This is a genomic window from Streptomyces sp. CB03234 (assembly GCF_001905885.1).
In the GTDB taxonomy this organism is placed as follows: Bacteria; Actinomycetota; Actinomycetes; order Streptomycetales; family Streptomycetaceae; genus Streptomyces.
On sequence record NZ_LIYH01000010.1, the window covers coordinates 1 to 115343 of the forward strand.

The window sequence follows — 115343 nt, forward strand, 5'->3', positions numbered from 1 at the left end:
CTAGAGCGTGTCTCTTTGACCCGGTAGTCAGTTGATCGGATGTGTCTGTCCGCTTAGTGATCACTGACGCGATGTGGGACCGGATCGAGCCGCTGATGCCGGCCGATCCGGTCCGCGGCCGGCGATGGGCCGACCACCGCCGCACCCTTGAGGCCATCGCGTGGAAGTACCGCACCTGCTCGCCCTGGCGGGACCTGCCGGACGAGCTGGGACCGTTTCAGACCGCCCACAAGCGACTGATCAGGTGGGCCGTCGACGGCACCTGGGAACGGATCCTGGCCGCGCTGCTGGCAGCGGCCGACGACGCTGACGACATCGGCTGGACCGTATCGGTGGACTCCACCGTCTGCCGTGCCCACCAGCACGCCGCTGGCGCCAGGAAAAGGGGGCGTCGAGCCGGGCCGAACCTGCCGACCATGCGCTCGGACGGTCCCGCGGCGGCCTGAGCACGAAGGTCCACCTCGCCAGTGACAGCAGTGCACGGCCTCTGGCTCTCCGCGTCACCGGAGGCCAGGCGGGTGATGCCCCGGCTTTCGAGACCGTCATGGCGGGTATCCGCGTTCCGCGCACCGGTCCCGGGAGACCGAGGACTCGGCCGGAGGCCGTGCTAGCTGACCGCGCGTACTCATCCCGCGCGATCCGAAAGCACCTCCGCCGCCGCGGGATCCGGGCTGTCATTCCTCAGCCATCCGACCAGGTCGGCCACCGTCTGAGGCGAGGCCGCACCGGCGGGCGCCCGCCCGCCTTCGATGCCGAGGCATACAAGCAACGCAACGCGGTCGAGCGATGCATCAACCGGTTCAAGCAATGGCGCGGCCTGGCCATGCGAACGGACAAGCTCGCCATCGCCTACCAGGCCGCACTCCACCTCGCCGCCATCCTTGTCTGGGCCCGGCGATAGCCCGTCCCCATGGCATTCAGCTGCGGGGATGCTTCACTTGCTGGACAACTGAGACTGTCGGGGAGGGTGTGTGGAAGAGCCAGGATTCCGAGTGCTGCTAACGGGACCAGGAGACAGGAAGACGGAGGCGCTCCGCGCGATCCGAACGATCACCGGCCTCAGCCTCTGGGACAGCAAGCTCCTGCTGGACAGTGCGCCCGTAGCGATCACAGAACCCGACTGGCTCGAAGCCGCCCAGAACGCGGCCGGTGTCCTTGAGGCCGCAGGTGCCCACGCAACAGTGCTCTGCGACTGGTGCGACCGCACCATCACGCGAGTGGCCAGCCCGGTTGACCCGGCCCCGTGTAGTGGGCCGTGGCCTCCCGAGACCTGTCGGGCGAGTTGCCCACCGGCAACGGACTGGGTGCGGCCACTGCTGACGGACTCAGAGCCAGATCTGAGAGACACGCTCTAGGCGTCCGGCTCGGGCCGGGCGTGCAAGGAAGGAACCCATGCAGCTCCACCTCGCTGTACCTGTTGTTCTCCTGGCGTTGCTCCTTGCAGCTTCCGGCGTGGCGGCGGTTTCCCGTGGCTGGGTGCTCCCCACGAACCGACGGCAGGTCCGCCGCCCTCGTCTCTACGGGACGGGCCAGCTGATACTTGCCCTCGCCTTGTGCTTGCAGGTGGTCCCGTTGCTGGTGCTCAGGCACTCCGGCATTCGTCAGTTGGGGACTCTCTTTGGCAACGTGCTCCTGCTGACCGGCATCATGGTGATGATGGCGAGCCATCGCACGGGCCGTGATCGGCAGGGCGGCACGCTCTGAGGAGGACGGGCGCGGACCGGGGGACGTACGCGGCCTCCCGTGCCGTGGCATGCGGTCTGCCCCCGCTGTCCCCCACTGTCAAAGATTCTGGTTCGGCCAGTCCAGCAGCCGGGCACCGATGACGGCGGTCTGGAGCGTGTAGCGGTGGACGGGGTCGCCGGGGTCGGCGCCGGTCAGCTTGTGAATGCGCTCCAGCCGGTACGTCGTCGCCCGCACACTCAGGGAGAGCCGCCGGGCCGCCTCGGCAGCCACGCAGCCGGTGTCGAAATACGCGGTGAGCGTGTCGATCAGCGGCTGCGCGCCGCCGCGGGCCTGCTGGAGCGGACCCAGGACGCTGCGCACGAGATCGGCCATGGCCTGCCGATCACGTGTGAGGACGGGGTACACCAGAAGGTCAGCCGCGTGCAGCACGGGCTCCTCCAGGTGCATGCGGGTAGCGAGGTCCAGGGCGTTGAGCGCCTCCTCGTAGGACTGGACGACGCCGCCGACGCTCGGATGGGGGCGGCCGATGGCGACCCGGCCGCCGTCGGTGGCGGCGTACGCCTGCTTGGCGAAGAAGGTCAGCACGTCGGACTGGTCACCCGGCGCGATGCAGATCAGCCGGCCGTTCTTCGTGGTCAGAAGGATCCGGCGGTCGCCGAAGCGGGTCATGAGGGACACCTCGACGCTCCGGGTGACCGCGTAGCCGTCGTCGTACGGCTCTGGGCCCTGAGCCACGGCCACCGCGTAAGCGTGGGACAGCAACAAACCGAAGCGCTCGGCCTGTTCGGCAAGGCGGCCGAGGTCGCTGCGCCCGTGGAGCAGGTCGTCGATGAACTCCCGCCGGGCCGCCTCCTGCCGCCGTACCGCGAGCCGCTGCGCCCGCTCGTGGCCTTCCGCGAAGGCGTCCACGGCCTGCTCCACGGCCGGCAGCAGGTGGTCGGCGGCCGCTCCGCGCAGCTGCGCGCGCACGTCCTGGGCGGCGGCGAGGTGCGCACGCACCAGAAGGCGCAATCCGATGCCGGCCTCTGCGGCGCGCTCCCCTTGAGCCCGCAGCGCCTCCAGCTCGTCGCGGGCAAGCCGCCTGCCCGTGGCGCAGGAAGCGGCAAGTATCTGGGCATACCCCGCCAGATACTCCTCGACTGTGTCCTGTTCCGCCATGACCCCTCCCCGTTCTTGACGCGCCGATGACGCCTTTCTGACGCGTGGACGTCAAGGGTGGCATGCCGGGTCGGAAGGGCTGCCACCGGCATCCAGGAGCTCCAGAGATTGCCGGTGGGCGGCAATGCGAACGCGCGTGCCGCACTGCCACCATGCACCCGCCGAGGCCAAGGACCCACAAAGCTCACCACCAGCATGGAGACCACCTGCTCACGCCCGCCCGCGCGCGGCACCGGACCGACGAACAGACACCGCCCCGCCGGTCGGAGACCGCAGCTGCGTACGTCCGCGCGAGGTCTTCGGCGACGCGGTGACGACAACATCGGCCGGGCGACCGCCGCGCGCGGCGTGGAAGCGAAGCCGGAGCGGCGGTTTGGCTACTGCTCCTGGAAGTCGACGCCGACACCCCGTCCAGGTGGTCTGCCGGCAACCGCCGCCCCGTGCAACAGCCGCGGCCAGTTCTCTCGACCACCGACCGAAGGTAGTGCTGTGTCCGTACCTCACTCGCCGTACCCGCACCAGCATCCCGTACCTGCTCCAGCGACCCTGAACGCCTTCGCGGTCGCTGCGTTGGTGACGTCCTTGCTGTGCCTTGCTCCGCTGGGCGTGGTCTTCGGGATCGTCGCGCTTGTACAGATATCCCGGAGGGCGCAGCGGGGCAAAGGGCTCGCGGTGGCCGGTGTCGCCGTCTCCGGGGCGGTGCTGCTGCTTCTGGGCATCGCCGCCGCGGTGGTCGACGTCAGGGTGTGGGCGCCTCCCGCCCGAGGCGCGGACGGCGAGGTCGTGAAGCCCGGCTGGACCACGTTCCACTCCATCGGGTCGGGCGACTGCTTCACCCCGCGGTCCGGCCTCCCAGGACGGGACGGACCACCGACACCCGGCACGGACGTGCGGCTCCTGCCGTGCGACGCACCGCACCGAGCAGAGGCTTACGCCACCTTCCGGCTGCCTGAGCAGGACCGGGCCCCTGGCCGGGACGAGGTCGTGGCGATCGCCCGGCCGCAGTGCGCGAAGTTCTTCCTCGATTACACGGCCGACCCCATCGCATTCGGTCCTTTGCAGACGTACTTCTTCCACCCGGACGAGCGGGGTTGGGCCGCCGGGCAGCGCCGCGTCCTGTGCTGGGTGGCCCGCCCGGGGAACGCCCTGCTCGACTCCTCGGTACGGCTGGACGCTGCCGGCCTGGACGCTGCCCAGGCGGACTACCTCATGGCGTTGAAGCCGCTGAACAGCGAAGGTGTGCTCCGCCCGGCCAAGAGTCCCCGGGACGACCTCGCCGACGCCAGAGCATGGGCCGCGCGCATGGCCGAGGCGCAGGCCGAGACGGTACGGCACCTGGAGGGCGTCGAGCTGCCCGGCGGAGCGGAGCAGGCGAAGGCGCGGCTGGTGGCGGAATTGAAAGCGGGGGTTCCGTTCTGGCTGCAGGCGGCCAAGGCCCCGGACGCGACGTCCTTCCTCGGACATCTCCGCTCGGTGGACAACCACTCCGGAAACGCGCACACCCGGCGGATCCGCGCTCTGCTGGATCTCCCCACGCCGACCGCACTGCCGCCGCAGCCCAGTACCTGATGGCGCTGGCCCGGCGAGCCGTCGTCAGGACGGCAGGCGCGCGGCGTCGTACTGCTTGCGCCACTTGTCGATGAGCGCGGTCATTTCGCGCTGCATGAAGGCGTAGAAGTTCTGCATCTCGTCGAGTCGGCGACCGGCCGTGCTGTCCCTCCCCGCCGCCTTGATGCCCTCGGCCGCGGCGTCACCCATGGTGGCGAGCAGGGCGTTCTGATTGCTCATCAAGGTGGCCCACGCGTGCTCCCGGAACCGGTAGTGATCGCGGCGGCTGCCGGGGGCGGGGACGCGCTCGATCATGCCGGTCGGGACGAGCTGCTTGACCGCGCCGGAGACCGCGCCGGAGCTGATCTGGAGCACCTCGCAGAGATCGGCCGCAGTCATGGTGTCGTCCTGGCTGAAGAGGAGGGCGGTCATCACGCGGGCGGTGGTCTTCCGCATCCCACCCTGGGCCAGGGTGAGCGCCAGTTTCTCGGCGGCCTCGCGCAGCTGTCCGTCCGTATGGTCCATGACTCCTACGGCTCCCGCCGCGGTCTGACCGGCCTGACCCTGGACGTCCGGGCCGGCGAGGTCTTCGGCTTCCTCGGCCCCAACGGCGCGGGCAAGTCCACCACCATCCGCCTGCTTCTCGACCTGATCCGCCCCACCAGCGGAACCGCCACCGTCCTCGGTTTGGAGCCCCGCGCCGATGGCCTCGCGCTGCGCGGCAGGATCGGCTACCTGGCCGGAGACTTCGTCTGCGACGGCCGCCAGAAGGTACGCAGCTACCTGCGGTTCCTCGCCGCGCTGCGTGGCGGCGTCCCGCAACAACGCGTCGATGACCTCGCCGACCGGCTCGGACTGGATCAGAACGCATGGATCAAGAAGCTGTCCAAGGGCAATCGTCAGAAAGTCGGCCTGGTGCAGGCGTTCATGCACCGGCCCGAGCTGCTGGTGCTGGACGAACCCACGTCGGGGCTTGATCCGCTGGTCCAGCAGACGTTCCTCGACCTGGTCGCCGAGGCGGCCGCCGACGGCCGGACGGTCTTCATGTCCAGCCACATCATGAGCGAGGTCGAGGCGGTGGCCGACCGGGTCGGCATCATCCGCGACGGCCGTCTCGTCGCTCTCGACACCGTGGCCGACCTGCGCGCCGGAGCCGTACGGAACATCGAGGTCACCTTCTCCGCACCGGTGCCCCGGACCGCTTTCGCGGGCCTGCCCGGCGCCGACCGGCTATGCCTCGACACCGCGGGAACAACCCTGAGCGGCCAGGTCACCGGCAGCCCGGACGCTCTGATCAAAGCCCTGGCCGGCTACACCGTCACCGGCTTGCGCGCCACCGAGCCCGCCCTCGAAGAGCTCTTCCACTCCTACTACTAGGGCGCCGAAGCCGCCCCGCGTACCGCGCCCGTCCGAGCCGCGTGAGAAAGGCCGCCACCATGAACACCGCCGTCTTCACCAAGTCCCTGGCCGACAGCCGTCGCAGCCTCGCCGGATGGGCGCTGGGGACAGCAGCCGTCGGCATGACGTACGCCAGCACCTACCCCTCGCAGCGGGAACACGGCAAGCCTCCCCGAGGCGATGCGCGAAGCCCTGCACATCGACGCCACCGCCGCCGGCTATCTGCACGCCGGCGTCTTCGGCGTGATCCTTCCGCTGCTCGCCACGGTCTACGGGGTCGTGGTCGGCTCCCGCGCCATCGCGACCGAGGAGGAGTCCGGACAGCTGGACCTGCTCCTGGCCCATCCCCTCACCCGCGCCCGGCTCGCGTGGCAGCGCTTCGCGGCCCTGGCCGCCGGAGCAGCGGTGGTCTTTCTCCTCGTCTGGCCGGCCCTGCTCGCCATCCGCGACAGTGCCCAGCTCACCAGCATCACGCCCACCGAATTCCTCGCCCAATGCCTGAACCTGGCCCTGCTCGCCATCACCTTCGGGGCACTCGCCCTCGGCATCGGCGCCGCCGGAGGCCGCCGTGCCGTCGTCCTGGCGACCGGCGCGGCCATCGGTGTCCTGGCGTACACCGCCAACACGTTCGCCGCGCAGCTCGGCGCCGACTGGATCGCGTACCTGTCCCCCTTCCACTACTACATCGGCGGCGAACCGCTGAAGAACGGCTTCCAGTGGGCCGACGCGACGGTTCTCGCCGCCGGTGCCGCCGTCATCGTCAGCGCGAGCATCCTTCGCTTCAACCGTCGGGACCTCGGCTGACCACGCACGTTCCTTACGAGGACCGTGGGACGGCCCCGACAAGGATCACGTCGAAATGCACTTCTCCCAGGTAGGGTGACGACCTCTGGGCGGTTGACGCGGCCAACGGCGGCGGATGACACAGCACGTAAGACAGGGACAGGGAAGGCCGACCGCGGTGGCAGGACGCGCGACACGGGTGTGGAAGTCGGTGTTCACCGCTCACCCGGCCCGTACGGTCGTGATGGCCTTCGCCACCGTGATCCTCATCGGAACCGGCCTGCTGTCCTTGCCCGTGTCCTCCGAGGAGAGTGGCGCGACGGACGTCGTGACCTCGTTGTTCACCTCGACCTCGGCCGTCTGCGTCACCGGCCTCGCGGTGGTCGACACCGGTACGTACTGGAGCGGCTTCGGCGAGGGCGTCATCCTCGCGCTGATCCAGGTCGGCGGCTTCGGCATCATGACGATGGCCTCGCTCCTCGGCCTGCTGGTCTCGGGGAAACTCCGGCTGCGGATGCAGCTGACCGCCGCGGCCGAGACCAAGAGCCTGGGCATCGGAGACGTACGCCGGGTACTGCTGGGAGTCGCCGGCACCACCCTCGCCGTTGAACTCGCCGTCGGTGCCCTCCTCGCGCTGCGCTTCCGCTACGGGTACGGAGAATCCATCGGCCAAGCGGTGTATCTGGGCTTCTTCCACGCGGTGTCGGCGTTCAACAACGCCGGCTTCGGACTGCACGCCGACAGCCTCACCCGATACGCCCAGGACCCGTGGGTGACGCTCCCCATCGCGGCGGCCGTCATCCTCGGAGGCATCGGCTTCCCGGTGCTGCTGGAGCTGCTGCGTCATCGCCGGCGGCGGCGTACCACCGGCCGTCGGAGCTGGTCACTGCACACCAAGCTGACGCTGATCACCACGGCGGTCCTGCTCGTGACCGGCATGGTGCTGACATGTCTGCTGGAGTGGGGCAACCCGGGCACGCTGGGCCCCTTCGGCTGGGGCCACAAGCTGATGAACGGCTTCTTCCACTCCGCGATGAGCCGTACCGCCGGCTTCAATTCCCTCGACATCGGTGCGATGGAAGCCTCGACGCTGCTGACGACCTGCGTGCTGATGTTCATCGGCGGTGGCAGCGCCGGCACCGCCGGCGGCATCAAGGTCACGACCTTCGCCGTCCTCGCCGCCGCGATCGTTGCCGAGGTACGGGGCGAACCCAACTCCGCCATACTGGGCCGACGCCTGGAACCGCACGTCCTGCGCCAGGCCCTGACCGTGGCGCTGCTCGGCGTGGGACTGGTGATGGCGGCCACGTTGGTGCTGCTGACAATCGTCAAAGCGCCGTTCGAGGCCGTGCTGTTCGAGGCGGTGTCCGCCTTCGCGACCGTCGGGCTGTCGACCGGGATCACGGCGGACGTGCCGGTGTCCGGGCAGCTGGTTCTCATCCTGCTGATGTTCGTCGGCCGACTTGGGCCGGTCACCTTGGTCTCGGCGCTCGCCCTGCGTGAACGTACCCGCCGCTACCAGCTACCCGAGGAGCGACCTGTCATTGGGTGACTATCTGAACGCACTGCGCCGTCGCCGCCGCACGCGGCTTGCCGAGCAGCCCCCCGAGGCGAGCGACCAGCGGGTCGCCGTGATCGGCCTGGGCCGGTTCGGCAGCTCGCTGGCCCACGAGCTGACCCGGCGCGGCTGGGACGTCCTGGGCATCGACACCGACACAAGGCTCGTCCAGAGGCACAGCGACGCCCTCACCCATTCCGCCGTCGCCGACTGCACCGATCCGGAGGTGCTGCAGCAGCTCGGCGTGCACGAGTTCACGAGTGCGGTCGTCGGTATCGGCACCGATATCGAGGCGAGCATCCTCGTCACCTCCAACCTGCTCGAAGCGGGCGTGCCCAACATCTGGGCCAAGGCGATCAGCCGCCAGCACGGCCAGATCCTCGAACGTCTCGGCGCCCACCATGTCGTCCTGCCCGAGCACGAAATGGGTGAGCGAGTGGCCCACCTGGTGACCGGGCGGATGCTCGACTTCATTGAGTTCGACGATGACTACGCCCTGGTCAAGACGGTGGCACCGGCCATCGCCACCGGCGTGCCGCTCGGGGAGAGCAAGGTGCGCAGCAGGTACGGCGTGACCGTCGTCGGCATCAAGCGGTCGGGCCAGGACTTCACCTACGCCACCGCCGAAACGGTGGTCGAGAGGGACGACGTCCTCATCGTCACCGGCAAGACCCGTGCCGTGGAGGCTTTCGCCGAACTCAGCTGACAGCTGGGTCGTTCCGCCGGGCGTCAGTCCACGTGGACCCGTCAGACCAGCGCACCGACAACCGGCGCGGGCTACTGACCCGCCCGAGCGCCGTCGGCGGCTGAACGACAGGGACCGTCGGGGCAGGGCGGGCGGGCGCACCGGTGGCGTCCGCCCGCCGCCGGCCGTCACTGACTTGCGGGCACCGTGTCCTCGAAGGTCGTGCCTGCCGCCCGGTAGGCGGCGATCTTCGTGGCGACCTGGGCCGGAGTCAGTACCTGGTCCTTGACGTGCAGCACGTAGTCGACTTTCTGGTCGTAGGCGCGGGGAGTGGTGCTGGTCTGGCCCGCCAGGCCGATGAGCCATTGGTTGAAGTTGATGGACATCGGCCGTTCGGGCAGGTAGCGGGCGTCATGACGGCCGAACTCCTGCCCGTCGACGTAGTAGGTGATGTTGCTGTTGTCGATGGTGACGACGAGGTCGTGCCAGCCGGCGTAGCTGGTGCGTGACTCCGAGTGCTGGTTGACGGCCTCCCAGGGGTCGGGCCGGTAGGTCTCCCACGACGTGGCGTAGAGGATGTTGGCGGGCTCGCCCCAGCCGCCGTTGGGCAGGTACTCGAAGTCGTACTCGGCGTAGTCGTCCGCCATCGGGGCCTTGAGGTCGTTGATGGTGAAGAACGTCTGCACGACGCGGTCGCCGTCAGGGCCCGACTTCGGCGCGTCGGAGAAGCGCACCCGGGACGCGTAGGTCCCGTTCTTGAACTTCGTCGCCTTGGTGAGGACTTCGGTGTGCTTCGTTGACTCGGGCGTGCCGGCTGTCGAGGTCTCCAGGTTCATGATCGAGTTGGTCCCCTCCTTGGCGAAGGTGACGTTCTGCGCCGCCCAGGTCGCGCCCAGCACCCCTGGCCCGCCCGCGTTGGACCGCACGCTCCAGCCGTGCGCGCCGATCGCCGGATCGGTGTGCGAGGTGTAGTTGAAGTCGTCGAAGAGCGTGGCGCCCCCGGTCGGCGGATCGGTCGGGTCCGGACCGGGCCCCGGGTCGTTGCCCTCGGGCGCCGTGCCCCACACCGGCGTACCGCCGACACTGGCGGTGACCTTGGACCAGTTGCCGTACGCCGTCTGGGCGGGCCCGAAGGAGTAGTCGTCGTTCTGGTTCAGCGGCTGCCAGTTGGAGCGGTGGAAGCGCAGCTGCATGTCACCGGTGTCCGCGCCGGGCGCGAGAGTGCCGGCGCCGGCCGTGAAACCGATCTCCAGGTAGCGGTCGGCGGTGGCGGTCGGCCGGGCCAGGGTGCCGAAGGTGCCGGTGATGTTGGCGCAGCCCTTGACCGCCCAGGAACAGGCGAAGGTGTACGAGGCGCCGGCGTCGGCCTTGAAGTAGTACCGGATCTTGACCTGGCTCAGGGAGACCGGGGCGCTGCCGGTGTTGACGGCCTTGAACCAGGGCTCGGCCTGGTCGCTGCCGGCGGAGCTCTGCCGGTACTGGACTGTCAGTGACTCGCCGGCGGCGGCAGCGGGCGCCGCCGACAGGGTGGCGCAGCCGAGGCCGGCCACGAGGGCGGCGGCCAGGGCCGCGCGTATCCGTGTGGTGCGCGCTCTCTTGCTCGTGCTTGTGCTGGTCACCTGGTGGTCCTCTCAGGACGAAGGATCGCGGAGGGGCGGCTCGGCACTCCGAGAGCGTCGAGCCGGGTTCGGTGGTGGTGCAGCCGGGCCTGGAATCCGGGCCAGTCGCGGCCGCCGGACCAGGCGGTGTCGGCCAGTGCGCACAGCCGGGGGAAGGCGAGGTACTCGGCGTGCGCCGCGGTGGTGACGTACTCGGTCCACAGCTGCGCCTGGGTGCCCAGCACCCGAGCGGCGGCTGCCGCCTCCCAGTGGGCGGGGGCGGGTTCGGTGGCGTACACGGCCGGCAGGTCGACTGCGTCGCCCGCCTGGCCGGGCGGTTCGTCGGGGTGGGCGGACTGCGGGTAGTCGAGGTATGTGGAGCGGTGCGGCGCCATGATCACGGGCTGGCCGCGGCAGGCCGCCGCCAGCCCGTGTTCCTCGTCGCGCCACGCCAGGACGGCGAAGGACTCGGGCAGGTCGCGACCGGTCTCGGTCCATCCAAGCGGCCGCCTCCCGCGCCCGGTCAGGAAGTTCCCGATACGCTCCATGAACCACCCGTGGAGTGCGTCGGGGCCGTCCAGCCCTTCCTGGGCCACGCGCCGCAGGGCGGTGGGGGAGCGGTGCCATTCGGTGGTCGGGCACTCGTCGCCACCGACGTGGATGTAGGGCGAGGGGAAGAGGTCCATGACCTCGTCCAGTACGTCGCGGCAGAAGACGAGGACCTCGTCGGTGACGCCGAGGACGGTGTCGCACACCCCCCAGCTCTTCCACACGTCCAGTCGCCGCTCGGGGAAGTTGCCGAGGTGCGGGTAGGCCGCCAGGGCGGCACGCGCGTGGCCCGGCATCTCGATCTCCGGTACGACGGTGACGCCCCGCTCGGCGGCGTACGCCACCAGATCGCGCAACTCCTCTCGGCTGTACGCGCCGCCGTGCGGCACCCCTGCGACCTCCGTGAGCCTGGGGTACGCCGCGACGGGCATCCGCCAGCCCTGGTCGTCCGTCAGGTGCAGGTGCAGCACGTTGAGTTTGTGCAGGGCGAGCAGGTCGGTGAAGCGCCGCAGGAAGGAGACGGGCTGGAAGTGGCGGGCCACGTCGAGCATCGCGCCGCGCCAGGCGTACCGGGGCACGTCCGTGATCCGGACACCGGGGATGGACCACCGCACCCCGCGTACCGGTTCCGGCCCGAGGGCGGCGACGGGCAGGAGCTGCCGGATGGTCTGGACACCGTGACGCAGCCCGGCGGCGCCCGCGGCGCGCAGCAGCACGGCTTCGTCGCTGACGGTCAGGCCGTAGCCTTCCGCGCCGAGGCCGGTGAGGCCGGGGTCGAGGACGATGACGATCCGGCCGTCCGGGGCGAGGGGCAGTGGCAGACCGGTCGCGGGGGCCAGCAGCGTACGCAGCAGAGCGGCGGCGGGCCCGGCCCCTGGGGTGACGCGGATCGCCGTGGTGTCGTCGAGGGTGAAAACCCCGGCGGACCTGCTGAGTTCGGAGGGGGCGGGGACGAGCCCGGGGTCTGTGGTCGGTGGGAACACGGTGCCTCCTATCCCTTGACCGCGCCGCCGGCCAAGCCGGTGGTGACCCGGCGCTGGAGCACCAGGAAGACGATGAGGACGGGCAGCGCGAAGAGTGTGGAGGCGGCCATGGTGGCGCCCCAGTCGGTGCCGAAGACGTTCGAGAACGAGGAGAGCCAGACCGGGAGGGTGCGGTCGTCCTGGTTCTTGATGATCAGCATGTTGGCGAAGGCGAACTCGTTCCAGGCGGTGATGAACCCGAAGAGCGAGGTGGCGAGCAGACCGGGCGCGAGGAGGGGGAATGTGACCCTGCGGAACGCGGCCGCGCGGGTGCAGCCGTCCACCTGGGCGGCTTCCTCCAGTTCCTTGGGTATGGCAGTGAGGAAGCTTCGCAGGGTGACGATGGTGAACGGCAGGGTGATCATGAAGTAGACGAGGGTGAGGGTGGCGAGCCGGTCGAGCATGTCGGTGTCGCGTGCGATGACGTACATGGGGATGAGAAGCGCCTCCCAGGGCGCGACCTGCGCGATGAACACCATCAGGACGAAGCCGCGGCGGCCCTTCCAGCGCAACCGCGCCACCGCGAAGGCCGAGCCGAGGGCGACCACGAGGGCCAGCAGCACACAGCCGGCCGTGACGATGAGGCTGTTGCGCCAGAACGACCAGAACCCGTCGGCGTTCACCGCTGCGGAGAAGTGCTCCAGCGTCAGCGAGGTGGGCAGGAAGACGGGCGTCTCGGCCTGGATGTCCGGTGTGGGCTTGAAAGCGGTGAGGACCATCCAGTACACGGGGAAGACGCAGAGCACGAAGACGACCAGCGCGCCCGCGTTCAGGGGCAGCCGCCGCAGCATGCCGGAGGTGGATGCGGGGACGGGGCTCACAGCTCGGCCTCCTGCCGGAACATCTGACGGAAGTAGAGGATCAGCACGGCGATCAGGACGAGTACGGTGAGGGTCGCCGCGGCGGCCCCGAGGTCGTAGCGGTGCAGTGACCGGGCCACCTGGTAGGAGTAGACCGGCAGGGTGGTGGTCGCTCCGCCGGGCCCGCCCCCGGTGACGGCCCAGATCTGGGCGAAGCACCGGAAGACCCAGATGACTTCGAGGCTCAGGAGGAGTCCGAAGATCGGCCGGAGGAGAGGCAGGGTGATCGAGCGGAAGACGCGCCAGCCCCCGGCGCCGTCGATCCGGGCCGATTCGAAGAGCTCCGTGGGAACCGTGGTCAGTGCGGAGTGCAGGGTGATGGCGACGAACGGCACGGACTGCCATACGACGAGCAGCACCAGGACGGTGAAGGCCGCCGGCCCGTGCGCCAGCCAGGAGTAGTCCTGGAAGGAGTCGAACCCCAGCCGGACCAGCAGCCAGTTGACCACTCCCAGGCGGGAGGAGAAGAGCCACTGGAAGACGGTGGTCGTGGCGATGACGGGGCTGGCCCAGGCGAGCACCAGTCCGCTCAGGACCAGGGTCCGCATCCGCTTGCCCAGCCGCTGGAGCATCAGTGCGACGACCGTGCCGATCACCATGATGAGTACGACGTTGATCCCGGTCCACCACAGCGTGCGCCGGGCGACCTGCCAGAATTCACCGTCGCTCAGGATCTCCCGGTAGTTCTCCAGACCGGCGAAGCCCGCGCCTCCCCGGATCAGTTCGGCCATCCCGTAGTGCTGGAGCGAGATCAGCAGATTGCGGGCGAGGGGGTAGGCGAGCAGGAAGGCGATGCCGACGACCGTGGGTGCGATGAGCAGGTAGGGCCACAGGACGCCTGGAACGGCGCGTCGGCGTCCATCTGACGCGGAAACCGGTGCCGGGGCGGGCGCGGAGGGGGGAGCCGCCGCTGTTGCGGCCGGGCCGGATGCCGTGCCGGTGCGGGTGGCGGGGCGCGTCATGCTCTCTTCCCCGACCGGGCCCCGCTCATGAGTTGAGCGTCTTGCTGATGGCGTCGGAGGCGTCCTTCGCGGCCTTGCGCGGGTCGCTTCCGGTCAACACCGCGGTCATGTACTCCTTGATCGGGTTGGTGGCCTCGACGGCGGCCCACTGCGGGGAGTTGGGTGTCGCGCGCCCTTGCGCGGCCGCCGCGGCCATGGCGGCGGTGCCCTCGTCGTCCTCCAGGGCGTCGGCCAGCGACGTCCGGTTCGGTACGTAGCTCATGGTCTTGGCCAGATCCCTCTGCCACTTCTCGTCGGCGAGCGACTTGACCACTTGGTATGCCGCGTCGGGGTGCGCGGAGGCGGCGGGAATGATCAGATCCGAACCGCCGGTGAAGGTGGCTCCCGGTCTGCCCGCCGTGCGGCCGGGGATCGGGAAGAAGCCGAGCTTGCCCGCGAGGGCCGGGTTGGCCTGTTCCACGATCTTGGCACCGCCGGGAACGGCGATGATCTGGGCGACGTCCCCCTTGGCGAATACGTCCGTCTGCGGCGGCTTGGCCTCGTCGGAATCCTTGGGTCCCTTGCCCAGCGCCTGGAGCCGCTGGTAGAAATCCATGCCCCGGAGGGCTTCCGGGCTGTCGAGCGAGCCCTTCCACTGGTCACCGTTCTTCTCGGCGAGTTCTCCCCCCTCCTCCCAGATGAAGCCGGCGAGGGTGTACCAGTTCTGACCGGGCAGATAGATGCCCTGCGTCTTGCCCCGGTTCAGCTTTCCGGTGATCCGCAGCCACTCGTCACGGGTCCTGGGCGGGGAGGTGATCCCGGCCTTCGTGAAGAGGTCCTTGTTGTAGATCACGACGCGGTTGGCCGCGTACCAGGGGACGCCGTACTGCTTGCCGTCGATCTTCCCCGGCTCGGCGAGGCCGGGGAGCCAGTCACCGCCCCGCAGTTCCCCGACCTTGTCACTCAGGTCGAGGACGCCGCCGCTCTGCGCGTACTGCGCGACCTGGGTGTTGCCCACCTCGATCACGTCGGGGGCGTCCTTGCTCGCGAGCGCGGCGGTGATCTTCTCGCCGATTCCGTCCCATTCCTGTATCTGGATGTCCAGGACGGTGTCCTTGTGCTGCCGCTCGAAGTCCTGCTCGAATCGCTGGAGGTACGCGTCGGTGACGCTGTCCTTCATGATCCAGACGGTCAGTGTGTCGGGGCCGGCCGCCCGGTCGGAGCCGGACGAGGTGGTACTGCAGGCGGTGAGCGCACAAGCGGCCGCGAGTGCCGCGGCAGTGGGGATGAAGCGGATCTTCACTGGATTCACCTCGAGGGAGAGTTGACCAGTTGGTCAACTGGGCAACGATGTGGCTTGAAGGTGGCATAGACCAATGTGGGCGTCAACCCCCTGGGAAATACGGCTTTTTCGGTAGGCGGGGAAGGGGTGAGCACCTAAACTGCTGTTTACCACCAGACCAGTTGTGGGCGGCGAGGCAGAGAGGTCGGAGTCATGGAGAGCAACTCCTCAGGTGCCGTACTCAAGCGGGAGCGGGTCCGGGAGTTCCTCCTCGGCCTGATCGAGGTACGCAGTCCCGGCGACGCCATCCCCTCGGAACGCACGCTCAGCGCCGAACTGGGCGTCTCCCGGCCCACCCTGCGAGCCGCGGTCGACGAACTCGTCGCCACCGGGCAGCTCGTACGCGAACACGGCCGCGGCATGTTCGTCGCTCCCGCCAAGATCACCCAGGAACTGGTCTCCGACGACGCCGCCTTCGCCGTGCCCCGGGCCGGGGGCACCTGGTCCAGCAGGCTGCTGAGACTGGACACCATCCGTGCGGGCGCCCGCATCGGCCGCAAGCTGCGTATCTCCCCGGCTGCCGGGGTGGTCTACATCGCCCGGCTCCGGCTGGTCGATGGAACGCCGATCGCCATAGAACACCTTCACATCCCCGCCGACCTGGTCCCCTCCCTCAGCCCGCAGGAGCTGGAGGCCGGAGACCTGTACGACCACCTGCGCGAGCACCACCAGGTCCACGTCGACCAGGCGGTGCAGTCCATCGAGCCGACCGTCGTCAACGAGGCCGAAGCCGGCGTGCTCGACGTTCCGGTTCTCTCACCCGCCCTGCTGATCGAGCGCCTGACCACCGACACCGCCGGCCACCCGGTCGAGTACGTCCACTCGGTCTACCGGGGGGACCGCTACCGCATCGTCTCCCGGCTCGCCCTGGGCGTCACCGCCCCGCACGCACGTCCCGAGAGCCACCACCCGGGCATTCCGCCGGGCGACTTCGCGCACGGGGACATCATCACGTCGTCGACGACCGGAGACGCGCGCTGACCGGGCCGGGACGCTTCCTCCAGGTGGGCGCCTCAGCGCCCGCCAGCCCTCCCCCGGCAGAGTGGTCCAGGTCGACGTAACTGGTCGGTGCCGTCCGGCCTGGACGGGCGAACAGCACAGTGGGTGTCCGAGCGGAGAGGAGCATCTCCGGCAGGGGGGTCGTCGGCCAGGATCGACACCACCAGCACGCCGTCCGCGCTGCCCTGACGCACATAGCCGACCACCTGCCTTCCTGGCCGCCCCCGATGCGGCGAACAGCAGCACCGGGGGCATCGCGCGGGCTCGGAGGTACCCCACGACGCGGCTCACCACGCGCCCGAAGAACGGGTCGGCGAAAACCCGGGCGGCGAAGGCGTCCCCTGTGCTGGAGACGGGCCGGCCGACGGCGCCGAACCGCCCGCGGTCGGCGCGGCGGCGCTGGTGGTCATCATTGGCGGCTCATCGGCACCGGGACGTGGATCGACGTCGGCGGACAACCCCGAACCGAGCCGCGGCCCATCGACCATGGCGGCCGAGTGGTCGGTACACCATGACATCTGAGGGTGGTACGACTTGGCCGGCCGCCAGCATCCCGAGGTGTACCAGCACAACGACCCACGTCTGGCGGCGGGAGTCACCCCTCCAGATAGGCGAGCACGGCCAGGACACGACGGTGCCCCTCTAGGTCGGGTTCCAAGCCCAGCTTGGTGAAGACGTTGCGTACGTGCGTCTCGACGGTCTTGCCGCCCACCCCCAGGCGCCGGGTGATCGATTCGTTGGAGCGTCCTTCCGCCATGAGCGCAAGTACGTGGTGCTCTCGCCGGGTGAGCGTCTCCAGGGCGTTGATCGGGCGACGTCGTTCGAGGAGGCGGCGGACGACTTCCGGGTCGACGCAGGACTCGCCGTTGGCGATGCGTGTGAGCGCGTCGGCCAGCTCGTCGGGGTCGGCTATGCGGTCTTTGAGGAGGTAGCCGAAGCCGGCGGTGTCGCGGGACAGGAGCCGCATGGCGTTGCCGGTCTCGACGTACTGGGAGAGGAGCAGCACACCGGTCTCGGGGTGGCGGGAGCGTATGGCGGCGGCTGCTCGGATGCCCTCGTCGGTGTGGGTCGGGGGCATCCGGATGTCGATGACGGCGGCGTTCGGACGTAGTGCGGACACCAGGTCGAGGAGGTTGTCGGCGTTGCCGACCTGGGCGACGACCTCCAGGCCGGCCTCCTGCAGCAGCCGTACGATCCCTTCACGCAGGAGAACGGAATCCTCTGCCACGATCACGCGCACGGCAGCTCCGCTCGTAGCCGCGTACCGCTACCGGGCGGACTGGTTACCCGCAAGGTGCCGCCGGTAGCCGCGACGCGGTCGGCCAGGCCGCGCAGGCCGGTTCCGCCGGCCGCGTCGGCGCCGCCGACACCGTCGTCGACGACCTCGATCACCAGGCGGTCCGCCGTCTCGTCCGTTTCGCGTCGTACGGACACGCTGACTGCGTCGGCCTGGGAGTACTTCACCGCGTTGGCCAGCGCCTCGCAGATGACAAAGTAGGCCGTGGACTCCGTCAGCGGCGAATACCGTCCTGGGTCCACCATGACGAGCACCGGAATGTGTGCCTGCTGGGCGAGCGCTCTGACCGCCGCCGCGAGACCGTCGCGGGTGAGGACGGCGGGGTGGATGCCGCGGGCGAGGTCGCGCAGCTCTTGCAGTGCTTGCCGCACCGCCTGGTCGGCCTCCGCCACCGTGCGGCGCAGGGCCGGGTCGGGGGTTCGTTCGCCACCGCGGGACAGGCCGGCATCAAGCCTGCGCAGTGTCATCAGGGCGAAGACCAGCCGTGTCTGGGCACCGTCGTGGAGGTCGCGCTCCAGTCGCCTGCGCTCCTCGTCCGCGGCCTGCAGGAGCCGACGGCCGATGCCCGTGGGTTCCCGTGCCGTGGACCTCAGACACAGACGTACGGAGCTGCTGACGGCGAGCAGCAGTTTCTCGTCCTCCTCCAAGGAGGCGTCATGCACCAGCACCACCTTGGGTGTTCCGGCGGACTCGTCGACGACAGTAGTGCTCGTCCCGCTTCCCGGACGTGGCAGCGTGAGTGCCTGCCCGGACGGATCGACGTATGCCGGCCCCCGGCCAGTGCTCTGCTCGACGTCCGGAGACAGCAGGCCGAGACGCAGGGAGGGGTCTCCGAGCAGTCGTGCCAGAGTGTCCTGCAGCCGCTGGGGTGTCGGGTCCGCGCCGACCTCGATCACGAGATTGCCGATGTAGGCCCGGCGCAGTCGCATGCGCAGCAAGCTGGTCAGGAAGGCGATCGGCACCAGGATCTGGCTCGCGTCCGACGGCCAGGCCAGCACCGCGTCGGCGGTGTCCAAGGCCTCGGGGGCGAGGAGGTGGACGACCTCCCAGCCGACGAAGGCCGCGGCGATGGCGACCGCGACCCAGGCGGGCATCAGTACATGGCGCCGCGCCGGAGAGCTGATCCGCCAGCGACGGACCAGCGCACCGAGGCACAGGATGGTCAGCAGCGCCCCTGCCCACCGGTAGCCGAGATCCACCGCGTCGAACCAGCCCGGCTCCGCCTGGGTGAGCAGGAGATTGAGGTCCGGTCGGCAGTCCCGGCAGGAGAGGTAGGTGGCGTCCTTGTGGAGTGACGGGTCGTAGAGCGCGACCCGGGCCAGCCCACCGAAGGCCACCAGTGCGTAGCCGCTCGCCACCACGGCGCGGTCCAGAGCCGTGGCGAGCCGTCCTTCGGGGAAGGCGAGCAGAAGGTGCGCGAGGACGGCCAGGTTCAGCGCCTCGCCCCACACGCCGAGGGTGAACAGCAAGGGGATGCCGGTGCCTTGCAGGTTGCCGAGGAACCAGGTGAGCCCTTCGGCCAGCATGATGCGCCCGGTGCGGTTGGCGGGTCGCCGCCACCATGCGACCAGCCCGGCGCCCGCGTAGGACCATCCCACCGACAGATCGCGCGCGATGTCCGCCCCTGTCGCACCGGCGCGGCGGTACGCCCAGGCTCCGGAAATGCCTGCGACGAGTGCGGCCGTTGCCCAACACCACGGTGCCCAGCGGAAGTCCGTTTCCCCGCGACTCCTCTTCACGGTGGTGACCATAGGAGTGCGGTCACTGCGGACTGCGCCTTTCCGGCCAGGCGGCGGAAAGGCGGCTGCAGGGCCCTTCTGTACGGCGCGACGAATTCAGGGTCTGCCCTGATGCTGCGCTCCCGTGCTGGTCCATACCTTGTGTTTGCGACGCCGAGGGACGCAGCGGATCCGATGGGCTCAGGGCTGGGGACTCCTCGGCCTCTCGCGTCAGCTGACGGATGATTCCACTGATTTGTCATGTTGTCGGCCGCTTAAAAACAAGCCGAATCAAGTCGAATCAAATCGTCACGTCATTGGGGCGTTCATATCCATTGGACACCTACTGGTCAATGAGGGGATATACCCCGTGAAGGGGGCGGCCGCTGTCATCTCAGTCGGTTGACGAGAACCGGTGAATACCGGATCGATGGACGCGGTTGCACGTGTCCGTGATGACGAGGGGGATTGATGCAAGAAACGTTCTGGAGTCGGCGTCGAGTGATGGGGATGCTGGCCGCCGCGGCGGCCGCGGCTTCCTTACCTCTCGGGTGGACGCCGGTCGCACGTGCCGTCGACGACGGTGGCAGCGACGAGTTCGACCTGCCGGACACCCCGCGCGGCCGAGTGGTGCAAGCGTGGATGCTGGGCGGGAAGGCGACCAAGGCGGCGGCCGGATACGCCCTGACCGGCAGCGACACCGACATCTCGCTTTTCCTCTCCGAGACGCTGCCGAGCGTGGAAGCCGAGGACAATCGGGTCGCGATCATGGCCGTCTTGGCCGGCGGCGGCAAGGGAATGCAGCGCGACGCCGTAGCCGCCCTCAACGCCGGTGACGCGGCCATCGCCGCCTTCATCGACGCCGGATACGCCTCCGGGGTCAACGAGGACCTGCGGGTGGCGACCGCCGAGGTCCTCCACGAGGGCGGCACCGCCTTGACACGGGCCGCGAACGCGGCGCTCCAGGACGGCACCACCGACGCGCTGGAGCTGTTCCTGGCGCGGGACCAGCACACGGCCCGTGCCGAGGACCTGCGGGTCGAGGTCGCCACCAGCATGACCACTGCCGGTCCCGAGGTCCGCACATACGCTGAGCGGGCCCTGAACGGCGGCGACGGCGACGTGGAGTGGTTCCTCGACATCGGCCAGCACATCGCCCGGGCCCGGGACCAGGAGGCGTCCCGGATCGAGGAACTGGTCGCGGTGGTGGAGCGCGCGGGCCGACGGGCCCAGGCCCAGACCGATCTGGCGGCTGACGCGTCCGAGCGGGCCGTCGAGGCGGCGGGCAAGGCCAAGGACGCGGCCGAGAAAGCCGCCGTTGAGGCCAAGGAAGCACAGCAGGACGTGCGGAAGTCCGCCGCGGCGGCCCGGCGGGCACTGTCGGCGGCCAGGGGCGCCGCCGGGGCGGCGAACACCGCGATCCGGGCATCGAGGGTGGCGACGGAGGCCGCTCGGCACGCCTCGCAGGCGGCGACCGCGGCGCAGCACGCGGCGTCGGTGGCTGCCTCGGCGGCGTCCAGGGCCTATAACGCGGCGATCGAGGCGTCGAAGAACGCCACAGTGGCGGGGGCGGCCAAGAACGCCGCCGTGGCGGCCAGAAACGCGGCGGCCAAGGCCCGGGCCGCGGCCCTGGGCGCGGACCGGGTGGCCAAGGAGGCCGACCGGGCCAACGCCGCCGGCGGCAGGGCGGCGGCGGCCGCCCGGGGTGCCGCCGGCGCCGCCTCCGCGGCTGCGTCCGCCGCCGAGACGGCCGGTGCCGCCTCCGGCGAGGCCCGACAGCAGGCGATCGAGGCGCGCCGGCAGGCGGACATCGCAGCCGGGGCAGCCACTCAGGCCACGAATGCCGCAGCGAGAGCGAACACGCTCGCCGCGGTGTCCGCGACCGCCGCACGGGCGTCGAGGGACGCGGCGAACTCGGCTGCCGAACACGCCGAGCGCTCGGCGGCCGCGGCGGAGGAAGCCGTGAAGTACGCCGGCCAGGCCCGGGACTTCGCGAACAAGTCCACCGCGCACGCCGCCGAGGCGGTCAAGGCCGCCAACACCGCCACCAAAGCCGTCCAGGAAGCCACGGCCGTGGAGGCCAAGGCGCGGGAGGCGGAGGCGGCACGACTGGAGATCGAGCGGCAGGAAGGCATCGCCGAGGCTCGTGAACTGGCACGGATCGAGGACGAGGGATGGACCGCCCACGCCGGCCGCATCGCCCAGGTCCAGCAGATCAACAAGGAGATTCTCGATCTCGTCGCGCAGGCGGAGAAGGCCCTCGAGGACGGCGCGATGGACCTCGCCGCGTCAGCCGGCCGCAAGGCGGCCCTGGGGTTGCTGGAAGCCGCGGGGACCTTCACCCGGGAGGCCGCCCAGTTCGCCTTGGCGGGTACCGATGACGACGTCTTCGCGTGGATAGACCTGGATCGTTCGATCGCCCAGCACCAGGACGACCGGGAGACCGCTCTCTACATCGCACAGATCGCAGGCCCGGCGGTCGCCGAGGCGGCGGTGGCGGCCCTGGCCAGTGACACCGCCACGGCGGTGGGCGACTTCAACACCTCCGGCCGGATCCGCGCCTCGCAGGAGGACAACAGGCGGGCCATCCTGAAGATCATTCATGGAAATCCCGGGGCGGCGGTCTTGCGGGAGGCCCAGAAGGCGTTGAACGACGGAACCCCGGAAGCGCTGCAGAAGTTCCTCGACGAGATCTATCCGCAGGCCCTCAAGGAGGACGACCGGGTCGCCATCATGGCGACCATCCAGACAGGGGGCGCCTACACGAAGGCTCTCGGTGAGATCGCGATGGAGGGCCCCGCGTGGATGCGGCGGCAGTTCGTCGAGCGGGTCCGTCATTTCGCCGCCCAGCTCGACCTCGACACGGCCGCGCATGTGGCCGGCATGCGCGGGGCCATCGCGGGCGCCGCCCGGATCGCCCAGGAGGCCCAGCGGGACGCGGCCTACGCATCGCGGACCGCCGCCGTGGCCCGTAACGCGGCCGCTGAGGCCGAACGCTGGGCATCGGCCGCGAAGGCGTCCGCGGCGAATGCCGCGAATCTGGCGACCGAGGCCCGCAACCATGCCGATGTCGCGGACAAGGCGGCCGCCGAAGCCCGGGCATCGGCAGAGAAGGCCAGATCAGCCGCGACCGTGGCGCGGGCGGCCTCCCGAGCGGCGAATTACGCCGCCAACCGGGCCTTGGACGCGGCCGAGAACGCCCAGGCCTCCGCCGATCAGGCACGAGTGTCGGCCAGTCGGGCCCGCAAGTCGGCGCTGGACGCGGGCCGGAGCGCCAAGGAGGCGGCGGCCGCCGCGGCCGACGCGCGACGGATCGCCGTCGAGACACGCAAGGACGAACTGCGGGAGCAGGCCCGGCAAGCCGCACTGGAAGCCGCCCGCAATCGGGCGAACAACCACAACCCGGCCGACAGCCCGGACCATGATCAGGTCAAGAAGAAGGAGCACTGGTGGCAGAAGCCTGCCACCTGGGCGAAGGTCGCCGGCTGGGTGTCCACGGCCACCGGCGTCATCGCCACCGGGGCGGCGGTCGTCGCCGTGGCCTTCCCACCCGCTGCCCCCGTCGCGGGCGTGGTCGCCGGTGTCGCCGGCGGCATCTCCATCGTCACCGGCGGAGCCGAGGCAGCCCTGACGGGCCTCAAGCACGGCTTCACCAGCCGGAAGTTCGGCCGGGCCGTGGGGTCCTACGTCCTGTCCACCGTCACTCGCGGCGCCGGGAAACGAGTCAAGGACCTCTACGACCTCGCTGCCTGACGCCGCTTCTCCTCGAGGGAGGTGGTGGGGGCGGGACGATCGGTACCTCCTCCCGCCCCCACCTGCCCGCACCTCCTTGGAGGCGCCCCTCCGCGGCCCCGTACCCATTCCGACTCAAGGGATCTGTGTTCATGACGCTCCTGCGGCGTATCGCCGCCACCCTCGCGCTCGTGGCAGTCTGCTGCGCGACCCTGCTCGCCCTGACCGCCCGGACGCCCACCACCGACGCCCCACCGGCCACGGCTCCGGTGGCCGACGGACAGCCCGGCCACGTGGTGGAAACCTTCGACTATCCCGGCGCGGACAGGATCCGACAGGAACTGGGAATCGTCCTCAAGCGCGGCGACGGGCACATCGTGCTCGCCGACTGCGCCTCCGGCACCGGGCTGCTGGAGATCTGGGCCCGAGGCAAGAGCAAGATCTGCTTCCGTGCCACCGGCACCACCGGCCGGCTCACCCTCGAGATTCCCGCCGTCTACGCCATCAAGGGCGCCGCCGGTCACACCGCCGACGTGACCCTCACCGCAGCCGACAGCACACGGCAGGACATCGACGTGCCCAAGGACTCCTGGACCCCGGTTGGGGAATCCGCCGACCCCGCCGGCCGTGACTTCGCCCTTCTCGACATCCGTACCAGCCGATGACCGGAGAGACCCATCCCATGCGCACTCCCTTCCGCCGTGCCGGCGGAGCGGCACTGCTGACCGCCGCCCTGGCCCTCATACCCGCTCTGCCGGCACATGCCGTGACGGGCCCGGCCCAGTCCGACAGCACCTGGTCCTTCACGGCCCGCCTCGACATCGCGGACGGAGCACGGGCCTGCACGGGAGCCCTCATCGACCCCGAGTGGCTGCTGACCGCCGCCTCGTGCTTCCTCGACGACCCGGCCGGCACCGACAAGGTCACCGCCGGCGCCCCCCGGCAGGCGACCAAAGCCGTCATCGGCCGCACCGACCTGACCACCACCGCGGGCGTCGAGCGCACGGTGGTCCACCTCGTCCCCCGTGAGGACCGTGACCTGGTCCTGGCCCGCCTGTCCTTCCCGGTCTCCGACATCCCGCCGGCGCAGGTCGCGACGGCCCCCGCCGACGCCGGACAGCAGCTGACACTGACCGGTTACGGGCGGACCACCGACGAATGGGCTCCGGTGAAGGCCCATCACGGCACCTTCACCGCCACCGCACCCACCGGCGTGAACGTGCCGGTGACCGGGAACGCCGGAGCATCGATCTGCGCCGGTGACGCGGGCGCGCCGCTCTTCCAGTCCTCCGGCGACACCGCGAAGATCCTCGCCGTGGCGTCCCGCTCCGACCAGGGCGGCTGCTTCGGCATCGCCCCGGAGCAGACCTCCACCGCCGGCGTCGGAGCCCGCACCGACGACATCGCCGACTGGATCGGCGCCACCGTCACCGCCGGCCGCGGTCGCGTCGGTGTCGTCGACTTCAACGGTGACGGCATCGAGGACATCTCCATCGGCGACCCCAAGGCCACCGTCGCCGCAGTCGCCGAAGCCGGCGCGGTCAGAGTCGTGTACGGCGGAGGCAAAGGCACCGCCCAACTCGACCAGAGCGCCTCGTTCGTCCCCGGCGCTGCCGAGACGGGCGACCGTTTCGGACACGCGCTCACCACCGTCGACAACAACCAGGACGGCTACACCGACCTCGTGGTGGGCACCCCCTACGAGGACACCACCACCACAGTGACCGACGTCGGCACGGTCACCGTCATCTACGGGGCACCAGCCGGCCTCGGCAAGGGCCGGACCGCCGACAGCTACGTCCAGGGCGACGGCACCGGCGCCATCAAGGCGGCGAAGAAGGAGAAGGGAGACCTTCTCGGCGCCTCCCTCGCCGCCGGGCGAACCCGCGACGGCTCCCCGTACATCGTCATCGGATCCCCGGGCGACACCGTCGGCGGGAAGGCGAACGCAGGCACCGTCTTCTACCTGCGCGGTACCAACAGCGTGTCCATCGCCCAGGGCGCCGGCATGAGCGGCGGCCCCGAGGCAGGAGACAGAGTCGGGGCCTCGGTGGCCGCCGACGCCAACAACATCGCCATCGGCGCCCCCGGAGAGGACATCGACGCGATCGCCGACGCCGGGGCCGTCTGGGCCTTCGCCCACCCCGCCCAGGTCACCGGCCAACCCCTCGAGCGCGCCAACATCAACCAGAACCTCGACAACGTCTCCGGCGGTTCCGAAGCCGGCGATGTCCTGGGAGCCTCGGTGGCACTCGTCGAGGACGGCACCTCCGGCAACTCCATCCTCGCCGCAGGCGTCCCGGGCGAGTCCCTCACCGCCGGGAACGGCACGGTGGCCAAGAACGCCGGCGGCATCGTCACCTTCAACATCCCCAGGAGCGGTGCCTGGACGGAACGCCGGGTCATCACACAGGACTCCGAAGACGTAGTCGGCGGCATCGAGGCCGGTGACCGCTTCGGCGAAACCCTCCAGGCCATCAACCTCTCACCCAAAAACACCCCCACCTGGCAGACCCTCCAACTCGTCGTGGGAGCACCCGGCGAGGCCCAAGGCAGCGTCGCGGCCGCGGGCGCCGTCCACACCATCACCCTCGTAGGCGCCCCCGGCCCCCACAACGACGTCGTCTTCGCCGGATACAACGGACTGCCCGGCACCCCGACCGCCAATCACCGCATCGGTCAGTCCATCGCGGTCAGCGCCACCAGTGTCTACGTCGGCCTGCCCACAGCCGCCGGCGGCGGCGCGGCCTACGCCGTGCCGTGGCAGAACCTCACCTCCCACTCCGCCACCGGCACCGACCTCCCCGTCACCACCCACCAGCCGGGCAAGGGCGGCATCCCCGCGGGCGGCAAAGCCTTCGGATCCGCCATCCGCTGACCCTCGTCACCCCACCATGTCCGCCCGGGCGGCGCGGGGCGACGGCACTCACAGCCACGCCCCGCGCCGACCGGGCGCGTCCTCACGACCCGGAGAAAACCCGTCCGGTTGTTCTGGGGCGGGGATGGGGGTGGCCGCATGTGTTTGAGCAAGCCGTACGATGCCTGCCGTGGACGCCTCACACGACAACTTGCGCTGCGGGCTCTGTGGGCAGGTTATGGATGCCCAGCACGAGCAGAACCACGAGGAACCGGTGGTCAGCGCCGGCAGGAGCGTGGAGTACGTAGTTGTCGAACTGCGCGGAGCAACTGCTCATTGTCAAGCCGTCGATGCCCCCTCTCGGATATCCAGGACCGGGGCCGCCGGGCTGGCGGAGCAATTGGGGATTGACCTGCCCAATCTTCTTGGCTGCCACTACACGTGCTGGGAGACGCCTGGCGAATACGGTGTCTTCCGGAGTGGCTTCGAGCTGCTCTGGTGACAGTGCGCCGGACCGTTTCCGTTGGATCATCTGATCGTTGACTGATGTGTGTCGTTGAGTGACACGCAGTGGGCGCGGATCGAGCCGTTGCTGCCAGACCGGACGCCGAGACGCGGCGGTCGGTGGCGGGATCACCGGCAGGTGATCGACGCAATCGCGTTCAAGTACCGCACCGGAACACCGTGGATGGACCTGCCTGATCACTTCGGGTCGTGGAAAGGCGTTCACAACCGGCTTCGGAAGTGGGCGGCCGACGGGACCTGGGAACGCGTTCTGACAGCTCTGCTCGCCCAGGCCGACGCCGAAGGCGACATCGACTGGGTTGTCTCCGTCGACTCCACCATCGTCCGGGCCCACCAGCACGCTGCCGGGGCCCGTCAAAAGGGGCCCCGGTCGACGAGCCGACCGACCATGCTCTTGGGCGCTCACGCGGCGGACTAACCACCAAGATCCACATCGCAGCGGGCAGCCGCTGTCGGCCTCTGGCTTTCGTCATCACGCCAGGCCAGTTTGGCGACGCTGGTCAGCCTTTGAATGGGGCTCGATGCTCTGCTACGCAATGACGGAGCGGCTACGTAGGGGGAGCCCGTGAATGCGACATGTCGTCGCTCTTGCCACAGTCCTTCAGGTGGGGGCGGCCCGGTGGTCCCCCAGAGCGCATGGGGACATCGGGCCTAACATGCGCACCCGCTACCGGCGCGAGCCACTGAGGACGCCAGGCCGTGTATCGAGAGTGGCTGGTAGGGGGCTGTGGGGCATGTTCGGGAACCCGGTCGCCGGCTGTATCGCGAACCTGCCATGGTATCCGTCATGGATTCTGAGCCGCGTACCGATCTCGCTCGTCACCATGACCCGGGGGTCCCGTTGGCTCGGTTCGCGGGTCAGATACTTGTGGTCTGTCCGCGATGCGAAGGCCGTGCCCTCGTGGTTCCCCGGCCAGGAATTTCTGATCTCAAGTACTTCAGCGAGCTCTTGTTCCAGCCGCGTCGTCTGGCTTGTGGAGGGTGTGGTGCCATCGCCGACTGGACCCCTGAGGTGTGGGGAGCTGGGCTGGTTGGCGCGGTGCTGGGTGGTAGTGAGGATCCGTTTTTCCAGCGGCCTCTGTGGCTGCAGACCCGTTGTGTCGGTCAGATCTTGTGGGCCTACAACGAGGAGCACGTCGCCGAGCTGTCCGCCTACGTCGCTGCGCAATTGCGAGAGCGTGACGGCGTACGGCCGACGAGGGCGATGTTCGCTCGGTTGTCGGCGTGGATGAAGAGGTCGGACAATCGCTCGGAAGTGCTGGCCGGCCTGGAAACACTTCGGGAACTGGCCAAACGGACGGCACCTGCCGACCGCTCTGATGTCGCGCACGGGCGCGGTGACCGCCCACGAGCGCACAGGAGTATGTACTTCCGGGGCGGCCCCTATGACTCCTGAAAGCCCGGTCACCACCATTTTTACCCAAGAAGCTGTTCCCGGCGCTGTACGTGGACCCGCTGAACCTCATTCCAGCGTGTGCCGACTGTAATCACACCGAAGGAGAAAGGGCGCCGTCGAGTCCGGAGACGACGTTCCTGCACCCCCACCTGGACCGAATAGACCAGGACCGCTCGTTAGACGCGCGAGTTGGACAGCAGGAAAGCGGACGATGCCAGCGGAACGGCGGAGCCCCCGCGGAGCGGGCGGGGCAGCCCGGCGAGGCCGGCGGCACGGCGGCAACGGGGCGGGCCGCCCCGCGGTGGCGCAAAGGCCGTGACCTCTCGTTCCATCACGGCTGTCGGCGGCTCCAGGGAGGCACCCTCCACCACCGGCTCCGAGGCTCGTATGCGACACAGCTTTGAGCCACCCCGCAAGGGACCTCGCCGTTCGCAAACTGCCAACGCCTTGCCGGTCCCGTTATTTGGACCAGCAGGGCGGTTCGTTGTTGTCAGTCCCGGCGGGCACCCTGGACGATCTGGTCGATGACGGCTGCGGCCCGCTCCGGGTCTTCCTTCAGCCACCTGTCGAGGTGGTCCTGGACGGCCTGTCCGACACAGTCGTGCACTTCGGAGTTGCCCAGCACGCCGCGCGTGGAGCCCTCGAACTCGGGACGGTCCAGCTTCACCGACACGACCGCCGTCAGGCCCTCGCCGATCCGATCGGCGCCAATGTCGGGGTCCATAGGTGTCAGCACCCCCTGCTCCCGCGCGTACGCGGTGACCGCGGCCGCCATCCCGTTGCGGAAGCCCACCGCGTGCGTACCGCCGACGGTGGGCCGACTGTTGGCGAAACTCCGCACCCGCTCCCCATGGCAGCTGCACCAGCGGAAGGCCACCTCCATCACCCCCGCCATCCGAGGGTCCTCGCGCTCGAAGACGATAGTGTCCATGGGGGCGGAGGTCGCTGTGTGGTCGTCGAGGAAGTCGACGAAGTCCCGCGTCCCGCCCGGGAAGCGGAGCCGCACAGAACGGGAATCATCTGGTCGGCGCAGGTCGGTCAGCGAGATTTCCAGGCCCTGGTTCAGGAAGGCCAGTTCTCTGAATCGCTCCTCCAGTCCGTCGAACGAGAACTCCACGCTTCCGAAGATTTCGGCGTCGGGCCAGAAGGCAATGGTGGTCCCGCTTCCGGTGGCCATCCCCGCCTCGGTGAGCGGGGTGGCGGCCACGCCGCGCGCGTACTCCTGGGCCCATCGGACTCCCTCGCGCCGCACCTCGGCCGTCATCCGGCGCGACAGGGCATTGACGATGGCGGGCCCCGCGCCACAGAAGCCGAGCGTCACGTCGTGGCGGCCTTCGGTACCCAGCCCGGCCTGCATTTGGGTGAGCAGGGTTTCGAGCCCGGGACCGCCGGCGCCCTCCGTCTCGTCGATGGGAACGCCCGGCCCGTCGTCGGCTACACACACGCCGCCGTCGGGCGTCAGAGTGATGTCCACGGAGGCGCCACGGCCGGCCAGAACATCGTTCACCGCCCGGTCCGCGATCTCGAACACCATCTGACGCAGGCCGCGTTCACTTGTCGAGCCGACGTACATCCCGGGCCGCTTGCGAACAGCTTCCCATCCCTCCAACACCTGGATGTGGCTGGCGTCGTACCGTATGGCTTCCTCGCTCACGATGTCCCCTCCGATGGTGTCCAGCAGAACTGCTCAGGCTAGGCGAAACTCAGGAAAACACCAGGTCAGAGCGGTTTCTCCGATGTCGCAGGCGGACGTGTGAGCGACTGTCCTGAGGCGGTCGGCCAAGGGGGGGAGAACCGGCTCCGGAGTGCGGCCGCTGCCCCATGGAGTGCGTGAACGGCGCCCTTACCATCGGCCCCAAGGCCCCAGTTTCGACTCCGGCGAGATCCTTCCCTCTCCGGCACCTCTCCCCCGGGGCAGCGATCCGGCTCCCGGGGAGCCGTCAAGGTCCCGTCTACTCCTCGTCGTCCTCGTCGCCCGGCGACATCCGGGTCGCCCAGCGCCGGATCAGTCGGGGTGGGCACGTCGGCACCTACTCCTGTTGGACCGGTCACGGTGTCTATGAAGACGGGCCCCGCACAACGACGCGGCCGCCGGGGCGACTGGTGTCGTCCCGGCGGCCGGCGTTACGGCGGGGTGGGCGACTACCAGTTGGCGCCGATGGCGCCGCCCTTGTGCCAGCCGCCGGCGGAGATCTTGGCGCCGCCGGCGGATTCCAGGGCGGCGACCTTGCCCTTGTCCCACTCGACGGCGTGGAAGTTGCCGTGGTCGCCGTTGTCGTTGTTGTCGCCGTCGTGAGCGGCGGCCGGGGCTGCGCCGAGCGCCATGGCGGCCGTAACGAGGGCCGCGCAGGCAAAGGCCTTCCTGAGCATCTGTTCCTCCGTGGACGCGCCGCCCGGTCCGTCCGGGCGGGGTTCGGAGGGAGGGGTTCCCGGTTTCGTGGGGACCGGCGCGCCCCGGAGGGCGAACCCCACCCTTTCGAGGGGTGTCCGGTCAGCGCATTTGGCGGCGTACCAGCTCGTACAGGTGCCCGCGCGGGTCGGAGAGGAGCGCGGACGGGGGGCCCTGCTCGACGATGCGGCCGGCCGACATGACGATCACCCGGTCGGCGTCCATCACCGTGGACAGGCGGTGGGCGATGACCAGGCGGGTGGCGTTGAGGCGGCGGGTGGAGTCGATGACGATGCGCTGCGCCTCGTTGTCCAGGGCGCTCGTCGCCTCGTCCAGGAACAGGATCCGGGGGCGCCGGATGAGGGCCTGGGCGATCATCAGGCGCTGGCGCTGGCCGCCGGAGATCGCCCCGCCGCCCGCGATCATCGTGTGCAGGCCCATCGGCATGCGCCTGATGTCCTCCGCCAGGCCCGCCATCTCGGCGGCCGCCCACACCTCCTCCTGGGAGAAGGATTCGGCGCCGCTGATGCAGTCCAGGATCGAGCCGGTGAGAGGCTGGGCGTTCTGCAGGACGACACCGCACTGGCGGCGCACCGCCGCCTGGTCGAGGGCGGTCAGGTCCTGGCCGTCGTACAGGACGCTGCCCGTCACCGGCCGGTCGAAGCCGATCAGCAGGCGCAGCAGCGTCGACTTGCCGCAGCCGCTGGGGCCGACGACCGCCACGAACTCGCCCGGCCGGATGTCCAGCGACACGTCGTCCAGGACCAGGGGCGCGTCGTCGGAGTACCGGAAGGAGAGGTTACGGGCCTCTATGGCGCCGGACAGGACGCCGGGCTGGGTGGTCGAACCGCGTACCTCGGGGGCCTCGTCCAGCACCGGCTTGATCTGTTCGAACAGGGGCAGCGCCGCGGCGGCCGAGACCAGCGCCCCGGTGACCTGGGTGACCGACGTCAGCAGCATCGTCACCGACGTACTGAAGGTGAGGAACTCACCGGCCGTCATGCTGCCGCGTGCCGGCCCCGCCAGGAGCATGAACATGATGAGGGAGCAGAGCGGGAGGTACACCGCGTCCAGGACGGTGGTCACGTTCCGGATCCGGCCCGCCCGCTGCTGGAGCTCCCGCGAGCGGGCGAACTCCCGCGCCCACGCCGCGTACGCGAAGCTCTCCGCCGCGGCGACACGCAGTTTCGGCAGCCCGCGCAGGGTCTGGAAGGCCTGGTTGTTGAGCTTGTTGTTCAGCTCGACCAGCCGCCGCTGCCAGCGCACCTGCCACAGCCCGAGACCGAGGAACACGACCGCGATGACCAGGAGCATCGCCATCGCCACCAGCGCGAGCGGCACGCTGTAGAAGAGCAGCAGCACCACGTTCATCGCACCGACCGTGCTCGCCTGCACGGCCACCGGGCCCACCCCGGTCAGGACGCGGCGGATCGCGCTGATCCCCATGGCGGCGCTGGCCAGCTCCCCGGTGGAGCGCTCGGCGAAGAACTTCGTCGGCAGCCGCAGCAGCCTGTCCCACACGGCCGGCTGGAGCACGCTCTCGATGCGCCCCTCCATCCGCAGCACCGTCAGGTTCTGCATCAGCATGAACGCCGCCGACACCACGCCCGCCATCATCACGGCCAGCGCCACCTGCACGATCAGGCTCGTCTGCCCGGCCGGTACGTACACGCCCAGGATCCGGCCCGTCGCGATCGGCACCAGCGCGCCCAGCCCCACCGTCACCAGCCCGGCGAGGGCCAGATTGCGTACGTCACCCCCGGCGCCGCGCAGGCTGAAGCCCAGCAGCCGCAGCGGCGTCATCGGCCGCTCCGGCAGCGGGCGGTAGAACATCACCGCCCGCGGCTCCAGCTCGGCGGCCTTCTCCTCACCGATCCGCATCCGCAGCCCCGACGCCGGGTTCACCGCCTCGTACCGGCCGCGCCGCCACAGCAGCGCCACCGGGGCGCCGGACTTCGCCCAGTGCCCCACCAGCGGCCCGGAGTCCGTACGCCACCAGCGCCCCTCCAGCCGGACCGCGCGGGTGCGGACCCGGGAGGCGACCGCGATGCGCTCCACCGCGCCGGTCCGCTCGTCGGCCACGCCGCTCGCCGACGGCTCGGCCAGCGTGATCCCGGCCGCGCGGGCGACCTGCCGGCACACCGCGTACGTGGCGTCGTCGGCCGCCGCGGAGCTCTTCTTCCGGCCCGCGCGGTCGGGCCCGCCGATCGACGCCAGCAGCGCCTGGTCCGCCCGCGCGCGGACGGTCTCGCCCGCCTTCATGCCGGCCGCCGCCCGGTCCTCGTGGGCGCGCTCCAACTGCTCGATCCACCGGTCCACGGCGGACAGCAGCCGGTACTGCTGGTTCACCATCCGCTGCCACAGCGCCCCGTCGACCAGCAGGTCGGCGGCCGCCTCCCCGGCGCCGTACTGGACGGTGCCGGGCGGGACCGGCATCCACAGCATGTCGTCGTCGGCCACCGCCTCGTCCGCGGGCCGACCGTCGAGCGGTGCCTCGAACAGCACGCCCAGGCTGCGGGCGGTGCCCAGCGCGAAGGCGTGCTCAAGGGGGGTGGGTTCGGCGTAGGTGCTGTACGGATCGCGCCCGGCGTACGGGTCGTACCCCGCGTACAGCTCCCGCAGCCCGATCCGGCGCAGCGCGCAGTCCTGCGTCGGCCGGCCCACCAGGGTGTGCTGCGGGCCCTCGACCGGGCCCAGGAGCAGGCTGCCGGCCTCCAGGCGGCCCAGGAAGTGCCAGTGGCCCTGCTGGGCGGCGTCGACCGCGAACAGGTCCAGCCCGCCCGCGACGACCAGCCACAGCACGTGCGGGCCCTCCAGCGGGACGGTGCGCAGCCCCGCGCAGTCGACGGGGGAGCCCAGGGCGCCCAGCGCGTGGACCACCGGGTCGACGGCGGCCACCTGGGGGTGGGCCTCCTGGTGGGCCTCCGGGTGGACGGACATGTCAGCGCTCCTTGACCAGCTCGGCGTACGCGCCGGAGGCGGCGAGCAGTTCCTCGTGGCGGCCACGTTCCACGACCGTGCCGTGGTCGAGGACCACGATCTCGTCGCTGTCGCGGACCGTGGACAGCCGGTGGGCGATGACCACGCACGCGCAGCCGCGCCGCCGCAGGTTGTCGATGATGACCTGCTCGGTCCGGGCGTCCAGCGCGCTCGTCACCTCGTCCAGCACGAGGATGCTCGGGCGCCGCACCAGCGCGCGGGCGATCTCCAGGCGCTGGCGCTGCCCGCCCGAGAAGTTGCGGCCGTCCTGTTCGACACGGCTGTGGATGCCGCCGGGGCGGCGCGCGATGACGTCGTCGTACACGGCGGCGTCCTTGAGCGCGGCGACGACGGCGTCGTCCGGTATGGAGGGGTCCCACAGGGCCACGTTGTCCCGCACCGTCCCCTCGAAGAGGAACACGTCCTGGTCGACGAACGACACGGAGGCGGCCAGCGCACCGCGCGGGATGTCCTCCAGGCGCTGCCCGTCGATGCGGATCGTCCCCTCCCAGGGGGCGTAGAGGCCCGAGATCAGCCGGGAGACGGTCGACTTGCCGCTGCCGGAGCCGCCCACCAGCGCCACCTGCCGCCCGGGTCCCACGGTCAGGGAGAAACCGCTCAGCAGCGGCTTGTCCAGCGGGCTGTAGCCGAAGGTGATGTTGTCCAGCTCCACATGGCCCTTGAGGCGGCGGGTGCTCGTATCCGGCTCCACGCGCGCGTAGAGGGCGTCGACGGGGAAGCTCTCGACGTCCTTCAGCCGGGCCACGTCGGCGGCGAAGTCCTGGATGCGGCCCGCCACGCCGTTCAGCCGGGTGATGGGCGCGGTGAACCGCGTCACCAGGGCCTGGAAGGCGACGAGCAGGCCGATCGAGATGTGGCCCTCCACGGCTCGCAGTCCGCCGATCCACAGGATCAGCGCGCTGTTGACCGTCGCCAGGGTGGGCGCGACGACGGCCAGTGCGGCGGTCGGCACCCCGAGGCGCTGCTGCACCTCCAGCGTCGTCGCGTGCTGGCCCGCCCAGCGGCGGAAGTAGCCGTTCTCGCCACCGGTCGCCTTCATGGTCTCGATCAGCTGGAGACCGGTGTACGAGGTGTTTGTCAGCCGAGCGCTGTCGGCCCGCAGTTTCTGCGTGTGCGTCGCCCGCAACCGGATCACTATCCGCATCGCCACGACATTGAGGAGCGCTATCAGCACCCCCACCACGGTCAGTTGGGGGTCGTACGTCCACAGCAGCAGCGCGTAGAGGATGACGACGATGCCGTCCACTCCCGCCGCCGCCAGGTCCCGCGCCAGTGTCTCGGCCACCGCGTCGTTGGACTGCAGCCGCTGCACCAGGTCGGCGGGGCTGCGCTGGGCGAAGAACGTGACGGGCAGCCGCATCAGGTGCCGGAGGAAGCGGGCGCTGCTGAGGGTGGAGGAGATGATGCGCCCACGCAGCAGGTTGGCCTGCTGCAGCCCGGTCAGTACGGCGGTCAGGGCGACCATCGCCGCCATGGACGCGAACAGCGGGCCCAGCACCGAGGTCTGGTTCCCGATCAGGAACATGTCGATGTACGTACGGCTGAGCGCGGGCACCGCCGCGCCCACCGCGACCAGCAGGAGGCTCGCCACCAGCGCGGCCAGCAAGGTGCCCGTCGTGCCGCGCAGCCGCGCGGGCACGGCGCCCAGGACACCCGGCTTGCGGCCGCCCCGGCGGAAGTCCGGGCCCGGCTCGAAGACCAGGGCGACCCCGGTGAAACTGGTGTCGAACTCCTCCGGCGAGACGAACCGGCGGCCCTTGTCCGGGTCGTTGATGTGCACGCCCCGGCGGCCGAAGCGGCGCCCCGTCCCGTCGTAGACGACGTAGTGGTTGAACTCCCAGAACAGGATGGCCGGGGCCTGCACCTCGGCCAGCGCCGCCGGCTCCATCTGCATGCCCTTGGCCTGGAGGCCGTAGCTACGGGCCGCCTTGAGGACGTTGCTCGCGCGTGAGCCGTCGCGGGAGACCCCGCACGCGATGCGCAGCTCCTCCAGGGGCACATGGCGCCCGTGGTGGGCGAGCACCATGGCGAGGCAGGCGGCGCCGCACTCCACGGCCTCCATCTGGAGCACGGTGGGCGTGCGGACGGCCCTGGGCCGCTTGGCGGTGCGTGTCCTCGGCGCCGGCTGGGCGCGGCGGCGGCCGCCCGGCGCGCTCACGGGAGCAGCCAATCGATCGGGGCCTGGGAGGCAAGGTGCACGGAGGCGCTCACCAGGGTCATCGAGTCGAGTGCGTACGCCGGGCCGTCCGACGTCGACCACGCGTACCCGGTCCTCGTCGAGGGCGAGCGCTCCAGCTCGACGAGGACGGCGACCGGCTGGCCGGCGCGCGAGAACTGCTCACCCAGCTGGCTGTTGCCGAGAAAGGCGGTGATCCGCTGACGGGTCTGGGCGGTCCGGCCGACGGCCTTCACGCGGCCGCGCAGCACACCGTACGTCTGCGTCGGCACCGACTGGACGGTGAGGTCGACGGAGGCGCCCACGGGTACGGTCGCGCCCCGGTCGGCCGGTACGTACACCATCGCCATCAGGGGCGCGTCCTCCTCCTCGACCCGCTCGACGGCCGCCACGTCCGAGCCCGTCGTGACCACGGATCCGATCGTCGCGACGAGGGCCGTGACCCGGCCGGCGGCGATGGTGCGCACCACGGAGTCAACGCCCTGGGGGCCGCGGACCTTCAGCAGCGGCGCGTCGGCGGGGAGGTGGTCGCCCTCCTCGGCGAGTACGCCGGTGACCTGGCCGGCGACGGGGCTCTGGAGGATGTAACTGCCCTTGCCGTGGGTGAGGACGCCGGGCGCGGTGAGCGTGGAGGAGACCGATCCGGTGACGGCCCAGACGGCCGCGGCGGCCATGGCGAGGACGGTGACGGTCAGGACGAGAAGGCCCTGCGGCCGGGCGAAACGCACCGGCAGGTCTATTTCCTCGGGGGACTGCAGCTTGGAAAGGGCCTTTTGGCGGAACTGCACGTAACTCTTCCCTCGACTGCAAATGTCCGATTCAGGAAGCTTCAGAAAGCGAACAGCGCGGTGAGCCCCGGAACAGGGAAGTTCCGGGGCTCACTCATGCCGTCTCAGAGGCCGGCGACGAAGCCGGTGAGGGCGGAGGAGTTCAGGCCCGCGAAGGACTCGACGGCGGCGACGCCCGAGGTGGCGACGGCCGAAACCGGGGCGACCGAGTCCAGCGTGGCGGTCCCGTTGGCGACAACGCTGTCGGCGACGGAGCTGTGGAGGCCACCGGACACGGCGTCCAGGTCGGCGTCGGAGATCTCCTGGGTCTGGATCTGGGGGTTCATGGTGATGGTTCCCTTCACACGAATAACTCGAAATGACTACGGAGCGAGCTTTTGTGCGGCTGCCGCAGTGCGAAGGATCAAAGCACGGGGGTGCGTTGCTCAGCCAATCCGGCGAGGGCCCGTAACGACGGTTCACCGGTGTGGAATTACGTCGATGTGCAGGTGCGTCCATGACTTGGTGCCAGCTTCTTCACACGGGCGGCCGTTTGCCTTTCCAGGGGCTGCCGCCCGGGCGTTTCGGAACGGGACATTCCGGCATCAAGGGTGGAGCCGTCCGGCCGGTGTCATGAGGGGCCGTGGCAGGCGGTGTGACGCCTGTACATTCGGTGTGCAGATTCGCTGGCATTGCCTCATAACGGATGTGCGTGCCGGGTGGGGAATTGGCCGTTTTCCTGGCGTTGACCGACTTTGTCGGAGCCGTCCGTTCCGCGCTCACGTCACACGGAGCGGCCCACCACGTACGGCAGCAGCGCGAGGAGCCGGCCGGCCGGCTCGGGAGCCAGCGGGACGCTGCCGAGGCAGGCCCTCGCCCGGTCCAGGCGGCCCCGCGCCTCCGCCAGGGCCGCCTCCCGGCCACCCGCCTCCTCCACGAGCCCGGCCGCCCGCCGCAGCGCGGCCCCGGCCGGCGGACCGGGCTCCGCGAGGAGCGCGGCCAGCCGGCGGGAGGCCGGCGTGTCCGCCGCCAGGGCGGCCAGCACCGGCAGGGTCTTCTTCCGGCGCCGCAGGTCACCGTGGACCGGCTTGCCCGTCGTCGCCGGGTCACCCCACAGGCCCAGCACGTCGTCGACCGCCTGGAAGGCGACGCCGAGCTGCCGCCCCGCCGTGGACAGGGCGTCCACCGTCGCCGCCGGCGCGCCCGCCAGCAGGGCGCCCAGCGCCGCCGCGCAGCCCAGCAGGGCGCCTGTCTTGTGCTCGGCCATGCGCAGGTACGCGTCGACCGGGACGGCGCCCGGTCCCGTCCACGGCCGGCCCTCGAACAGCAGGTCCTCGGCCTGGCCGTCCACCACGTCCGCCATGTCCCGGGACAGCCGCCGCACCGCCGCCCCGCCGTGTGGGCCGGGCGAACCGGCGAGTACCTCGAAGGCCAGCGCGAACAGCGCGTCCCCGGCCAGTACGGCGGGCCCCGTCCCGTACGCCTTCCAGGCGGCGGGGCGCTGCCTGCGGGTCTCGTCGCCGTCCATGATGTCGTCGTGGAGGAGGGTGAAGGTGTGGACCAGCTCCACGGCCACGGCCCCGTCGACGGCGCTGTCCGCCGCCGCCCCGGCCGCCTCGGCGCACAGCACGGCCAGTGCCTGACGCACCCCTTTCCCGGACGCTCCGGTACGCGGCTCACCGCCGCGCTCGCACCACCCGAAGGCGTACCCGGCCATCTCCGCCGGCCACGCGTGCATCCCCGCCACCCGCGCCCGCAACACCGGCTCCACCATCCCCCGGCACCGCGCCAGCAGCTCGGCGGCGTCCGGCTCGGACGGGTGGTCGCGCGCGCCGCCCGCGGCGAGGCCGTGCGGTGCGGCCGCGTGGTCGCCCGCCCACGGTCCGTCCACCGGTACGGGGCCCACCGCGCCCGGCATGCCCGGCGGGTCCGAGGCGTCCGGCACGCGCGCGTGCTCCCGCACGCCGGGTCCGCCCGCTCCGGGCGGCAGGCCCTCCGTCGGGTCACCGCATGGGCCCGTGCCGCATCCCGCGCGCGCGGCGCCCCGGCCGGGCCTCGCCCCCGCCTCGCCGGGGGCATCCGTCATGCCCGTGGCCTGCCCCGCGCCGACGCTTTCCCGGCCGCGCGGAAGGACCCCCGGGCGGGTTGCGTCCACCGGGGCGGGGCCTTCCGGCGGGGCGGCGGGGTCTGCCGCGCCTGGGGCCGGGGTCGGGGTCGGGGCCTCTCGGGTGGCCCGTGCTGGGGCCGTGGGGGAGGCCGGGGCGTCCGGGGGCGTGGGGCTGGACGGGGCGTTCGGGGCGGTGGGCCGGGGGAGTGTCATCGGCGGGGCTCCTCGATGGGCAGGCCCAGCTCGGCGTGGGCCTTGTCGACCATGGCGCGCGCGTGGCGCAGGCCCATCCGGTCCAGGACGCCGCCCAGCTCGGCCAGTTCGGCGGCCGTGCGGGCCGGGTCGGCGACGCCGAGGCGGGCGCGGGCCTTGACGGCGCCGAGGCGGGACAGGGCCTGGCCGCGCGGCTCGTCGATCTCGCGGAACTCGGCCAGCGCCTGTTCGTACGTCTCCAGCGCCTCCGCGTACCGCCCCGCCCGGTACAGCACGTTCCCACGCATCTTGTGGTTGTAGGCCAGCGCGCTCGACAGGTTCATCTCGCGGCAGCCCGCCTCCGCCCGGCCCAGCAGCTCCAGCGCGCGGGCGGCGTCCCCGTCGCGTACGGAGACGATGTCGGCCAGCCCGCGCAGCGCCCAGGCGTGACCGCGCCGGTCGTCGGCGGCAGCGGCTATGCCGGCGGCCTCCTCGAACAGCTCGTACGCCGTGTCGTACCGGCCACTGTTGCGGTGCATCTGCGCGATGCCCTCCAGCGCCCACACCGTGTGCCGGGCCTCGCCCCGCGCGCGTGCCTCCGCCAGCAGCTCGTCGTGCAGGGCGCCGACCGCCTCGTAGTCACCCTGGATACGGCCCGTCTCCGCGAGCCCGGCCAGCGAATAGCCGTGGGCGACCACGTCCCCGCCGCGCTTGCCCAGGTCGGCCGCGTACCGCAGCAGCCGGAACGCGAGCGTGAGCGCACCGCGCTGCCGGGCCAGCGTGCCGCCGCTCCACAGCGCCCACGCCATGGCCGGTACGTCCCCGGCCGAACGGGCCGTGCGGTAGCTCGACTTCCACGCCCGGTCCGCGGCCGCCACATGGCCGAGCCGCCGGTGCGCCTCCGCTACCGCGAGCGCCGCGCGGGCCGTCTCGTGCGCGTCCCCCGCCCGCTGGGCGGCGGTCATCTGCTCGGTCGCCGCGTCGAGCACATCGGTGAGCGAGGAGTTCACCGACAGCGCGCTGAGCGCACCCTGGTACTCCGGCGCGAGAGCCTTGCTGAACATAAGTGCCTTTCCGCCAGGGGCGGCCGTGGACCGTACGGCATGTGGGCCATCGACACGGCGCCCCCTTCTCTCGTCTCTTCAGCTGACTGCGCGCGCTTCGGGAGGGAAGAGGATCAAGAGCCGGCGGAGGTTCCACTTTCGGGTGACGGATGGTGACGACTCTCCGCGTACGAAGGCCATAGCCGGGAACCCGCCGAGGCCAGGACCACCGAAGGAGGCCCGCCGAAGGAGGCCCGCCCATGACCGCACAGGCCCCCGCCCACCGGCTGCGGGCGATGCGCGCCGTGGTGTTCGACACCGACGGCGTGCTCACCGACACGGCCCGGGCGCACGCCACGGCCTGGAAGGCCGCCTTCGACGCCCTCCTGCGCGCCCACCCGCCCGCCGACCCGGCCCAGCGCCGGCCGTTCGACGCCACCGAGGACTACCTCCGGTACGTCGACGGGAAGTCCCGCCCCGACGGCGCGGCCGCCTTCCTCGCCTCCCGCGGGCTGGACCCGTCCCCCGCCACCGTCGCGGCGGTCGCCGCCGAAAAGGAACGACTGTTCACCGAACGGCTCCGGGAACGAAGCGTCCACGCCTACCCGGACGCCGTACGGCTGCTGCACACCCTGCGCCGCTCCGGCACCCCGCTCGCCGCCGCCTCCGCCTCCCGCCACGCCCGCGAGGTCCTCGCCTCCGCCAAGGTCCTCGACCTCGTCGACGCCTGCGTCGACGGAGCCGAGGCGGCCCGGCTCCGGCTGCCCGGCAAGCCCGACCCCGCGCTCTTCCTGGAGGCGGCCCGCCGGCTCGCCACGCCGCCCGCCGCCTGCGCCGTCGTCGAGGACGCCCTGGCGGGCGTCGAGGCCGGCCGGCGCGGCGGCTTCGGGCTGGTCGTCGGCGTGGACCGCGCGGCGGACCCGGACACCGGGGACGCACTGCACCGCGCGGGCGCCGACACCGTCGTGCACGACCTCACGGAGCTGCTCTGCGAAGGAGTGCCGTCGTGACGGACTGGACCTGGGAGTACGAGGGGTACGCGCCCGCCAAGGAGAGCCTCCGCGAGTCCCTGTGCACCCTCGGCAACGGCTATTTCGCCACCCGCGGCGCCGCCACCGAGTGCTCCGCCCACGGCGTCCACTACCCGGGCACCTATGTGGCGGGCTGCTACAACCGCCTCACGTCCGACGTGGCCGGCCGCGCGGTCGAGAACGAGGACATGGTCAACCTGCCCAACTGGCTGCCGCTGCGCTACCGCATCGGCGACCCGGACACCCCCGGTGAATGGCTCGGCCCCGACAGCGACCAGCTGGTCGATCACCGCCAGACGCTCGATCTGCGCTCCGGCACCCTGGAGCGCCTGACCCGGTACGAGGACGACGACGGCCGGCGCCTCGCGGTGCGGCAGACCCGCATCGTGCACATGGCCGACCCGCACCTCGCCGCGCTGCGCACCGAGTTCACCGCCGAGAACTGGGCGGGAACGCTGGACGTCGAGGCCGCCCTCGACGGCGACGTCACCAACAGCGGCGTGGCCCGCTACCGGCAGCTCGCCTCACGCCACCTCACCCATGTGCACACGGGCGACTCCGCCGCCGACACCGTGTGGCTGCGCTGCCGTACCCGTACCTCCGACATCCGCATCGGCATGGCCGCCCGCACGACCACCGCCGGCGCCGAGGACACCGGGCTCACCGTCCACCACGCCGACTGCCGCGCCACCCAGAGCTTCCGCTTCGAGGTGCGGCCGGGCAGCGCGGTCGTCGTCGACAAGACCGTCGCCCTGCACACCTCCCGCGACGCGGCGATCAGCGACCCCCTGCACGCCGCCGTCGACCGGGTACGCCGCGCACCCGGCTTCGAGTCGCTGCTGGCGTCCCACCGCGCCGCCTGGCGGCAGCTGTGGCGGCGGGCCGAGCTGGAGGTGCCGGACGAGGCGGGCCGCATCCTGCGCCTGCACCTGTTCCACGTCCTGCAGACCCTCTCCCCGCACACCGCCGACCTCGACGTCGGCGTCCCGGCCCGCGGCCTGCACGGCGAGGCCTACCGCGGCCACATCTTCTGGGACGAGCTGTTCGTCCTGCCCTACCTGAACCTGCATTTCCCCGAGGTCTCCCGCGCCCTGCTCACCTACCGCCACCGGCGGCTGGAACGCGCCCGCTTCACCGCCCGCGACGCGGGCTGCACCGGCGCGATGTACCCCTGGCAGAGCGGCAGCGACGGCCGCGAGGAGACCCAGCTGCTCCACCTCAACCCCCGCTCGGGGCGCTGGCTGCCCGACCACTCCCACCTCCAGCACCACGTCGGCTCGGCCATCGCGTACAACGTGTGGCAGTACTGCGAGGCCAGCGGCGACACCGAGTTCCTGCACACCAAGGGCGCGGAGATGCTCCTCCAGATCGCCCGCTTCTGGGCATGCCGCGCCGCCTGGGACGGCGACCTGGCCCGCTACCGCATCCGGGGCGTCCTCGGCCCCGACGAGTACCACGACGCCTACCCGGACGCCGACCGGCCGGGCCTGGACGACAACGCGTACACCAACGTCACCGCCGCGTGGGTGCTCGCCCGCACCCTGGAGCTGCTGCGCGCGCTTCCCGAGCCGCGCCGGCGCGAGCTGGCCGAGCGCACGGAGCTGGACCACGGCGAGCTGGAGCTGTGGGAGGACGTCTCACGCGGCCTGCACGTGCCGTTCCACCAGGGCGTCATCAGCCAGTTCGAGGGCTTCGGCGACCTCGCGGAACTCGACTGGGAGGGATGGCGCCGGCGGTTCGGCGACATCCGCCGGCTCGACCGGATCCTGGAGGCCGAGGGCGACTCGGTCAACCGCTACCAGGCGTCCAAGCAGGCCGACGTGCTGATGCTCGGCTACCTCTTCTCGCCCGCCGAGCTGGGCGCGCTGATGCGCCGCCTGGGGTACTCGCTGGGCGACGAGACCTGGCGGCGCACCGTCGACTACTACCTGCACCGCACCAGCCACGGCTCGACCCTCAGCGGCCTGGTGCACGGCTGGGTCCTGGCCCGGGTGCGCCGCTCCGAGGCATGGCGGTTCTGCCAGGAGGCACTCGAAGGGGACATCGCCGACGTCCAGGGCGGCACCACCGGCGAGGGCATCCACCTGGGCGCGATGGCGGGCACCCTCGACCTCGTACAGCGCGGCCTGACCGGCCTGGAGACGCGCGGCGGGGTGCTCCGGCTCGACCCGGTGCCGCTGCCCGAGCTGTCCGAGTACGACTTCACCCTCCGCTACCGCGGCCACTGGGGCGTACGGCTGCGCATGACGCCGGGCAACCTGCACATCGCCGTGCCCGGCTCCGGAAGCGAGCCGATCGGCGTCGAGCTGGACGGCGGCGTGGCCGTCACCGTCGAGCCGGGCGAGACATGGGACCTGCGGCTGCCCGCTTGAAGCCCCGGCGCAAGGTGTGTCCTGTGGGGCTCACGCGTGCGCGTACGGCACGTCGATCCGCCGGCCGCTGACGCGCGCGGGCGTGACCGCCATCCAGCAGGCCTCCTGACCCTCGGACCAGGGCGTGCTGTACGCCAGGTCGTCGAGCCTCCGTACGGCGTCGGGGTCCGTGACCTCGTGCGGGGTGCCGACGACCAGGACGCTCCAGCCGCGGCACAGCGCGTCGTCGATGTGGTCGACCTCGAACGCCATCTGGCTCTCCCCGGTCGTGGGCGGCAGCGTGTCCCGTCCCACCCGGAACGCGACCTCGCCGTCGGTGATCAGATAGTCGACCGGCAGGATGGCGGGGCCCTCGTGCGTCGTCACGGCCACGTGCCCCACACCGTGCGTGCCGAGCAGGGTGCGGCACTCGTCGAGGCCGAGGTCGACGAGCTGGGGGTGGACCGGGGGATGGCCGGTTCCGGGCGGCAGGTCGGCGGTGCCGCCGGTCAGCTCCATGACGCTGGTCTCCAGGGCGTCCGCCAGCCGCAGCAGGAAGCCGATGCCGGGCGTGGCGGTCTGCTCCTCCAGGTACTGGATGTACCCGGGCGCGGATCCCGCCCGAACGGCCACCTCCTCGCGGCTCAGGCCGAGCTGCTCCCGGCGCGCGGCCACCCGTCGGCCGATGTCCCCCCGGCAGGGCCCGTGGGCGTGCGTACCGGCGTCAAGTCCCCGCAACAGCGATTTCTCGGGCATGGGAGGCACCGTCCCTTCCAGGTGCGCCACGTGGGCCATGTGCGCTACGCAGGCTGCCTACCAGCCCACGGTACGCCTCGGCGCGCTCCCACACCCCACGGACCGGATCCCGTCGGATCCGGTCAGATCCGGTCGGCCGCGATGAGCAGGTAGTGGAAGCTGCCTTCCTTGTACGCCGTGAGGAACGGCTCCTCGATGCCGGTGGCCAGCGAGGACTTGGCGCGCAGCTCCCAGTACGGGATGGTCTGCGCCGTCAGGTCGACCACGTTGATCGGCACGAGGCCGTTGGCCGCCATGGCCTTGAAGTACTCGCTGCGCGGGTGGATGTTGCACGTGTAGTGCTCGTCGATACGGCTGACCGCCTTGGAACGACCGCCCGTGACGTCGTTGTAGCAGCCGGTGATGCAGACGTAGCGGCCACCGCGCCGCAGGACGCGGGACATTTCGGCGTACAGCTCGAAGAGGTCGACGTACATGGTCGTCTCGTTGGTCCAGGCGGCCCGGCGCGAACCGGTCTCCAGACCGGTGTCCAGCATGTTGCGGAAGTGGAACCTCACGCGGTCGCAGACGCCGCGCTCCTCCGCCTGGGTGTTGGCGAAACCGACCTGGTACTCGGAGATCGACACCCCGTCCACGTAGCAGCCGAAGCGCTGGTTGGCCATGATGCTGGTGCCGCCGCGCCCGGAACCGGCGTCGAGCAGCCGGTCCTCGGCGGTGACGGGGCCCAGGTGGTCCAGCAGGATGTCGGCCTGCGCGGTCTCCAGGCGGTGCAGTTCCCGGGTGATGCGCTCCTGCCGGGTGTCCTCCGGGCCCTCCAGTACGGAGGGGTCGTACTCGCCGAGCCCGTAGTGGTGGTGGTAGAGGCCGTCGACCTCGCCGAGGCGCAGGTTGACCGGGTCCTGCTGGTTGGTGTTCCAGTACGCGGCCACCGACTTCTGGTAGTCGGTGCGCAGTACGTCGTTCACGGTCATGGGGGCGACTCCTTCTGACGTTCTGATGTGTGGGGGGTTACGGGCGGGCCGCGTACGGCTCAGCCGGCGGCCTCGGCGACGGCGGGCGGGCAGGACAGCGCGAGCCGCCGCGCCGAGCCGTCCGCCGCCGGGGCCCTGACGCGGACGGCTTCGACGGCTGGGCCCCGGCGACCGCACCGGATGGCGGGGGTGCCCGGTCAGGCCGGGGTGCCGGGGCCGCCCGTGGCGGCCCGTACAGGAGCGTTGCACGCCCTGCTCCCGGTCACGGCCGACGGGGACGGGGACGAAGACGGCGACGGCGACGGGGACGGTGACGGCGACGGGGACGGTGACGCTGAGGGGGACGGCAGCCGCGCCAGTCGCGTCGCCGCCGTCCCCGGGCCGGGGTGGCTACTCGGCACGCGGACGGACCTCGACGTTCTCGAGGATGCCGATCGCGTCCGGCACGAGGATCGCGGCCGAGTAGTAGGTGCTGACGAGGTACGAGATGATCGCCTTCTCGTCGATGCCCATGAACCGGACGTTCAGCCCGGGCTCGTACTCGTCCGGCAGACCCGTCTGGTAGAGGCCGATGACGCCCTCGTTGTCCTCGCCGGTACGCATCGCGATGATCGACGACGTGTGGTGCTCGGTGACCGGGATCTTCCCGCACGGGAGGAGCGGGATGCCGCGCCACGCGGGGATCTGGTGACCGCCGACGTCGACGCTGCCCATGTACAGGCCCCGCTTGTTGCACTCCTTGCCGAACGCCGCGATCGTGCGCGGGTGGGCGAAGAGGTACTGCGTGTTGCGCCGCATGCTGATCAGGTCGTCCAGGTCGTCCGGGGTGGGCGGACCGGCGTGCGCCTGGATGCGCTGGTTGTAGTCCGTGTTGTTCAGCAGCCCGAAGTCGGGGTTGTTGACCAGCTCGTGCTCCTGGCGCTCGCGCAGCGCCTGGATGGTGAGCTTGAGCTGCTGCTCGGTCTGGTTCATCGGCTGGTTGTAGAGGTCCGCGACGCGGCTGTGGACCTTCAGGATCGTCTGCGCGACGCTCAACTCGTACTCGCGCGGTTCGAGTTCGTAGTCGACGAAGGTGGTCGGCAGGTCCGGCTCGCCCTCGTGGCCGGACAGGAAGCTGATCTCGACCTCGCCGTACTTGTTCGTCGGCTTGTGCCCGTTGGAGGAGAGCCCCTGGACGTGGTCGCGCAGCGACTCGTACTGGCCGGCCACCTGCTTGTACGCGGCCTGCGTGAGCACCAGCGCCGTGGTCCTGGTGGTGGCGCGGACGGTGAACTCCCACTTGGCGTCCTTGTCGCAGGCCAGCATCCGGCCGCCGAAGGAGTCGCCGTCGGCGAGCATCCCCAGTCGCGTCTCGGCGTCGTCGTACTTGGCCTTGCCGAGCTTCTCCACCTTGCCGTGGGCGATCAGGAAGACCTGGTCGGCCTTGCGGCCGCTCTCCACGATCACCTGACCGGCGTCGAACTCCTTCTGGACGAACTTGTCGGCCAGCGCCGCCAGCGCGGTGGGGTCGCTGAACCCGCGCAGCAGCGGCAGTTCGCCCAGCTCCGCCGGTACGACCTGCACCTTGGACCCGGTCTGGACGAACGTCACCCGGCCGTCCCCGACCGCGTACGACAGCCGTCGGTTGACCCGGTAGGTGCCGCCGGGGGTGTGGACCCAGGGGAGCTTGCGCAGCAGCCAGCGGGAGCTGATCTCCTGCATCTGCGGCTGGGACTTGGTGGTGGTCGCGAGGTTGCGCGCCGCCTTGGTGCTGAGGCTCAGCTGTACGGATTCCTGCGAAATGATCTCGGGCGCCGCCGGGGCCGGACGGGTCTCGACTGTCATCGGCTGTCTTTCGGTTAGTGTGTTGATCCGCTCGGCTCGTGACGGGTGGTCAGGGCACCCTGGCCGACCTGGCGGAATCACTGTCGGTCCCTAGCTGTAACGCATGGTGACGGTCGGTCGTTCGAGGCGCGCACCTTTCTCCGTAGCGCGCCCCAGGGGTGCACGCCTCCCTTCACGCCCTTTCGCGCCCCCCGGGCGTCCCCCTGTGTCACACGCACCGCTCTCACCTGTACGTGAACGGTGAAACGTTCACTCAGCCCGCATACGGATGCAACCACCTCGCGCCGCCGGGTGTGGCGCGCCTCCGTCGGCTATCCACGACACCGACGGGAACGGAACGGAGCGGGAGGACGACTGTGCTGACCACTCTCCTGGTGGTGGGTCTGGCCCTGGTGCTGGGCCTGGCTGCCAACCGGCTGCTGCGCCCACGGCTGGTGGAGGACCAGGCCGACGCGCTCACCGTGCGCGACTTCATGGAGCCGCTGCTGACGCTCGCCGTACTCGTCCTGGCCTTCGTCATGGTGCTGGCCGCCGAGTCCTACGGCGACGCGGAGGACGCCGCACGGGAGGAGGCGGGCGTGGTGGACCACCTCTTCGAGGTGGCCGACTTCGCGCCCGATCCCCAGCGGGTACGACTCCAGGCCGACGCCGTCTGCTACGCCCGCGCCGTCCACGCCATCGAATGGCCGGCCATGGTGCGCGGCAGCGCGTCCACCGCGCCCAGCGTATGGAGCACCGACTTCCGCAAGCAGCTCAAGGGCGTGGACCGCCAGGACGCGGTCTTCGGGATCCTGATCGACGCCGACCGGGACCGCTCCGAGGCACGGCAGGCACGCATCGCCGAATCGACGCCGGCCATCGCGCCGCTGTTCTACTGGTTCATGCTCATCACCCTCGCGGTGACGGTGATCGTGCTCGCCTTCTGCCTGCCGCTGCGGAGATTCGCCACGGAGCTCGCCACCCTCGTGGTGCTCACCATCCTGCTGACCGCGTCGCTGCTCATCATCCACGACGTCGACCGGCCCTTCGGCGGCATCATCGACGTGCCCGCCACCTCGATCGCCGACGCCTCCCGCGACATCTCGGACGACTTCGTGGCAGCCCACGGCGAGGCCGCCCTGCCCTGCGACGCGCAGGGCCGCAAGCCGGCCGCCTGACCTTCACCTCCTCATCCGCCCACGAGCACGACGTCGAGCGTGCGAGGGCCGTGCACGCCCTCCACCCGGTCCAGTTCGATGTCGCTGGTGGCCGACGGCCCGGAGATCCAGGTCAGCGGCCGCGCCGGGTCCAGCCGCGGCAGCGCCTGCGGCAGCGAGGCGACGACCTGGTCCGGCGCGCGGACGACACAGATGTGCAGGTCGGGTACGAGTGTCAGGGCGCGGCGCCCCTGGCCCTCCGCCGCGTCCAGGACGATCGTGCCGGTCTCGGCGATCGCCAGGGCGCAGGTGGTGACGACGGCATCGGTGGCGTCGAGTTCGTACGCGTCCAGCGGGCGCCCCGCCGTGTCATGGCGCCGCTCGGCGTCCGTACCTGCCAGCCAGGCCGCCGGCAGGCCGGGCGGCACGGCGACCGAGGCAGCCCCGCGCTCGGCGAGCAACCGGGCGATCAGCGACGGCAGTTCCTCCTCGGTCGCGCGGTGGACATGCGCCCGGTAGTCGGCCAGGTTCTCGTGGAGCAGGTCCAGCAGGGCGGCCGGGTCGTCGGGGGAGTGGCTCGTGCGGTAGTCACGGGCCGGTTCGGGGGCGTCCGGCGCGCCGGCGGTGGCCGCGCGGACACGGGCGAGGATCCGGTCGCGGGAGCTCATGTGCGGTTCCTCTTCCACCAGTCGCGGAACGACCGTTCCGGCAGCTCGGGCAGGTCACGGCCGTCCGTCCACGCCCCGGCGCCCGGCGGCCTGGACGGGTGCGCCTTGCGGGTCGCCGAGGCCACGCGCTCGCCGGCGGCCAGGGCGGCGGGGTGGTCCAGCAGCCAGGTGGCCGCCCTGACCGCCGCCCGCTCCAGGCGGTGCCCCTTCCCGCCCCGCTCGGCGACCTTGCCGCGCAGGTGGACGAGCACCTCCGGGATGTCGATGGCGACCGGGCACACGTCGTAGCACGCCCCGCACAGTGAGGACGCGTACGGCAGGGAGGCGTCGATGTCGCTCGCCGTACCGCGCAGTTGCGGGGTGAGGATCGCGCCGATCGGGCCCGGGTAGACCGAGCCGTACGCGTGCCCGCCGGCCCGCTCGTACACCGGGCAGACGTTCAGGCACGCCGAGCAGCGGATGCAGCGCAGCGCCTGGCGGCCGACCTCGTCGGCGAGCGTGGCGGTGCGGCCGTTGTCCAGCAGGACCAGGTGGAAGGTGCTCGGGCCGTCGGCGTCCGTCGTCCCCGTCCACATGCTGGTGTACGGGTTCATGCGCTCGGCCGTCGACGACCTCGGGAGCGTCTGGAGGAACACCTCCAGGTCACGCCATGTCGGTACGACCTTCTCGATCCCGACCACCGAGATCAGGGTCTCCGGCAGGGTCAGGCACATCCGCCCGTTGCCCTCCGACTCGACCACGACCAGCGTGCCCGTCTCGGCGACCATGAAGTTCGCCCCCGAGATCCCCACCTTCGCCCGCAGGAACTTCTCCCGCAGGTGCAGCCGGGCCGCCTCCGCCAGGTCGGCGGGGGTGTCGGTCAGGTCGTCGGGCGCGGGCCGGCCCCAGTCCGCCATCCGGTCACGGAAGATGTCCCGGATCTCCCCCCGGTTGCGGTGGATCGCCGGCACCAGGATGTGGGAGGGCCGGTCCTCGCCCAGCTGCACGATCAGCTCGGCGAGATCCGTCTCGTACGCGGCGATGCCCTCCGCCTCCAGGGCCTCGTTCAGGCCGATCTCCTGCGTCGCCATCGACTTGACCTTGACGACCTCCCGCTCACCGGTCGCCTTGACCAGTCCGGTCACGATCCGGTTGGCCTCGGCGGCGTCCGCCGCCCAGTGGACCGTGCCCCCGGCCGCCGTGACGGCCTCCTCCAACTCGACGAGGAAGGTGTCCAGATGGCGCAGCGTACGGTCCTTGATCTGCTTGCCCGCCTCGCGCAACGCCCCCCAGTCGTCCAGCTCCGCGACCGCCCGGGCCCGCTTGTCGCGGATCGTGTGCGTCGCGTGCCGCAGGTTCGCCCGCAGCACCGGATCGGCAACCGCCTCGCCGGCCGCCTGCGGGAAGGCCGGCATGCCCAGATACGTTCCACTCACCGCAGCGGCTCCTCTTCGGTACTGGCCAGGATCTCGGCGATGTGCACGGCCCGCACCCGTTCGCCCTCACGCCTGAGGACGCCGCCGATGTGCATCAGACACGAGTTGTCGGCACCGCACAGCACCTCCGCCCCCGTCCCCACCGCGTTGCGCACCTTGTCGCGGCCCATGGCCACCGACACCGCCGGGTTCTTCACCGCGAACGTCCCGCCGAAACCGCAGCACTCCTCCGCGCCCGGCAGCTCCACCAGCTCCAGGCCCTTGACCGCCTGGAGCAGCCGGCGTGGCCGGTCGCCGAGCCCCAGCAGCCGCAGCCCGTGACAGGACGGGTGGTAGGTCACCCGGTGCGGAAAGTACGCGCCCACGTCCGTCACGCCCAGCACGTCGACCAGGAACTCCGTCAGCTCGTACGTCCGGGGCCCGAGCCCCGGCTCGCCGAGGGCGGCGTAGTGGTCGCGCACCATGGCCGCGCACGAACCCGAAGGGGTGACGACGTACTCGTACCCCTCGAACGCCCGTGCCGTACGGCGTACCAGAGGCTCGGTCTCGCGCCGGTAGCCCGTGTTGTACTGGGGCTGGCCGCAGCACGTCTGGGCCGCCGGGAAATCCACCTCGACGCCGAGGCGTTCGAGGAGTCTCACCGTGGCGATCCCGGTCGCGGGATACACCGCGTCATTGACGCAGGTGACGAACAGCGCGACGCGCATCGCGGCTCCTTCCTTCCCTTGCTTCGGGTGGGGTGCGGGTTCGGCTCCGGACGAGCATATGGCCGCGTGCGGCGGCCCCGGCCGGACCCGCGCGGCCGCGTGGTGACCGGGGAATCAGCGGCGCTCGGTCTGGATCTGCTCCAGGGACTTGCCTGTCGTGTCCGGCATGAAGTACCCGAGCACGCCACAGGCCAGCAGGCATACGGTGAGGAAACCGGCCACCGGGGCGATGCCGGTGGACGCGAGGGCGGGCACGAAGAACGACCACACGCCCAGCACGATCCGCGCCACCCCGAAGGAGATGCCCTGAGCGGTGCCCCGCAGCATCGTCGGGAACAGCTCCTGGCTGACCGTCTTGTAGAAGCCCTCGCCCGCCATGGTCTGTCCGATGCCGAAGAGCAGCACGTTGAAGACGATCGTGGGGATGGTGAACGGCAGCACCAGGAACAGCCCGTACGCCGTCACCTGCATCACCGAGCCGGTGACCCACATGGCCTTGCGGTAGCGGTGGCCGCGGTCGGCGAACCGCATGTAGATCGCGACCGTGCCGAGGATGGCGAGGGCGAAGCTGCCGCACGACAGCGCCACGCTGGTGGCCTGGCCGCCCGCCCCCAGGGTCCTGACCATGTAGGGCGTGAAGATGCCGTTGGTGCCGGCGGCCAGGTTCCAGGTCAGGTAGATGCCGGTGGTCCACAGCAGGGCCCGCAGATGGGCGCCCCGCAGCAGGTCGGTGACCTTGACGCGGGCCGCCGCGCCGGAACGGGCGGCGCTGCGCCACACCGCCGACTCGGTCATGCCACGGCGCAGCGCGTAGGTGACGAGCGCGACGACGAACAGGTGGAGGAAGACGATGCGTATACCGAGCAGGCCGAGCGGCGCCAAGGCCCAGGCCAGCAGCAGCACGATCACCGGGCCGAGGTTCCACGTCACCTGCGTCAGCCCGAGCAGCTTGCCGCGCGCCCTGGCGGGCGACAACTCCCCGACCAGCGCCAGCGACGTCGGTACGTCGGCGCCGACCGCGACGCCGACCAGGAAAGTGCCCGCGAAGAGCATCACCGGGTCGACGGCGAGGGCGATGAGCAGGATGGCGCCCGCGTAGACGAGCAGGTCGTACTGGTAGATCCGCTTGCGCCCGAGCCGGTCGCCGAGCCGGCCGCCGATGAACGCGCCGATGGCCGCGCCGATCGCGTTGGGGCCGATGGCGGCGAGCGCGCCGATACTGCTGTCCGTCAGCCCCAGGTGGTCCTGGAACAGCGCCAGGCCCGAGCCGAGCGCGACGATCGACCCGGCGTCGAGGTACGAGGCCATGCCCGCGAGGGCGGTCCACCGCCACTGCCGGCGGGTGACCGTGCCACCCTCGGTGGCGCTGTCGAGGGTGGCCCGTGTGTTCGGCACAGACGTCACCGGAGCTCCTTCGGGGCGGCGTTGAAACGTATCAAAGATGTCGTCTGTAGCGATGCGGGTCAAGGGTGATCGCGCACGCCGAACCCTGGCGACACGGGCCATGCGCAAAGGGGTTGACGTCTCACGTGTGCATCGTCTTAGCTCGCCTGAAAGGTTTCATCGACTCGGCGGCGGAGAGGTCCGACACACGTCATGCAACGCGTCTGCTTCCTGCTGAAGGTCCGCGCGGACCGGCTCGCCGAGTACCGTGCCCGGCACGCGGCCGTCTGGCCGGAGATGCTCGACGCGCTCACCGCGGCCGGCTGGCACAACTACTCGCTCTTCCTCCGGGACGACGGCCTCCTGGTGGGCTACCTGGAGACGCCCGACTTCGCCGCCGCGCGGGCGGCGATGGCCGCCACCGACGTCAACGCCCGCTGGCAGGCGGAGATGGCGGAGTTCTTCGAGGAACTGGGCGACGGCCGGGGCCCGGACGAGGCGATGCGGCCCCTCACCGAGGTCTTCCACCTCGCCTGACGCCGACGCCTGACGCCGACGCCGACGCCTGACGCCTGGCAGCTGACGCCTGGCACCTGACGCGCTCGCGCGGGGCCGGCTCACGCGCCGACGGGCGCCGCCGGGGGAGGGGCCGGGGAAGGAGCCGGGTGACGCAGCCCCTCGGCGGCGTCCGAGACCCGGCGCAGCAGGTCGAGGAAGACGGTCTGCTCCGCCGGTTCCAGCGGGGCGAGGAAGACCTGGTTCATCCGGGCCGTCCGCAGCGCCAGCTTCTTGTGGACGCGTACGCCCTCGTCGGTGGCGTGCAGCACCGAGCGGCGGCCGTCGCGCGGGTCGCGGACCTTGTCGATCAGGCCGCGGTCGACGAGCCGGCGGACCACCTCGGCGATGGTGGAGCGGTCGAGGCCGACGCGCTCGCCGACCGTGCGCTGGTCCAGTCCGTCCTCGCCCGCCAGGGTGTTGAGGACGGCGAACTGCGGTGAGGTGACCTCCTCGGACACGATCGTGTTCCACAGCAGGGTGTGCGCCTGCTGGAAGCGCCGGGCCAGATGGCCGGGATGGCTGCTGAGGTCGAGCGCGGGCACGGTGGTCCTCTCTCCCCGTCTGTTCCTGTGACCTCAGTGTCTCATGGCACTGAGGACCTTGACCTGCGGCGATCCGGGTGCCAGGCTGCCCTTCACGCGGAGATAGTCAGTGCACTGAGCATTATGCGCATGGAGGGGAAGGAAGCGGACCGATGGACAAGGTGGTGGCCACAGCCGGCGAGGCCGTGGCCGATGTGTACGACGGAGCGACGTTCGCCGTCGGCGGCTTCGGCCTCAGCGGCGTACCCAACGCGCTCATCCAGGCCGTGTACGCGACCGGGATCAGCGGTATCGGCGTGGTCTCCAACAACTGCGGCGCCATGGACTCCGGCCTCGCCGTCCTGCTCGCCGCCGGGCGCATCGCCCGCGTTACCGGCTCGTACATCGGCGCCAACAAGGAGTTCGCCCGCCAGTACCTCGCCGGCGAGCTGGAGGTCGAACTGATTCCGCAGGGCACCCTCGCGGAACGGCTGCGCGCGGGCGGCGCCGGTATCCCGGCCTTCTACACCCCGGCGGGCGTCGGCACCCAGGTCGCCGACGGCGGCCTGCCCTGGCGGTACGACGGCAACGGCGGCGTGGCGCTCGCCTCCCCGCCCAAGGAGGTCCGCGAGTTCGACGGCGTTCCGTACGTCCTGGAACACGGCATCCGCACCGACTTCGCGCTGGTACGCGCGGCCAGGGGCGACCGCCACGGCAACCTCGTCTTCAACAAGTCCGCCCGCAACTTCAACCCCCTCGCCGCCATGGCCGGACGGATCACCGTCGCCGAGGTGGAGGAGCTGGTGGAGCCCGGCGAGATCGACCCGGACCACGTCCACCTGCCCGGGATCTTCGTCCAGCGCGTCGTGGCCCTCTCGCCGGAGCAGGCTGCCGACAAGAGGATCGAGAACAGGACGGTGCGCGCCTGATGGCCTGGACACGCGACGAGATGGCCGCCCGCGCGGCCGCCGAGCTGCACGACGGCGAGTACGTCAACCTCGGCATCGGCCTGCCCACCCTCATCCCCGGGCACCTCCCCGACGGCGTCCACGTCGTCCTGGAATCCGAGAACGGCATCCTCGGCACCGGCCCCTACCCGTACGAGGACGAGGTCGACCCCGACCTCATCAACGCGGGCAAGGAGACCGTCACCGTCCTGCCCGGCGCCTCCTACTTCGACTCGGCGCTCTCCTTCGGCATGATCCGCGGCGGCCACATCGACGTCGCCGTCCTCGGTGCCATGCAGGTCTCGGCCACCGGCGACCTCGCCAACTGGGCCGTCCCCGGCAAGCTCGTCACCGGCATCGGCGGCGCCATGGACCTGGTGCACGGCGCCCGGCGCGTCATCGTCACCATGACCCACACCGCCAAGGACGGCAGCCCCAAGATCGTCGAGGAGTGCACCCTGCCCCTCACCGGCCGCGCCTGCGTCCACCGGATCATCACCGACCTCGGCGTCCTGGACGTCACCGGCGACGGCCTGGTGCTGGTCGAGACCGCTCCCGGCGTGACCGTCGACACGATCCGCGAGACGACCGCCGCCCCCGTCCGCACGGCCGGCCGGGCCGGAAGGAGCTGACCGACATGGCACTCGACTCGACACTCGCCACGGCACTCACCCAGGCCGACATAGACCTCCAGATCGTCCGGCAGCGCGACGCGTACGAGAAGTCCGTCGCCGAGGGCGCGCAGCGCTCCGACCACCCGGCGCGCGACTACCCCCCGTACCGCTCCAGCGTGCTGCGCCACCCCCACCAGCCGCTCGTCGCCGTCGCCGCCGCCCGCGACCCGGAGGCCGTCGAACTGGCCTCGCCCGCCTTCGGCGAGACCGACGTCACCGAGCTCGACAACGACCTCACTCGCCAACACGCGGGCGAACCCCTCGGCGAGCGCATCACCGTCACCGGGCGCGTCCTCGACCGCCACGGCCGGCCCGTCCGAGGCCAGCTCGTCGAGCTGTGGCAGGCCAACGCCTCCGGACGGTACGCCCACCAGCGCGACCAGCACCCAGCCCCGCTGGACCCCAACTTCACCGGCGTCGGCCGCACCCTCACCGGCGACGACGGCGGCTACGGCTTCACCACCATCAAGCCCGGCGCCTACCCCTGGCGCAACCACACCAACGCCTGGCGCCCGGCCCACATCCACTTCTCGCTCTTCGGCTCCGCGTTCACCCAGCGCCTCGTCACGCAGATGTACTTCCCGGGCGACCCGCTCTTCCCGTACGACCCGATCCTCCAGTCCGTCACGGACGACGCCGCGCGGCAGCGGCTCGTCGCGACGTACGACCACAGCCTGTCGCGGCCCGAATGGTCCCTCGGCTACCACTGGGACATCGTGCTCGACGGGCCCGCCGCCACCTGGATGGAGGAAGGCCGATGAGCGCCCTCGAGCCCACCCCCTCGCACACCGTCGGCCCCTTCTACGGGTACGCGCTGCCCTTCCCCGGCGGCGGCGACATCGCCCCGGCCGGCCACCCCGACACGGTCACCGTCCACGGCCGGGTCCTCGACGGCGAGGGCACCCCCGTCCCCGACGCCCTGGTCGAGGTCTGGGGCCCCGGCCCCGACGGCGAACTGCCGCGCGTGGGCGGCTCGATGCGCCGCGACCCGGTGACCGGCGGGTTCCTCGGCCGCAACGGGACCGACTTCACCGGCTTCGGCCGCGTACCGACCGACGCCGACGGGCACTGGGCGGTACGCACGCTCCGCCCCGGCCGGCGCGGCGCGTCCGCCCCGTACCTGAGCCTGTGCGTCTTCGCCCGCGGGCTCACCCACCACCTGTTCACCCGCGTCTACCTGCCCGAGCCCGCCGACGCGCGGGCCGCCGACCCGCTGCTGGCCTCGCTCCCGCCCGGCCGCGCGGCGACGCTGGTGGCGGGCGCCGAACCGCGCGGCACGTACCGGTTCGACATCCGGCTGCAGGGCGAGGGGGAGACCGTCTTCCTGGAGTTCGCATGACGTACGAGGACGCGGGGTTCCTGGCGCCGGGGCGGGCCGGCACCCCCGCCGAGGAGAGCACCTCCGACGCCGCCTTCCTGCGGGCGATGCTCGACGCGGAGGCCGCCCTCGCGCGCGTGCAGGCGCCTTCGGAGGCGGCCGGGGCGATCACCGCCGCGTGCGCGGGCGAGTTCGGCGTACGGGACCTGGCGCTGCGGGCGCGCTCGGGCGGCAACCCGGTGATCCCGCTGGTCGCCGACCTCACGGCCGCCGTACCGGAGCACGCCCGGCCGTATGTGCACCGGGGCGCCACCAGCCAGGACATCCTCGACACGGCCGCCATGCTCGTCGCGGCCCGCACCCTCGCCCTGGTCCTCGCCGACCTGGAGCGCACGGCCGGGGCGCTGCACACCCTCGCGGCCGCCCACCGGGACACGCCCATGCCCGGCCGCACCCTCACCCAGCACGCCGTGCCCACCACCTTCGGGCTGAAGGCGGCGGGCTGGCGCGCCCTGGTGCTGGACGCCCGCGACCGCGTCACCGCCGTACGCGACCGGCTGCCCGCCCAACTGGGCGGCGCGGCGGGCACCTTGGCCGCCTTCACCGCGTACGGATGTGACGACGCGCCCGCGCTCGTCGCCGCGTACGCCCGCGAACTCGGCCTCGCCCAGCCCGTACTGCCCTGGCACACGCTCCGCACCCCGGTGGCCGACCTGGCGGGGGCCCTCGCCTTCACCGCCGGGGCGCTCGGGAAGGTCGCCGCCGACGTGCTCACCCTCTCCCGCACCGAGATCGGCGAGGTGAGCGAGGGCAGCGGCGGAGGCTCCTCCGCCATGCCCCACAAGGCCAACCCCGTGCGCGCCACGCTCCTCGCGGCCGCCGCCCGCCGCGCGCCCGCCCACGCCGCCGTCCTGTACGGCTCGGTCGCCGCCGGGGACGAGCGGCCCGCAGGCGCCTGGCACGCCGAGTGGGAGCCGCTGCGGGACCTGCTGCGGCTCGTCGGCGGCGCCGCCCACGACGCCGTGCACCTCACCGGGAACCTGCGCGTCCACCCCGCGCGGATGCGGGCGAACCTGGACCTCACCGACGGGCTGATCGTCTCCGAACGGCTCCGGGACCGGTTCCCGAAGGACCGGCTCACGCGGGCGGCCGAGGAGGTCCGTACGACCGGGAAGCCCCTCGCCGACGTCCTCGGCGTGCCGCCCGAACTGACCGACCCCACCCACTACACCGGCGCGGCGGCCGAGCTCACCGACCGCGCCCTGGAACGCCGATGAACCAGCTCCACCACGTCATCGAGGGCCCCGCCACCGCGCCCGCCCTCCTCCTCGGCCCGTCGCTGGGCACCTCCACCGCCCTGTGGGACGCCGTCGCGCCCGGCCTGCCGCTGCGGTGCGTACGGTGGGACCTGCCGGGCCACGGCGCGAGCGCCGCCGGCCTCATCGGACCCGGCGCCACCGTCGCCGACCTCGCCGCCCATGTGCTGCGCCTCGCCGACGCCCTGAACCTGGACCGGTTCCACTACGCGGGCGTGTCGCTGGGCGGCGCCGTCGGCCTGTGGCTCGCCGTCCACCACCCCGACCGGCTGCACCGGCTCGCCGTCGTGTGCTCCTCCGCCCACTTCGGCGACCCCGGCCCCTGGCACGAACGGGCCGCCCTGGTACGCCGCGACGGCACCGCGCCCGTCGCGGAGACGGCACCTGGCCGCTGGTTCACCCCCGGGTTCACCGTCCCCCGCCTGGTCGACGACCTGCGCCGGGCCGACCCGGAGGCGTACGCCGCGTGCTGCGACGCGCTGGCCACGTACGACCTGCGGCCCGGCCTGCCGTCCGTCACCGTGCCCACCCTGGTGCTGGCCGGCCGCCAGGACCCGGCGACCCCGCCCGCCCACGCCCGCGAGCTCGCCGACGCCATCCCGGGCGCCGCCCTCACCGAACTGCCCGGCGCCTCCCACCTCGCCCCCGCCGAGCAGCCCGCCGCCGTCCTGGCCGCCCTGCGCGCCCACTTCGGCGTACCCGGCCCGGACGCGGCCGCGGGCACCGCCGTACGCCGCGAGGTGCTCGGCGACGCCCACGTGGACCGTGCCCAGGCCCGTACGACCCGGTTGACGGCCCCCTTCCAGGACTTCATCTCCCGCTACGCCTGGGGTGAGATCTGGACGGACCCCACCCTCAGCCGCCGCGAGCGCAGCCTCATCACGCTCACGGCCCTGGTCGCCCATGGCCACCTCGACGAACTGGCCATGCACATCAGGGCCGCCCGCCGTAACGGCCTCACTCCGGAGGAGATCGGCGCCGTCCTCCTCCAGACCGCCGTCTACTGCGGCGTCCCGGCGGCCAACTCGGCGTTCGCGGTGGCGCGGCGGGTGCTGGAGGAGGAGGCGCTGGAGGAGGAGAACGTGCCGGAGAAGGACGTGCCGGAGAAGGACGCTCCGGACGGGTCCTAGTCGCCTCGGGCGCGCACCGAGAAGGCCGTGAGGGCGCGCTCGGACTCCACGCCGTCACCGTTCACCGCGAAGACCTTCACCAGGTGGCGCCCCCGGGACCACGCCTTCTGGCCGGTCCACGCCCACCGGCCGTCATCGGCGACGTCGGCGGTGCCCAGGTAGTGGCCGTCCTCCCAGAGCTGGACCTTCGAGGCGGCCCGCGCCGTACCGGCGAAGCGTACGGCCCCGGCCGGCAGGTGCTGGTCGGTGAGAGGGGCGGAGATCACGGGGGTGGGCACCCAGGAGTCGGGGGAGGTGCTGGTGGCGGCCAGGAGGTCCTCGACGGCGGTCCGGTCGGCCTGGGGGTCCTCGTAGCCGTTGCGGGCGAAGCCCAGGCGTGGGGTGATGCCGTCGATGAGGCAGTTGACGAGGCCCATGATGACCGGGACGTTGCGGCCGGCGACCTGGGTGTGGCGCGTGACGAAGGGGGAGTCGGTCAGGACGACGTTGACGTTCTCGTAGCCGCCGAAGAGCGTGAGGTACGGCTCCACCTGGGTGCGGTACTGGGGGTCCGCGACGGAGGAGAGGAGGTACACACCGGCGGACCGGTTGCTCCCCCGGCGTACGAGGTCGGGCAGGAGCGCGTCGAGGGCGGCGACGTCGCCGTCGCGTTCGTCCTGGCGCGTCATGAATCGGGCCACCTCCGGGTGGACGTCGCGGACATAGCTGCCGATCGCGAACTGCGGGGCGACGGCCACCGCGTTCCCGAACCCGTGGGCCAGCGTGTAGTAGAGGGCCGCGGTGGCCCCCTTGGAGCTGCCCAGCAGGGTGCAGTCGGCGGGCGTCAGCGCGAGGGCGTCCAGGAAGCGGTGGATCACGGCGGCGACGGACTCCTCGATGGCGAAGTCCATGCCCTTGCACAGGTAGTAGCTGTTGTGACCGTCGAACCGGTCGCGGATCCACAGGATGTTGGCGCGCAGGTTGTCCAGTACGCCGTTGGACCACCCGTAGTCCTCGGGTGCGTCGAAGTTGGCGAGGACCACGACCAGGCGCCGGTTGCCGTTGCGGGCGTGGTGGAAGCGGTAGTCGACGGGCACGGCGCCGAGGGTGTCGGTGCCGGTGAACAGGCGGCGATGGGCTCCGGTGGTGCGGGGCATCGGTGGAGGTCTCCTGGCAGGTGCTGCGGCGCGCGACGAGGCGCGCCGGTGGGACGGGCGGGGAAAGCCGGTCAGACGGCGGTGCCGAACGCGGTGGCCGGGCGCTCGGCCCGGCCGGGCCGAGCGCGGCGCAGCCGGGGCAGGCGTACCGGCCTCGCACCGGCGTCCGGTGACCGGCGGCCGGTCTCCAGCATCCGGTCGACGACCCGCCCGGCGGCCCCGCCGTCCTCCAGGTCGCAGAAGCGCTCCTGGAAGAGGTGGTAGCGGTGTTGGAAGCGGCGCTGGACGTCGTCCACGTCCCGGATGGCGCGGATCAGCTCGGCCGACGTGCCGACCAGTGGTCCGGGGGCGGTCTCCTCGAAGTCGAAGTAGAAGCCGCGCAGGGTGTCCCGGTAGTGCTCCAGGTCGTAGGTGAAGAAGAGCATGGGGCGGCCGGTGTTGGCGAAGTCGAACATCAGCGACGAGTAGTCGGTGACCATCACATCGGTCACCAGCATCAGATCGGCCATGTCCGGGTACGTCGAGACGTCCCGTACGAAGCCGTCACCGGCGCCCGGCACCGGGTCGACGACGTTGGGGTGGCGGCGTACGAGCAGGACGTGGTCCTCCGCGAGCTGTTCCCGGGCGTCGTCGAGGTCGATGCGGAAGTCGAACCGGTAGCGCCCGGCCCCGTGGTACATGTCGTCCCGCCACGTCGGTGCGTACAGCACCACCCGCTTTCCCTCGGGCAGGCCCAGGCGGCGGCGCACCTCCTCGGCGCGCCGGTCGCGGTCGGGGGCTCGCAGCGGGTCGTTGCGGGGGTAGCCGGTCTCCACGAGGTCTCCCGCGAAGTCGAAGGCGCGCCGCAGGATCGGGGTGCTGAAGCGGTTGGGGGAGACGAGCATGCTCCACTGCTCGACCTCGTGCCGGATCCGCTTCGGGTAGCGGCGGTCGGCGAAGTGGACCGACGGCATGTCGTGGCCGATCCTCTTCAGCGGTGTGCCGTGCCAGGTCTGTACCACGACCTGCCCTTCGCGGCGCTCGAACCAGCCGGGGAGGTGGTTGTTGGCCACGATGTACCGGGAGCGGGCCATCGCCTCGTACCACTCCGGTGACCACATGCGTACCGCCCGAGCCGGTGCAGGCACCTCGATCTGGTCGTCGCGGACCACCCAGAGCAGTTCCAGGCCGGTGCCGCGGCGCACGAGTTCCTCGAAGACCGCCCTCGGGCTGTCGGACAGCTGTGTCCCGCGGAAGCTGTCGAACAGCACCGCCGGGAGCAGCGGCTGTGCGCGGCACCTGGGGTAGTGCTGGGTCCGCAGCAGCTTCTGCCGGTACGGGCCGCGGGCCTCGTCAGGCATGGCCGAGCGCACCAGGAGCGTGAACCGGTCGTAGAACTGCGGCTGTGTCACATACCGGCGGCCGTCCACGGTGCGGCCCTCCGGCATGGCCTCGATCAGGTCGCGGTGAGTCTTCAGCAGCACGTCCTGTGGCGGATCCTCCTGGCCGGTGCCGGTGCCGGTGCCGGTGCCGGTGCCGCCGCCGGCGACGCGCAGCGCGAGATCCCAGCGGCCGGAGGCCAGCGGCACGGTGCCGGCCATGCCGCTGACCCGCGACGGCGTGAACGAGGCCGTGAACCGTCCGCCCACGCACGTCACCGGGAAGCACCACTCCTCCTTCCGCCCGGCACGGGCGCGTACGACGAGGCACAGCTCTTCGCGCAGGCGAGGGCCGAGGTCCTCGTAGCCGGGATAGGAGCCTTCGAGGGTGAGGCTGCCGCCGTCGGACCAGGTGCAGCGGTCCACCACCGGCAGGGCGGCCCGCTCGAAGAGCACGAGGTACCCGGAGCCGTTGCGGTGCACCACGGCTTCCCGGCCGCCCTGGCCGGTGGTACCGGGCCTGGCGGGCATCGGGTACACACCGTCCGCGGTGCCCGGGGCCATGACGGGGTACAGGGGCCGTTTCCTGCCCGGGATGTGCAGTGAGGTCTTCCAGCCGTTGCCGCCGGTGACCCAGGAGCGTGGGACGTCGTGGCCGTGACGGCGGGCCGGCGGGACCAGAGCGGCGAGCGGGACCCGGGTGCGGAAGGTGCACCACCCCTGGCCCCCGGGTGCGAAGTCGACCCGGGACTCGGACCGGGCGACTCCGGTGAGACCGGCGATCCGCAGCGTGGCGGTGTCCGGTGTCGCGTCGGCCAGCAGGACGCCGCTCAGCTCCAGATGGCCACCGAGCAGGCGGTGACCGGTGATACGGCACCGCACGACCTCCACCCGGATCTTCAGCGCTCCGCCCACGAAGAGCGGCACCACCCGGACGTTCTTGTCCACGGCGAAGGACGGCGGGTGCGAGCCGGTGCCCGCGGCCCCGGCACTCACCCGGCCGTGGCGGAACAGGCCGCGGCTGAGCGAGCCCACCGCCACGTCCCAGGTGCCCTCGACCCACCTCCCCCTGCGCTTCAGCCGTGCCGGGTCGATGGCCACCTCGAAGCCGGACCAGTCGTAGCAGTAGCGGTTCTGTCCCGAGTGCTCGGTGGCCTCCGGGTCGTAGGTGGTCCTGGCGCGCAGCACGATGGTGCGCCCCTGCTTCCTGTCGCGCAGGGCGAGCGCCTTCACCGAGTGGCGGCGCTTGTGGACGTTGAGGTGGCGGACGTAGGCACGGCCGGAGAGTTTCAGTACGCCGTCCTCCCAGCGCGCGTCGCACAGCGAGCCGCGCATGGTGAACTCCTCACGCAGCCGGTACGCGCTCCTGGGCACGCCCGTGGAACGGTCGTCCAGGCAGGGGTAGTCGAGGTACCGGCGGATCCGGCGGCGCACGGGCAGCGGGCCGCCCCCGCGCTCGAACTCCAGCAGATCGAGCAGCTGCTGCTTCTTCCCGGCCCGTACCAGTTCCCACTTGACACGGTCGACGGCGGGCAACTCCTCGACGACTCCGGGGGCCGCCTCGTCGAGGAACGCCCGTGCCTCGCGGAGGAAGTGGTCGTGCACCTCCTCGTCGGCGTCCAGCAGGGCGTCGAGGTGGAGGAGGAGGTCGGACTTCAGACACGCCAGGTCGTAGCGCCGCTTGTGCTCCGCGTACTCCGGTGTCCGGTGCCCGTCCAGGAAGCGGCTCACCGACCGGACGGCGGAGAAGCGGTCCCGGACGTTGTCCAGCTCGGTGAGGCGCTGGGTGATGGAGGGGCCCGCGCCGCCGTCACGGCGGCGCCAGAAGTAGACGTGGTCGCTGACGACGTCCACCGCCCCGGCGCTGTAGTGGGCGTAGAGATTGACCCAGATGTCCTCGTAGACCACCCCCTCGGGGAACGCGATGCGGTGGCGGTCCCAGAACGACCTGCGGAACACCTTGTTCCAGACGGTGCGGTCGTACAGCAGCTCGGGCGTACGGGAGATGTGGGTACGGCGGCGCGCGCGCCGCATGGGGGCGCCGTGCAGCTTCGACTGCCAGATCCGCTGCGAGTTCATCATCCGCACGTTGCCGGAGACGAAGTCGGAGCCGCTCTCCTCCAGGGTGCCGATCAGCAGTTCGTAGGCGTAGTCGGGCAGGACGTCGTCCCCGTCGACGAAGGCCAGGAACTCGGCCCCCGGGTGAGCGGCGCGGATTCCGGTGTTGCGCGCGTGGCCCGGGCCCCGCGCCTCCTGCCGGATGAGGCGGAAGCGCCCGTCCCGCCGGCAGAACTCCTCCGCCAGGGCGCCCGAGCCGTCCGTCGACCCGTCGTCGACGAGTACGACCTCGAAGTCCTCGAAGACCTGCAGGGCGATCGACTTCAGGCACTCCTCCAGGTACGGTTCGACGTCCTGGAACGGCACGACGATGCTCAGGCGCGGTGTGGTCATGGTCCCTTCCCGTCCTCCGGCTCCCGGGGCGTCGCGGCCGGCGGTCCGCGCGAGTTCGCGCCCTTGGTGAGTCTGTCGCCGACGGGCAGCCCGGAACCGGGCCCAAGGTCCGCTCCGACCAGGCCTTTGGGCCTGATGCGCGGGGGAGTGCGTCGCGTCGCCCTGCTGTCCGGCAGCCGACGCGGGCCGGGAGTCGCGGCCGCAACGGGTACACCGACGAAGGCCAGGAGCGCACGCTCGTACGCTCCTGGCCAGGGGTGGTGCGGGAGGCTCAGGCACCGGGGGCTCTGTCGCCCGCGGACGCCACGGGCCCGACACCGAGGCCGCCCGCCCCCTGAGGGGCGCCACCGGCCCGACACCGAGGCCGCCCGCCCCCCGAGGGGCGCCACGGGCCCGACACCACGGCCCGTCCTCGCGGCCTCACGGCCGGCTCACGGCCCGTTCTCGCGGCCTCACCGGCCGGCTGACGGCGGCCCGCCCGACCGGCCTCAGGCCTCCCCGGCGGCCTGCGCGGCCGCGGCCACCGCCGCGGTCAGGTGCGCTTCGGCGGCCGCCTTGTCGACGCCGAGGCCGGTGAGGAGGCCCTTGCCGTCCTCGAACTCCAAGAGGGCGAGCAGGATGTGCTCGGTCCCGATGTAGTTGTGGCCGAGCCGCAGGGCCTCGCGGAACGTCAGCTCCAGGACCTTCTTCGCCCGGGCGTCGAAGGGGACGAGGTCGGGCACGCTGTCCGCCTCCGGCGGGAGCGCAGCGGTCGCCTCCTGCCGGACGGTGTCCAGGAGCACCCCCTGGGCGACGATCGCCTTGGCGGCGAGCGCCTCGGGCTCGTGCAGCAGGCCGAGCACCAGGTGTTCGGTGCGGATCTCGTCGTTCCGCGCCGCGTGGGCCTCGTTCTGCGAGGCCATCACGACGTTGCGGGCGCGCTCGGTGAAGCGGCTGAACCCCTGGGAGGGGTCCAGGTCCGGCGACTCGCCGGCCTTCGGTACGAAACGCTTCTGGGCGGCCTGCCGGGTGACGCCCATGCTCTTGCCGATGTCGGTCCAGGAGGCGCCCGAGCGCCTGGCCTGGTCCACGAAGTGGCCGATCAGGTGGTCCGCCAGTTCGCCGAGGTGGTCGGCGGCGATCACGGCGTCGGAGAGCTGGTCGAGAGCGTCGGTGTGGGCCTTCTTGATGGCCTCGATGAGGTCGTCGAGGCGGACGGGATGCGTCATGCCGACTGGATTCGTCATGTGTCAACCGTAGGTTGACAACAGGGAGTCGTCAACCGGGAGTTGACATCTCGTGCGCTCTCGCGCGTTCGCCATTCCGAACGCCGGACGGCCAATTGGGCAATGTCTGCGCGAACCATTGACGCGAATGATGTTCGAACCTACGGTCCCGTTCGAAGTTGCGAGCGCCATTCGATATACCGAACATTACAGGGGGTGGGGATGGGACTTCCTTCCCTGAGCCGCAGACAACTGCTCACCGCGACGGGCGGCGCCCTCGCCGCGGGCGCGGCGGGCTGCGCCGCGCCGCGGACCGTCGGTGGGGGACGGACCAGGCTCCGCTACTGGCACCTCTTCGGGGGCGGTGACGGCATCAACATGCGAGCGATGATCGACGCCTTCCGCGCCGCACACCCGCACATCGCCGTCGAGGCCGCCACCTTCCAGTGGGGCGCCCCCTACTACACCAAGCTCGGCATGGCCGGCGCCGGAGGCCGGGCGCCCGAGGTCGCCGTCCTCCACCTCGCCCGGCTCGCCGGCTTCGCCCCGGGCCGGCTGCTCGACGCCTTCGACCTCGACCTGCTCGCCGAACACGGCGTCCACGCCGACGACTTCCCCGACGGCATCTGGCGGCGCGGCGGCGTCGACGGCAAGCAGTACGCCGTACCGCTCGACACCCACCCCATGGTGCTCTTCCACAACACCGAGGTGTGCGAGAAGGCCGGGCTGCTCGACACCGACGGGACCCTCCGCCCCATCGAGGGAGCCGAGCAGTTCACCGCCGCCCTCCGCGCCGTCAGGAAGGTCACCGGCAGGCCCGCCCTCGTCACCGAGACGCTCGGCGCCGACTGCATCGGCCCGTGGCGCGTGTTCTCCACCCTGTACTCCCAACTGGGCGGCACCATCCTCACGCCCGACGGCACGAGCCTCGCCATCGACGACACCAAGGCGCTCACCGCCCTGGAGTACATGCGCATGCTCGTCGACGAGGGCCTCGCCGTGCGGCGCGTCGACTACGTCGGGGCCGTCGGCGTCTTCAACAACGGTGACACCGGCTTCTACCTCAACGGCGAGTGGGAGATGAGCTCCTTCCTCACCACCGGACTGCCGTTCTCCGTGACCCGCGTACCGAACCTGTTCGGCCGCCCCACCGCCCAGGCCGACTGCCACGCCTTTGTCCTGCCGCACCAGAAGGACCGGGGCGGAGCGACTAACGAGGCCGCACACGCCTTCGTCGCCTGGCTGCTGAAGAACACCGTCGAATGGGCCAAGGGCGGACACGTGCCCGCCTACCTGCCCACCCTCGCCAAACCCGAGTACCTGCAGCTCACCCCGCAGTCCGCCTACCGCTCCGTCGTCGACGACGTGGCGCTCGACGAGCCCGCCTGGTTCGCCGGCTCCGCCTCCGTCATGTGGATCGAACTGGGCGCCGTCTTCTCCGGCGTCCTCACCGGATCACGCACCCCCCGAGGCGCCCTCACCGAGGCGAAGTCCCGGCTCCGCACCCTCCTCCAGACGCCGAACCCCTTCGGAGGCACCGCATGAGTGCGACCGTACGGCGTCACTGGAGCGAACACGGGCTCGTCTTCATCGCCCCCTTCCTCCTCGTCTACGCCCTCTTCCTCCTCTGGCCGCTGCTCTCCGGCATCGGCATGAGCCTGAGCAGCGACAACATCGCCGGTACGGGCGGCGACTTCATCGGCCTGGACAACTACGCCGAAGCCCTGAAGGACCCCAACGTCTGGTCGTCCCTCTGGAACACCGTCTGGTTCACGGTCCTGTCGACCGTCCCCCTGGTGCTCACCGGCCTCGTCCTGGCCCTGCTCGCCCACCACCTGCCCTTCGTGCAGTGGCTGTGGCGGCTCGCCTGGTTCGCGCCGTTCCTGCTGCCCTCCGGCGTCGTCGGCCTGCTCTTCCTCTGGGTGATCTTCCCGTCGGACTTCGGCTTCGCCGACCAGGCGCTCGCCGCCGTCGGCCTGCACCCCGGCATCGGCTGGCTCACCGACGAGCGGTACGCGATGCTCTCCATCGTCCTCACCACCGTCTGGTGGACCGTCGGCTTCAACTTCCTGCTCTACCTCGCCGCACTCCAGGCCATCCCCCAGCACCTGTACGAAGCCGCCGCACTCGACGGCGCCGGCCCCTGGCACCGGCTGCGCCACGTCACCCTGCCCATGCTGCGCACCACCACGGGCGTGATCGTCGTCCTCCAGGTCCTCGCCTCGCTGAAGATCTTCGACCAGGTCTACATCATGACCGGCGGCGGCCCCGACGACGCGACCCGGCCGATCCTCCAGTACGTCTACCAGGCCGGCTTCACCGGCTACCGGATCGGCTACGCGTCGGCCGTCTCGTACCTCTTCTTCGCCCTGATCCTGCTCGTCTCCCTGGCACATCTGCGCCTGTCCCGCCGTACGCGTGAGGAGAACACCCGATGAGACCCCGCTGGACCCCGGGCCGCGCGGCGATGCTGCTCGCCGCGCTCGCCCTGGTGGTGGTCTGGGTGCTGCCGCTCGCCTGGGCCGTCGCGACCTCGCTCAAACCGGAGAGCGAGACGACGAGGACGCCCCTGGAGTGGTTCGGCTCGACGCTCACCCTCGACGCCTACCGGCAGGTGTGGAAGTCCGGCGACCTCACCCAGTGGATGGTCAACTCCGCCTACATCTCCGTCATGACCACCCTGCTGACGGTCGTCCTGTGCGCGATGGCCGCCTACGGCTTCGCCCGCACCGACTTCCGAGGACGGCGGACGCTGTACGGGATCGTCCTCGCCGGCATCATGGTGCCGCCGCAGGTCCTGATCGCCCCGCTGTTCGCGGAGATGGTCCAGCTCGGCCTCGTCGACACCTACTGGGGCGTCATCCTGCCCCAGGTCGCCGTCCCCGCCATGGTGTTCATCCTGGTGAAGTTCTTCGACGGCGTGCCGCGCGAGCTGGAGGAGGCCGCCTTCGTCGACGGCGCCGGCCGCTGGCGGGTCTTCTGGACCATCGTGATGCCGCTGTCCCGGCCGGTCCTCGCGGCCGTCGCGATCTTCACCTTCATCTCCACCTGGAACAACTTCCTCTGGCCGTTCCTGGTGACCACCGACCCGAACGGCATGACCCTCCCCGTCGGACTGGTCAACGTCCAGTCCTCCTACGGAGTCCGCTACGCCCAGATGATGGCGTCCGTCGTCGTCGCGGGACTCCCGCTGCTGATCGTCTTCGCGCTCTTCCAGCGCCAGATCGTCCGCGGTGTCGCCCACACCGGCCTGGCCGGCCAGTAGCACCGCCTTCCCCGAAGGAGCCGCATGACACCCCGTTCCGCCCGATTCACGCTCGACCCCGCCTTCACGGTCGGCGAGGTCGCCCCCCGCCTGTTCGGCTCGTTCGTCGAGCACCTCGGCCGGTGCGTCTACACCGGCATATACGAACCAGGCCACCCCACCGCCGACGAGGCCGGACTGCGCACCGACGTCCTCGCCCTCATCCGCGAACTCGGCGTCACCACCATCCGCTACCCCGGCGGCAACTTCGTCTCCGGCCACCGCTGGGAGGACGGCGTCGGCCCGGTCGACCAGCGGCCGCGCCGCCTCGACCTCGCCTGGCGCTCCACCGAGACCAACCGCTTCGGCCTCGGCGAGTACATGGCCTTCCTCAAGAAGATCGGCCCCCAGGCCGAACCCATGATGGCCGTCAACCTCGGCACCCGCGGTGTCGCCGAAGCACTCCAGCTCCAGGAGTACGCCAACCACCCCGGCGGCACCGAGCTGTCCGAGCGCCGGATCGCCCACGGCGACAAGGACCCGTACGGCATCCGGCTGTGGTGCCTCGGCAACGAGATGGACGGCCCCTGGCAGCTCGGCCACAAGACGGCCCGGGAGTACGGGCGGCTCGCCGCCGAGACCGCGCGCGCCATGCGCCAGATGGACCCGGACATCGAACTGGTGGCGTGCGGCAGTTCGGGCCGCTCCATGGAGACCTTCGCCGCGTGGGAGGCGGCCGTCCTCGCCGAGACGTACGACGACGTCGACCACATCTCGCTCCACGCCTACTACGAGGAACTCGACGGCGACCGCGACTCCTTCCTCGCCTCCGCCGTCGACATGGAGGCCTTCATCGAGGAGGTGGTCGCCACCTGCGACCACATGGGCGCCCGGCTGAAGTCACCGAAGAAGATCAACCTCTCCTTCGACGAATGGAACGTCTGGTACCTCAGCCGCTACCAGGACCAGGCCGCCACCCAGCCCCTGGACTGGCCCGAGGCCCCGCGCCTGCTGGAGGACAGCTACTCCGTCACCGACGCCGTCGTCTTCGGCTCCCTGCTGATCGCCCTGCTGCGCCACGCCGACCGCGTCACCGTCGCCTGCCTCGCCCAGCTCGTCAACGTCATCGCCCCGATCATGACCGAGCCGGGCGGCCCCGCCTGGCGGCAGACCACGTTCTTCCCCTTCGCCCAGGCCTCCCGCCACGGGCGGGGCCGCGTCCTGGACGTACGGGTCGACTCACCCACGTACACCACGGCGAAGTACGGCGAGGTGCCGCTGCTGCACGCCACGGCGGTACGCGGCGACGACGGCACCGTCACCGTCTTCGCCGTCAACCGCGACCGGAGCGCGCCGCTGCCGCTCGAAGTGGACCTGCGCGGGCTGGACCCGGCGCACGTCATCGAGCACACCGCGCTCGCCGACGCCGACCCCGACGCCCGCAACACCCTCGACGACCCCGAGCGCGTCACCCCGCACACCGTGCCGAAGACCACCCTCACGGACGGCGCCCTGCACGCCGTCCTGGAGCCCATGTCGTGGAACGTGATCCGGCTCGCCGGCGCGGGGCAGCCATGAGCCGCCCCCGCCGCCCCCGCCGCCTCCGTACGGTCCGGCTGCTCGCCCTCCCGGCCGCCGTACTCCTCGCCCTCGCGCCGTCCACGGCCCACGCCTACCCGGGCCCCGGCCACGTCACCGGCGACGTCGTCGTCCACGACCCGACCATGCTGCGCACCCCGTCCGGCCAGTACCTGCTGTACTCCACCGGCGACGGCCTCCAACTGCGCACCTCCACCGACCGCGTCCACTTCAGCCGCGACAGCTCCGCCTTCCCGACCCGCCCCACCTGGTGGCGCCAGTACAACGGCACCGCGGACGTGTGGGCGCCGGACATCTCGTACCACGGCGGCAGGTACCTGATGTACTACGCCGTCTCCTCCTTCGGCTCCAACACCTCCGCGATCGGCCTGGCGACCTCCGCCACCGGCCGGCCCGGCAGCTGGACCGACCACGGACCCGTGTACACCTCCACCTCCTCCAGCGACCAGCGACTACAACGCCATCGACCCCCACCTCTTCGTCGACGGCGACGGCAAGTGGTGGCTGTCCTTCGGCTCCTGGTGGACCGGGATCAAGATGATCCGGATCAACCCCGGCACCGGGAAGCAGCACGCGACCGACACCGCGCGCCGCTCCCTCGCCTCCCGGCCCACCGGCACCAAGGCCGTCGAGGCGCCCTCGATCGTCAAACGGGGCAGCTACTACTACCTGTTCGCGTCGTACGACACCTGCTGCGCGGGCACCGACTCCACGTACAAGATCAAGGTCGGCCGCGCGACGCGTGTCACCGGCCCGTACTACGACAGGAACGGCGTCAGCATGCTCAACAACGGCGGCACGCCCGTCCTGGAGAGCCACGGCCGGTACATCGGGCCCGGCGGCCAGTCCCTCATGGCGGACGTCGACGGCGACCTGCTCGTGTACCACTACTACGACGGCCAGGACAACGGCACGCCCAAGCTGGGCGTCAACCTCCTGAACTGGAGCAGCGGGTGGCCCGTCGCCTACTGATCCGTCCCCAGGGGCAGCAGCTCGCCGCCGGCCGGCAGGCCGTCCACCCGCCGGCTGTCGGTGACCACCAGTTCGTACGGGTGCCTCCGGCCCCGCTGCCACTGCCCGCCCGCCAGCCGCACCGTGGCGATGTGGGGGACCGGGCCGGACGTCCAGTCGAGCGGACCCGCGACGGTCTGGAGCCGGGTCGCGCCGAGCGCGGCCGCGACCGAGGCGGGGGCCGCCGGGTCACCGGCCGTGGCCAGGGCGTGCGCGGCCACCTCGACGAGGGCGTACGCCAGTCCCAGCGGCTGGAGCCACTGGTTGCCGGTGCTGCGCTCGTACCCCTCGGCCAGCTCGGCGGCGGTCGTGCCGTCGAGGGACGAGCGGTAGGGGTGGGCCGGGGTCCAGTAGACGAGCGTACCGACGCCGGCCTGGGGTGGCTGCCCGGCCGGTGTCGTCGCGGCGGGCGGATAGGCCAGCCACCGGGAGCAGGTGATCAGCCGGGGCCGCAGGCCCTGCCGCGCGGCCTCCCGGCGGAACAGGCCCAGGTCCGCCCCGGTCGCCGCGCTCGTGACGACGTCCACCCCCGCCTCCCGGAACGCCACCACGTGCTCCCCGAGCGCGGCGGCCGGCTCCCGGTACCCGGCCGGGTCCACCAGACGGTGCCCACGCGCGCGTGCGGCGGGCAGGAAGCCGTGCGCGGGGTGGCGCGACCAGGTGCCCTGCGGGCCGTCGTTCCACAGGCACCCCACCGTCCGCTCCGTACCGCCGACCGCCTCCCAGAGGTCGGCGAAGGTCTCGGCGATGTCGTCGAGCCCCCAGCAGAAGTGGTACGTCCAGCGCCGCCGCCGGCCCCCGTGGTAGTACACCTGCCACGGGAACGTGGTCGACAGGCACGGCACGCCCGCCTCCTCACAGGCGTCGGCGACCGCCGGCAGCACCTCCGTACCCGCCAGCGTCACCACGATCCGTGCCCGCTCCACCTCCACCAGCTCCCGCACCGCCCGCCGCGCGCCCTCGGCGCTCGACCGGCTGTCGCGCCCCACCAGCCGCAGCCGCCCGCGCAGCTTCGGCGCCAGCAGCTCCATGGCGTACGCCAGTGGATCCCCCAGCCGCGCCAGCCGGCCCGTGCGCGCGACGACCACGCCCACGGCCGGCTCCTGTCCTGCCCCACCGTTCATCCGACTCATGCACCGGACAACGCCTCAGCGGGACAAGTGTCACGCCATGCCCTCGCACCCCGCCGTGTGAATCGATTCATGACAGAGTGCGCCCGAACTCCTACGATGAAGCCTCCGGTCCGACGGCGGAGCGGGTGGTGGCTGAGGGCCGAAAGGGGTGCGCCGGGTGGTGCGCATGGTGGGCATCAAGGACGTGGCGCAGCGGGCGGGCGTCTCCGTGGGGACGGTCTCCAATGTCATCAACCGGCCCGAGACCGTCGCCGAGGCCACGCGCGAGCGCGTCCAGGCGGCCATCGAACTGCTCGGCTACGTCCGCAGCGAGTCGGCCCGCCAGCTGCGCGCCGGCCACAGCCGGATCATCGCGCTGCTCGTCCTCGACATGGCCAACCCGTTCTTCGTGGACCTGGCCACCGGCGCCGAGCGCGCAGCCCGCGAGGCCGGGCTGGGGGTGATGCTGTGCAACAGCGCCCAGGACCCCGACGAGGAGGCCGAGTACCTGGGCCTCTTCGCCGAGCAGCGGGTGCGCGGGGTGCTCGTGACGCCCGCCGACCCCGAGGGCCACACGCTCAGGGCGTTCGGCCGGCACGGCATCCCGTACGTGCTGGTCGACCGCACGGCGGCCGGGGAGGAGTCCTGCTCGGTCTCGGTCGACGACATCGAGGGCGGGGCGCTCGCGGTCCGGCACCTGCTGGAGGGCGGGCACCGGAGCGTCGTGTACGTCGGGGGCCCGGCGCACCTGCCGCAGGTCCAGGACCGGTGCACGGGGGCGCTGAACGCGCTCGCCGAGGCGGGCCTGCCGGCCGACGCCCTGGTCCGCGTCGAGACCGAGCGCCTCGACGTGGCCTCCGGGCGGGACGCGGGCGCCCGGCTGCTGGGCATGTCGCCCCGCCCCACGGCGGTCTTCTGCGCCAACGACCTGCTGGCGCTGGGCCTGCTGCAGACCCTGTTCGCCGCCGGTGTCGCGGTGCCCGACGACATCGCGCTGGTCGGGTACGACGACATCGAGTTCGCCGCGGCCGCGGCCGTCCCGCTCACCTCGGTGCGCCAGCCCGCCCACCGGATGGGCCGGATGGCCGCCGAGCTGCTGATCGAGGAGACCGGCGAGGGCGCGGGCGGTCACGCGCACCGGCGCATCGTGCTCCGGCCCGAACTGGTCGTGCGCACCTCCAGCATGGCGCCCCGCCGTCCCTGACCGTCATCCCCGGACCCCGCGGCCGCCGACGGATCTCGTCCGAACCGTTGACGTACCCGGCGAGGGTCCTTACGTTGTCCCGGCAAGCGCTTTCCTAAAACGATTCAAAGCGCGCTGGAGGACGAACGATGCGTACCAATGGGACTGTTGACCGGCGTGGCCTGCTCAAGGTGACAGGCGGCTCCGTGGCCGCCCTCGGCCTGACGGCGGCGGGCTGCGGGTCCGGAAGCGGCTCGGGCGGCGACGGGACCGTCACGATCCGGTACGCGTGGTGGGGGTCCGACGACCGCGCCAAGCGCATCAACGAGACGATCGCGCTCTTCGAGAAGAAGTACCCCAAGATCAAGGTCAAGACCGACTTCCAGCCCTACCTGGACTTCTGGAAGAAGTTCAACACCCAGGCCTCCGGCGGCAACCCGCCGGACGTCTTCCAGAACGCGATCGGCTTCCTGCGCAAGTACGACCAGAAGAACGTGCTCCTCGACCTCGGCGAGCAGGTGAAGGCCGGAAACCTCCGCATGGAGGGCTTCCGCGCCGGCCTGGAGAAGTTCGGCGAGGTCGACGGCAAGCTGCTGGGTGTTCCCGTCGGCTCCAACTCCATGGCCCTCGTCATCGACCGGGCCGTCTTCGAGAAGGCCGGCATCACGCCCAGGCCCGGCTGGACCTGGGGCGAGTTCAACGCCGCCATGGCGAAGATCCGCGACACCCAGGGCCGCGCCGGCGACAGCGGCCTGTACGGCGTGATGTACCTGTACGACCTGTACCTGCGCCAGCACGGCAAGGCGTTCTTCACCAAGAACGGGCTCGGCTTCACCCAGGCCGACCTCACCGACTGGTGGACCAAGGGACAGGCGGGCGTGCGGTCCGGCATCCACTCCGACCCCAAGAAGGTCGCCCAGATCAAGCCCAAGTCGGCGGTGGCCGCCGAACTCGCCGCCTCCGAGTTCACCTGGGACAACTTCACCGTCCGCTACACCTCCGAGGGCAAGAGCAGCTACGGCCTCGCGCCGATCCCCACCACCGACGGCAAGAGGACCGGCCAGTACCTCGGCTCCCTGATGCTCAGCGCCTCCAGGCGCACCAAGCACCCCAGGGAAGTCGCCCAGTTCATCGACTTCATGGTCCACGACCCCCAGGTCGCCACGATCATGGGCTACGACCGGGGCGTACCGGCCACCACCGCGCAGTACGCGGCCTTCACGCCGAACGACGAGGTCACCAAGCTGATAGCCGCCTACGAGCAGCAGCTCGTCGACACCCGCGTCCTCGAACCCATCACCCCGCACCCGTCCGGCGCCGACGTCGCCGAGTCCGCCTTCCTGCGCATCGCCGAGGAGATGGCCCTGGGCAAGCGGTCCGTGCCCGAGGCGGTCGAGCAGTTCTTCACCGAGGCGAAGACGGCCCTCGGCTCCTGATGGGAACGACCGTGACACACCACGCGACAGCCGTGCCGGAGCTCCTGGACAAGAGCCCCGCGCCGCGGCCCGGCCCGCCCGGCGCCGACCCCGCCGGGCGCACCGCCGCCCGGCGGCGCGGACGCCGCGAAAGCCTGGCCGGCTACCTGTTCATGTCCCCCTGGATCGCCGGATTCCTGCTGCTCACCGCCGGACCGATGGTCGCCTCGCTCTACTTCGCCTTCACCGACTACAACCTCTTCGACACCCCGAAGTGGATCGGATGGAAGAACTTCACCGACATGTTCGCCGACCCCAGGTGGCGTACGTCGGTCGAGGTGACGCTCTGGTACGTCGTCGTCGGCACCCCGCTGAAGCTCGCCGCGGCGCTCGCCGTGGCCCTGCTGCTCAACCAGAAGCGGCGCGGACAGGCCTTCTACCGGGCCGCGTTCTACGCACCCTCGCTCATCGGCGCCAGCGTCTCCATCGCCATCGTCTGGAAGGCGATCTTCTCCGACGACGCCATCGTCGACCGCACCCAGCGCGCCCTGTTCGGAGTGGACGTCGGCGGCTGGACCGGCGACCCGGACTGGATCATCTACAGCCTGGTGGCGCTGACGGTCTGGCAGTTCGGCGCCCCCATGGTGATCTTCCTGGCGGGCCTCAAGCAGGTGCCGCGCGAGCTGTACGAGGCGGCCGAGGTGGACGGCGCGGGCACCTGGCGGCGGTTCTGGAACATCACCCTGCCGATGATCTCGCCGGTCCTGTTCTTCAACGTCCTGCTGGAGACCATCCACTCGTTCCAGATCTTCGGCTCCGCGTACATCCTCGGCGGCGCGGGCGGCACCTGCGGCCCCGCCGACGGCACGCTCGTCTACACCTGTTACCTCTACGTCCAGGGCTTCGAGAACAGCCGGATGGGCTTCGCCTCGGCCATGGCCTGGATGCTGCTGCTCGCGGTCGGCCTGGTCACGGCGGTGCTGTTCTGGTCCCAGCGGCGCTGGGTGCACTACGAGGAGGCCGCCCGATGACCACCAGCCCCCTGTCCGCCGTACGCACGCGGGGCGCCGGATCACTCGCCTGGCACCTCGGCTCGCTCGCCGTCCTGGCGGTGGTGCTCTACCCGGTGGTGTGGGTGATCGGCGGCTCGTTCAAGCCGAACGACGAGATCGTCGGCAGCCTGGAGCTGTTCCCCAGCAACCCCGTCACCGACAACTACAGCCGCCTCGCCGAGGGCATCGCCGACATCCCCATCTCCACCTTTTTCGGCAACTCGCTCTTCCTCGCGCTCGGTTCCGTCGTCGGCGTACTGGTCTCCTGCTCGCTCGCCGCCTACGCCTTCGCCCGGATCCGGTTCGCCGGACGCAACCTGTTCTTCGCGCTCATGATCGGCACCCTGCTCCTGCCGTACCACGTCCTGCTCATCCCGCAGTACGTGCTGTTCCAGAAGCTGGAGCTGATCAACACCTATACGCCGCTGCTCCTCGGCAAGTACCTCGCCACGGACGCCTTCTTCGTCTTCCTGATGATGCAGTTCATGCGAGGCCTGCCCAAGGAGCTCGACGAGGCGGCCCGGCTGGACGGCTGCGGACACCTGCGGATCTACTGGTCGATCGTGCTGCCGCTGTGCCGGCCCGCCCTGATCACCAGCGCGATCTTCACCTTCATCAACGCCTGGAACGACTTCATGGGCCCGCTGATCTACCTCAACGAACCCGAGAAGTACACCGTCTCCCTGGGCCTGAAGATGTTCGTCGACCAGGACGGACTCGCCAACTACGGCGGCATGATCGCCATGTCGCTGGTGGCGCTGCTTCCGGTGCTGGCGTTCTTCCTCGCCTTCCAGCGGTACCTGATCGACGGCATGGCCACCTCGGGACTGAAAGGCTGACCCATGCGCATGGTCCGCTTCGGGCTCTTCGCCGAGTGCCTGCTCACCGGCGTGTGGATCGCCCTTGCGTCCCTGCCGCTCGTCACCCTGCCCGCCGCGCTCGCGGCCGGCGCCGCCCACCTGCGCCGCCACCTCGCCCACGAGCGGGGCGGGCTCCCCGAGTTCGCGTCCGACGTCCGCGCCGCCACCCGGCACGGCGGCCTGCCCGCCGGGCTGGCCGGCTGGGCGGCGCTCGCCCTGGTGGCGGCGGACCTCGCGGTCGTACGGGCGGGAGGCCTGCCGGGCGGAGCCTTCGCCGGCGCGGTCGGGGTCCTCGCCCTCCTCGGGCTCACCGTCGCCGGGCTGAGGGCGGCCGTGGCGTGGAGGCCGGGCTCCTCCTGGCGTGCGCTGACCGCCGCAGCCGCGCACCGGACGGTACGGGACCCGGCCGGATCGCTCGTACTCGTCTGCGGGTTCGCGGTGATCGCGGCGTCGGCGTGGTTCGCCCTGCCGCTGGCGGCGCCCGCGCTCGGCATCGTCACGGCGGCGGCCCTCGCGCTGGAGCGGCGGGCGGCGGCCTAGGAAGCGACGGCGGAAGGGGGCGTGCAGGGTCGCCCCCACAGGGGTTGGCGGCGTCGAGAGGGCTCCCTGGCGCGGCACCCGCGGCCGCCGACCCCGAGGAGGTGAGCCCGGAGGGCCCCCGACCCGTCCCACCGGCGGGACCGACCCCCACACCACGGTCCCGTGGCACACCCAACAAGCCCCGTGGAAAGGAACCCCATGTCCCCCATCCCCCGCAGAGGTCTCCTCAAGGCCGCCGCGGCCGCCGGCGCCGCCGCCCAGTTCAGCTGGGCGCTCGGCCAGGACACCGCCCAGGCGGCCCCCGCCGCCGCAGCGGCGGCCGACGCGCCCGTCACCGTCACATGGCTGGAGTCCGGCGGCCTCGGCGCCGCGCCGGGCTCCACGTTCGGCGTCCCGTGGCCCAAGGGCGCCCACCCGTCGGGCCGGACGTTCACCCTGACCACCGCCGACAACGCGAAAAGCGTCCCCGTGCAGACCTGGGCCACCGCCTACTGGCCCGACGGCTCCCTCAAGTGGACCGCCCACGCGGTCGGCCCCGAGGCGGCCGGCACCGACACGTTCACGCTCACCGCCGGGACGCCGGCCGCAGCCACCCGCCAGGTCACCGTGACGGAGACCGACCGGCGGATCACCGTCGACACCGGCACGGTCAAGGCGGTCGTCTCCAAGGACGGCGAGAAGCTCGTCGAATCCGTCACCCGCTCCGGAACGAGGATCGCCACCGACGGCCGCCTCGTCCTCCTCAGGCAGAGCGACCTCGACGACGGCGACCAGGGCAACGCCAAGTGGGAGCGGTTCGACGGCACGATCGACCGCGCCACCGTGGAACAGCGCGGCCCCGTCCGGGCGGTGGTCCGCATCGACGGCAAGCACCGCAAGGGCAGCCGCAGCTGGCTGCCGTTCAGCGTACGGCTGTACTTCTACGCGGGCGCCGAGTCGTTCCGGATGGTCCACACCATCACGTACGACGGCGACCAGAACAAGGACTTCGTCCGAGGCCTCGGCGTCCGCTTCACCGTCCCCATGCGCGACGCCGCCTACGACCGCCACATCCGTATCGCGGGCGAGGGCAAGGGATTCCTCACCGAGGCCGTCCAGGGCATCACAGGGCTGCGCCGCGACCCGGGCGCCGCCGTCCGCGCCGCCCAGGTCAAGGGCGAGAAGCTGCCCGACCCCTCCACCTGGGACCAGCGCGTCACCAGCCGCCTCCAGTACGTCCCCCACTGGGGCGACTACACCCTGTCCCAGCTTTCCGCCGACGGCTTCACCCTCCGCAAGCGCACCAAGCCCGGCCACGGCTGGATCACCGCCGGGGGCGGCGGCCGGGCGAGCGGCTTCGGGTACGTCGGCGGCGTCAGCGGCGGACTCTCCTTCGGGCTGCGGGACTTCTGGGAGAAACACCCCGCCCAGCTCGACATACGCGGCGCGGCCGGCGACGCCGCCGAGGTCACCCTCTGGCTGTGGTCTCCCGAGGCGCAGCCCATGGACCTGCGCTTCTACCACGACGGCATGGGCCAGGACACCTACCCCGAGCAGCTCGAAGGCCTCAACATCACCTACGAGGACTACGAGCCCGGCTTCGGCACCCCGTACGGCATCGCCCGCACCAGCGAGCTGATGTTCTGGGCCAACGCCACAACCCCGAGCGCCGACACGCTCGTCGCCCAGGCCGCCGCCGTCCGCACCCCTCCGCAGCTCGCCGCGAGCCCGCGGGACCTGGCCCGCGCCGGGGTCTTCGGCGGCCTGTTCGCGCCCGTCGACCGGTCCGTCCCCGCCAAGGCGAGGATCGAGGACCAGCTGGACTTCCTCTTCACGTACTACAAGGACCAGGTCGAACAGCGCCGCTGGTACGGCTTCTGGGACTACGGCGACATCATGCACACCTACGACGAGGACCGGCACCAGTGGCGGTACGACGTCGGCGGCTACGCCTGGGACAACTCCGAACTCTCGCCCGACCTGTGGCTCTGGTACGCCTACCTCCGCTCCGGCCGCGCCGACGTCTTCCGCTTCGCCGAGGCCATGACCCGCCACACCGGCGAGGTCGACGTCTACCACCTGGGGAAGTGGGCCGGACTGGGCACCCGGCACGGCGTACAGCACTTCGCGTGCAGTGCGAAACAGCAGCGCATCTCCACCGCCGTCTACCGCCGCCCCTACTACTTCCTCACGGCCGACGAACGGGTCGGCGACCTCATGCACGACCTGGTCGACTCCGACGAGACGTTCCTCGTCCTCGACCCCATCCGCAAGATCCGCACCGAGCCCTACACCCCGGACCGCAACGCCCTCTCCATCGGCTTCGGCACCGACTGGAGCGGCCTGGCGGCGGCCTGGCTCACCGAGTGGGAACGCAAGGGCCCCAAGGCCGCCAAGGCCGAGGCACGGCTCCGCTCCACCATGGAGACCATCGCCGCCCAGCCCAACGGCTTCGTCCAGGGAACGGGCCTGTACGACCTCGACACCGGCCGTTTCGCGGTCGCGGACAAGCCGGTCGTCGGCGTGTCGCACCTGTCGGCCATGTTCGGGCTCGTCGAGATGTGCGCCGAGCTCATCGACCTCATCGACATGCCCGCCTTCGCCAACGCGTGGCTGGACTACTGCCGCTACTTCAACGCCACCAAGGCGGAACAAGCCGCCCGGTACGGCTCCCACTTCGGCAACCTGCTGCTCTTCCAGGGCCACTCGCGCCAGGACGCCTATGCCGCCGCCCGGTTGAAGGACGACAAGCTGGCGGCGCGCGCCTGGCAGAAGTTCTCCAACAGTGACGGCTACACCACGGCCATGAAGTGGGAGAAGACCCCGCTCCAGGGCCCCGCCGTCCTCGAACCCGGCTACGAGAACCTGCGCATCAACACCAACGAGACGGCCCTGTTCGGCCTCGCCGCCATCCAGAACCTCGCCCTGATCGGGGACAGGATCCCGAGCTGAGCCGCTCGTCCCAACCAGCCGGGAGCCGCTCCTCAGGGGAGCGTGTGCGTCACCGTCACGGCCGGCCCGAACGCGATCCGGGTGAGCGCCCCGTCGTCCGCCCACCGCACCTCGGCCGTCTCCTCGTCGGCGCGCTCCACGCTCGCCACGCCCGCGAGCGGCTCCGGCGCCGGGGACGCCGTCAGCGAGGCCAGCGCCACCAGGACCGCCGTGCCGCCCCCGGAAGGAGGCGTGGACAGCCGGGGGAGGGTCGCCCAGCGGGTGAACGCCGTTCCCTGCGGGGCGCGCTGCTCATCGGAACGCTCCCAGCCGTGCAGACCGTGCAGCTGGGAGCAGAGCGGCTCGTCCGGGCCCGTCGCCCACCCCGACAGGTGTGTCCGCGCCCCGGGCGGGAGGCCTATGAGCCGTTGGACCCGCAGCTCGTACCGGCCGCGCGCCACCGTCACGCTCTCCACCCGCAGCCCCGGCACCGTCGGCGACCCGGCCGGGAACACCGGCCGGTGCCAGGAGGCGGCCCAGCCCCAGCCGTCTCCCTGCCCGGCGCCCAGCGGCCGGATCCGGCACCGCACCGACGCCACCCCGCCGACCGCCACGGACAGGTGGTTGTCGGGCGCGTTGGCGGCGGACGTCGGGCCCGTACGGGTGGAGTAGGCGAGCCGCCCGTACAGCACGTCGTACGCGTCCGCCGAGTCGCCCTGGGCGGGGTGGAGGTGATCGCTGCCGTGGTTGTGGAGCCGGGCGATGCCGTCGGCGGCGGTCGTCTGGACCAGCAGTCCCGGCGCGGGCAGCGCCAGCACCCGGTCATCGCTCTCGGCCGGGGCCGCCTCCTCCCGTACGGTCCACAGGGGGTCGTCCGCCGGGACCAGCAGCGCCACGAACGCCTTGGACGCCCAGTAGGGCGAGGCGGGCCCCGAGTACGGCTGGAGCGTCGCCTCGTGCGGACCGTGCCAGCCGGGCGTCAGCAGCCCGTCGCGCGCGTCCACCGCGCCCCGGTCCAGGAAGTACCGCAGGCAGCCGCTCAGCAGCCGCCGTGAGACGCCTGGCGCCAGCGGCGTGTGCCCGGTCAGCGTGCCGAGCCCCACCGCCGCGCCCGCCGCGAAGCGGTACGTCAGCGAGCGGCCGAAGTGCACCGGGGCCCCGTCGCCGCCGAACAGCAGGGACAGCCCCTCCAGGTGCTCGCGCAGCCGTGGCCCGTAGACGTCCAACAGGGCCTTGTCGCCCGCCAGATGGGCGTGCAGCACCGGGTAGAAGTGCAGCGCCCAGCCGTTGTAGTGGTCGAACGCCCGCCCGTCGCCGTCCGCGTACCAGCCGTCGCCCCGGTACCAGGTCTCCAGCAGGCCCAGGCCCCGCTCGATCGCCCGCGCCGTCCCGGCGTCGCCGCGCCCCACCGACTCCAGGAACCCGGCGACGGTGAGCGGGAAGAGGTACCAGTTGTTCGGGGCGGGCGTGTGCCGCAGCGCGCCCCGCAGCCACTGCTCGGCCCGGTCCTGTACGCCGTCGTCGAGGCGGTCCCACAGCCACGGCCGGGTCAGCCGCAGCCCGAGCGCCACGGACGCCGACTCGACCATCGGCTGGCCCTGGACGTGGTGGTCGAGGACCAGCGGCCACGACTCGGCGTCGTCCCGGCCGGGGTGCCGGGTCCCGGCGGCCAGCCCGTCCGCGTGCCGGCCGAGCAGCCCGTACGGGTCCTCCCCGCCGGCGCCCGCGACGCGGAACGCGGCGGCCAGGAACGTCCGCGCGTACCCCTCCAGGCCGTCGGAGCGTACGCCGGAGCGCGACGGCCGCCCCGGCAGGTCCAGCAGCGCCCCGCCGGGCGTCGCCCAGCGCCACGCGGCCCGCACCAGCCCGTCGGCCGTCGCCTCCCAGTGGGCGCGGGTGAAGCCCGTGTACGGGCTCGACTCCCGGTCGTCGGGCGGAAGTCCGAGGTTCTCGCTCATGCCAGGTACGCCAGCCTCTCGCGCCGTACGGGATGGGCGAAGCCGTCGCCCGCGGCCCAGCGGGCCACCTCGCTCACGGTCAGCTCCGCGAGCCGCCGCCACTCGTTGCCCTGCGAGCCCGCCAGGTGCGGGGTCAGCAGCACGTTCCCGCAGTCCCACAGCGGGTGCCCGGCCGGCAGGACCTCCGGATCGGTGACGTCCAGCACCGCGTGGATCCGGCCCGCGAGTACCGCCTCGGTGAGCGCCTCCTGGTCGACCACCGCGCCCCGCGCCGTGTTGATCAGCGTCGCGCCGGGGCGCAGCGCGGCGAGCAGCTCCCGGCCGACCAGCCCGCGCGTGGCGGGCAGCAGCGGGGTGTGCACGCTCACCACGTCGCTCCCCGAGAACAGCTCCCGGAGGCCCGCCTTCCGTACACCGAGGGCGGCCGCCTCGTCGTCGGTGACGTACGGGTCGTGGAGCAGGACGCGCAGGTCGTAGGGGCGCAGCAGCTCGATGACGCGGCGCCCGACCAGCGAGGCGGAGCAGATGCCCACCGTACGGCCGTAGTTGCCGAGGGCGCGGTCGACCCGCAGCGGGTCGTCGCGCTCGCGCGAGACGCGGTGGTCGCGGGCGCGCTCCAGGACGCGCTTGCCGGACAGCAGGATCATCGCGACCGTGTACTCGGCCACCGGCAGCGCGTTGGCGGCCGCCGCCGACGACACCTCGATGCCGCGCTCCCAGCACGCCTCGGTGACATGCGCCCGGACGCTGCCGCCCGAGTGCGCGATGGCGCGCAGCCGTGGCGCGGCGGCCAGTGCGGCCTCGTCGACGGGCGGGCAGCCCCAGCCGGTGACCAGCAGCTCGGTGCGGGCGAGCACGGCGCGGGCCCGGTCGGTCGTCAGATCGTCGAGTACGGGTGGGGGCGCCAGGTCGCAGACAGCCGCCAGTGCCTCGCGTTCGGCGGGCCCGAAGACGGCCGCCGCCGCGTCCTCGCTCATGGCGAGGGCGGCGCGCGGCGGCGGACGGTGGGCGCGCGCGGTCGGCATCGCATCACTCCAAGTCGTCGACACTCCATCGACACCGGCATGGTGATCGAGCGACACCCACCCGGTCAAACGATCAAACGATCACCGGGTGCGCGCCGCCAGCTCCGCGATCGCGCCGGGGCCGACCCGGCAGCAGCCCCCGACCAGCCGCGCGCCCGCCTGCCGCCAGCCGGCCACCCGCTCGGCCGAGAACGTCGGACGGCCCCGCCAGGCCCGGGCCCCGGCGTCCCACTCCTCGCCGCTGTTGGGGTACACCACCACCGGCTTGCCCGTGACGCGTGCCGCGACCGCGACGGCCCGGTCGGCGTCCTCGGGCGCGCAGCAGTTCACCCCGACGGCGACGATCTCGTCCGACGCGGCCGCGACCGCGAAGGCCTCCTCCAGCGGCTGGCCCGCGCGTGTGGAGTCCCCGGCGACCGTGTACGACAGCCACGCCGGTACGCCGAGCCCGCGCACCGCCCGTACCAGGGCCCGTGCCTCGTCCGTGTCCGGCACGGTCTCCAGCGCCAGGGCGTCCGGGCGGGCGGCGGCCAGCACCTCCAGCCGGGGTCGGTGGAACCGTTCCAGTTCGGTGACGCTCAGCCCGTACCGGCCCCGGTACTCCGACCCGTCGGCCAGCATCGCGCCGTACGGCCCGGCGGACGCGGCCACCCACAGCGGCCGCCCGGGCGCCTTGGCCTCCGCCCGCCGGGCGGCCTCGCGGGCCAGTTCGACGCTCAGCGCGATCAGTTCGGCCGCCCGGTCGTGCCCGATGCCGCGGTGGGCGAAGCCTTCGAAGGTGGCCTGGTAACTGGCGGTCGTCGCGACGCTCGCGCCCGCCTCGTAGTAGGCGAGGTGCGCCGCGACGATCGCCTCCGGCCGGTCGGCGAGGAGCCGCGCCGACCACAGGTAAAAAAGGTCGCTCAGGTCGTGGCCGGCGGCTTCCAGCTCGTTGGACAGCCCGCCGTCGAGGACGACGGGCGAGCCCGACGCGGCGAGCGTCTCGGTGAAGGCGGGGGCGGCGGCGCTGGTCATGAGGCCGAAGCTAGTCCAAGACGCCCGGGCATGGGGAACGGATCACCGGGTAGCAGGGGTCTCACACGGACAACCGGCGCTTGTCGTCAGGAAGGAGACCTGCCGTGCTGATGGCCCACCCCGCCGTCCTGAACAACCTGGTCGAGCAGTACGAGACCCTCGAGCTCCTGCACGCCGAGGCCGGCACCCCCGAGGTCCGGGAGCGCATGGACGACATCGCCCGCACCCTGTGCGTCGCCACGGGCACCAGGGACGTGGACGTGGCCCTGGTCGCCGCCCGCCACCGCCTCCCGGGCGCCCGGCCGGAGGACGACTCGCTGCTGACGGCCTGACCCGTCGGCGCCCGTCTCCGTCACTCTTTAGGTGGCTTCCTGCGGGCGATCCGCATCCCCGGGGCCGGTTGGCCTGTCTTGCCGGTAGCGGTGTATTCGGGCAGCGTCGCCGCGGCTGCGCGTACGGGAGTGTGGACTTTGAACAGCAGGACCTTCAGCCGCTTAGGGGCGGTGCACGTCACCGTCTGGACCGTGCTGGCCACCGGGGCGGCCGCCGCCCCGGCCCAGGCGGCCCCGGTGCGGCCACCGTCGATCACCGCCAAGGGCGGTTTCGTGATGAACACCGGCTCCGGGGCCGCCCTTTACGCGAAGGGCGCCGACAGCCGTCTTCCCACCGGATCGACGGCCAAGATCATGACGGCGCATGTGGTCCTCTCGCAGAAGAACCTCGACCTGGACGCCAAGGTCCCGGTCCAGATGGCGTACAGCGACTACATCGTGGCCAAGACCGCCTCGTCGGCACGGCTGATCGTGGGCGACAAGGTGACCGTCCGGCAACTGCTGTACGGGCTGCTGCTCCCCTCCGGATGCGACGCCGCGTACGCCCTGGCCGACACCTACGGGACCGGCTCCACCCGGCAGGCCCGGGTGAAGTCGTTCGTCGGGAAGATGAACTCGGCGGCCACCGGCCTCGGCCTGAAGAACACCCACTTCGACTCCTTCGACGGCATCGGCAACGGCAAGAACTACTCGACACCGCGCGACCTCACCCGGCTCGCGGTCCAGGCGATGAAGAACCCGACGTTCCGCGCCATCGTGAAGACGAAGTCGACCAAGCAGCGGGTCACGACGAAGAACGGCGGCTACCGCGACATGTCGTGGACCAACACCAACAAACTGCTCGGCACCTACCGTGGAGCCATCGGGGTCAAGACCGGCTCCGGCCCGGAGGCGAAGTACTGCCTGGTCTTCGCCGCCACCCGGGGCGGCAGGACGGTCGTCGGCACGGTCCTGGCCTCCTCCTCGGAGGCCAACCGCAACACGGACGCGACCAAGCTCCTGGACCACGGATTCAGGCAGTAGCCCCCGGGGACCGCCCCCGCACGGGCGGGGACGGTCCCCGGCCCCCGGGACCGGGCCCGGCCGTGACCGGCGTACGGGCCGCCCGCGCGCCTGCCGCTCGCCGTCCTCGATGGCGCACCGACCCACCGCGACGCGCGTCTGTGACCGGTCCGGGTCAATCACCGGATGACCGGGTTCAATCCCGCGCGACCCGTTGACCTTCCCGTAGCACACCCTTACCGTTTCGCCGTTCGGTATTGCAGATGGCGTTCGGGATCCCGAACAGACGGTCGTGGCAAGGTTGTTGGGCCCCGGACGCCGGGACGGAAGGGCACACCGTATGAGTGACACATCCCCCACCCGCAGACTGCTCCTCCAGGGCGCCCTGGCCGCGGGCGCGCTCGGCGCCGTACCAGGCGTGGCGAGCGCCGCCCCGCACCGCCCGTACGTCAATCCGCTCGTGCGCAACCGGGCCGATCCGCACATCCACCGCCACACCGACCGGCAGTACTACTTCACCGCCACCGCCCCCGAGTACGACCGGATCATCCTGCGCCGCTCGCGCACCCTGCGCGGCCTCGCCACGGCCGAGGAGGCGGTGATCTGGCGCAAGCACGGAAGCGGCGACATGGGCGCGCACATCTGGGCGCCGGAGATCCACCACATCGACGGCAGGTGGTACATCTACTTCGCCGCCGCGCCCGCGGACGACGTGTGGAAGATCCGAATGTGGGTGCTGGAGAACCCCAGCCGCGACCCCTTCAAGGGCACCTGGACCGAGAAGGGGCGGATCGTCACCGCCTGGGACACCTTCTCGCTCGACGCCACCACCTTCACGCACCGGGGGTCCCGCTACCTCGCCTGGGCGCAGCACGAGCCCGGCATCGACCACAACACCGGCGTCTTCCTGTCGAGGATGGCCAACCCCTGGACCCTCAACGGCCCGCAGATCCGGCTCACCACGCCCGAGTACGACTGGGAGTGCGCCGGCTTCAAGGTGAACGAGGGCGCCTCGTTCATCGAGCGCAACGGCCGTGTCTTCATGACGTACTCCGCCAGCGCCACCGACAGCAACTATTGCATGGGCCTGCTCACCGCCGACGCCGACAGCGACCTGATGGACCCGGCCTCCTGGACCAAGTCGCCGCGGCCGGTGTTCACCAGCAACGACGCCACCCGGCAGTACGGCCCCGGGCACAACTCCTTCACCGTCGCCGAGGACGGCCGCACCGACGTCCTCGTCTACCACGCCCGCCAGTACAAGGAGATCAGCGGCGACCCGCTGCACGACCCCAACCGCCACACCCGTATCCAGCGGCTCGGCTGGAAGAGCGACGGCACCCCCGACTTCGGCATCCCGGTCGCCGACGGCCCCGGAGCCGGCGCATGACCATCGGTACGAGACGCGCCGCCGTCCTCGCCGCCGCCGCGCTCACGGCCCTGACCGCCGTCCCCGCGCAGGCATCGGCACCGTACGGCCAGGGACTGGACCACTGCACCGGCACCGCGCCCGTGGTGTGCCACTTCGACGTCCCGCCCGGCACGTACGACGTCACCGTCACCCTCGGCGGCGACCGTGCCGCCGCCACGTCCGTCACCGCCGAGACGCGCCGCGCCATGCTGCCGGAGACCGCCACCGCGGCCGGGCAGTACACCCGGCGGGCCTTCACCGTCGACGTCCGCACCCCGGAAGGCGAGCCCACCGGCCCGGCCGGCACCCCCGGACTCGACCTGGCCTTCGGCGGCCCGGCGCCCGCCCTGTCCGCGATCCGCGTGACGCCCGCGCCGAGCGCCACCCGGCGGACCGTCCTCATCGGCGACTCCACGGTGTGCGACCAGCCGGGCGAGCCGTACGCCGGCTGGGGGCAGCACCTGCCCAGCCTGCTGAAGCGCGGCACGGCCGTCGCCAACCACGCCGACTCGGGCGAGAGTACGGTCACCTACCTCGCCGACCCGGCCCTGTTCCCCACGGTCCGGCAGACCATCCGGCGCGGCGACCTCGTCCTCATCCAACTCGCCCACAACGACAAGCAGACCGACGCCCCCACCTACCGCGCCGGCCTCACCGCCCTCGTCGACGGCGTCCGCGCGGAAGGCGGCCGACCGGTCCTGGTCACGCCCGTCGTCCGCCGCTGGTTCGGCCCCGACGGCACCCTCAACAACAACACCGCCCTGCTCGTCAACGGCCTCGGCGTCGACCACCCGGCCGAGATCCGCGCCCTCGCCGCCGGCCTGGGCACCCCGCTGGTCGACCTCACCGCCCGCACCAAGCAACGGGTGGAGACGCTCGGCACGGAGGCCTCCAAGGCCCTGTACCTGACGAACGAGAAGCGCGACAACACCCACACCTCGGTGCGCGGGGCCACCGAATACGCCGGGTTCGTCGCCGACGAACTCCTCGCCCAGGGACTGATCAGCCGGTCGGCGCGCCGCTGACCCCCGGCCGCTCACGGCCCCGCCCGCCCGGCCACTCGCCGGCCCGGGCGGGGCAACTCCCACGAGACGGTGCGCCCATGCCCGACGCCACCCCGTTCCCGCGCCGGGCGTCTACCGCACCACGCCCGGGGCGTACGCGGGAGCCGGCACGCACTGCGCGCGCAGCGCCGCGAGCGCGGACCAGGCGTCGTGCGCACCGAAGACCCGGGGCGGCCCCGGGCGCGGGCCCATGACCGCGTAGTGCACCGGCAGGAAGGACAGACCGCCCCAGGGCTCCACCGTGTGCGCCCGCGCCAGCACCCCGCCGCACCGTGCGCATCCGATCCATGGAACCAGCACATGGCCCGTACCGGACGAGGGAAGCGGCCGGGCGTCCGGATGCTCGATCAGCCGCAGGGGAGGGTCGTTTTCCTCGGACCCGACCACGGCGCAGCACAGCAGCCGGGGCATGAGCGCGTCGCCCATGCCCCACTCCCGCACCAGCACCGCGATCTCCACGAGCGTGGTCTCGCTGATGACCACCCGCCCGGCCTGGAGACCGGACACCAGCGCGTCCAGCCCCGCCTCCTGTTCCCCTATGTCCCAGCAGTCCCGGACCAGGGTGGCCTCGGGCTCGGGCAGCAGGTCGGCAAGGCGGTACCAGAGAGTAACTTCATCGATCACCCGCCGAGGCTATCGGGGCGGAGGTGACGGCCGGCGACCAGCCCTCCACCTGGTCACTAGGCCTCCACGACACCCAACTGCCGCATAAGGCCGAGGTCGTCCACGTTCCACCAGCTCTCCGCGATCTTGCCGCCCTTGCAGCGGAAGGTCGCGTGACCCGTGCCGGTCACATCCCGATTGGTGGCTTCGATGCCCTTGTACGCGCCGACATGGCGGCCCTTGAACGACATCCGCAGGCACACCAGGTCGCCTTCGGCGACCAGTCCCTCGATGGTGCACGTAGGCTGGAACGCCTCCATGATCTCCCGGTCCTCCGCCTTGGCGGTCGCCAGGTCCGCGTCGTACGTCGACAGGGACGGGTCGTGCTCACGGTAGTCACTGGTGCACAGGCCGTCGGCCGCGTCCACGTTCCCCTTGTTGATCACCTCGTCCACGAACTTCTGGACGACCAGCTTGTTGAGCTGCTCGTCGCGGACGACGTCCAGGTCCGTGAAGGTGGGCTCGCCGTCACAGAGGGCCGTCATCTCGCGGAAGATGCGGTCGGTCTCGGGCAGATTCGAGTTCTCCATCGCCTCCTCATAGGAGGGGAATTCAACGATCTCCAGCACATGGGTGGAGTCCGAACGGTCCCGGCCCATGATCGCGTGGGTGGCCGTCCGCTTACCCTGCGTCGCCTCGGCCCAGCTGTCCAGCAGCCGGTTCATCTCGTCGACCCTGTCGGTCTTGCAGTCGATGATCTGGACGAATGTCATGACGCCTCCCGCCATTGGAAACGACTGCGCTGCTTTCAGCGTAGGACCGTTGGGCGCAGACGGCAGGCGGGCAGAGGCCCGTCACCGCGAGGGCGCGGCGAGTCCGTTGAGCGCCGTGGCCAGCTGGGCACGGGAGCGGACGTCGAGCTTCTGGTAGATGCGGGTGAGCCGCGCCTCGACGGTCTTCACGCTCAGATACAGCTTGGCCGCGGCCTCCTGGTTGCTCGCCCCCTCCCCGACGAGCCGGGCGAGCCGCAGCTCGGCCTCGGTCAGCCGGGACAGCGCGCTCCCGGCGGCGGGCGGCGGGGCCGAGGAGTCGGCGGGGGAGGGGTTCTCGGCGGTCAGCCCGAGCCACGGTACGGCCCCCGCCCGCTCGAACACGGCGGCCGCCGCCTGCATCGCCGCCTGCGCGGCCGACCGTCTGCGGCGCCGCCGCTCCACCCGCGCGAGGGCGATCAGGCAGCGGCCCTGCTCCAGTACGAGCCCGTGCCCGGCGAACCGGTCGGCGGTCCCCACCAGCAGGTCGACCGCCTCGTCGGTCTTGCCGCCGGCCGCCAGGCACAGCGCGTACACCCGGTCGCAGCCCAGCAGCACGGTGGTGCGGCCGAGCCGCTCGGCGACCGGGCCCACGTCGGCGAGCAGGGCCTGCGCCTCCGGCAGGGCGTCGCTCGCCAGCAGCGCCTCGGCCAGCTCCTCGTGCCAGCGCAGCATCGAGGGGTCGACCGTGCACTGCGCGTTCTCACCGTCCCGGACCCGACGCAGCGTCTCCAGCGCGCCCGCCACGTCCCCGGTGACCAGCTGGACCCGGCCGAGCGCGTACAGACCGCGCGCCAGGAAGACATGGTCGCCCTCCTCCTCCGACGCCCGCACGCTGCGCCGCGCGTACCCGGCCGCGCGCGCGAAGCTGCCGCCCGCCGTCTCGGCGAGCGCCAGCGCGTACCAGGCGGGCCCCGGCGACAGGCCCGCCTCCAGCGTCAGGGCGAGCGACCGCCCGGCGTGCGCGAGGGCCGCCGCGCACTGGCCGCGCCGGGTCTCGACCTCGGCGAGCGTACGGAACAGCTCGATGGCGTCCTCGACCGGGCCGCGCCGCTCGACCAGCGGCAGCAGCGCGTACAGCTGGTCCCGTGCCTCGGAGAGCCGGTCGTCGAACAGGGCGTGACGGATGGTCAGGATCTGGGCGCTGTTGCGGACCCCCAGCGGCCGGTCGGTCATCTCCAGCGCCCGCGCCTCGGCGAGCGTCCGCTCGGCGTCCGGCGAGCCGAGCACCCGGTCCATCCGGGCTTGCTGGGTCAGCGCCTGCGCGGCGGTGTGCCGGTCGCCCACGGACATCGCGAGCGCCGCCGACTCGACCGCCGCGGCCCGGGACCGCACCGGATCGCCGTCCGCGAGGACGTACTTCACCGCCAGCCGCAGCTGCACGGCGGCCCGCAGCGCCGGCTCCCCCTCCGAGTCCTCCATGGCGTGCACATAGATCTCGTCCAGATCGGTCAGCCCCTGCCCCGCCGTGTCCAGTACGGCGAGCCGCGCCCGCACCCGGTCGGCGGGCGTCGCGTCCCGGGCCAGCAGGTCGGCCGCGGCGCGCATCGCGAGATCCGCGCGGGCGGCCCGCCCGGCCTCCTCGGCGGCCTCCACCAGCCGCTCCAGCCGGCGGCGGCCCAGGCTCGCGGGCGTGGTCTCGGCGGCCAGCATCGCCAGTTCGGCGGCGAGCGCGCTGTCGCCCCGCCGACGGGCCGTGTCGGCCGCCTCCGCGACCTCGGCGGCCAGGTCCTCGTCGGGCACGTCATTGGCCAGCGCCCGGTGCCGTACCGCCTCCACCGGGTCGTCGGCCACTTCGGCGAGCGCGGCGTGCCCCCGGCTGCGCTCGGTCCAGCAGGTGTCGTGGACCAGCGTGGACGGCAGCAGCCCGGCGGTGAACGCGACCGTCCCGTCCTCGGTCAGCGATATCAGCCCGGCGCGCTCCGCGGCGGCCAGCTCCGCCTCCGCCGTCGGACGGCCCGCCCGGCGCAGCAGCGCCGTGGTCGGGCGCAGCGCCAGGGCGGCGAGCAGCAGCGTGGCCCGTACGGGGGCGGAGGCGGGCGCGAGCATCCGGCGCGCCACATCGCGGGCGCGCCCCGACAGCGGCAGCGCCTCGGCGTGGTGCACCGGCGTCCGCGCGTCGGCCAGCGACCGGCCGACGGCGAGGGCGAGGCGCGGGTTGCCGCCGCTGGCGCGGTGGATGCGTCCCGCCAGCCGGGACGGCAGCCGGTGGTGGACCAGCAGCTCCGCCATCTCGTCGGCCTGGAGCGGCGGCACCAGCAGGACGTCGGCCTCGGACGCCACCCACAGCGGCATGGGCGCGCCACCGCTGTCGGCCCCGCCACCGGCGTACGGAGCCGGGGTCTCGACGGCGACGACCCGCAGCGCGGGCGGCGCGAGGTGGAGGGCGAAGCGGAGCAGGTCGGCGCTGTCGGCGTCGATGCGCTGGGCGTCGTCGACGACGAGGAGGACGGGCGACCGTTCGGCCAGGGTCCGCAGGACGCCGGCGAGGGCCAGCCGCAGCGCGATCGGGTCCCGGCCGACGGCCGGCGCGGCGGACTCGCGGCACAGCACGGCGACGGCGTCCCGCTGCGGCCCCGGCAGGCCGTCGAGCGCGAAGGCGGGCACCGAGGCGATGAGCGCGGCCGCGGCCGCCCCGGCCATGTCGCGGTCCGCGGGTTGCGGGGCCAGCCACACGACCGTCTCCCCGCGCGCCGAGGCCTGCTCGGCGGCCGCCTGGGCGACCTCGGTCTTGCCTACCCCGGGAGGCCCGGTGAGCAGGGCCCGCCCGCGGGAGTGCAGGACGCGATCGAGGCGGGCGAGCAGCTCGGCCCGCCCGACGGGCGCGGCGCGGTCTGACTGCCCGGAGCCGTACGTCGCGGGGACGCACGGCGTGGCGGGGTACGGCGTCGACCTCACCTGCGACCACCACCCTCCGCCCGCGGACCCCCCGCCCACGGGCCCCCTGCCCGTGATCTGTCTCGCGAGCGCAGCATACGAACTCGGCCACGGGAGTCCAGGTGTCCCGTCCGGTATGTGGACGAACACACAAGCGGGCGTGCCCGCGGCGATTTGCCGCGAGCACGCCCCTGACCTGTGGATTTGTGTGTCCTGCCGGTGGATCAGAAGGTCAGGCCCCACGAGTCGATGTAGCCGGTGTCACCCGACGCCACGTCCCTGACCTGGAGCTTCCAGGTGCCGTTCGCGACCTCGGCGGAGGCGTCGACCGTGTACGTGGCGAGGACGTTGTCGGCCGAGTCGCTGCCGCTGGAGTTCTTCAGCCGGTACGCGGTGCCGTCCGGGGCCACCAGGTCGATGACCAGGTCGCCGCGCCAGGTGTGCTTGATGTCCACGTCGACCTTGAGGGCGGCGGGGGCGTTGCCGGTGAGGCCGGTGACGGAGATCGGGGACGTCGCGGTGGTGTTGTCCGAAATCGTGACGTTCGTAGCGTTGGTGAACGCCGTTCCGGTACCGGGGGTGGGGGTACCGGTCACGGCGTTCACGGTCTTCGCCGCGTCCGCGATACCGGCGCCGCAGCCACCCGTGCAGGTGCCGGGCAGCGGGCGGGCGTTGGCCTTGATGGCGGACTCGATCTCGGCCGGGGTCAGGGTCGACTTGGCCGACTTGAGCAGCGCGGCGAGCCCGGCGATGTGCGGGGCGGCCATCGACGTGCCCTGGTAGGGCTTGTAGTTCTCCAGCGACTGGGTGGTGGTGCCGGAGTTCAGCGTCGAGAGGATGCCGTTCTCGGGGGTGGTGACGGTGCCGGGCGTGTCGGTGGCGCGGCGTGTCTCACCGCCCGGGGCCGAGACGTCGATGATGGTGCCGTAGTTCGAGTAGAACGAACGGTTGCCCTCACGGCTGGTGGACGCCACGTTGATGACGTTCGCGCAGTTGGCGGGCGTGAAGCCGGACGCGTTGGCGTTGCTGTTGCCGGCCGCGACGACGACGGTGGCCCCCCGTGCGACCGCCCCGTCGATGGCGTTCTTGTAGACGGTCGGGCAGGTCGAGCTGGCGCCGCCGAGGCTCATGTTGATGACCTTGGCCGGGTTCGGGTTCGCCGGGATGCCGGGGACCGAACCGCCGGAGGCCCAGGTGATCGCGTCGGCGATGTCCGAGGACGAGCCGCCGCACTTGCCGAGCACGCGCACGTGCTGGACCTTCGCCCCGTACGCGATGCCCGCGACGCCCTTGGCGTTGTGGGTCGACGCCGCGATGGTGCCGTGGACGTGGGTGCCGTGCCAGGAGGAGTTGCTCGCCCGGGAGCCGGTGCCGCACTCGCCGTCCGTCGCGTTCCAGTCGCCCTCGTCCTTGGGGTCGCTGTCGCGGCCGTTGCCGTCGCGGGCGTCGGCGGAGCTGGAGATGAAGTCGTACCCCGACACGACGCCGGCGCTCAGGTCGGAGTGCGCGGCGTAGCCGGTGTCGATGACTGCGACGGTGACACCGCTGCCGGTCGTCTTGTCCCAGGCGCCGGGTACGTTCATGCCGCCGGTGGGCTCGAAGAGGTCCCACTGCTTGGCGTAGTCGGTGTCGTTGGGCGTGACGGCCATCGCGTAGGCGCGGATGTCGGCCTCCACGGAGGCGACCTGCGGGTCGGCACGGAAGGCGTCCATGACCTCCGTGACGTCCTGCTTCGTCGCCCGGTCGCCGAGGTCGACGAGCGCGGCGCCGCTCGCGAGACGGCGCTCGAACGACAGGTTCTCGCCGGTCTTCGCCGCCTTCTCGGCCGCGTCGCCCTTGGCGGCGGTGTTCGAGGTGGCCTCGGCGGTACGGGACTTGTAGGTGACGATGACCTTGTCCACGGGCGCGCTCGGCAGGGCGGCCGGGGTCATGGCCTGCGAAGCCGGGGCAGCGGGCTTCGGGGTGGGGGTGGCCTCTGCGGCGAGGGCCACCGAGGAGGTGGCGGTCACGCCGAGGATCGTGGCGCTCGCCGCCACGACGGATATGAGTCTCCGCCTGGAACCGTTCAAGGTGTTCCCTTTCAGGGCAGCTCCGGCGACTCCCGGAGCGGCTGACGGTGCAGGGCGCGACGGGCGGCGGGCGCGTGGGGTCCGCGGACGTGCCGTGGGGGTGGCAGTCCGTGAACCCCGGGCTGGGTAGGCCTCTTGCGCCGCCGCCGACGCGACGACCCCTGGGGACGGGGCCGTCACCGGCGGAATTACATGCACCTGACAGTCAGGTGGCTGAGAACCTCCGGTGCGGCAGACAGTAGGGAAACCCGCGATGAACCCGATACGGGGAAAACCCTTGTCACCCCCGCGAGGCTCAAGGGCGGGGGAGAGGGAACCCCCGGCCCGCGCGGGCCCGCACCGCCACCGCCCCGCAGGCCGCCCACGGCTCCGGGCGGGCCCGTACCCGACACCGCCCCGCACCCGCCCACGGCCGGGCGGGCCCGTGCCCGTCCACCGCACCGCAGCCACTCACCAACTGGGCGTGGGCGTACCCGTCCACCGCCCCGCACCTGGCTGACGACCCCGGCGGGGCCGTACCCGACCACCGGCCCGCAGCCGCCGGACGGCCGGGCGGGGCCGTGGAGGGTCGCCCCCGCTGGGGGTCCCCCCACTTGTGGGGGAGGTTGGCGGCGACGAGGGGCACCGTCCTACGGGAGGGTGCCCCGCCGGCCGCGAGGAGGTGAGCCCGGAGGGGCCACGCCCCCACCCCGCCCGCTCGGCGCAGACCCGCGGCCGGGCACCGCCGCCCGGGGCGGGTGGTCGAGCCCCCGGCGCCCCCGACGGCCCCGGCGCCCCCGAGGGCCCGACGGCCCCGGCGCCCCCGAGGGCCCGACGGCCCCGAAGCCCCCGAGGGCCCGACGGCCCCGGCGCCCGCGACGGCCCCGGCGCCCCCGAGGGCCCCCAAGCCCCCGACGGCGGCCGAAGCCCCCGGCGCCCAAGGCCCCAGCCCCCCCCCGCGCCGGACGTACGAAACAGCGCCGCGTACCCGCGGCTCGCGCGGCCCTGCCCCCCAGCCGGGGCCGCGCGAGCCGGCCGCCGTGGCCGGGGCCACGGCGGGTCAGGTGGTCAGAGGCGGGTGCAGGCGCCCGGGACGGCCCACGCCGGGGCCACGCCGGTGAGCTGGCAGATCATGAGGTACAGCGGGATCGGCGGGGTGTACGGCGACGTCGTGCCCGGCCGGTGGATCAGCTGGGGGCGCCGGTCAGGGACGTAGGCGTCCGCCGCGTAGCAGGACGGCAGCGGCCAGCGCAGGTCGGCGTCCGAGCCGGCTGGGACGATCCACCACCACCAGTCCGAGTCGGCGAACACGCACCCGTTGCCGGGCAGCCGCGACAGCAGCCGGAACCCGTACCGCGCCGGCACCCCCACCGCGTCGCAGCCCAGCGTGGCCGGCAGCGTCGACGGCAGCGCCAGCCGCACCTCACCGTCCGGCTCAGCGTTCCGGGCAGGGGCGGGACCCGGCCCCCGCCCGCCACGCGCCGACAGCAGCGTGGCCATCGTCCTCAGCACGCCAACTCCGCCCAGACGACACGCCCCGCCCCGTGCCGCGCGTCATGCGCGCCCCACGCGCTGCTGACGGCGTCCACGAGCAGCAGCCCCCGGCCGCCCTCCTCCGGTGAGCCGCGCCGCAGCCGGGGCTCGGCGGCCGGGCACCCCTCGTCCTGGACCGAGACGCGCAACCGCTCACCGCAGTCCCGCAGTTCGCAGATCACCCGGCAGCTCGCCGTGTGCACCACGGCGTTGGTGACCAGCTCGGAGACGACCAGCGTCACCGCCTCGCACACCGTGCCGTCCACCTCCCACAGCACCAGCCGTGCCTCGACGAGGTGTCTGGCTCTGGCGACCGACTCCGCGCGTGCGGGAAGCTCGAACGAGAAACGGCGGACATCGGCGGAGATCGGGGGTCGTGGCGCTATGAGTCGGGGGGTGAGCGCGTTACCAGGAGCCACGACCGATTCCTAACGTGGGGGCGCGGCGCCGTGCGTCGCCTCTCCCGTGGCGGAGCGCGGCAGCCGCGTGAACTGGTTCACCAACTGGTTCACCGGAATACTTTCCTCCCGACTCGGACACTTGGCAAGTGGCACTCTGAAAATTGCAGAGTGCGGTGTTCTCTCTGACCGTCGCATGGCACACTCATCGAAACAGCGCGTGGGGAGGTCTTAAGTGAGCGAGCCGCGGTCCGCCCCCACCGTGGGACAGGTCGTACTCGGCAAGCGTCTGCAGGATCTGCGAGAGCGGGCGGGCCTGAAGCGGGAAGAGGCCGCTAAGGTGCTCCGCGTGGCCCCGGCCACGATCCGCAGGATGGAGACCGCGGAAGTCGCGCTGAAGATTCCCTACGTACAACTGCTGCTCCAGGCGTACGGGGTCCCCGCCGACGAGGCCGACAGCTTCGTCCGGCTGGCCGAGGACGCCAACAAGCCCGGCTGGTGGCAGCGTTTCCACGACGTCCTGCCGAGCTGGTTCAGCATGTACGTCAGCCTGGAGGGCGCCGCCAGCGTCATCCGGGCCTACGAACCGCAGTTCGTCCCCGGTCTCCTCCAGACCGAGGAGTACGCCAGGGCCATCCTTCGCGGCGGAGCCGTCGGCCAGGTCGGGCACGACGACATCGAACGCCACGTGGCGCTCCGGATGGAACGGCAGTCCCTGCTCACCCGCCCCGACGCGCCGAAATTCTGGGTGATCATGGACGAGACGGTGCTGCGACGTCCCGTGGGCGGTGGCCCCGCCGTCATGCGGGCGCAGATCGGCCGGCTGCTGGAGGCCGCCGAGCTGCCGAACGTCACCCTGCAGATCGCCGAGTTCGCCACCGGCCACCACCCCGGCACCTACGGGCCGTTCGTCCTCTTCCGCTTCGCCATGCCCGAACTCCCGGACATGGTCTACAGCGAGTACCTGACCGGCGCCGTCTACCTCGACGCGCGCCCCGAGGTGGCCTCCCACCTCGAGGTCATGGACCGCATGGCGGCCCAGGCCGCCACCGCACAACGTACGAAGGAAATCCTCACGGATTTCCGCGAGGAGCTGTGAATGGATAGCGCAGAGCGCATATACAACGGCATGCCCGCCGCCGAGCTCGGGGCCGAGGGGTGGCACAAGCCGTGGAGCGGCGGCAACGGCGGCAACTGCATCGAGGCGATGAAGCTGGCCGACGGCCGGGTCGCGGTGCGCCAGTCCGCCGACCCCGACGGCCCCGCGCTGATCTACACCCACGGCGAGATCGCCGCGTTCATCCAGGGAGCCAAGTCGGGCAAGGCCGACTTCCTGCTCACCTGAACCCCCGCCCCCGGCCGGCCCGTGCGCACGACCGGGGGGCGGGGGGCGGAGCCACCGCCCGAGGAGCCCCTACCGCTGGGGCACCAGGGTCACGAGGAACCTCTTCGCCGGGCCGGTGTTCCCGGCCGAGTCGACCGTCCGGTACTCCACGGTGTGCGTGCCGTACTCGGGCGTCGCGTCGTCCCACGGCACCACGCGCGCGGTGCCCAGCTTCCCGTACACCAGGCCGTCGATCTCCGTGCCGCCCGGCGTGAAGCGGAACGGCGCGTCCGCGTCCGTCGGCCAGCCGTAGTACGTGTACCAGCCGTCGCCGTCCACCCGGAACTGGCTGACCACGTACCCGTCCTGGTCGTCCCGCGCGGTCAGCCGCATGGTGAACGGGCCGTCGTAGACGTACTCCACGGGCCGCCCCGGCCGGTGCACCGTGCGCAGCGGCTTCGACAGCTCGTACGAGGCCGAGGCCGCCGTCCCGTCGACCGTCCAGCGCAGCTCGTGCGCCGTGCCCGCGATCCGGGCGGTCAGCGTGTGCGTCCCGGGCGGGAGGCGCAGCGCCGACAGATCCAGGTCCCGGTCGTTGCCCGGGTTCGCCACCGGCCGGCCGTCCAGCCGCCACTGGACGGCGAGCGTCCGGTCGGCCGGGTGCGTGGTGTCGGCGTACACCACCGACCAGGCCCCCACGGGCGCGTCGGTGGGGGTGTGCCCGGTGAACCCGGGCACGACGGCGACCGGCTGCGTGGCCACCGCCGTATCGACCGTCCAGCTCACCGTACGGGTCAGCGCCGCCGACCCGCGCACCGCGGGGTCCCGCACGAACGGCGTCGGATCGGTCACCGTCGCCGTCAGCGTGTGCCGGCCGGGCGGCACGTCGAGGCGCCGCAGGTCGACCGTGCGCGCCCCGGCCGCCGACCGTACCGGCCGGCCGTCCAGCCGCCACGCCACGTCCAGTTCGCCGCCCAGCGGATGCAGGGTCTCCACCCACACCGTCCGGTCGGCGCCGATCGGCGCGGTGGTGGGTGTGTGCCCCTGCACCAGGTTCACCTTCGAGGAGATCGCCCGGACCATCACCTCGCGGCCCACCTGGTCGAAGGCGTACCCGAGGGTCTTCATGATCGAGTGCCGGCTGGGCCGCCACACGCCCTTGGCGCTGTACAGCCCGCCCTCGTACCGTCCGATGACGCCGCCCGACTCGCTCTCCTCGCCGAGCCAGCGCCACCACTTGGCCCGCTGGTCCTTCATCTGCTGCTCGGTGAGCACCGTGTGGTGCGCGGACGACGGCTCACCACCCTCGTACGTCCCACCGGGCACACCGCGCCCGTAGTAGTCGTACTCGTCCTGGAGCTTGCCCAGCGAGTGGCCGATCTCGTGCGGGGTGATGAGGGAGGAGAGCGCGTTGCCGCCGGACGCGGTGGCGTACGTGCCGCCCGCGCCGCCGTAGGTGTCGCTGTTGGCGAGGGCGACGATCTGCCGGTTGGCGCTCGTCGAGCCGGGTACGAGGTCGGCGAGCGCGCTCGCCGCGCCGCTGTCCACGGTCAGCAGCCGCTGCACGCTGTTCGCGTCGCAGCCGCCCCAGAACCCCATCCCGAGCGGCGTGTCGCGGCGCGGCGCGCCCAGGTCCGGGTCGCAGTCCACCCCCGACTCGGCGGACGGCACCTCCACCGCCCAGACGTTGACGTACGAGCGGTAGGAGGCGAACGGCTCGATGCTCCAGAGCACATTGAGGTGCTTGTCGACGTCCGCCCGGAACTCCGGGAGCTGTTCGGCGGTGTAGCCGTCCCCCAGCAGGACCAGGTTGAACCGCTTGTCGGCGGGTCCCGTGGTCTGTACGGGGAAGACGGTGGCGGTCTCGGTGACCGGTGGGCGGTCCTCGGCGGTGGCCGGGCCGGCGCCCACCAGCGCGGTGGTGAGAAGGCAGGCCGCGCCGATCAGCGCGGCGGCTCGTCCGGGGTGTCGGGCAACCACGGGGCCGGAGCGTACGGTGCGCCCAACGCGCCGTAAAGACACGCGTGTTGGCCACCACCGCCACCGTTACGCCAGATAGCCCAGACCCGGGTGCTCGCGCACATACGCGTCGAGGAGCCGCCGCGCCACCGTCACCGAGTCGACCAGCGGGTGCAGCGCGAACGCCTTCACGGCCGCCTCCCGCGACCCGCTCTCGCCCGCCGCCAGCACCTCGCGCTCCACCGCCTTGACCGCCGTCACCAGACCCACCGCGTGGTACGGGAGCGGCGCCACCGACACCGGATGGGCGCCGTTCGCGTCGACGAAGCACGGCACCTCGACCACCGCGTCCGCGTCCAGCACCGACAGGGTGGTGCGGTTGCGGACGTTCAGGATCAGCGTGGTGCGCTCGTCGCGGGCGATGGCCCGCATCAGCGCCAGGGCGACCTTCTCGTAGCCGCCCGACTCCAGGTCCTCCTCGGCGCGGTTCCCGACACCGGCCGCCTCCCGGTTGGCCGCCATGTAGGTGGCCTCGCGCTCGGCGAGCGTGGCGTACCAGCTGTCCAGCGAGGGCGAGCCGTAGAACGCGGTCTGCTGGTCCCGCAGATACGCGCCCCGCGTCCGCCCGGCCTCCCGATAGGCCCGTACCGCCTCGCGGTTGAAGTAGTAGTAGTGCAGGTACTCGTTGGGGATCGCGCCCAGCGACCGCAGCCACTGTGCGCCGAACAGCTTGCCCTCCTCGAACGAGCCCAGCGCCTCCTCGTCCGCCAGCAGCCTCGGCAGCTCGTCCCGCCCGGCCACCCGCACCCCGCGCAGCCAGCCGAGGTGGTTCAGGCCCACGTAGTCGAACCACGCCTCGTCCGGATCCGCGCCCAGCAGCCGCGCCACCCGCCGCCCCAGCCCCACGGGCGAGTCGCAGATGCCGATCACCCGGTCACCCAGGACCCGCGACATGGCCTCCGTGACGAGCCCGGCCGGGTTGGTGAAGTTGATGACCCAGGCGTCAGGGGCGACCTCCGCGACCCGGCGGGCGATGGCGGTCGCGACCGGCACCGTCCGCAGCCCGTACGCGATGCCGCCCGCGCCCACCGTCTCCTGCCCCAGCACCCCCTCGGCCAGCGCCACCCGCTCGTCCGCCGCGCGTCCCGCCAGGCCCCCGACGCGGATCGCCGAGAACACGAAGTCCGCGCCCCGCAGCGCCTCGTCGAGATCGGTGGTCGCCGTCACCTCGGGCGCGTCCGGTACGCCCTCGGCCTGCTCGGCCAGCACCCCGCCGATCGCCCCGAGCCGGCCCGCGTCCACGTCGTGCAGGGTGACGTGCGTGACCCGCCCTTCCGCGTGGTCGCCCAGCAGCGCCCGGTACACCAGCGGCACCCGGAACCCGCCGCCGCCCAGAATCGTCAGCTTCATGCGCGTAACGGTACTCGGGCAGGCTCAGGACAGGTCCCGACGGCCGAGCCACGAGGGGACCTCCGGAACGTCGGCGTCCCAGGGGCGCTCCGGTTCTGGCGCGGGTTCTGGCGCGGGTTCCGGATGAGGCTCCGGCTCCGGCTCCGGCTCGGGCGTGGCGTCACGGGGTTTCTCGGATCCCGAGGCGGGTGCGAGGGCGGCGGCGCTGCTGTCGCTCAGCAGCTCGATGAGGGAGAAACGACTGTGGAAGTCCTGCCATGCGCCCTCCAGGACGAGGAGGAATCCGTCGTCGCACCGGTAGAGCCGGCGGCGCCGAGGCCGGCTCGGATGCACCGGCTGATACGTTTCGGCGCGCCGTCGCAGAGCCGCCATGGCCTCTTCACGGCTGCCGTCGACGTGGCCCATGACTCCGGCTGACCACATGCGCCGTTGACTGCCGTGACCGGTGTTCTGCTCCACCAAGAGACCCCACGTGGGCACGTCTGTTCCTCCGTCGGTGCGGTGTCGTTGGCCCGATTGTCGTCCACGTGCCCGGCGTGGCCGCACCGGGCCCGTCACCCCAGATCGAGCGCGTTGCGCAGCCCCAGCCGGTAGCGGGTGCGGTCGTGCCGCTTCGCGGCCTCCAGCTCCGGGGCGCGGAACAGGGGCTTGACCATGCAGCGCGGGGCCGTCGAACCCGTGCGGTCCAGCAGGGCGTTGACGGCCTGGCGGGCGGCGGCGTTGGCGCCCTCCATGGTCGCCAGGTCGATGTCGACCGACACGTAGTCGCCCGCCAGGAAGAAGTTGGGCACCGCCGTGGCGGCCGAGGGACGGAGGTGGAAGGTGCCGACCGGGTGGATCAGCAACTCGTCCTCGTTGGTGGGGTTCGGCGTGCCGAGGCCGTCCACGCCCGGGTCCAGGAACCACGAGTGCAGGGCGCTGTCCTTGAGCACCGTACGGCCGGTGTCGTTGAGGGCCGCCTTCAGCTGGGCCCACACCTCGCGGGCCACCTGCTCGCGCGTGCACTGCTTGGCGGTCTTCCCGTACAGGATCCCCGGCTTGTCCCACTCGGAGACGTCCACGGAGAGGCAGTCCACGGCCACCCCGTCGCCGTAGTCGGCGGGGAAGTCCCGGTGCGGCCAGTGCTCGGCCTGGGCGATGGCCGTCAGCGACCAGGGCGAGTCGATGCAGTTGACGTGGCCGTGGACCATGGGCGGGCGTTCGGTCAGATAGAACTGGATGCCCGTCATCCAGTCCGTCCGCAGCTTGTCGCACCGCGCGAGCTGCGGGTCCGCCGCGCGCAGCGCCGCGCCCCAGGTGCGGCGGGCGTGCTCGACCGGCAGCGCGCAGACGTAGTGGTCGGCGGTGACGGTGGTGCGTACGCCGCCGGGGTCCTCGACCAGCGCGCCGGTGACCTTCCCGTCGCCGTACAGCACCTCGCGCAGGGTCCAGCCGATCCGGAACTCGACGCCCAGGGAGCGCAGGTGGGCCTCCCACGGGTCGAGCCAGGCCTCGTTGGTGGGCGCGTTGAGGATCCGGTCCGGCGGGCCGTCCGCGCCGCGGCCGAGCGCGTTGAAGACGAACGCCTCGCCGAGCGTGCCGACCGTGCGGGTGCTGGCCTCCTCGGCCTTGGTGGCCACGATGTTGCGGGTGACGCCGATGGCCAGTATCCGCTGGTACGTCTCCGACATCTGCGCCGCCCGGGTGAACTCCCACCAGGGCGTGCGCTCCCACACCTCGTCGCGCCGCTCGTCGCAGCTGGTCAGGAAGACGAGCGCGCGGTTGACGAAGTACAAGGCCTCGTGGAGGGGCAGGCCGGTGGCCGTCTCGACGAGCGCGGTCAGGGCACGGCGGATCTCGTCGAGCGTGAGCGGGGCGGGCGTGTGGCCGGGCCAGGGGATGGGCATCCGCAGGTCCTCGCGGCCCGTGCGGGCGAACATCATCTCGCGGGGCGCCACCAGGTTGTCGAAGACCCCGTGGGCGTTGCCGGGGAAGGGGATGCGCCGCATCGTGTCGGGAAGGTTGTGGTAGATGCCCGGGATGAACCGGAACCCGTGCTCGCCGGGCAGGGCCCTGCGCCCGCCCTTCGCGCTGCCGGGTACGTCCATGCTGCGGGCCTTGCCGCCGAGCGCGCGCCGTTCGTAGACGGTGACGCCGAACCCGCGCTCGGCGAGCTCGTGCGCGGCCGTGAGCCCGGCGACCCCGCCGCCGAGCACCGCGACGGTGGGGCGGGCCGCCGGGGCCGCCTGGGCGGCCGCGGCGGTCTGCGCCAGGGGCAGGGCGCCCACCCCGACCGCTCCGGTGACGGCGGTGGCGCCCGCCATGAAGGTGCGTCGCGTCGTACCCGTACGGTGCATGCCCCACCCATTCCTTACCCGCGGTAACGGTCACGTCGGTCGCAGGAGCATAGGGCTGCCCCGCACGGCCCGGAACCAACCGTGCGTCCCCTGCCGCACATTGGCCGGAATGCGCCCCGAAGGGCAGTCCCTCGGTCAGCTGGTGTAGAAGCGCTTCACGGCTTTGAGGAACTCCTTGGCGTCGAGCCGCCCGTTCCCGTCCTTGTCGAGTCGCGCGAAGAACTCCCCGGCGTCGTCGCCGGTCATGCCCAGGAAGCCGGCCGCCCGCAGGAACTCGTCCCGGTCGATCGTGCCGTCGTCGTCGGCGTCGAGCACCTCGAACAGCGTCCTGGACACATCACCCTTGCCCTGACGTTCCGGGGAGCGGAAGGCGGGGGAGGTGCGGGCCGCCACGTACTCCTCGGCGGACAGGACCCCGTCCCCGTCGTCGTCCGCGATCGAGAGCAGGAAGTCGAACTGTTCGTCGTTGGCTTCCAGCAGGGCGCGGCCCTTGTCCGCGTCCTCCGGGACGCCCAGCTCGGTCAGCAGCCTGCGCGGGGCCCGCATGAAGTCGTCCCGGTCGACGGATCCGTCGCCGTCCGCGTCCATGCGCTGGAACTCCTGGACGGCGGAAAGCCTGGCCTTGTCGGTGATGTCGGTCATATGAGGGAGCCTGCCAGCCGCGGGGCCGCCGACCGGCGAGCCGTCGGTCAGGTTCGCCCTGACGAGTGATCGGGACCGGCCAGCCAGGAGGCGACCGCCCCGGCGATCGGCTGGCCGGTCTCCAGCTCCACGAACCCGAACTGCCCGCCCTGGTTGCACTCCAGGAACCACCACAGGCCTTCGGCGTCCTCGGCGAAGTCGAACGCGGCGTACGCGAGGCCGGCCAGGTCCGTGAACTCATGGACCGACCGGGCGATCCGGTCGGGCACCCCGGCCGGCTCCCAGCGGTGCCCGGTGTCGCCGTAGCGCCCGTCGACCTGCCCGTCCGCACTGACCTTGCGGGCGGCGAACAACCGCCCGCCGACGTACGTCAGCCGGACGTCGGCGCGCTTGGGCACGTAACCCTGGAGCAGCGTGGGCCCGGCGGCGACCCCGGCGAAGTCCGTGCCGGGCTCCAGCAGCGTGGTGGGCAGCGCCACCGGCGGGTCGGTGCGCGGCGGCCCCGACAGGGACTTGACCACGACCCTCCCGTACCGCGCCGCGAACTCCTCCGCCACGCGCGGGAAGGTGGTGATGAGGGTGGGCGGCACGGCGAAGCCGCTGTGGTGCGCGACGCGCAACTGCCAGGGCTTGTACCGGGCCTGTGCCGCCTGCCGGGGGTGGTTCATCCAGCGCGCCGTGGTGGAGTACAGCATTCCGTACAGCGCCTGCCCGGTCTCGGCGCTCAGCCACTCCGAGGTGCCGGGGGCGTGCGCCGCGGGCTCGCCGGGTCTTCGCACCCATATGGAGCGCAGGGCCCGGGAGCCGACCATGCGCCCCCGCGCCGACAGGTAGCAGTGGAAGTCCCCGTGGACGTACTCGGCCGACAGGTCGGCCCCACCGGGCACATCGGCCGGATCCAGCCGCACGAGCGGCACGCCCCGCTCGTGCAGCTCGGCCACCACCAGGTCGGCCGTGACGTCCTGAGGGCTCGTCAGGATCAGTACGGTCATCAGTCGCGCCGCCCGCCGGTCGCTCAGTCGTCGAAGTGCGTCTGGGAGCCGGCGGTGGACGTGGTCGTGCCGGCGGCCAGGAGCACCGCGCGGTCGCTGATCGCCGGACGCCCGTCGGGCAGGACGTTCAGCTGGAGCGCCGGGTCGTAGGTGTAGAGAGCGGTGACGTCCTCCGAAGCCTTCTGCGGACGCGCGTAGCTGCACGCGAACGGCTGCATGATCCCTCCATCACTCATTCAACTTCGGTACATGTGACGGTACGCGGCCAATGTGTAGGGATCTCACTACTCTCCGCTGCATTCCGGACACCGGATGGCCCGTCCGCCGCCGACCGGCAGAATGGACGTATGTCCCGACGCACCTCCGCCCGCCGCGCCACCCCCCGTCCGACCTCCCACAACGCCCGCTCCGGCGCTCGTCCGCAGCCCGCGCCCGAGGTGCGCGGCGACACCCCCTGCCCGTGCGGGCTGCCCGCCGCCTACGCGGCCTGTTGTGGCCGGTTTCACACCGGTGAGGCGCTCGCCCCGACCGCCGAGGCGCTGATGCGCTCCCGCTACAGCGCCTTCGTCGTCCGCGACGAGCCGTACCTGCTGCGCACCTGGGCGCCGGCCACACGTCCCCGGAGCGTCGACTTCGACCCCGCCATGCGCTGGACCGGCCTGGAGATCCTCGACACCACCGACGGCACCCTGTTCCACACCACCGGCACGGTCACCTTCGTCGCCCGCTACACCCACCAGGGCGAGCCGGGCGCGCTGCGCGAGCGCAGCCGGTTCGAGAAGACCGACGGCGCCTGGGTGTACGTGGACGGGACCTTCACCGACCAGGAGTAGCCGCCGCCAGGTCCTCCGCCAGCAGCCGCTTCGCGATCGCGTCCACCGCCGCCCGCAGCTCCGGGCCGCTGGGGCGGCCGCTCTCCCGCTCGATCTGCCCGGCCAGCCACTCCCCCCACGCCTCGCTGATCACCCGCGCCTCCCGCGCCCCCGCCTCGGTGTGCGAGAACAGGTGCCCGTCCCGCGTCAGGTACCCCTCCTCCACCATCCGGTCGAACACCGGCACCAGCACCTCCGGCGGCACCCGCCGGCGCGCCGCGATCAGGCCCAGGCTCGCGTGCCCCACCAGGCGGGTCAGCAGCTCCACCTGCATCACCGCCCACGCGCCCGCCACGTCCAGGCGGGTGTCGGACGCCTCGATCACCTTCCGTACCGTGGTGACGTCCATCCGGCGCAGCAGCCTGCCCACCGACAGCTCCAGCAGCTTCGCCGAGTCCGCGGTCGCGACCGGCGACGAGAAGCCCTCGCCCATGTCGGGCGCCGTCGCCCTCGCCGTGTCGCGCAGCCTCACCTGCTTGAGGAACAGCGCCACCACGAACCCGACGGCCGCCACCGGCACCGTCCACAGGAACACGGTGTGCAGGGTGTCCGCGTACGCCTCGACGACCGGCACGGCCTGGTCCGCCGGCAGCCCGTGCACCCCGGCCGGGCTCTGCGCCGCCCGCGCCAGCACCGCCGGGTCGGGCGCCCCGGCGACCGCGGCCGCCTCGCGCACGCCCTGCTCCAGGTTGGGCCGCAGCGCGTTGGCGTAGATCGTCCCGAAGACCGCCGTACCGAAGGACATGCCGAGGGTGCGGAAGAAGGTCACGCCCGAGGTGGCCGTGCCGAGGTCGGCGTACTCCACCGTGTTCTGCACGGCGATGGTCAGCACCTGCATGCACAGGCCGATCCCGATGCCGAGGACGAACATGTACAGGGACTCCAGCCAGGTGCCCGTCTCCCGTCCCATCAGGGACAGCAGGTAGAGCCCGACACCCATCACCAGCGACCCGACGACGGGGAAGATCCGGTACCGGCCGGTCTTGCTGACGACGTTGCCGCTGAAGACCGACGCGATCAGCAGGCCGATGACCATGGGCAGCGTACGGACGCCGGAGACGGTCGCCGAGTCGCCGTCGACGTACTGGAGGTACGACGGCAGGAAGATCATCGCGCCGAGCATGGCGAAGCCCACGACGAAACTGAGCACCGAGCACACCGTGAACACCGGATTGCCGAACAATCGCATCGGCAGCATCGGCTCGGCCGCACGCGTCTCGGCCACGCAGAACAGCGCCAGCGCGACGAGCCCGCCCGCGAACAGCCCGATGATGACCGGCGAGCCCCACGCGTACTCGTTGCCGCCCCAGCTCGTCGCCAGGATCAGCGCGCTCGCGCCGACCGCGACCAGCGCGATGCCCGGGTAGTCGATGACGGGGCGGGCCGTCGACCTGACGGCCGGGATGGTGCGGGCCGCGGCGAGGACCACGAGGACGGCGATGGGGACGTTGACGTAGAACGCCCAGCGCCAGGACGCGTGGTCGGTGAACAGCCCGCCCAGCAGCGGGCCGATCACCGTCGACACACCGAAGACCGCTCCGATCGCCCCCTGGTACTTGCCGCGCTCACGCAACGGGATGACGTCCGCGATCAGCGCCATGGCCGTCACCATGAGCCCGCCCGCGCCGATGCCCTGCACGCCCCGCCACAGGATCAGCAGCGGCATGTTGGCCGCCAGCCCGCACAGGAACGATCCGGTGACGAAGACGACCGCCGAGATCTGGAAGACGACCTTGCGGCCGAAGAGGTCACCGAACTTGCCGACCAGCACGGTGGCGACCGTCTCCGCCAGCAGGTACGCCGTGACGACCCACGACATGTGCGCGGCGCCGCCCAGATCCGCCACGATCGTCGGCAGTGCCGTCCCGACGATCGTCTGGTCCAGCGCGGCCAGCAGGACACCCAGCATGATCGTCACGAAGACGATGGTGCGCTGCCGGGCGTCGAGCACCGGCGGAGCCGCCGGCACCGCTTGCGTGGTCGTCGTCACGCTCGCAGCCTCACACCGGCGGACCGCACCCGCATGCGGGCACGGTCCGGACCGGTGACCGGCGCGTCAGAGTCCGATCTGGTAGCGGATGGCGCCGCGGTTCGCGGCCACCTTGTCGTACGGTCGCCGCGCCGTCGCGTTCGACTCGTGGGTGTTCCACTACACGCGCGTACAGCCCTGTTCGCGCGCCCAGACCGGCACGGCGGCGATCAGCTCCCGGGCGACGCCCCCGCCGTCCAGCCGCGCGTGCATCCTTGAGCCCGCCTGGAACGCGCGCCAGGACCGCTCGTACATCTCGGGCGGCTCCACGGCGCTACGAGCGCGCGGCCCCTGCGGAAGGGCCGCCGCCCGGGCCCGGCGGTCAGCACCAGGCCGCCCGGCCCGGCCGCAGCAGCAGGCCCGGGTTGTACGCGCCGAGCACCTTGTTCGCCCTGGCCAGCGCCGCCAGCGCGTGCTCGCGGTCCGCCTGGTCCTCCGCGCACAGCGGTGCGCGGAACCGGTACACCTCGCGCGCCGCGCACTCGGCGTCGACCTCCGCCTGAAGGATGCCGATCGGCATGCACGCCCCGATGAGGGCGGCGACCCGGTCGGGGATCGGGACGGGGACGAGGGGCGACGCGGTCACGTGGAGTCCTTCACTGCTTGAGCCTGCTTGTGGCAGCCGTCAGTTTGCCGTTCTCCCTCCATGGGTACAGCATCAAGTTCGCGTTTTCCCCAAAGGTTTGTATCTGTGCTGCAACCGTTTGCCCCGGGAGGCCGTCGACGGGACGGCTCAGCCACCGGTCCGCCGGCCGCCCGTCCTCGCGGTACGCAGGTGCAGCGCCCGCAGCACCGCCTCGGTCGCGAACCTGGACCGCGGGTCGGTGAGCTGGCCGCCGAAGCGGGCGTCCAGGTTGCGCATCCGGTAGCGCACGGTCTGGGGGTGGACGCCGAGCAGGGCGCCCATCTGCGCGGCCGTGCCACGGGTGTCCAGCCAGGTGCGCAAGGTCTCGACCAGCCGGTCGCGGCGGGTCGGGGTGAGCCCGGCGAGCGGGGCGAGTTCGCGTTCGGCGAGCTGGTCGACGAGGGCGGGGTCGGCCAGCAGCCAGAGGGTGATCAGATGGTCGGCGCAGAAGGAGAGCGGGGCGTCCTCGATGACGCCCGCGTCGATCAGCTCCAGCACGCGCCGGGCCCAGCGCAGCGAGTCGGCGGCGGAAGCGGTGGGGACGGTGAGGCCGACGGCGGCGCGGGTCGTGGGGAGCGCCGCTTCCAGCACCCGTCTTCGTGCGTCGTCGAACGGGCCGGGGAGGAGCAGGTGCGGCTGAGGGTCGTTCAGGTCGACGAGGGCGTCGGCCAGGACATCGTTGTCGGTTCCGGACCGGGAGAGCCGGGCGGGGGAGCGGAGGGCGACCGGCGTGACCCGGTCGGGCAGTGGCCAGCCGGTCTGCTCGGCCAGCTCCGCGATGGCGGTGCGCGGCACGGGCGGCCCGGCGAGGACCAGGTGGAGCAGCCGCCTGCGTAACCCCTCGGACTGTTCGGCGGACTCCGCCCGTACCTGCAGGTAGCCCTCGCGGGACAGCGCCTCCAGCTCGTCGATGTACGCGAACAGCGCGTCGGCGAAGCTGAGCATCAGGCTGGGGGAGAGGTTGTAGCGCCGGCCGACCTTCTTGGCGCGCCGCAGCGCCACCCGGGCGCCCAGGCGGTAGGCCCCTTGCAGGTTCTCCAGGCTGCGCCCCTCGTACGCCTCGAACCGGCCGAACCTCCGGCACATCTCGTCGCGCAGGGTGGTGGGCGCGGCGGGCGAGGCGACCTGGTCGACGAAGGCGGAGATGTGCTCTTCGAGGCCGAGGCGGATCGCCTGGCCGTAGGGGCCCTTCAGGAGGCGGGCGTACTCGGGGTAGGCACGGGTGACCTCGATGCCTATCTCCTGGATCAGGCTGGGCAGTTCGGGCCGGATGATGGCGGCGAACTCCTGGGGGAGCGGCCCCAGTGGCTCGCCCGCGTCCGACGGCTGGGTGGTGGACCGGGGCATGGCGGGTGGCCCCTCCTTCTCCGGGCGAACCGGTGGGGGAGGTGGTGGTGCGGGGGCGCGTGGGGGGAAGCGCTCCCACGGCGGACGGGGTTGAGCACTTCGTGGGTGCTGAACATAGACCAGGAGCCGCTGGGCGCGCATCAGTTCGGACCATGGCCGAAGGGGCGGGGCTCGGATCTGGCCGAAGCGCGACCGTCGCCGTCGCCCAGGGGTGGCCGACGCGGAGGCGCGGGGGCGGGAGTGCTCACTTCCGGACAAGAATCCCCGGCGATCTGTTGCCCCGGCGACAAGAAAATACCCATCGGTAAGAGTGCCGGGGAAAACTTACGGGCGAGTATTGCGCGGCCGGTTACTCACTCGTAGCGTCAAACGCGCAAGGTGCTCGACCTGGTGGCCGTCGAAAATTGGCCCCGCGTTCCGTGAAGTGAGCCGCTACCGCTTTTCCGCCGACGCGTACGAGCCGCATACGCGCCGGTGGGGAGCGGTCATCAGGTACGCCCGATCCCCGCAGGAGGGAACAGCCCGTGCGACGCATTACCAGAAGCAGAATCTCCGCCATTTCCGCCGCCGCATTACTGGCCGCCGCAGGAATGACCGCGACGAACGCCTCGGCCGCCCCCCAGGCCCAATGGACCGTCGCCAACCCCGCCGCCAATGACGCCTTCAGCGCCACGAACGTCTCCGGCGTCAACGCCGTCCTCACCAATGTGACCACCGGCGCCACCATCACCTGTTCCGTCTACGCCGCGACCGGCACGGCCGTGGACGGGGTGTACGCCAGTGGCACCGGACTGGCCACCATCAGCAGCGCCACGTTCGGCACGTCCGCGACCAAGTGCAACGGCCCGCTGGGGTCGAAGTGGGTCTCGTCGTCCGTCCAGGCCATGAAGCTCAACGGCGTCACGTACAGCGCCGGCGTCACCAAGGGCACGCTCACCGGCGTCAAGGTGTCCCTCACCGGCACCAGCCTGCTGGGCACCTGCAACGCGACGATCGAAGGGGCGGCGAACACCGGCAGCTACACCAACGCCACCGGTGTCCTGGAGATCGTGCCCGACACGACCCCCGCGCTCACCGTCACCAGCGCGACAGGCCAGTGCGCCAACCTGATCAAGACCGGTGACAAGGCGAAGTTCGGCGCCAAGTACAAGGTGACGCCGGTCATCACCGTCACCAGCCCGTAGGCGTTCCACGGGCGGACCCGTACGGGTCGTGCGGTCGGCGAGCGCGAGCACCGGCCGCACGGCCACGTCGGGCACGCCCACGGCGAGAGGCGGGTTGACCGATGGTCAGCAGCGTGAGCGGTGAACGCGGGCGCCGGCGGACGTGGGCACGCACCGCGTCGGTGGGGGCCGTGGTCCTGGTGGCGGGGCTCGTCCCGGGTACGGGTGTGGCGGTGGACGAGGCGGTGGTCGAGGGCGCGCGGGCCGCCGGGGCGGAGTTCGGCCACCGGTGCGCACTGCCGGGCGGGGAACACCGCGCGGAGGTACGGGTCTCGGCCACCTTCCCGCGGCGGGTCGCGGCCGGCCGGCCGGTGCGGCCCGCGGACGTGCGGGTCGCGGTACGCCTGCCCGCGGAGGCCGTGGCCGAGCTGGCCGAGCTGGGAGCGGCGACCACGAGCGGAGCCGTACGCCTGAACGGGCGGGTGGCGCAGGGCGACGACACCGCCGAGCTGCCCTGGACGCGGCTGGCCGCCCCGGACACCGCCCTGCCCGCCACCGGGCCGTACACGGTCGAAGGCACCGGCGCTGTACCGACGGTGACCGCTTCCTCCGGGGGTGAACTGACCTTCTCGGCCGGGCCCGTGACCCTGGACCTCCTCCTCCGCAAGGCCGACAGCACCCCCACCACGCCGCCGGGGCTCTCCGTCACCTGCGTGCCCGAGCCGGACCAGGACATGACCATCGCCCAGGTCACCGTGGTTTCCGGGCCTGGGCCTGGGCCTGGGCCGGGTGCAGGCGAGCGGCCACCGGCCGTGGAGGCGCCCGCCACTCCGCCCACCGGACCGGACGGCGCCGGACGCCCCGGAGGCCCGCCGGGAGGCCCGCCGAAGGCTCCGCCGGACGGAGCGGGCCGGCAGGACCCCGGCCGCCGCGCCGGTCCGGCCGACGAGTGCGTGGAGAACCCGCCCATACCGCAGGAACCCGTACCCAGCCACGGCTACATCGCCGGTTACGCCAATGTCCTGAAACTGGGATCCGCCATGTTCATCAAGGACCCCGGCCTGATGAAGGTGAGGATGGCCAAGGCCACCCAGCTCTACCAGTGTCCCCGCGACGACGGCCTCATGTTCACCATGTACAGCGACGCCACGTTCGACCACCGAGGGAAACCGCAATTGCCGCCCGCCCGGTCGACATTCCTCACCTTCGGGTTCATGCCGACGACGGCCACCGCGGAATTCACCCTGGAGGAGCCGATGGAGATCGCCACCGGAAGCTACTTCTCACCCGACGGCCAGTTCTCCGAGGTGACGAAGGCGACCGCGAAGCTGTGGATCCGCTTGTACGACGTGAAGGTGAACGGCACGCCGCTCGACGTCGGCCCGGCGTGCCGCACCGCCCGGCCGATGGAGCTGTCCCTGACGGGCCGCGGCTCCTACGACGCCGAGGGCAGGCCCCACGGGTACACGGTGGTCACCGGCGGCCTGCTCACCGGCACCGCCACCATCCCGGAGTTCAGCGGCTGTGGCACCACCGAGGACCTGGACCGGCTGTTCACCGCGTCCCTGTCCGGCGGCGGCAACCACATGAAGATGACCCAGGGCGTGCTGTGCTCCCCGGGCCAGCCCGAGTACTGCCCCGACCCGCCCCGGCCGAAGCCCCAGCGGTGAACCGGACGGGCGGCGACACCGGTGCGCACGGAACGACAAGAAAACCAGGCCGGATTGTCATGCGGTGACAAACCATCCGGCCGCTCCGAAGACGTCGCGCGCGGCGCTTGTCGAAGACCTCCGAGTGACCGTAACGTGCGGCCCCCGGCGCACTTTTGTCACTTCCTCAGCAAGAGCGGCACCTGGGAGTTGTGGTGGGAACAGAAGTGGTCGTCGAAGGACTCACCAAATCCTTCGGCAAACAGAACATCTGGCAGGACGTCACCCTCACCCTGCCGGCGGGTGAGGTCAGCGTGATGCTCGGGCCTTCCGGCACCGGAAAGACCGTATTCCTGAAATCCATCATCGGGCTGCTGAAACCCGAGCGCGGACGCGTCCTCATCAACGGCGTCGACATGGTCAGCAGTCCCGAACGCGACATCTACGAGACGCGGAAGCTGTTCGGGCTGATGTTCCAGGACGGGGCCCTCTTCGGCTCGATGTCGCTGTTCGACAACATCGCCTTTCCGCTGCGCGAGCACACCCGCAAGAAGGAGCCGGAGATCCGCCGCATCGTCATGGAGCGGATGGAGATGGTCGGACTCGTCGGCGCCGAGGAGAAACTGCCCGGCGAGATATCCGGCGGCATGCGCAAACGCGCCGGGCTCGCGCGTGCCCTCGTACTCGACCCGCAGATCATCCTCTGCGACGAACCCGACTCCGGACTGGACCCCGTCCGTACCGCTTATCTGTCGCAGCTGCTGATCGACCTCAATGCGCAGATCGACGCCACGATGCTCATCGTCACCCACAACCTCGACATCGCGGCGACGGTGCCGGACAACATGGGAATGCTGTTCCGGCGCAATCTCGTCACCTTCGGGCCGCGTGAGGTCCTGCTCACCAGCGACGAGCCGGTCGTGGCTCAATTCCTCAGCGGGCGGCGCGAAGGCCCCATCGGCATGTCGGAGGAGAAGGACGCGGCGGCGCTGGCGCGTGAGCAGCGCACAGCCGCCTCGTACGCGCCGCCGCGTGCGCTGGCGCCCCAACTGGAACCCTCGCCCGGCATGCCGCGCCGCGCGGCCGCCCAGCGCCGCCGCGAACGGGTCCTCGGCATGCTGCCCCGCCTGCCGGAGGCCGCCCGGACGGCGATCCTGCAGAGCTACGCCCCCACCGGCACACTCGACGGTGCCGCCTCATGACCCCGGCCCGGCCGCGCGACCCGGCCGCCGCCCCCGGCCCGGCGCCCGAGGGCCGGCCCTCGGGCCGCCCGTCAACCCCCGCCCCCGCCCGCGCGGGCGGCCAAGCCGATGCGCCCGCGAGCCCGAAACCGGCCGCCCCGGCAAGCACGCCCCACCGCTCCGGCCCGGGCAACGGCCCTGGCCCCGGTCCCGGCTCCGGCGGCGCGCAGCAGCCGTCCGCCGAGCGGCGCTCCGGTGCACGCGCCGACGGGTACCGGCCGCCCGCGCGGGTGCTCGCGCCGTTGCGGGAGAGCGGGCGGCTGTTCGCCCTCGCGGTCACCGTCGCGCGCGACATGTTCCGGCGACCGTTCCAACTCCGCGAGTTCATCGAGCAGTTCTGGTTCGTCGCGAGCGTCACGATCCTGCCCGCCGCGCTCGTGTCCATCCCGTTCGGCGCGGTCATCGCTCTCCAGGTCGGCTCGCTCACGCAGCAGCTGGGCGCCCAGTCGTTCACCGGCGGGGCCAGCGTCCTGGCCGTCATCCAGCAGGCCAGCCCGCTGATCGTCGCCCTGCTGATCGCCGGCGCCGGCGGCTCCGCCATCTGCGCCGACCTCGGCTCCCGCAAGATCCGCGAGGAGCTGGACGCCATGGAGGTCATGGGCGTCTCGCCCATCCAGCGCCTCGTCGTGCCCCGCGTCCTCGCCACCATGCTCGTCGCCGTCCTCCTCAACGGCATGGTCTCCGTCGTCGGAACCCTCGGCGGCTACTTCTTCAACGTGATCATGCAGGACGGCACCCCCGGCGCCTACCTCGCCAGTTTCTCCGCCCTCGCCCAGCTCCCCGACCTCTGGATCAGCGAGATCAAGGCGCTGATCTTCGGTTTCCTCGCCGGCATCGTCGCCGCCCACCGCGGCCTCAATCCCCGTGGCGGCCCCAAGGGGGTCGGCGACGCCGTCAACCAGTCCGTCGTCATCACCTTCCTCCTCCTCTTCTTCGTCAACATGGTCCTCACCGCGATCTACCTCCAGATCGTCCCCGCGAAGGGGGCGTGACGATGGCTTCCCCGCTCGCCTGGCTCGACCGCTCCGGTGATCAGCTGATCTTCTACGTCAAGGCCCTCGCGTGGATCCCCCGCACACTGCGCCGCTACTCCCGGGAGGTGCAACGCCTGCTCGCCGAGGTCGCCTTCGGCAGCGGCGGCCTCGGAGTCATCGGCGGCACCATCGGCGTGATGATCGCCATGACCCTGTTCACCGGCACCGTCGTCGGCCTCCAGGGCTACGCCGCGCTCAACCAGATCGGCACGGCGGCCTTCACCGGCTTCATCTCCGCCTACTTCAACACCCGCGAGATCGCCCCGCTCGTCGCCGGTCTCGCCCTCTCCGCCACCGTCGGCGCCGGGTTCACCGCCCAGCTCGGCGCCATGCGCATCAACGAGGAGGTCGACGCCCTCGAGGCGATGGGCGTGCGCTCCCTGCCGTACCTCGTCACCACCCGCATCATCGCGGGCGTCGTCGCGATCATCCCGCTCTACGCGATCGGCCTGCTCTCCTCGTACGCCGCCTCCCGCACGGTCACCGTCCTGTTCAACGGCCAGTCGGCGGGCACGTACGACCACTACTTCACGCTCTTCCTCTCCCCGGACGACGTGCTGCTCTCCATCCTCAAGGTGCTGATCTTCAGCGTGCTGGTGATCCTCGCCCACTGCTACTACGGCTTCCGCGCCACCGGCGGCCCGGCCGGCGTCGGCGTCGCCGTCGGCCACTCCGTACGCAACGCGATCGTGCTGATCAGCGTGACCGACTTCTTCCTCTCCCTCGCGATCTGGGGTGCGACGACGACCGTGAAGGTGGCCGGATGACCGCGAAAACGCTTCGCAGACGCCTCGCCGGGGTCGTGTTCCTCCTCGTACCCGCCCTCCTCGTATGGCTGTCGGTGGCGGTGTACGACAAGGAGTTCACGCGCGACGCCACGGTCACCGTCCTCACCACCAGCGCCGGCAACGAGATGCACCGCGGCGCGGAGGTGAAGCTGCGCGGTGTCGTCATCGGCGAGGTCCGCGACATCCGCGCCGACGGCACCGGAGCCCGCCTCACCCTCGCCATCGACCCCCGCCACCTCGACCGCGTCCCGGCCGACGTCACCGCGCAGATGCTGCCCACCACCCTCTTCGGCGAACGGTTCGTCGCCCTCGTACCGCCCGCCGCCAACCCGTCCCCCCGCGCCCTCACCGCCGGCGCGACCATCCCGCAGGACCGTTCCGCCAACGCCATCGAACTGGAGCAGGTCCTGGAGCAGGTGCTCCCGCTGCTCACCGCCGTCAAGCCCGAGAAGCTGTCCGCCACCCTCACCGCCGTCGCCCAGGCCCTCCAAGGCAGGGGCGAGCAGCTCGGCCGCACCCTCATCACCCTCGAAGCGCACCTGAAGCGGCTCAACCCCCACCTGCCCGCCCTCAACCGCGACATCGCCCACCTCGTCGAGGTCAGCCGGGTGTACGGCGACGCCGCCCCGGACGTACTCGACGCGCTCACCGACTTCACCACCACCAGCGGCACCCTCGCCGACCAACAGGCCCGGCTGGCGGACCTGTACGGCGCCACCACCACCTCCGCCGAGGACCTGACGACCTTCC

94 protein-coding genes and 3 pseudogenes (1 of these 97 running past the window's edge) are annotated in these 115343 nt (G+C 71.8%); 47 read left to right on the forward strand and 50 right to left on the reverse strand.

The window, feature by feature from the left end:
• Positions 1-71 precede the first annotated feature (71 nt).
• From AMK26_RS35975 to AMK26_RS34130, 3 genes are all read left to right on the forward strand, one after another.
• Positions 72-901, forward strand: a protein-coding gene (locus tag AMK26_RS35975) for an IS5 family transposase (protein WP_426525884.1) whose coding sequence is annotated in 2 segments (ribosomal slippage) — positions 72-393 and positions 393-901 — 831 coding nt in all. Because the reading frame shifts where the segments join, the coding sequence is not laid out codon by codon here.
• Between the two features lie 91 nt (positions 902-992).
• Entirely contained in the window at positions 993-1355 is a 363-nt protein-coding gene (locus AMK26_RS34125; RefSeq protein ID WP_073759968.1) for a ribosomal protein L7/L12, read from the forward strand.
• Between the two features lie 37 nt (positions 1356-1392).
• Positions 1393-1704 carry a hypothetical protein gene (locus AMK26_RS34130; protein WP_073759970.1) on the forward strand — a complete coding sequence of 104 codons (312 nt, stop codon included), beginning with the start codon at positions 1393-1395 and terminating at the stop codon, positions 1702-1704.
• Positions 1705-1782: 78 nt separating this feature from the next.
• On the opposite strand, the gene AMK26_RS34135 is transcribed toward AMK26_RS34130, so the two are convergent.
• Positions 1783-2844: a PucR family transcriptional regulator gene (locus AMK26_RS34135; protein WP_073759972.1), complete on the reverse strand. Its 1062-nt coding sequence runs from the start codon at positions 2842-2844 to the stop codon at positions 1783-1785.
• A gap of 489 nt (positions 2845-3333) precedes the next feature.
• On the opposite strand from AMK26_RS34135, the gene AMK26_RS34140 reads away from it, so the two are divergent.
• On the forward strand, positions 3334-4413 hold the full coding sequence (locus AMK26_RS34140; protein ID WP_274536143.1) for a DUF4190 domain-containing protein: 1080 nt from the start codon (positions 3334-3336) through the stop codon (positions 4411-4413).
• A 24-nt stretch (positions 4414-4437) separates the two neighbouring features.
• Here the strand turns inward: AMK26_RS34140 and AMK26_RS34145 are convergent, their stop codons facing one another.
• Positions 4438-4917, reverse strand: a complete 480-nt coding sequence (locus AMK26_RS34145) for a GbsR/MarR family transcriptional regulator (RefSeq protein ID WP_073759974.1) — start codon at positions 4915-4917, stop codon at positions 4438-4440.
• Here AMK26_RS34145 and AMK26_RS34150 point away from each other — a divergent pair.
• From AMK26_RS34150 to AMK26_RS34165, 4 genes are all read left to right on the forward strand, one after another.
• The gene (locus AMK26_RS34150; protein ID WP_073759976.1) at positions 4909-5769 is read left to right on the forward strand and encodes an ABC transporter ATP-binding protein; all 861 of its coding nucleotides are present in this window, start codon (positions 4909-4911) and stop codon (positions 5767-5769) included. The two genes, AMK26_RS34145 and AMK26_RS34150, sit on opposite strands and share 9 nt — an antisense overlap.
• A 201-nt stretch (positions 5770-5970) precedes the next feature.
• The gene (locus AMK26_RS34155; protein ID WP_198944242.1) at positions 5971-6594 is read left to right on the forward strand and encodes an ABC transporter permease subunit; all 624 of its coding nucleotides are present in this window, start codon (positions 5971-5973) and stop codon (positions 6592-6594) included.
• A 157-nt stretch (positions 6595-6751) separates the two neighbouring features.
• Entirely contained in the window at positions 6752-8125 is a 1374-nt protein-coding gene (locus AMK26_RS34160) for a TrkH family potassium uptake protein (protein WP_073759979.1), read from the forward strand.
• Positions 8118-8837: a potassium channel family protein gene (locus tag AMK26_RS34165; RefSeq protein ID WP_079277978.1), complete on the forward strand. Its 720-nt coding sequence runs from the start codon at positions 8118-8120 to the stop codon at positions 8835-8837. Before AMK26_RS34160 ends, AMK26_RS34165 begins: the two co-directional genes overlap by 8 nt.
• 167 nt (positions 8838-9004) lie before the next feature.
• Here the strand turns inward: AMK26_RS34165 and AMK26_RS34170 are convergent, their stop codons facing one another.
• From AMK26_RS34170 to AMK26_RS34190, 5 genes are read right to left on the reverse strand one after another with little or no spacing between them, the layout of a single operon-like run.
• Entirely contained in the window at positions 9005-10435 is a 1431-nt protein-coding gene (locus tag AMK26_RS34170) for a cellulose binding domain-containing protein (RefSeq protein ID WP_073759981.1), read from the reverse strand.
• Positions 10432-11946, reverse strand: a complete 1515-nt coding sequence (locus tag AMK26_RS34175) for a beta-N-acetylhexosaminidase (RefSeq protein WP_073759983.1) — start codon at positions 11944-11946, stop codon at positions 10432-10434. Before AMK26_RS34175 ends, AMK26_RS34170 begins: the two co-directional genes overlap by 4 nt.
• Before the next feature lie 8 nt (positions 11947-11954).
• Positions 11955-12776 carry a carbohydrate ABC transporter permease gene (locus AMK26_RS34180; protein ID WP_073760260.1) on the reverse strand — a complete coding sequence of 274 codons (822 nt, stop codon included), beginning with the start codon at positions 12774-12776 and terminating at the stop codon, positions 11955-11957.
• 26 nt (positions 12777-12802) lie between these two features.
• Positions 12803-13807, reverse strand: coding sequence for a carbohydrate ABC transporter permease (locus tag AMK26_RS34185; RefSeq protein WP_079277979.1), 1005 nt, complete (start codon positions 13805-13807; stop codon positions 12803-12805).
• A 25-nt stretch (positions 13808-13832) separates the two neighbouring features.
• Positions 13833-15089, reverse strand: coding sequence for an extracellular solute-binding protein (locus tag AMK26_RS34190; RefSeq protein ID WP_073759984.1), 1257 nt, complete (start codon positions 15087-15089; stop codon positions 13833-13835).
• Between the two features lie 192 nt (positions 15090-15281).
• On the opposite strand from AMK26_RS34190, the gene AMK26_RS34195 reads away from it, so the two are divergent.
• Positions 15282-16109, forward strand: a complete 828-nt coding sequence (locus AMK26_RS34195) for a GntR family transcriptional regulator (RefSeq protein ID WP_073759986.1) — start codon at positions 15282-15284, stop codon at positions 16107-16109.
• 40 nt (positions 16110-16149) lie between these two features.
• On the opposite strand, the pseudogene AMK26_RS38255 reads toward AMK26_RS34195, so the two are convergent.
• From AMK26_RS38255 to AMK26_RS34210, 3 genes and pseudogenes are all read right to left on the reverse strand, one after another.
• Positions 16150-16499 (reverse strand): annotated as a pseudogene (locus AMK26_RS38255) (LacI family transcriptional regulator); the annotation flags it as partial.
• A 223-nt stretch (positions 16500-16722) separates the two neighbouring features.
• Positions 16723-17367, reverse strand: coding sequence for a response regulator transcription factor (locus AMK26_RS34205; RefSeq protein WP_338015612.1), 645 nt, complete (start codon positions 17365-17367; stop codon positions 16723-16725).
• Positions 17358-19022, reverse strand: a complete 1665-nt coding sequence (locus tag AMK26_RS34210) for a sensor histidine kinase (protein ID WP_241838217.1) — start codon at positions 19020-19022, stop codon at positions 17358-17360. The genes AMK26_RS34205 and AMK26_RS34210 overlap by 10 nt, the downstream gene beginning before the upstream one ends.
• A 630-nt stretch (positions 19023-19652) precedes the next feature.
• Here AMK26_RS34210 and AMK26_RS34215 point away from each other — a divergent pair.
• From AMK26_RS34215 to AMK26_RS34235, 4 genes and pseudogenes are all read left to right on the forward strand, one after another.
• Entirely contained in the window at positions 19653-22895 is a 3243-nt protein-coding gene (locus tag AMK26_RS34215; protein ID WP_079277994.1) for an ALF repeat-containing protein, read from the forward strand.
• A gap of 131 nt (positions 22896-23026) precedes the next feature.
• A complete protein-coding gene (locus tag AMK26_RS34220) occupies positions 23027-23539 on the forward strand; it encodes a hypothetical protein (protein WP_241838219.1) in 513 nt (170 codons plus the stop codon).
• 17 nt (positions 23540-23556) lie between these two features.
• Entirely contained in the window at positions 23557-25752 is a 2196-nt protein-coding gene (locus AMK26_RS34225) for a S1 family peptidase (RefSeq protein WP_079277981.1), read from the forward strand.
• 529 nt (positions 25753-26281) lie between these two features.
• Positions 26282-26769, forward strand: a pseudogene (locus AMK26_RS34235) (IS5 family transposase); the annotation flags it as partial.
• Positions 26770-28142: 1373 nt separating this feature from the next.
• Here the strand turns inward: AMK26_RS34235 and AMK26_RS34245 are convergent.
• From AMK26_RS34245 to AMK26_RS34280, 8 genes are all read right to left on the reverse strand, one after another.
• The gene (locus tag AMK26_RS34245) at positions 28143-29306 is read right to left on the reverse strand and encodes an ATP-binding protein (protein WP_079277982.1); all 1164 of its coding nucleotides are present in this window, start codon (positions 29304-29306) and stop codon (positions 28143-28145) included.
• A gap of 488 nt (positions 29307-29794) precedes the next feature.
• On the reverse strand, positions 29795-30022 hold the full coding sequence (locus tag AMK26_RS34250; RefSeq protein ID WP_143608702.1) for a hypothetical protein: 228 nt from the start codon (positions 30020-30022) through the stop codon (positions 29795-29797).
• Between the two features lie 121 nt (positions 30023-30143).
• Complete coding sequence (locus AMK26_RS34255) at positions 30144-32981, reverse strand: NHLP bacteriocin export ABC transporter permease/ATPase subunit (RefSeq protein WP_073759998.1); 2838 nt, start codon at positions 32979-32981, stop codon at positions 30144-30146.
• A gap of 1 nt (position 32982) precedes the next feature.
• Positions 32983-35211, reverse strand: a complete 2229-nt coding sequence (locus tag AMK26_RS34260; protein WP_073760000.1) for an NHLP family bacteriocin export ABC transporter peptidase/permease/ATPase subunit — start codon at positions 35209-35211, stop codon at positions 32983-32985.
• Complete coding sequence (locus tag AMK26_RS34265) at positions 35196-36005, reverse strand: HlyD family efflux transporter periplasmic adaptor subunit (protein WP_073760002.1); 810 nt, start codon at positions 36003-36005, stop codon at positions 35196-35198. The genes AMK26_RS34260 and AMK26_RS34265 overlap by 16 nt, the downstream gene beginning before the upstream one ends.
• A 104-nt stretch (positions 36006-36109) precedes the next feature.
• Entirely contained in the window at positions 36110-36331 is a 222-nt protein-coding gene (locus AMK26_RS34270) for a hypothetical protein (protein ID WP_073760004.1), read from the reverse strand.
• A gap of 437 nt (positions 36332-36768) precedes the next feature.
• A complete protein-coding gene (locus tag AMK26_RS34275; protein ID WP_073760273.1) occupies positions 36769-37758 on the reverse strand; it encodes a polyprenyl synthetase family protein in 990 nt (329 codons plus the stop codon).
• Between the two features lie 542 nt (positions 37759-38300).
• Complete coding sequence (locus tag AMK26_RS34280) at positions 38301-39347, reverse strand: tetratricopeptide repeat protein (RefSeq protein WP_073760006.1); 1047 nt, start codon at positions 39345-39347, stop codon at positions 38301-38303.
• 239 nt (positions 39348-39586) lie between these two features.
• On the opposite strand from AMK26_RS34280, the gene AMK26_RS34285 reads away from it, so the two are divergent.
• Both AMK26_RS34285 and AMK26_RS34290 read left to right on the forward strand, forming a co-directional pair.
• The gene (locus AMK26_RS34285) at positions 39587-40336 is read left to right on the forward strand and encodes an HAD family hydrolase (protein WP_073760008.1); all 750 of its coding nucleotides are present in this window, start codon (positions 39587-39589) and stop codon (positions 40334-40336) included.
• Positions 40333-42729 carry a glycoside hydrolase family 65 protein gene (locus tag AMK26_RS34290; RefSeq protein WP_073760010.1) on the forward strand — a complete coding sequence of 799 codons (2397 nt, stop codon included), beginning with the start codon at positions 40333-40335 and terminating at the stop codon, positions 42727-42729. Before AMK26_RS34285 ends, AMK26_RS34290 begins: the two co-directional genes overlap by 4 nt.
• Before the next feature lie 30 nt (positions 42730-42759).
• Here AMK26_RS34290 and AMK26_RS34295 read toward each other — a convergent pair whose 3' ends face one another.
• From AMK26_RS34295 to AMK26_RS34310, 3 genes are all read right to left on the reverse strand, one after another.
• On the reverse strand, positions 42760-43464 hold the full coding sequence (locus tag AMK26_RS34295) for a helix-turn-helix domain-containing protein (RefSeq protein ID WP_079277984.1): 705 nt from the start codon (positions 43462-43464) through the stop codon (positions 42760-42762).
• A 122-nt stretch (positions 43465-43586) separates the two neighbouring features.
• Positions 43587-44435, reverse strand: a complete 849-nt coding sequence (locus AMK26_RS34300; protein ID WP_073760012.1) for a geranyl diphosphate 2-C-methyltransferase — start codon at positions 44433-44435, stop codon at positions 43587-43589.
• A 390-nt stretch (positions 44436-44825) separates the two neighbouring features.
• The gene (locus AMK26_RS34310) at positions 44826-46259 is read right to left on the reverse strand and encodes a family 2B encapsulin nanocompartment shell protein (RefSeq protein ID WP_073760016.1); all 1434 of its coding nucleotides are present in this window, start codon (positions 46257-46259) and stop codon (positions 44826-44828) included.
• A gap of 356 nt (positions 46260-46615) precedes the next feature.
• On the opposite strand from AMK26_RS34310, the gene AMK26_RS34315 reads away from it, so the two are divergent.
• Positions 46616-47416 carry a bestrophin-like domain gene (locus AMK26_RS34315; protein ID WP_073760018.1) on the forward strand — a complete coding sequence of 267 codons (801 nt, stop codon included), beginning with the start codon at positions 46616-46618 and terminating at the stop codon, positions 47414-47416.
• A gap of 11 nt (positions 47417-47427) precedes the next feature.
• Here the strand turns inward: AMK26_RS34315 and AMK26_RS34320 are convergent, their stop codons facing one another.
• The 4 genes from AMK26_RS34320 to AMK26_RS34335 all read right to left on the reverse strand — a co-directional run bounded on the left by AMK26_RS34320 (position 47428) and on the right by AMK26_RS34335 (position 51589).
• Complete coding sequence (locus AMK26_RS34320) at positions 47428-48063, reverse strand: LutC/YkgG family protein (protein ID WP_073760020.1); 636 nt, start codon at positions 48061-48063, stop codon at positions 47428-47430.
• The gene (locus AMK26_RS34325) at positions 48060-49478 is read right to left on the reverse strand and encodes a lactate utilization protein B (protein WP_073760022.1); all 1419 of its coding nucleotides are present in this window, start codon (positions 49476-49478) and stop codon (positions 48060-48062) included. Before AMK26_RS34325 ends, AMK26_RS34320 begins: the two co-directional genes overlap by 4 nt.
• Positions 49475-50185, reverse strand: a complete 711-nt coding sequence (locus tag AMK26_RS34330) for a (Fe-S)-binding protein (RefSeq protein ID WP_073760024.1) — start codon at positions 50183-50185, stop codon at positions 49475-49477. Before AMK26_RS34330 ends, AMK26_RS34325 begins: the two co-directional genes overlap by 4 nt.
• A 114-nt stretch (positions 50186-50299) precedes the next feature.
• Positions 50300-51589 (reverse strand): MFS transporter, encoded by a 1290-nt coding sequence (locus AMK26_RS34335; protein ID WP_073760025.1) that lies wholly within the window; start codon positions 51587-51589, stop codon positions 50300-50302.
• 192 nt (positions 51590-51781) lie between these two features.
• On the opposite strand from AMK26_RS34335, the gene AMK26_RS34340 reads away from it, so the two are divergent.
• Positions 51782-52105: an L-rhamnose mutarotase gene (locus AMK26_RS34340; protein WP_073760027.1), complete on the forward strand. Its 324-nt coding sequence runs from the start codon at positions 51782-51784 to the stop codon at positions 52103-52105.
• An 80-nt stretch (positions 52106-52185) separates the two neighbouring features.
• On the opposite strand, the gene AMK26_RS34345 is transcribed toward AMK26_RS34340, so the two are convergent.
• Positions 52186-52668 carry a MarR family winged helix-turn-helix transcriptional regulator gene (locus AMK26_RS34345; RefSeq protein WP_073760029.1) on the reverse strand — a complete coding sequence of 161 codons (483 nt, stop codon included), beginning with the start codon at positions 52666-52668 and terminating at the stop codon, positions 52186-52188.
• A 152-nt stretch (positions 52669-52820) separates the two neighbouring features.
• Here AMK26_RS34345 and AMK26_RS34350 point away from each other — a divergent pair, with 152 nt between their 5' ends.
• From AMK26_RS34350 to pcaDC, 6 genes are read left to right on the forward strand one after another with little or no spacing between them, the layout of a single operon-like run.
• On the forward strand, positions 52821-53576 hold the full coding sequence (locus AMK26_RS34350; RefSeq protein WP_073760031.1) for a CoA transferase subunit A: 756 nt from the start codon (positions 52821-52823) through the stop codon (positions 53574-53576).
• Positions 53576-54226 (forward strand): CoA transferase subunit B, encoded by a 651-nt coding sequence (locus AMK26_RS34355; protein ID WP_073760033.1) that lies wholly within the window; start codon positions 53576-53578, stop codon positions 54224-54226. The genes AMK26_RS34350 and AMK26_RS34355 overlap by 1 nt, the downstream gene beginning before the upstream one ends.
• A 5-nt stretch (positions 54227-54231) precedes the next feature.
• Complete coding sequence (gene pcaH, locus AMK26_RS34360; protein ID WP_073760035.1) at positions 54232-55029, forward strand: protocatechuate 3,4-dioxygenase subunit beta; 798 nt, start codon at positions 54232-54234, stop codon at positions 55027-55029.
• Positions 55026-55607: a protocatechuate 3,4-dioxygenase subunit alpha gene (gene pcaG, locus AMK26_RS34365; protein ID WP_073760036.1), complete on the forward strand. Its 582-nt coding sequence runs from the start codon at positions 55026-55028 to the stop codon at positions 55605-55607. Before pcaH ends, pcaG begins: the two co-directional genes overlap by 4 nt.
• Positions 55604-56863 carry a 3-carboxy-cis,cis-muconate cycloisomerase gene (gene pcaB / locus AMK26_RS34370; RefSeq protein WP_073760038.1) on the forward strand — a complete coding sequence of 420 codons (1260 nt, stop codon included), beginning with the start codon at positions 55604-55606 and terminating at the stop codon, positions 56861-56863. The genes pcaG and pcaB overlap by 4 nt, the downstream gene beginning before the upstream one ends.
• Positions 56860-58032 (forward strand): bifunctional 3-oxoadipate enol-lactonase/4-carboxymuconolactone decarboxylase PcaDC, encoded by a 1173-nt coding sequence (gene pcaDC, locus AMK26_RS34375; protein WP_073760040.1) that lies wholly within the window; start codon positions 56860-56862, stop codon positions 58030-58032. The genes pcaB and pcaDC overlap by 4 nt, the downstream gene beginning before the upstream one ends.
• Here pcaDC and AMK26_RS34380 read toward each other — a convergent pair.
• From AMK26_RS34380 to AMK26_RS34390, 3 genes are all read right to left on the reverse strand, one after another.
• Positions 58029-59168, reverse strand: a complete 1140-nt coding sequence (locus AMK26_RS34380; protein WP_073760041.1) for a hypothetical protein — start codon at positions 59166-59168, stop codon at positions 58029-58031. The genes pcaDC and AMK26_RS34380 overlap by 4 nt on opposite strands.
• 71 nt (positions 59169-59239) lie before the next feature.
• Entirely contained in the window at positions 59240-62977 is a 3738-nt protein-coding gene (locus tag AMK26_RS34385) for a bifunctional glycosyltransferase/CDP-glycerol:glycerophosphate glycerophosphotransferase (RefSeq protein WP_073760043.1), read from the reverse strand.
• A gap of 488 nt (positions 62978-63465) precedes the next feature.
• A complete protein-coding gene (locus AMK26_RS34390; RefSeq protein WP_073760045.1) occupies positions 63466-64203 on the reverse strand; it encodes a Clp protease N-terminal domain-containing protein in 738 nt (245 codons plus the stop codon).
• A gap of 201 nt (positions 64204-64404) precedes the next feature.
• Here AMK26_RS34390 and AMK26_RS34395 point away from each other — a divergent pair, with 201 nt between their 5' ends.
• From AMK26_RS34395 to AMK26_RS34415, 5 genes and pseudogenes are all read left to right on the forward strand, one after another.
• Entirely contained in the window at positions 64405-65727 is a 1323-nt protein-coding gene (locus tag AMK26_RS34395; protein ID WP_073760047.1) for an extracellular solute-binding protein, read from the forward strand.
• Complete coding sequence (locus AMK26_RS34400; RefSeq protein ID WP_073760049.1) at positions 65724-66620, forward strand: carbohydrate ABC transporter permease; 897 nt, start codon at positions 65724-65726, stop codon at positions 66618-66620. Before AMK26_RS34395 ends, AMK26_RS34400 begins: the two co-directional genes overlap by 4 nt.
• Positions 66617-67447 carry a carbohydrate ABC transporter permease gene (locus AMK26_RS34405; protein WP_073760051.1) on the forward strand — a complete coding sequence of 277 codons (831 nt, stop codon included), beginning with the start codon at positions 66617-66619 and terminating at the stop codon, positions 67445-67447. The genes AMK26_RS34400 and AMK26_RS34405 overlap by 4 nt, the downstream gene beginning before the upstream one ends.
• A gap of 24 nt (positions 67448-67471) precedes the next feature.
• The gene (gene arfA / locus AMK26_RS34410; protein ID WP_073760053.1) at positions 67472-69004 is read left to right on the forward strand and encodes an arabinosylfuranosidase ArfA; all 1533 of its coding nucleotides are present in this window, start codon (positions 67472-67474) and stop codon (positions 69002-69004) included.
• Positions 69001-69997: pseudogene (locus tag AMK26_RS34415) on the forward strand (arabinan endo-1,5-alpha-L-arabinosidase). Before arfA ends, AMK26_RS34415 begins: the two are co-directional and overlap by 4 nt.
• Here AMK26_RS34415 and AMK26_RS34420 read toward each other — a convergent pair.
• On the reverse strand, positions 69991-71130 hold the full coding sequence (locus AMK26_RS34420; RefSeq protein WP_241838221.1) for an ABC transporter substrate-binding protein: 1140 nt from the start codon (positions 71128-71130) through the stop codon (positions 69991-69993). The pseudogene AMK26_RS34415 and the gene AMK26_RS34420 overlap by 7 nt on opposite strands.
• 205 nt (positions 71131-71335) lie before the next feature.
• Here AMK26_RS34420 and AMK26_RS34425 point away from each other — a divergent pair, with 205 nt between their 5' ends.
• The 6 genes from AMK26_RS34425 to AMK26_RS34450 all read left to right on the forward strand — a co-directional run bounded on the left by AMK26_RS34425 (position 71336) and on the right by AMK26_RS34450 (position 79129).
• Complete coding sequence (locus AMK26_RS34425) at positions 71336-72352, forward strand: LacI family DNA-binding transcriptional regulator (protein ID WP_073760276.1); 1017 nt, start codon at positions 71336-71338, stop codon at positions 72350-72352.
• A 128-nt stretch (positions 72353-72480) separates the two neighbouring features.
• Entirely contained in the window at positions 72481-73767 is a 1287-nt protein-coding gene (locus AMK26_RS34430) for an ABC transporter substrate-binding protein (RefSeq protein WP_073760057.1), read from the forward strand.
• Positions 73767-74777 carry a carbohydrate ABC transporter permease gene (locus AMK26_RS34435; RefSeq protein WP_079277987.1) on the forward strand — a complete coding sequence of 337 codons (1011 nt, stop codon included), beginning with the start codon at positions 73767-73769 and terminating at the stop codon, positions 74775-74777. The genes AMK26_RS34430 and AMK26_RS34435 overlap by 1 nt, the downstream gene beginning before the upstream one ends.
• Complete coding sequence (locus AMK26_RS34440) at positions 74774-75637, forward strand: carbohydrate ABC transporter permease (protein WP_073760059.1); 864 nt, start codon at positions 74774-74776, stop codon at positions 75635-75637. Before AMK26_RS34435 ends, AMK26_RS34440 begins: the two co-directional genes overlap by 4 nt.
• A 9-nt stretch (positions 75638-75646) precedes the next feature.
• Positions 75647-76198: a hypothetical protein gene (locus AMK26_RS34445; RefSeq protein WP_073760280.1), complete on the forward strand. Its 552-nt coding sequence runs from the start codon at positions 75647-75649 to the stop codon at positions 76196-76198.
• Between the two features lie 198 nt (positions 76199-76396).
• Positions 76397-79129 carry an exo-rhamnogalacturonan lyase family protein gene (locus tag AMK26_RS34450; protein WP_073760060.1) on the forward strand — a complete coding sequence of 911 codons (2733 nt, stop codon included), beginning with the start codon at positions 76397-76399 and terminating at the stop codon, positions 79127-79129.
• A gap of 32 nt (positions 79130-79161) precedes the next feature.
• Here the strand turns inward: AMK26_RS34450 and AMK26_RS34455 are convergent, their stop codons facing one another.
• The 3 genes from AMK26_RS34455 to mmuM form a co-directional block, all read right to left on the reverse strand.
• Positions 79162-81066 carry a DUF2264 domain-containing protein gene (locus tag AMK26_RS34455; protein WP_073760062.1) on the reverse strand — a complete coding sequence of 635 codons (1905 nt, stop codon included), beginning with the start codon at positions 81064-81066 and terminating at the stop codon, positions 79162-79164.
• The gene (locus tag AMK26_RS34460; protein WP_073760064.1) at positions 81063-82091 is read right to left on the reverse strand and encodes a hydroxyacid dehydrogenase; all 1029 of its coding nucleotides are present in this window, start codon (positions 82089-82091) and stop codon (positions 81063-81065) included. The genes AMK26_RS34455 and AMK26_RS34460 overlap by 4 nt, the downstream gene beginning before the upstream one ends.
• Before the next feature lie 81 nt (positions 82092-82172).
• Entirely contained in the window at positions 82173-83105 is a 933-nt protein-coding gene (gene mmuM / locus AMK26_RS34465; RefSeq protein WP_073760066.1) for a homocysteine S-methyltransferase, read from the reverse strand.
• Positions 83106-83209: 104 nt separating this feature from the next.
• Here mmuM and AMK26_RS34470 point away from each other — a divergent pair, with 104 nt between their 5' ends.
• From AMK26_RS34470 to AMK26_RS34485, 4 genes are all read left to right on the forward strand, one after another.
• Positions 83210-83437 (forward strand): DUF5133 domain-containing protein, encoded by a 228-nt coding sequence (locus AMK26_RS34470; protein ID WP_073760068.1) that lies wholly within the window; start codon positions 83210-83212, stop codon positions 83435-83437.
• 138 nt (positions 83438-83575) lie between these two features.
• On the forward strand, positions 83576-84460 hold the full coding sequence (locus AMK26_RS34475; protein ID WP_198944243.1) for a D-alanyl-D-alanine carboxypeptidase family protein: 885 nt from the start codon (positions 83576-83578) through the stop codon (positions 84458-84460).
• A 319-nt stretch (positions 84461-84779) separates the two neighbouring features.
• Positions 84780-85829, forward strand: coding sequence for a glycoside hydrolase family 43 protein (locus AMK26_RS34480; protein ID WP_073760072.1), 1050 nt, complete (start codon positions 84780-84782; stop codon positions 85827-85829).
• Positions 85826-86875 (forward strand): rhamnogalacturonan acetylesterase, encoded by a 1050-nt coding sequence (locus AMK26_RS34485; RefSeq protein ID WP_073760074.1) that lies wholly within the window; start codon positions 85826-85828, stop codon positions 86873-86875. Before AMK26_RS34480 ends, AMK26_RS34485 begins: the two co-directional genes overlap by 4 nt.
• A gap of 111 nt (positions 86876-86986) precedes the next feature.
• Here AMK26_RS34485 and AMK26_RS34490 read toward each other — a convergent pair whose 3' ends face one another.
• The 6 genes from AMK26_RS34490 to AMK26_RS34515 all read right to left on the reverse strand — a co-directional run bounded on the left by AMK26_RS34490 (position 86987) and on the right by AMK26_RS34515 (position 95203).
• Positions 86987-87538, reverse strand: a complete 552-nt coding sequence (locus tag AMK26_RS34490; RefSeq protein WP_073760076.1) for a hypothetical protein — start codon at positions 87536-87538, stop codon at positions 86987-86989.
• 56 nt (positions 87539-87594) lie between these two features.
• On the reverse strand, positions 87595-88290 hold the full coding sequence (locus AMK26_RS34495; protein ID WP_073760282.1) for an ester cyclase: 696 nt from the start codon (positions 88288-88290) through the stop codon (positions 87595-87597).
• An 81-nt stretch (positions 88291-88371) separates the two neighbouring features.
• Positions 88372-91224, reverse strand: a complete 2853-nt coding sequence (locus AMK26_RS34500) for a helix-turn-helix transcriptional regulator (protein ID WP_073760078.1) — start codon at positions 91222-91224, stop codon at positions 88372-88374.
• Between the two features lie 203 nt (positions 91225-91427).
• Positions 91428-93239, reverse strand: coding sequence for a S8 family peptidase (locus AMK26_RS34505; protein ID WP_198944249.1), 1812 nt, complete (start codon positions 93237-93239; stop codon positions 91428-91430).
• Between the two features lie 1080 nt (positions 93240-94319).
• On the reverse strand, positions 94320-94763 hold the full coding sequence (locus AMK26_RS34510) for a hypothetical protein (RefSeq protein ID WP_073760080.1): 444 nt from the start codon (positions 94761-94763) through the stop codon (positions 94320-94322).
• Positions 94757-95203: an ATP-binding protein gene (locus AMK26_RS34515; protein WP_073760082.1), complete on the reverse strand. Its 447-nt coding sequence runs from the start codon at positions 95201-95203 to the stop codon at positions 94757-94759. Before AMK26_RS34515 ends, AMK26_RS34510 begins: the two co-directional genes overlap by 7 nt.
• A 214-nt stretch (positions 95204-95417) precedes the next feature.
• On the opposite strand from AMK26_RS34515, the gene AMK26_RS34520 reads away from it, so the two are divergent.
• Positions 95418-96281, forward strand: a complete 864-nt coding sequence (locus tag AMK26_RS34520) for a helix-turn-helix domain-containing protein (RefSeq protein ID WP_073760084.1) — start codon at positions 95418-95420, stop codon at positions 96279-96281.
• On the forward strand, positions 96282-96527 hold the full coding sequence (locus AMK26_RS34525; protein WP_073760086.1) for a DUF397 domain-containing protein: 246 nt from the start codon (positions 96282-96284) through the stop codon (positions 96525-96527).
• A 69-nt stretch (positions 96528-96596) separates the two neighbouring features.
• Here the strand turns inward: AMK26_RS34525 and AMK26_RS34530 are convergent, their stop codons facing one another.
• The 7 genes from AMK26_RS34530 to tgmA form a co-directional block, all read right to left on the reverse strand.
• A complete protein-coding gene (locus tag AMK26_RS34530; RefSeq protein WP_073760088.1) occupies positions 96597-98486 on the reverse strand; it encodes a M64 family metallopeptidase in 1890 nt (629 codons plus the stop codon).
• A 66-nt stretch (positions 98487-98552) separates the two neighbouring features.
• Positions 98553-99875, reverse strand: coding sequence for a 6-phospho-beta-glucosidase (locus tag AMK26_RS34535; protein WP_073760090.1), 1323 nt, complete (start codon positions 99873-99875; stop codon positions 98553-98555).
• Between the two features lie 24 nt (positions 99876-99899).
• Complete coding sequence (locus tag AMK26_RS34540) at positions 99900-100355, reverse strand: hypothetical protein (RefSeq protein ID WP_073760092.1); 456 nt, start codon at positions 100353-100355, stop codon at positions 99900-99902.
• Between the two features lie 74 nt (positions 100356-100429).
• On the reverse strand, positions 100430-102211 hold the full coding sequence (locus tag AMK26_RS34545; RefSeq protein ID WP_073760094.1) for a hydroxysqualene dehydroxylase: 1782 nt from the start codon (positions 102209-102211) through the stop codon (positions 100430-100432).
• 135 nt (positions 102212-102346) lie between these two features.
• Positions 102347-102853 carry an EF-hand domain-containing protein gene (locus AMK26_RS36530; RefSeq protein WP_073760096.1) on the reverse strand — a complete coding sequence of 169 codons (507 nt, stop codon included), beginning with the start codon at positions 102851-102853 and terminating at the stop codon, positions 102347-102349.
• Between the two features lie 47 nt (positions 102854-102900).
• Positions 102901-103845 (reverse strand): ATP-grasp ribosomal peptide maturase, encoded by a 945-nt coding sequence (gene tgmB / locus AMK26_RS34555; RefSeq protein ID WP_073760098.1) that lies wholly within the window; start codon positions 103843-103845, stop codon positions 102901-102903.
• A 23-nt stretch (positions 103846-103868) separates the two neighbouring features.
• Entirely contained in the window at positions 103869-104063 is a 195-nt protein-coding gene (tgmA, locus tag AMK26_RS34560; RefSeq protein WP_073760100.1) for a putative ATP-grasp-modified RiPP, read from the reverse strand.
• 129 nt (positions 104064-104192) lie between these two features.
• Here tgmA and AMK26_RS34565 point away from each other — a divergent pair, with 129 nt between their 5' ends.
• Positions 104193-104678, forward strand: a complete 486-nt coding sequence (locus AMK26_RS34565; protein WP_073760102.1) for a YchJ family protein — start codon at positions 104193-104195, stop codon at positions 104676-104678.
• Here AMK26_RS34565 and AMK26_RS34570 read toward each other — a convergent pair.
• From AMK26_RS34570 to AMK26_RS34580, 4 genes are all read right to left on the reverse strand, one after another.
• Positions 104662-106707, reverse strand: coding sequence for an MDR family MFS transporter (locus AMK26_RS34570; protein WP_073760104.1), 2046 nt, complete (start codon positions 106705-106707; stop codon positions 104662-104664). The genes AMK26_RS34565 and AMK26_RS34570 overlap by 17 nt on opposite strands.
• A gap of 159 nt (positions 106708-106866) precedes the next feature.
• Complete coding sequence (locus AMK26_RS38485; RefSeq protein ID WP_274536144.1) at positions 106867-107001, reverse strand: hypothetical protein; 135 nt, start codon at positions 106999-107001, stop codon at positions 106867-106869.
• Between the two features lie 67 nt (positions 107002-107068).
• Complete coding sequence (locus AMK26_RS34575; protein WP_073760106.1) at positions 107069-107332, reverse strand: hypothetical protein; 264 nt, start codon at positions 107330-107332, stop codon at positions 107069-107071.
• 147 nt (positions 107333-107479) lie between these two features.
• Positions 107480-108718, reverse strand: a complete 1239-nt coding sequence (locus tag AMK26_RS34580; RefSeq protein WP_073760107.1) for a helix-turn-helix domain-containing protein — start codon at positions 108716-108718, stop codon at positions 107480-107482.
• A 590-nt stretch (positions 108719-109308) separates the two neighbouring features.
• Here AMK26_RS34580 and AMK26_RS37150 point away from each other — a divergent pair.
• The 6 genes from AMK26_RS37150 to AMK26_RS34610 form a co-directional block, all read left to right on the forward strand.
• Positions 109309-109902, forward strand: a complete 594-nt coding sequence (locus AMK26_RS37150) for a hypothetical protein (RefSeq protein WP_073760108.1) — start codon at positions 109309-109311, stop codon at positions 109900-109902.
• 113 nt (positions 109903-110015) lie between these two features.
• Positions 110016-111551, forward strand: coding sequence for a DUF6801 domain-containing protein (locus tag AMK26_RS34590; RefSeq protein WP_143608704.1), 1536 nt, complete (start codon positions 110016-110018; stop codon positions 111549-111551).
• Between the two features lie 194 nt (positions 111552-111745).
• Positions 111746-112732: an ABC transporter ATP-binding protein gene (locus tag AMK26_RS34595; protein WP_073760286.1), complete on the forward strand. Its 987-nt coding sequence runs from the start codon at positions 111746-111748 to the stop codon at positions 112730-112732.
• The gene (locus AMK26_RS34600; protein ID WP_241838222.1) at positions 112729-113763 is read left to right on the forward strand and encodes an MlaE family ABC transporter permease; all 1035 of its coding nucleotides are present in this window, start codon (positions 112729-112731) and stop codon (positions 113761-113763) included. Before AMK26_RS34595 ends, AMK26_RS34600 begins: the two co-directional genes overlap by 4 nt.
• A gap of 2 nt (positions 113764-113765) precedes the next feature.
• Positions 113766-114572, forward strand: a complete 807-nt coding sequence (locus AMK26_RS34605) for an MlaE family ABC transporter permease (RefSeq protein WP_073760110.1) — start codon at positions 113766-113768, stop codon at positions 114570-114572.
• A protein-coding gene (locus tag AMK26_RS34610) for an MCE family protein (RefSeq protein ID WP_073760111.1) crosses the window boundary here: on the forward strand, positions 114569-115343 show its 5' portion. The gene runs 458 nt beyond the window's last position; only the first 775 of its 1233 coding nucleotides appear in the window; its start codon is at positions 114569-114571; its stop codon lies off the right edge, out of view. Before AMK26_RS34605 ends, AMK26_RS34610 begins: the two co-directional genes overlap by 4 nt.

Coding starts and splice junctions, on each gene's coding strand:
- AMK26_RS34130 (WP_073759970.1), top strand. CDS start 1,393: ATGCAGCTCCACCTCGCTGTACCTGTTGTTCTCCTGGCGTTGCTCCTT.
- AMK26_RS34135 (WP_073759972.1), bottom strand. CDS start 2,844: ATGGCGGAACAGGACACAGTCGAGGAGTATCTGGCGGGGTATGCCCAG.
- AMK26_RS34150 (WP_073759976.1), top strand. CDS start 4,909: ATGGTCCATGACTCCTACGGCTCCCGCCGCGGTCTGACCGGCCTGACC.
- AMK26_RS34145 (WP_073759974.1), bottom strand. CDS start 4,917: ATGGACCATACGGACGGACAGCTGCGCGAGGCCGCCGAGAAACTGGCG.
- AMK26_RS34155 (WP_198944242.1), top strand. CDS start 5,971: ATGCGCGAAGCCCTGCACATCGACGCCACCGCCGCCGGCTATCTGCAC.
- AMK26_RS34180 (WP_073760260.1), bottom strand. CDS start 12,776: ATGCTGCGGCGGCTGCCCCTGAACGCGGGCGCGCTGGTCGTCTTCGTG.
- AMK26_RS34185 (WP_079277979.1), bottom strand. CDS start 13,807: ATGACGCGCCCCGCCACCCGCACCGGCACGGCATCCGGCCCGGCCGCA.
- AMK26_RS34195 (WP_073759986.1), top strand. CDS start 15,282: ATGGAGAGCAACTCCTCAGGTGCCGTACTCAAGCGGGAGCGGGTCCGG.
- AMK26_RS34215 (WP_079277994.1), top strand. CDS start 19,653: ATGCTGGCCGCCGCGGCGGCCGCGGCTTCCTTACCTCTCGGGTGGACG.
- AMK26_RS34220 (WP_241838219.1), top strand. CDS start 23,027: ATGACGCTCCTGCGGCGTATCGCCGCCACCCTCGCGCTCGTGGCAGTC.
- AMK26_RS34225 (WP_079277981.1), top strand. CDS start 23,557: ATGCGCACTCCCTTCCGCCGTGCCGGCGGAGCGGCACTGCTGACCGCC.
- AMK26_RS34250 (WP_143608702.1), bottom strand. CDS start 30,022: ATGCTCAGGAAGGCCTTTGCCTGCGCGGCCCTCGTTACGGCCGCCATG.
- AMK26_RS34255 (WP_073759998.1), bottom strand. CDS start 32,981: ATGTCCGTCCACCCGGAGGCCCACCAGGAGGCCCACCCCCAGGTGGCC.
- AMK26_RS34270 (WP_073760004.1), bottom strand. CDS start 36,331: ATGAACCCCCAGATCCAGACCCAGGAGATCTCCGACGCCGACCTGGAC.
- AMK26_RS34275 (WP_073760273.1), bottom strand. CDS start 37,758: ATGGTGGAGCCGGTGTTGCGGGCGCGGGTGGCGGGGATGCACGCGTGG.
- AMK26_RS34280 (WP_073760006.1), bottom strand. CDS start 39,347: ATGTTCAGCAAGGCTCTCGCGCCGGAGTACCAGGGTGCGCTCAGCGCG.
- AMK26_RS34285 (WP_073760008.1), top strand. CDS start 39,587: ATGACCGCACAGGCCCCCGCCCACCGGCTGCGGGCGATGCGCGCCGTG.
- AMK26_RS34295 (WP_079277984.1), bottom strand. CDS start 43,464: ATGCCCGAGAAATCGCTGTTGCGGGGACTTGACGCCGGTACGCACGCC.
- AMK26_RS34300 (WP_073760012.1), bottom strand. CDS start 44,435: ATGACCGTGAACGACGTACTGCGCACCGACTACCAGAAGTCGGTGGCC.
- AMK26_RS34310 (WP_073760016.1), bottom strand. CDS start 46,259: ATGACAGTCGAGACCCGTCCGGCCCCGGCGGCGCCCGAGATCATTTCG.
- AMK26_RS34320 (WP_073760020.1), bottom strand. CDS start 48,063: ATGAGCTCCCGCGACCGGATCCTCGCCCGTGTCCGCGCGGCCACCGCC.
- AMK26_RS34330 (WP_073760024.1), bottom strand. CDS start 50,185: ATGCGCGTCGCGCTGTTCGTCACCTGCGTCAATGACGCGGTGTATCCC.
- AMK26_RS34340 (WP_073760027.1), top strand. CDS start 51,782: ATGCAACGCGTCTGCTTCCTGCTGAAGGTCCGCGCGGACCGGCTCGCC.
- AMK26_RS34350 (WP_073760031.1), top strand. CDS start 52,821: ATGGACAAGGTGGTGGCCACAGCCGGCGAGGCCGTGGCCGATGTGTAC.
- AMK26_RS34355 (WP_073760033.1), top strand. CDS start 53,576: ATGGCCTGGACACGCGACGAGATGGCCGCCCGCGCGGCCGCCGAGCTG.
- pcaH (WP_073760035.1), top strand. CDS start 54,232: ATGGCACTCGACTCGACACTCGCCACGGCACTCACCCAGGCCGACATA.
- pcaG (WP_073760036.1), top strand. CDS start 55,026: ATGAGCGCCCTCGAGCCCACCCCCTCGCACACCGTCGGCCCCTTCTAC.
- pcaB (WP_073760038.1), top strand. CDS start 55,604: ATGACGTACGAGGACGCGGGGTTCCTGGCGCCGGGGCGGGCCGGCACC.
- pcaDC (WP_073760040.1), top strand. CDS start 56,860: ATGAACCAGCTCCACCACGTCATCGAGGGCCCCGCCACCGCGCCCGCC.
- AMK26_RS34380 (WP_073760041.1), bottom strand. CDS start 59,168: ATGCCCCGCACCACCGGAGCCCATCGCCGCCTGTTCACCGGCACCGAC.
- AMK26_RS34385 (WP_073760043.1), bottom strand. CDS start 62,977: ATGACCACACCGCGCCTGAGCATCGTCGTGCCGTTCCAGGACGTCGAA.
- AMK26_RS34390 (WP_073760045.1), bottom strand. CDS start 64,203: ATGACGAATCCAGTCGGCATGACGCATCCCGTCCGCCTCGACGACCTC.
- AMK26_RS34395 (WP_073760047.1), top strand. CDS start 64,405: ATGGGACTTCCTTCCCTGAGCCGCAGACAACTGCTCACCGCGACGGGC.
- AMK26_RS34400 (WP_073760049.1), top strand. CDS start 65,724: ATGAGTGCGACCGTACGGCGTCACTGGAGCGAACACGGGCTCGTCTTC.
- AMK26_RS34405 (WP_073760051.1), top strand. CDS start 66,617: ATGAGACCCCGCTGGACCCCGGGCCGCGCGGCGATGCTGCTCGCCGCG.
- arfA (WP_073760053.1), top strand. CDS start 67,472: ATGACACCCCGTTCCGCCCGATTCACGCTCGACCCCGCCTTCACGGTC.
- AMK26_RS34425 (WP_073760276.1), top strand. CDS start 71,336: ATGGTGGGCATCAAGGACGTGGCGCAGCGGGCGGGCGTCTCCGTGGGG.
- AMK26_RS34430 (WP_073760057.1), top strand. CDS start 72,481: ATGCGTACCAATGGGACTGTTGACCGGCGTGGCCTGCTCAAGGTGACA.
- AMK26_RS34435 (WP_079277987.1), top strand. CDS start 73,767: ATGGGAACGACCGTGACACACCACGCGACAGCCGTGCCGGAGCTCCTG.
- AMK26_RS34440 (WP_073760059.1), top strand. CDS start 74,774: ATGACCACCAGCCCCCTGTCCGCCGTACGCACGCGGGGCGCCGGATCA.
- AMK26_RS34445 (WP_073760280.1), top strand. CDS start 75,647: ATGGTCCGCTTCGGGCTCTTCGCCGAGTGCCTGCTCACCGGCGTGTGG.
- AMK26_RS34450 (WP_073760060.1), top strand. CDS start 76,397: ATGTCCCCCATCCCCCGCAGAGGTCTCCTCAAGGCCGCCGCGGCCGCC.
- AMK26_RS34455 (WP_073760062.1), bottom strand. CDS start 81,066: ATGAGCGAGAACCTCGGACTTCCGCCCGACGACCGGGAGTCGAGCCCG.
- AMK26_RS34460 (WP_073760064.1), bottom strand. CDS start 82,091: ATGCCGACCGCGCGCGCCCACCGTCCGCCGCCGCGCGCCGCCCTCGCC.
- mmuM (WP_073760066.1), bottom strand. CDS start 83,105: ATGACCAGCGCCGCCGCCCCCGCCTTCACCGAGACGCTCGCCGCGTCG.
- AMK26_RS34480 (WP_073760072.1), top strand. CDS start 84,780: ATGAGTGACACATCCCCCACCCGCAGACTGCTCCTCCAGGGCGCCCTG.
- AMK26_RS34485 (WP_073760074.1), top strand. CDS start 85,826: ATGACCATCGGTACGAGACGCGCCGCCGTCCTCGCCGCCGCCGCGCTC.
- AMK26_RS34495 (WP_073760282.1), bottom strand. CDS start 88,290: ATGACATTCGTCCAGATCATCGACTGCAAGACCGACAGGGTCGACGAG.
- AMK26_RS34525 (WP_073760086.1), top strand. CDS start 96,282: ATGGATAGCGCAGAGCGCATATACAACGGCATGCCCGCCGCCGAGCTC.
- AMK26_RS34535 (WP_073760090.1), bottom strand. CDS start 99,875: ATGAAGCTGACGATTCTGGGCGGCGGCGGGTTCCGGGTGCCGCTGGTG.
- AMK26_RS34545 (WP_073760094.1), bottom strand. CDS start 102,211: ATGCACCGTACGGGTACGACGCGACGCACCTTCATGGCGGGCGCCACC.
- AMK26_RS36530 (WP_073760096.1), bottom strand. CDS start 102,853: ATGACCGACATCACCGACAAGGCCAGGCTTTCCGCCGTCCAGGAGTTC.
- tgmB (WP_073760098.1), bottom strand. CDS start 103,845: ATGACCGTACTGATCCTGACGAGCCCTCAGGACGTCACGGCCGACCTG.
- tgmA (WP_073760100.1), bottom strand. CDS start 104,063: ATGCAGCCGTTCGCGTGCAGCTACGCGCGTCCGCAGAAGGCTTCGGAG.
- AMK26_RS34565 (WP_073760102.1), top strand. CDS start 104,193: ATGTCCCGACGCACCTCCGCCCGCCGCGCCACCCCCCGTCCGACCTCC.
- AMK26_RS38485 (WP_274536144.1), bottom strand. CDS start 107,001: ATGTACGAGCGGTCCTGGCGCGCGTTCCAGGCGGGCTCAAGGATGCAC.
- AMK26_RS34580 (WP_073760107.1), bottom strand. CDS start 108,718: ATGCCCCGGTCCACCACCCAGCCGTCGGACGCGGGCGAGCCACTGGGG.
- AMK26_RS37150 (WP_073760108.1), top strand. CDS start 109,309: ATGACCGCGACGAACGCCTCGGCCGCCCCCCAGGCCCAATGGACCGTC.
- AMK26_RS34600 (WP_241838222.1), top strand. CDS start 112,729: ATGACCCCGGCCCGGCCGCGCGACCCGGCCGCCGCCCCCGGCCCGGCG.
- AMK26_RS34605 (WP_073760110.1), top strand. CDS start 113,766: ATGGCTTCCCCGCTCGCCTGGCTCGACCGCTCCGGTGATCAGCTGATC.